This window comes from Altererythrobacter sp. BO-6 (genome assembly GCF_011047315.1).
Taxonomy (GTDB): domain Bacteria; phylum Pseudomonadota; class Alphaproteobacteria; order Sphingomonadales; family Sphingomonadaceae; genus Erythrobacter.
Genome location: NZ_CP049259.1, coordinates 2,031,928 through 2,147,270, shown reverse-complemented (window position 1 = coordinate 2,147,270; position 115,343 = coordinate 2,031,928). Strand labels below are relative to the sequence as shown.

The 115,343-nt window shown below is 61.0% G+C and carries 97 protein-coding genes, 1 tRNA gene and 2 pseudogenes (2 of these 100 only partly in view); 46 read left to right on the top strand and 54 right to left on the bottom strand.

Going from position 1 to position 115,343, the window contains the following annotated elements; translation table 11 throughout:
• A protein-coding gene (locus G6N82_RS10505) for an acetyl-CoA C-acetyltransferase (protein ID WP_165196263.1) crosses the window boundary here: on the bottom strand, positions 1-1,156 show its 5' portion. 113 nt of this gene lie to the left of the window's left edge; only the first 1,156 of its 1,269 coding nucleotides appear in the window; the start codon lies at positions 1,154-1,156; its stop codon lies off the left edge, out of view.
• Between the two features lie 115 nt (positions 1,157-1,271).
• Between G6N82_RS10505 and G6N82_RS10500 the strand changes: the two genes are divergently transcribed.
• Both G6N82_RS10500 and G6N82_RS10495 read left to right on the top strand, forming a co-directional pair.
• On the top strand, positions 1,272-2,039 hold the full coding sequence (locus tag G6N82_RS10500) for a crotonase/enoyl-CoA hydratase family protein (RefSeq protein WP_206520167.1): 768 nt from the start codon (positions 1,272-1,274) through the stop codon (positions 2,037-2,039).
• 3 nt (positions 2,040-2,042) lie between these two features.
• Positions 2,043-3,206, top strand: coding sequence for an acyl-CoA dehydrogenase family protein (locus tag G6N82_RS10495; RefSeq protein ID WP_165196261.1), 1,164 nt, complete (start codon positions 2,043-2,045; stop codon positions 3,204-3,206).
• An 82-nt stretch (positions 3,207-3,288) separates the two neighbouring features.
• Here G6N82_RS10495 and G6N82_RS10490 read toward each other — a convergent pair whose 3' ends face one another.
• Positions 3,289-5,937: a TonB-dependent receptor gene (locus G6N82_RS10490; RefSeq protein ID WP_165196259.1), complete on the bottom strand. Its 2,649-nt coding sequence runs from the start codon at positions 5,935-5,937 to the stop codon at positions 3,289-3,291.
• 167 nt (positions 5,938-6,104) lie between these two features.
• A complete protein-coding gene (locus G6N82_RS10485; protein ID WP_165196257.1) occupies positions 6,105-8,126 on the bottom strand; it encodes a TonB-dependent receptor in 2,022 nt (673 codons plus the stop codon).
• 109 nt (positions 8,127-8,235) lie between these two features.
• On the opposite strand from G6N82_RS10485, the gene G6N82_RS10480 reads away from it, so the two are divergent.
• A complete protein-coding gene (locus G6N82_RS10480) occupies positions 8,236-9,744 on the top strand; it encodes an NAD(P)/FAD-dependent oxidoreductase (protein ID WP_165196255.1) in 1,509 nt (502 codons plus the stop codon).
• 44 nt (positions 9,745-9,788) lie between these two features.
• Positions 9,789-10,553: a molybdopterin-binding protein gene (locus G6N82_RS10475; RefSeq protein WP_165196253.1), complete on the top strand. Its 765-nt coding sequence runs from the start codon at positions 9,789-9,791 to the stop codon at positions 10,551-10,553.
• Positions 10,554-10,557: 4 nt separating this feature from the next.
• On the opposite strand, the gene G6N82_RS10470 is transcribed toward G6N82_RS10475, so the two are convergent.
• Both G6N82_RS10470 and G6N82_RS10465 read right to left on the bottom strand, forming a co-directional pair.
• A complete protein-coding gene (locus G6N82_RS10470) occupies positions 10,558-11,307 on the bottom strand; it encodes a glutaredoxin (protein WP_165196251.1) in 750 nt (249 codons plus the stop codon).
• 12 nt (positions 11,308-11,319) lie between these two features.
• A complete protein-coding gene (locus tag G6N82_RS10465; protein ID WP_165196249.1) occupies positions 11,320-11,592 on the bottom strand; it encodes a metal-sensitive transcriptional regulator in 273 nt (90 codons plus the stop codon).
• Positions 11,593-11,667: 75 nt separating this feature from the next.
• On the opposite strand from G6N82_RS10465, the gene G6N82_RS10460 reads away from it, so the two are divergent.
• On the top strand, positions 11,668-13,380 hold the full coding sequence (locus G6N82_RS10460; protein ID WP_165196247.1) for a copper resistance system multicopper oxidase: 1,713 nt from the start codon (positions 11,668-11,670) through the stop codon (positions 13,378-13,380).
• Complete coding sequence (locus tag G6N82_RS10455; protein ID WP_165196245.1) at positions 13,380-14,420, top strand: copper resistance protein B; 1,041 nt, start codon at positions 13,380-13,382, stop codon at positions 14,418-14,420. The genes G6N82_RS10460 and G6N82_RS10455 overlap by 1 nt, the downstream gene beginning before the upstream one ends.
• 2 nt (positions 14,421-14,422) lie before the next feature.
• Here the strand turns inward: G6N82_RS10455 and G6N82_RS10450 are convergent, their stop codons facing one another.
• The 3 genes and pseudogenes from G6N82_RS10450 to rplK form a co-directional block, all read right to left on the bottom strand.
• Entirely contained in the window at positions 14,423-15,193 is a 771-nt protein-coding gene (locus G6N82_RS10450; RefSeq protein WP_165196243.1) for a hypothetical protein, read from the bottom strand.
• A gap of 224 nt (positions 15,194-15,417) precedes the next feature.
• Positions 15,418-16,111 (bottom strand): annotated as a pseudogene (rplA, locus tag G6N82_RS10445) (50S ribosomal protein L1).
• Between the two features lie 4 nt (positions 16,112-16,115).
• Positions 16,116-16,547, bottom strand: coding sequence for a 50S ribosomal protein L11 (rplK, locus tag G6N82_RS10440; protein ID WP_165196241.1), 432 nt, complete (start codon positions 16,545-16,547; stop codon positions 16,116-16,118).
• Positions 16,548-16,905: 358 nt separating this feature from the next.
• On the opposite strand from rplK, the gene G6N82_RS10435 reads away from it, so the two are divergent.
• From G6N82_RS10435 to G6N82_RS10410, 6 genes are all read left to right on the top strand, one after another.
• A complete protein-coding gene (locus G6N82_RS10435; protein WP_165196239.1) occupies positions 16,906-18,465 on the top strand; it encodes a proton-conducting transporter membrane subunit in 1,560 nt (519 codons plus the stop codon).
• Between the two features lie 25 nt (positions 18,466-18,490).
• Positions 18,491-20,893, top strand: coding sequence for a DUF2309 domain-containing protein (locus G6N82_RS10430; protein ID WP_165196237.1), 2,403 nt, complete (start codon positions 18,491-18,493; stop codon positions 20,891-20,893).
• A 101-nt stretch (positions 20,894-20,994) separates the two neighbouring features.
• Complete coding sequence (locus G6N82_RS10425) at positions 20,995-22,419, top strand: NAD-dependent succinate-semialdehyde dehydrogenase (RefSeq protein WP_241255069.1); 1,425 nt, start codon at positions 20,995-20,997, stop codon at positions 22,417-22,419.
• Between the two features lie 43 nt (positions 22,420-22,462).
• The gene (locus tag G6N82_RS10420) at positions 22,463-23,914 is read left to right on the top strand and encodes a carotenoid oxygenase family protein (protein ID WP_165196233.1); all 1,452 of its coding nucleotides are present in this window, start codon (positions 22,463-22,465) and stop codon (positions 23,912-23,914) included.
• Between the two features lie 76 nt (positions 23,915-23,990).
• Positions 23,991-25,709 carry an amidohydrolase family protein gene (locus tag G6N82_RS10415; protein WP_165196231.1) on the top strand — a complete coding sequence of 573 codons (1,719 nt, stop codon included), beginning with the start codon at positions 23,991-23,993 and terminating at the stop codon, positions 25,707-25,709.
• 558 nt (positions 25,710-26,267) lie between these two features.
• Positions 26,268-27,701, top strand: coding sequence for an RNA-directed DNA polymerase (locus G6N82_RS10410; RefSeq protein WP_165196229.1), 1,434 nt, complete (start codon positions 26,268-26,270; stop codon positions 27,699-27,701).
• A gap of 132 nt (positions 27,702-27,833) precedes the next feature.
• Here G6N82_RS10410 and G6N82_RS10405 read toward each other — a convergent pair whose 3' ends face one another.
• Positions 27,834-28,346 (bottom strand): hypothetical protein, encoded by a 513-nt coding sequence (locus tag G6N82_RS10405; protein ID WP_165196227.1) that lies wholly within the window; start codon positions 28,344-28,346, stop codon positions 27,834-27,836.
• Between the two features lie 98 nt (positions 28,347-28,444).
• Here G6N82_RS10405 and G6N82_RS10400 point away from each other — a divergent pair, with 98 nt between their 5' ends.
• The 5 genes from G6N82_RS10400 (at position 28,445) to G6N82_RS10380 (ending at position 33,246) form a co-directional block, all read left to right on the top strand.
• Positions 28,445-29,155: a hypothetical protein gene (locus G6N82_RS10400; RefSeq protein WP_165196225.1), complete on the top strand. Its 711-nt coding sequence runs from the start codon at positions 28,445-28,447 to the stop codon at positions 29,153-29,155.
• Positions 29,156-29,300: 145 nt separating this feature from the next.
• Positions 29,301-30,011, top strand: a complete 711-nt coding sequence (locus tag G6N82_RS10395) for a thermonuclease family protein (protein WP_206520165.1) — start codon at positions 29,301-29,303, stop codon at positions 30,009-30,011.
• Positions 30,012-30,277: 266 nt separating this feature from the next.
• A complete protein-coding gene (locus G6N82_RS10390; RefSeq protein ID WP_165196221.1) occupies positions 30,278-30,931 on the top strand; it encodes a hypothetical protein in 654 nt (217 codons plus the stop codon).
• 426 nt (positions 30,932-31,357) lie between these two features.
• Positions 31,358-31,843 (top strand): hypothetical protein, encoded by a 486-nt coding sequence (locus tag G6N82_RS10385; protein WP_165196219.1) that lies wholly within the window; start codon positions 31,358-31,360, stop codon positions 31,841-31,843.
• A gap of 311 nt (positions 31,844-32,154) precedes the next feature.
• Positions 32,155-33,246 (top strand): competence protein CoiA family protein, encoded by a 1,092-nt coding sequence (locus tag G6N82_RS10380; protein ID WP_165196217.1) that lies wholly within the window; start codon positions 32,155-32,157, stop codon positions 33,244-33,246.
• Positions 33,247-33,442: 196 nt separating this feature from the next.
• Here G6N82_RS10380 and G6N82_RS10375 read toward each other — a convergent pair whose 3' ends face one another.
• From G6N82_RS10375 to G6N82_RS10340, 8 genes are all read right to left on the bottom strand, one after another.
• The gene (locus tag G6N82_RS10375; protein ID WP_165196215.1) at positions 33,443-36,136 is read right to left on the bottom strand and encodes a DEAD/DEAH box helicase family protein; all 2,694 of its coding nucleotides are present in this window, start codon (positions 36,134-36,136) and stop codon (positions 33,443-33,445) included.
• Positions 36,129-37,937 carry a site-specific DNA-methyltransferase gene (locus G6N82_RS10370; RefSeq protein ID WP_165196213.1) on the bottom strand — a complete coding sequence of 603 codons (1,809 nt, stop codon included), beginning with the start codon at positions 37,935-37,937 and terminating at the stop codon, positions 36,129-36,131. Before G6N82_RS10370 ends, G6N82_RS10375 begins: the two co-directional genes overlap by 8 nt.
• A 101-nt stretch (positions 37,938-38,038) precedes the next feature.
• Positions 38,039-39,517 carry a GcrA family cell cycle regulator gene (locus G6N82_RS15315; protein WP_346773730.1) on the bottom strand — a complete coding sequence of 493 codons (1,479 nt, stop codon included), beginning with the start codon at positions 39,515-39,517 and terminating at the stop codon, positions 38,039-38,041.
• A 13-nt stretch (positions 39,518-39,530) separates the two neighbouring features.
• Entirely contained in the window at positions 39,531-42,368 is a 2,838-nt protein-coding gene (locus G6N82_RS10360) for an SNF2-related protein (RefSeq protein WP_241255068.1), read from the bottom strand.
• Positions 42,369-42,679: 311 nt separating this feature from the next.
• On the bottom strand, positions 42,680-43,597 hold the full coding sequence (locus G6N82_RS10355) for a DUF5655 domain-containing protein (RefSeq protein WP_165196210.1): 918 nt from the start codon (positions 43,595-43,597) through the stop codon (positions 42,680-42,682).
• Positions 43,594-44,574, bottom strand: a complete 981-nt coding sequence (locus tag G6N82_RS10350; protein ID WP_165196208.1) for a DUF4145 domain-containing protein — start codon at positions 44,572-44,574, stop codon at positions 43,594-43,596. The genes G6N82_RS10355 and G6N82_RS10350 overlap by 4 nt, the downstream gene beginning before the upstream one ends.
• 161 nt (positions 44,575-44,735) lie before the next feature.
• A complete protein-coding gene (locus tag G6N82_RS10345; protein ID WP_165196206.1) occupies positions 44,736-45,263 on the bottom strand; it encodes a hypothetical protein in 528 nt (175 codons plus the stop codon).
• A gap of 144 nt (positions 45,264-45,407) precedes the next feature.
• A complete protein-coding gene (locus G6N82_RS10340; RefSeq protein ID WP_165196204.1) occupies positions 45,408-46,139 on the bottom strand; it encodes an endonuclease/exonuclease/phosphatase family protein in 732 nt (243 codons plus the stop codon).
• A gap of 286 nt (positions 46,140-46,425) precedes the next feature.
• Between G6N82_RS10340 and G6N82_RS10335 the strand changes: the two genes are divergently transcribed.
• On the top strand, positions 46,426-47,553 hold the full coding sequence (locus G6N82_RS10335) for a hypothetical protein (RefSeq protein WP_206520164.1): 1,128 nt from the start codon (positions 46,426-46,428) through the stop codon (positions 47,551-47,553).
• Between the two features lie 130 nt (positions 47,554-47,683).
• Here the strand turns inward: G6N82_RS10335 and G6N82_RS10330 are convergent, their stop codons facing one another.
• The 3 genes from G6N82_RS10330 to G6N82_RS10320 form a co-directional block, all read right to left on the bottom strand.
• On the bottom strand, positions 47,684-48,202 hold the full coding sequence (locus tag G6N82_RS10330; RefSeq protein ID WP_165196200.1) for a hypothetical protein: 519 nt from the start codon (positions 48,200-48,202) through the stop codon (positions 47,684-47,686).
• Between the two features lie 227 nt (positions 48,203-48,429).
• Positions 48,430-48,849, bottom strand: a complete 420-nt coding sequence (locus G6N82_RS10325) for a hypothetical protein (RefSeq protein WP_165196198.1) — start codon at positions 48,847-48,849, stop codon at positions 48,430-48,432.
• 219 nt (positions 48,850-49,068) lie between these two features.
• Entirely contained in the window at positions 49,069-49,530 is a 462-nt protein-coding gene (locus tag G6N82_RS10320) for a hypothetical protein (protein WP_165196196.1), read from the bottom strand.
• 760 nt (positions 49,531-50,290) lie between these two features.
• Between G6N82_RS10320 and G6N82_RS10310 the strand changes: the two genes are divergently transcribed.
• Both G6N82_RS10310 and G6N82_RS10305 read left to right on the top strand, forming a co-directional pair.
• Entirely contained in the window at positions 50,291-50,461 is a 171-nt protein-coding gene (locus tag G6N82_RS10310) for a helix-turn-helix domain-containing protein (protein ID WP_165196192.1), read from the top strand.
• A gap of 13 nt (positions 50,462-50,474) precedes the next feature.
• Positions 50,475-51,674, top strand: coding sequence for an integrase arm-type DNA-binding domain-containing protein (locus tag G6N82_RS10305; RefSeq protein ID WP_165196190.1), 1,200 nt, complete (start codon positions 50,475-50,477; stop codon positions 51,672-51,674).
• Between the two features lie 155 nt (positions 51,675-51,829).
• On the opposite strand, the gene G6N82_RS10300 is transcribed toward G6N82_RS10305, so the two are convergent.
• Positions 51,830-51,916 (bottom strand) — tRNA-Leu (locus tag G6N82_RS10300).
• 171 nt (positions 51,917-52,087) lie between these two features.
• Here G6N82_RS10300 and G6N82_RS10295 point away from each other — a divergent pair.
• Positions 52,088-53,041 carry a complex I NDUFA9 subunit family protein gene (locus G6N82_RS10295; protein ID WP_165196188.1) on the top strand — a complete coding sequence of 318 codons (954 nt, stop codon included), beginning with the start codon at positions 52,088-52,090 and terminating at the stop codon, positions 53,039-53,041.
• Positions 53,042-53,043: 2 nt separating this feature from the next.
• On the opposite strand, the gene G6N82_RS10290 is transcribed toward G6N82_RS10295, so the two are convergent.
• Together G6N82_RS10290 and G6N82_RS10285 are read right to left on the bottom strand one after the other, a co-directional pair.
• Complete coding sequence (locus G6N82_RS10290) at positions 53,044-53,535, bottom strand: NfeD family protein (protein WP_165196186.1); 492 nt, start codon at positions 53,533-53,535, stop codon at positions 53,044-53,046.
• On the bottom strand, positions 53,535-54,536 hold the full coding sequence (locus G6N82_RS10285; RefSeq protein ID WP_165196184.1) for an SPFH domain-containing protein: 1,002 nt from the start codon (positions 54,534-54,536) through the stop codon (positions 53,535-53,537). Before G6N82_RS10285 ends, G6N82_RS10290 begins: the two co-directional genes overlap by 1 nt.
• A 147-nt stretch (positions 54,537-54,683) precedes the next feature.
• Between G6N82_RS10285 and G6N82_RS10280 the strand changes: the two genes are divergently transcribed.
• The 4 genes from G6N82_RS10280 (at position 54,684) to G6N82_RS10265 (ending at position 58,660) form a co-directional block, all read left to right on the top strand.
• Complete coding sequence (locus G6N82_RS10280; protein ID WP_165196182.1) at positions 54,684-56,792, top strand: PQQ-dependent dehydrogenase, methanol/ethanol family; 2,109 nt, start codon at positions 54,684-54,686, stop codon at positions 56,790-56,792.
• 8 nt (positions 56,793-56,800) lie between these two features.
• Positions 56,801-57,265 (top strand): protein tyrosine phosphatase family protein, encoded by a 465-nt coding sequence (locus tag G6N82_RS10275; protein WP_165196180.1) that lies wholly within the window; start codon positions 56,801-56,803, stop codon positions 57,263-57,265.
• A 109-nt stretch (positions 57,266-57,374) separates the two neighbouring features.
• Positions 57,375-58,061 (top strand): hypothetical protein, encoded by a 687-nt coding sequence (locus G6N82_RS10270; protein ID WP_165196178.1) that lies wholly within the window; start codon positions 57,375-57,377, stop codon positions 58,059-58,061.
• On the top strand, positions 58,058-58,660 hold the full coding sequence (locus G6N82_RS10265; RefSeq protein WP_165196176.1) for a hypothetical protein: 603 nt from the start codon (positions 58,058-58,060) through the stop codon (positions 58,658-58,660). The genes G6N82_RS10270 and G6N82_RS10265 overlap by 4 nt, the downstream gene beginning before the upstream one ends.
• 21 nt (positions 58,661-58,681) lie before the next feature.
• Here G6N82_RS10265 and purU read toward each other — a convergent pair whose 3' ends face one another.
• Positions 58,682-59,542: a formyltetrahydrofolate deformylase gene (gene purU / locus G6N82_RS10260; RefSeq protein WP_165198163.1), complete on the bottom strand. Its 861-nt coding sequence runs from the start codon at positions 59,540-59,542 to the stop codon at positions 58,682-58,684.
• A gap of 124 nt (positions 59,543-59,666) precedes the next feature.
• On the opposite strand from purU, the gene G6N82_RS10255 reads away from it, so the two are divergent.
• Complete coding sequence (locus tag G6N82_RS10255) at positions 59,667-60,326, top strand: hypothetical protein (RefSeq protein ID WP_165196174.1); 660 nt, start codon at positions 59,667-59,669, stop codon at positions 60,324-60,326.
• Positions 60,327-60,332: 6 nt separating this feature from the next.
• Here the strand turns inward: G6N82_RS10255 and G6N82_RS10250 are convergent, their stop codons facing one another.
• The 4 genes from G6N82_RS10250 to G6N82_RS10235 all read right to left on the bottom strand — a co-directional run bounded on the left by G6N82_RS10250 (position 60,333) and on the right by G6N82_RS10235 (position 64,447).
• A complete protein-coding gene (locus G6N82_RS10250; protein ID WP_165196172.1) occupies positions 60,333-61,352 on the bottom strand; it encodes a nitronate monooxygenase in 1,020 nt (339 codons plus the stop codon).
• Positions 61,353-61,370: 18 nt separating this feature from the next.
• Positions 61,371-62,552, bottom strand: a complete 1,182-nt coding sequence (gene purT, locus G6N82_RS10245) for a formate-dependent phosphoribosylglycinamide formyltransferase (protein WP_165196170.1) — start codon at positions 62,550-62,552, stop codon at positions 61,371-61,373.
• Positions 62,553-62,599: 47 nt separating this feature from the next.
• On the bottom strand, positions 62,600-63,472 hold the full coding sequence (locus G6N82_RS10240; RefSeq protein ID WP_165196168.1) for a sensor domain-containing diguanylate cyclase: 873 nt from the start codon (positions 63,470-63,472) through the stop codon (positions 62,600-62,602).
• 297 nt (positions 63,473-63,769) lie between these two features.
• Positions 63,770-64,447, bottom strand: coding sequence for a helix-turn-helix domain-containing protein (locus G6N82_RS10235; protein ID WP_241255067.1), 678 nt, complete (start codon positions 64,445-64,447; stop codon positions 63,770-63,772).
• A gap of 169 nt (positions 64,448-64,616) precedes the next feature.
• Here G6N82_RS10235 and G6N82_RS10230 point away from each other — a divergent pair, with 169 nt between their 5' ends.
• On the top strand, positions 64,617-65,204 hold the full coding sequence (locus G6N82_RS10230) for a redoxin domain-containing protein (protein WP_165196166.1): 588 nt from the start codon (positions 64,617-64,619) through the stop codon (positions 65,202-65,204).
• A 7-nt stretch (positions 65,205-65,211) separates the two neighbouring features.
• Here G6N82_RS10230 and G6N82_RS10225 read toward each other — a convergent pair whose 3' ends face one another.
• A complete protein-coding gene (locus tag G6N82_RS10225) occupies positions 65,212-66,492 on the bottom strand; it encodes an aspartate kinase (RefSeq protein WP_165196164.1) in 1,281 nt (426 codons plus the stop codon).
• A 53-nt stretch (positions 66,493-66,545) separates the two neighbouring features.
• Between G6N82_RS10225 and ubiG the strand changes: the two genes are divergently transcribed.
• Positions 66,546-67,292: a bifunctional 2-polyprenyl-6-hydroxyphenol methylase/3-demethylubiquinol 3-O-methyltransferase UbiG gene (ubiG, locus tag G6N82_RS10220; protein WP_165196162.1), complete on the top strand. Its 747-nt coding sequence runs from the start codon at positions 66,546-66,548 to the stop codon at positions 67,290-67,292.
• Here ubiG and G6N82_RS10215 read toward each other — a convergent pair.
• Positions 67,289-68,266: a glycerophosphodiester phosphodiesterase family protein gene (locus tag G6N82_RS10215; protein WP_165198159.1), complete on the bottom strand. Its 978-nt coding sequence runs from the start codon at positions 68,264-68,266 to the stop codon at positions 67,289-67,291. The two genes, ubiG and G6N82_RS10215, sit on opposite strands and share 4 nt — an antisense overlap.
• Before the next feature lie 82 nt (positions 68,267-68,348).
• On the opposite strand from G6N82_RS10215, the gene G6N82_RS10210 reads away from it, so the two are divergent.
• Complete coding sequence (locus G6N82_RS10210; protein ID WP_165196160.1) at positions 68,349-68,522, top strand: hypothetical protein; 174 nt, start codon at positions 68,349-68,351, stop codon at positions 68,520-68,522.
• On the opposite strand, the gene G6N82_RS10205 is transcribed toward G6N82_RS10210, so the two are convergent.
• From G6N82_RS10205 to G6N82_RS10195, 3 genes are all read right to left on the bottom strand, one after another.
• Positions 68,519-68,860, bottom strand: a complete 342-nt coding sequence (locus G6N82_RS10205) for an arsenate reductase (RefSeq protein ID WP_165196158.1) — start codon at positions 68,858-68,860, stop codon at positions 68,519-68,521. The two genes, G6N82_RS10210 and G6N82_RS10205, sit on opposite strands and share 4 nt — an antisense overlap.
• A gap of 103 nt (positions 68,861-68,963) precedes the next feature.
• Positions 68,964-69,437 (bottom strand): crossover junction endodeoxyribonuclease RuvC, encoded by a 474-nt coding sequence (gene ruvC / locus G6N82_RS10200; protein ID WP_165198157.1) that lies wholly within the window; start codon positions 69,435-69,437, stop codon positions 68,964-68,966.
• Positions 69,434-70,177, bottom strand: a complete 744-nt coding sequence (locus G6N82_RS10195; protein ID WP_165196156.1) for a YebC/PmpR family DNA-binding transcriptional regulator — start codon at positions 70,175-70,177, stop codon at positions 69,434-69,436. Before G6N82_RS10195 ends, ruvC begins: the two co-directional genes overlap by 4 nt.
• A gap of 53 nt (positions 70,178-70,230) precedes the next feature.
• Between G6N82_RS10195 and G6N82_RS10190 the strand changes: the two genes are divergently transcribed.
• The gene (locus tag G6N82_RS10190; protein WP_165196154.1) at positions 70,231-70,983 is read left to right on the top strand and encodes a CPBP family glutamic-type intramembrane protease; all 753 of its coding nucleotides are present in this window, start codon (positions 70,231-70,233) and stop codon (positions 70,981-70,983) included.
• Here G6N82_RS10190 and G6N82_RS10185 read toward each other — a convergent pair.
• The 5 genes from G6N82_RS10185 to G6N82_RS10165 form a co-directional block, all read right to left on the bottom strand.
• Positions 70,972-71,784: an alpha/beta hydrolase gene (locus tag G6N82_RS10185; RefSeq protein WP_241255066.1), complete on the bottom strand. Its 813-nt coding sequence runs from the start codon at positions 71,782-71,784 to the stop codon at positions 70,972-70,974. The genes G6N82_RS10190 and G6N82_RS10185 overlap by 12 nt on opposite strands.
• Positions 71,785-71,898: 114 nt before the next feature.
• Positions 71,899-72,354 carry an N-acetyltransferase gene (locus G6N82_RS10180; protein ID WP_277601940.1) on the bottom strand — a complete coding sequence of 152 codons (456 nt, stop codon included), beginning with the start codon at positions 72,352-72,354 and terminating at the stop codon, positions 71,899-71,901.
• 2 nt (positions 72,355-72,356) lie between these two features.
• Complete coding sequence (locus G6N82_RS10175; protein ID WP_206520163.1) at positions 72,357-72,704, bottom strand: heavy metal-binding domain-containing protein; 348 nt, start codon at positions 72,702-72,704, stop codon at positions 72,357-72,359.
• Positions 72,705-72,730: 26 nt separating this feature from the next.
• Entirely contained in the window at positions 72,731-72,967 is a 237-nt protein-coding gene (locus G6N82_RS10170) for a DUF2312 domain-containing protein (RefSeq protein ID WP_165196152.1), read from the bottom strand.
• An 88-nt stretch (positions 72,968-73,055) separates the two neighbouring features.
• Positions 73,056-73,364 (bottom strand): DUF1244 domain-containing protein, encoded by a 309-nt coding sequence (locus G6N82_RS10165; RefSeq protein ID WP_165196150.1) that lies wholly within the window; start codon positions 73,362-73,364, stop codon positions 73,056-73,058.
• A 49-nt stretch (positions 73,365-73,413) separates the two neighbouring features.
• Between G6N82_RS10165 and pyk the strand changes: the two genes are divergently transcribed.
• Entirely contained in the window at positions 73,414-74,898 is a 1,485-nt protein-coding gene (gene pyk / locus G6N82_RS10160; RefSeq protein WP_165196148.1) for a pyruvate kinase, read from the top strand.
• A 6-nt stretch (positions 74,899-74,904) separates the two neighbouring features.
• Here pyk and G6N82_RS10155 read toward each other — a convergent pair whose 3' ends face one another.
• From G6N82_RS10155 to rpoB, 5 genes are all read right to left on the bottom strand, one after another.
• A complete protein-coding gene (locus G6N82_RS10155) occupies positions 74,905-75,192 on the bottom strand; it encodes a PilZ domain-containing protein (protein WP_165196146.1) in 288 nt (95 codons plus the stop codon).
• Positions 75,193-75,329: 137 nt separating this feature from the next.
• On the bottom strand, positions 75,330-76,658 hold the full coding sequence (gene gltX, locus G6N82_RS10150; RefSeq protein ID WP_165196144.1) for a glutamate--tRNA ligase: 1,329 nt from the start codon (positions 76,656-76,658) through the stop codon (positions 75,330-75,332).
• A 48-nt stretch (positions 76,659-76,706) separates the two neighbouring features.
• A complete protein-coding gene (locus G6N82_RS10145) occupies positions 76,707-77,150 on the bottom strand; it encodes a DNA-directed RNA polymerase subunit beta' (protein WP_165196142.1) in 444 nt (147 codons plus the stop codon).
• A gap of 163 nt (positions 77,151-77,313) precedes the next feature.
• Positions 77,314-81,609, bottom strand: a complete 4,296-nt coding sequence (gene rpoC, locus G6N82_RS10140) for a DNA-directed RNA polymerase subunit beta' (RefSeq protein WP_165196140.1) — start codon at positions 81,607-81,609, stop codon at positions 77,314-77,316.
• A 66-nt stretch (positions 81,610-81,675) separates the two neighbouring features.
• Positions 81,676-85,839 (bottom strand): DNA-directed RNA polymerase subunit beta, encoded by a 4,164-nt coding sequence (rpoB, locus tag G6N82_RS10135; RefSeq protein ID WP_165196138.1) that lies wholly within the window; start codon positions 85,837-85,839, stop codon positions 81,676-81,678.
• Between the two features lie 405 nt (positions 85,840-86,244).
• Between rpoB and G6N82_RS10130 the strand changes: the two genes are divergently transcribed.
• The 8 genes from G6N82_RS10130 to groL all read left to right on the top strand — a co-directional run bounded on the left by G6N82_RS10130 (position 86,245) and on the right by groL (position 93,183).
• Positions 86,245-86,781, top strand: a complete 537-nt coding sequence (locus G6N82_RS10130; RefSeq protein WP_165196136.1) for a DUF2975 domain-containing protein — start codon at positions 86,245-86,247, stop codon at positions 86,779-86,781.
• Entirely contained in the window at positions 86,781-87,005 is a 225-nt protein-coding gene (locus G6N82_RS10125; protein WP_165196134.1) for a helix-turn-helix transcriptional regulator, read from the top strand. The genes G6N82_RS10130 and G6N82_RS10125 overlap by 1 nt, the downstream gene beginning before the upstream one ends.
• 100 nt (positions 87,006-87,105) lie before the next feature.
• Positions 87,106-88,173, top strand: a complete 1,068-nt coding sequence (locus G6N82_RS10120) for a type 1 glutamine amidotransferase domain-containing protein (protein ID WP_165196132.1) — start codon at positions 87,106-87,108, stop codon at positions 88,171-88,173.
• 311 nt (positions 88,174-88,484) lie between these two features.
• Complete coding sequence (gene rplJ / locus G6N82_RS10115; protein WP_165196130.1) at positions 88,485-89,000, top strand: 50S ribosomal protein L10; 516 nt, start codon at positions 88,485-88,487, stop codon at positions 88,998-89,000.
• 80 nt (positions 89,001-89,080) lie between these two features.
• Positions 89,081-89,461: a 50S ribosomal protein L7/L12 gene (rplL, locus tag G6N82_RS10110; RefSeq protein WP_165196128.1), complete on the top strand. Its 381-nt coding sequence runs from the start codon at positions 89,081-89,083 to the stop codon at positions 89,459-89,461.
• Positions 89,462-89,646: 185 nt separating this feature from the next.
• Complete coding sequence (locus G6N82_RS10105) at positions 89,647-91,053, top strand: MATE family efflux transporter (protein WP_165196126.1); 1,407 nt, start codon at positions 89,647-89,649, stop codon at positions 91,051-91,053.
• Between the two features lie 139 nt (positions 91,054-91,192).
• Positions 91,193-91,480: a co-chaperone GroES gene (gene groES, locus G6N82_RS10100; protein WP_165196124.1), complete on the top strand. Its 288-nt coding sequence runs from the start codon at positions 91,193-91,195 to the stop codon at positions 91,478-91,480.
• 53 nt (positions 91,481-91,533) lie between these two features.
• Positions 91,534-93,183 carry a chaperonin GroEL gene (groL, locus tag G6N82_RS10095; protein WP_165196122.1) on the top strand — a complete coding sequence of 550 codons (1,650 nt, stop codon included), beginning with the start codon at positions 91,534-91,536 and terminating at the stop codon, positions 93,181-93,183.
• A 121-nt stretch (positions 93,184-93,304) separates the two neighbouring features.
• On the opposite strand, the gene G6N82_RS10090 is transcribed toward groL, so the two are convergent.
• Complete coding sequence (locus G6N82_RS10090; RefSeq protein ID WP_165196120.1) at positions 93,305-95,578, bottom strand: DUF305 domain-containing protein; 2,274 nt, start codon at positions 95,576-95,578, stop codon at positions 93,305-93,307.
• Positions 95,579-95,708: 130 nt separating this feature from the next.
• Here G6N82_RS10090 and G6N82_RS10085 point away from each other — a divergent pair, with 130 nt between their 5' ends.
• Entirely contained in the window at positions 95,709-96,116 is a 408-nt protein-coding gene (locus G6N82_RS10085) for a host attachment protein (protein WP_165196118.1), read from the top strand.
• A gap of 129 nt (positions 96,117-96,245) precedes the next feature.
• Positions 96,246-97,268 carry a serine hydrolase gene (locus G6N82_RS10080; protein WP_165196116.1) on the top strand — a complete coding sequence of 341 codons (1,023 nt, stop codon included), beginning with the start codon at positions 96,246-96,248 and terminating at the stop codon, positions 97,266-97,268.
• Between the two features lie 81 nt (positions 97,269-97,349).
• Here the strand turns inward: G6N82_RS10080 and G6N82_RS10075 are convergent, their stop codons facing one another.
• Positions 97,350-97,601, bottom strand: a complete 252-nt coding sequence (locus G6N82_RS10075; protein WP_165196114.1) for a hypothetical protein — start codon at positions 97,599-97,601, stop codon at positions 97,350-97,352.
• Positions 97,602-97,859: 258 nt separating this feature from the next.
• On the opposite strand from G6N82_RS10075, the gene polA reads away from it, so the two are divergent.
• Positions 97,860-100,721 (top strand): DNA polymerase I, encoded by a 2,862-nt coding sequence (gene polA / locus G6N82_RS10070; protein ID WP_165196112.1) that lies wholly within the window; start codon positions 97,860-97,862, stop codon positions 100,719-100,721.
• 49 nt (positions 100,722-100,770) lie between these two features.
• Positions 100,771-101,865: a mechanosensitive ion channel domain-containing protein gene (locus G6N82_RS10065; protein WP_165196110.1), complete on the top strand. Its 1,095-nt coding sequence runs from the start codon at positions 100,771-100,773 to the stop codon at positions 101,863-101,865.
• 13 nt (positions 101,866-101,878) lie between these two features.
• Here G6N82_RS10065 and G6N82_RS10060 read toward each other — a convergent pair.
• Both G6N82_RS10060 and G6N82_RS10055 read right to left on the bottom strand, forming a co-directional pair.
• Positions 101,879-104,225, bottom strand: a pseudogene (locus G6N82_RS10060) (CDC48 family AAA ATPase).
• Positions 104,226-104,502: 277 nt separating this feature from the next.
• A complete protein-coding gene (locus G6N82_RS10055) occupies positions 104,503-105,249 on the bottom strand; it encodes a class I SAM-dependent methyltransferase (RefSeq protein WP_165196108.1) in 747 nt (248 codons plus the stop codon).
• A gap of 180 nt (positions 105,250-105,429) precedes the next feature.
• Between G6N82_RS10055 and G6N82_RS10050 the strand changes: the two genes are divergently transcribed.
• The 3 genes from G6N82_RS10050 to G6N82_RS10040 are packed head-to-tail and all read left to right on the top strand — an operon-like array spanning position 105,430 to position 107,942.
• On the top strand, positions 105,430-106,137 hold the full coding sequence (locus G6N82_RS10050) for a CoA transferase subunit A (RefSeq protein WP_165196106.1): 708 nt from the start codon (positions 105,430-105,432) through the stop codon (positions 106,135-106,137).
• Positions 106,137-106,778, top strand: a complete 642-nt coding sequence (locus tag G6N82_RS10045; protein ID WP_165196104.1) for a CoA transferase subunit B — start codon at positions 106,137-106,139, stop codon at positions 106,776-106,778. Before G6N82_RS10050 ends, G6N82_RS10045 begins: the two co-directional genes overlap by 1 nt.
• Positions 106,779-106,787: 9 nt before the next feature.
• On the top strand, positions 106,788-107,942 hold the full coding sequence (locus tag G6N82_RS10040) for a CaiB/BaiF CoA-transferase family protein (protein WP_165196102.1): 1,155 nt from the start codon (positions 106,788-106,790) through the stop codon (positions 107,940-107,942).
• Positions 107,943-107,954: 12 nt separating this feature from the next.
• Here G6N82_RS10040 and G6N82_RS10035 read toward each other — a convergent pair whose 3' ends face one another.
• From G6N82_RS10035 to hisS, 7 genes are all read right to left on the bottom strand, one after another.
• Positions 107,955-109,037 (bottom strand): hypothetical protein, encoded by a 1,083-nt coding sequence (locus G6N82_RS10035; RefSeq protein WP_165196100.1) that lies wholly within the window; start codon positions 109,035-109,037, stop codon positions 107,955-107,957.
• A 114-nt stretch (positions 109,038-109,151) separates the two neighbouring features.
• Complete coding sequence (metK, locus tag G6N82_RS10030) at positions 109,152-110,372, bottom strand: methionine adenosyltransferase (protein ID WP_165196098.1); 1,221 nt, start codon at positions 110,370-110,372, stop codon at positions 109,152-109,154.
• A gap of 42 nt (positions 110,373-110,414) precedes the next feature.
• On the bottom strand, positions 110,415-112,022 hold the full coding sequence (gene lnt / locus G6N82_RS10025; protein WP_165196096.1) for an apolipoprotein N-acyltransferase: 1,608 nt from the start codon (positions 112,020-112,022) through the stop codon (positions 110,415-110,417).
• A 29-nt stretch (positions 112,023-112,051) separates the two neighbouring features.
• Positions 112,052-112,720: a DUF4167 domain-containing protein gene (locus G6N82_RS10020; protein ID WP_165196094.1), complete on the bottom strand. Its 669-nt coding sequence runs from the start codon at positions 112,718-112,720 to the stop codon at positions 112,052-112,054.
• A gap of 232 nt (positions 112,721-112,952) precedes the next feature.
• Positions 112,953-113,774 carry a peptide chain release factor N(5)-glutamine methyltransferase gene (prmC, locus tag G6N82_RS10015; protein ID WP_165196092.1) on the bottom strand — a complete coding sequence of 274 codons (822 nt, stop codon included), beginning with the start codon at positions 113,772-113,774 and terminating at the stop codon, positions 112,953-112,955.
• Positions 113,771-114,838 carry a peptide chain release factor 1 gene (gene prfA, locus G6N82_RS10010; RefSeq protein WP_165196090.1) on the bottom strand — a complete coding sequence of 356 codons (1,068 nt, stop codon included), beginning with the start codon at positions 114,836-114,838 and terminating at the stop codon, positions 113,771-113,773. Before prfA ends, prmC begins: the two co-directional genes overlap by 4 nt.
• Positions 114,839-115,011: 173 nt before the next feature.
• Positions 115,012-115,343, bottom strand: the end of a protein-coding gene (gene hisS, locus G6N82_RS10005; RefSeq protein WP_165196088.1) for a histidine--tRNA ligase. It continues 937 nt past the right edge of the window; 332 of the gene's 1,269 nt are visible here — the last part of the coding sequence; its start codon lies off the right edge, out of view; it ends in the stop codon at positions 115,012-115,014.

Sequence of the window (115,343 nt, the reverse complement as noted above, 5' to 3'; positions counted from 1 at the left end):
TGGTGCCGATCAGGATCGATCCGGTCGCGCCGATCGGATGGCCCAGCGCGATCGAGCCGCCGTTGACATTGACCTTCTCCCAGCTGAGCCCGAGGTCGCGCACGAACTTGGCCGCCACCACCGCGAAGGCTTCGTTGATTTCGAACAGGTCGATATCGTCCGTGGTCATGCCGGCCTTAGCCAGCACTTTCTTTGCCGCCGGAACCGGCGCGTTGAGCATCAGCGTGGGGTCATCGCCCATGTTGGCGGTGGCGACGATCCGCGCGCGCGGCTTCAGCCCGTGCTTGCGGGCATAATCGGCGCTGGTCACCAGCACCGCGGCCGCGCCATCGACCACGCCCGAGCTGTTGCCCGCATGGTGGAAATGCTTGATCTCCAGGTCGGGGTATTTCTGGTTGATCAGCTTGCGGAAGGTCGTGCCCTTTTCGTCGAGCGGCACGTCGGCGATCTTGGTGAAGGCCGGCTCCAGCTGTGCCAGCCCTTCCAGCGTCGTTTGCGGGCGCGGGTATTCGTCATGGTCGAGGATAACATTGCCTTCATCGTCCACCACCGGCACGACCGACTTGGCAAAGCGCCCGGCGGCAATCGCTTCAGCGGCGCGTTGCTGGCTGCGATAGCCGACCTCGTCCAGCTCCTCGCGGGTGAAGCCTTCCCTGCTGGCGATCGCATCGCCGCAGATGCCCTGGTGGCTTTGCGGGTGAACCTTCTGCAGGCGCTGGTTGTAGCTGCCCATCATCGGCGGCTTGATCCCGGCGCGCATTTTCTCCTGGCTCATCGCGGCGGTGAGGCTCATCATCTCGGTCCCGCCGGCGACGATGCAGTCTTCCATCCCGCTCATCACCTGGGCTGCCGCGAGGTTGACCGAGGTGATCCCGCCGCCGCAGAACCGGTCAAGCGTGGTGCCCGACGAGACGATGTCATAGCCCGCGTCGAGCGCAGCCATCCGGCCCATATCGCCCGCCTGCATTCCGTCTTGCGTGCTGACCGACCAGATCACGTCGTCGACGGTGCTGGTGTCGAGATGGTTGCGCTCCTTGATCGCCTTCAGCACCGTTGCCGCCAGATGCTGCGGATGCTCGGCGGCCAGCGCGCCCTTGCCCTGCTTGCCGATCCCGCGCGGGGTGCGGACTGCGTCGATGATATAGGCTTCGCCCATGGCCAGTTCCTCTCGATTAGCGAAATTGCGGTTGACGTATCCGTAAACCCGCTGCACCAATCGCACAAGAATTCAGTTTCAATCTGAAACATGCATTTTAGCTAGGGAGAGCACTGTGTCCGACACCGAAGAAGTCCTCACGCAAGTCGAGGATGGCGTCCTGATCGTCACCATAAACCGCCCCGAAGCCAAGAACGCCATGACCAAGGCGGCGGCAGAGGGCATCGCCGAGGCGATGGACCGGCTCGACAGCGATGACGAACTGCGGGTGGGCATATTGACCGGCGCGGGCGGCACTTTCTGTTCGGGCATGGACCTCAAGGGCTTCCTGCGTGGCGAAAGTCCGACGGTGGAAGGCCGCGGCTTCGGCGGCGTGGTGCAGGCCCCGCCCAAAAAGCCGCTGATCGCTGCGGTCGAGGGCTATGCGCTGGCAGGCGGGCTCGAGCTGATGATTACCTGCGACCTGGTGGTGGCGCACAAGGACGCAAAGTTCGGCATCCCCGAGGCCAAGCGCGGCCTCGTCGCGGCGGCCGGCGGCGTGATGATGCTGCCTGACCAGATCCCTGAGCGGGTGGCGATGGAGCTGGCGCTGACCGGCGACTTTATCGGCGCCGAGCGCGCTTACCAGATCGGCCTGATCAACGAAGTGACTGAAGGGTCGGCGCTTGACGGGGCCAAGGCGCTGGCCGCGCGGATCGCCGCCAATGGCCCGCTGGCGGTGCGCGTGTCGAAGCAGGTCATGAAGGAATCGCGCGGCTGGGCGATGGAAGATCGCTACAAGAAACAGGCCCAGCTGATCGGCCCGGTGTTCGTTTCCGAAGACGCGCGCGAGGGTTCGCTCGCCTTTGCCGAGAAGCGCAAGCCTAACTGGAAGGGGAAGTAAGCGATGTCCGTGCTCAACGTCCCCCCGCCCGAGTTCATGCAGGACGAGGAGATCTCGATCTTCGCCGACGCCGTGGGCAAGTTTTACCAGCAGCATGCCCCGGAAAAGCGCGTCCAGAAATGGCGCGAAGACGGCCAGGTCGAGCGCGAATTCTGGCGCGAGGCTGGCGCGGCGGGCCTGCTCGGCGTCTCGGTGCCTGAGGAATACGGCGGCCACGGCGGCGACTTCCGGCACGATCTGGTGGTGATCGACCAGCAGGCGAAGCACGGCGTCGAAGGCTTTGCCGCTTCGCTCCACAACACCGTGATCCTGCCCTATCTCGTCCGCCACGGCACCGAGGAGCAGAAGAAGAAATACCTGCCCCGGCTGGTGTCGGGCGACCTGGTCAGCGCGATCGCCATGACCGAGCCGGGCGTAGGCTCCGACCTGCAGTCGATCACGACCACTGCAGTCAAGGACGGCAATGGCTACCGTATCAGCGGTGCCAAGACCTATATCTCCAGCGGCCAGATCGCGGATTTCATCATCGTCGTCGCCAAGACCGATCCCAACGAGCGCGCCAAGGGCATCTCGCTGATGCTGCTGGAGACCGAGGGCGCCGAAGGGTTCCAGCGCGGCAAGAAGCTCGACAAGATCGGGCTGGACGCGGCGGACACCAGCGAGCTGTTTTTCGACGATGTGTTCGTACCGGCCGAAAACGTGCTCGGCGGGGTAGAAGGCAAGGGCTTCTACCAGCTGATGGGTGAGCTGCCGCAAGAGCGGCTGATCATCGCGGTGGGCGCGATCAACGGGATCGAGAAAGCACTCGAGACCACGATGGAATACGTCAAGAGCCGCAAGGCCTTTGGCCAGACGATCTGGGACTTCCAGAACACGCAGTTCGTGATGGCTGACCTCAAGGCGCGCAGCACGGCAGCGCGGATCTTCGTCAACGACTGCATCGCGCGCCACCTGAAGGGCGAGCTCGACGTTGCGACCGCCTGCATGGCCAAGTACTGGGTCACCGAGCTGCAGGGCGAGGTTGTCGACAAGTGCCTGCAATTCCACGGCGGCGCCGGCTTCATCAACGATTATCCGATTGCGCGGATGTACCGCGACAGCCGCATCACCCGCATCTTCGGCGGCTCGAACGAAGTGATGAAGATGGTGATCGCGCGGGGTATGTGAGCCGGACCACCCTGTACCAAAGAAGAAGGGCGGCCCGCTGATGTAGCGAGCCGCCCCTTTCTTTGGACTTATCCGCTTCGGCTTAGAACTTGCCGCGCAGCGTAACGCCGTACATCCGCGGTTCCTGCGTGAAGGCAGAACGCGAACCCGAACGCAGCGTGGTCGAGAAGGTGATGCCGCGGGTGACCTCATTGGTGAGATTGGTCACCCAGGCTTCGATGCCCCACGCATCATCGGCATCGCCAATCCCGGCTCGCAGGTTGATCTTGACGTTGCCGTCCTGGACATCGAACGGCAGCAGCGCGGTGGTGCCCAAGGCCGCAGCGGTGGTGGGCACTACCCTCGGCTGGGTCGAGGTGCGACGATCGCTCTCTGCGCGGACCTGACCATTGAGGAAGAAGCTCAAATCGCTGCCGATGTCATCACGGAAGGTTGCCCCCATGATGGTGACGAGCTTTGGCGCATTGGTGTGCTGGGCCCCGCACAGGTTACGGACCGTGAGCAAAGCGGTATCCGGCGCACAATCATCCGGATAGTATGCATCGGCATAGGTCAGCCCCAGGTCAACCGTCACGCGGCGATCGGGCCGGATCTGGGATTCGAGTTCGAAGCCCTTCGAAATCGCCTTGGGCACGTTGAACGTCGTGAACTGCGATCCGGTGAATTCGAGCACCTGGAAGTTAGCGAATTCCTGATAGAACAGGGCAAGGTTGGCCGTGACCGCATCGTCGAGGAATCGGCCCTTGACGCCCACTTCATAGGCATCGACTTCTTCCGAAGCGAAGCGCGGATCTGCGCCACCCGCAGCCGCGGTAATATCGAGGTTGAAACCACCCGATTTGAAACCGTGGGTGAAGCTGGCGTACGCATTCACATCGCCGAAGTCATAACCGATTTTTCCGGTGTAGATCAGCTCCTTGTCGCTGAACGTATCATCGAATTCGCGCGGCAGAGGAAACGGGATTGCGTTGGTGCCGATCGCCGGTGCGACGAACGGGAAACAGCTCAGCACAAACGAGGTGCCCGCCAGCGCGCTCACAGTCGCGGGGATTGCCGCGGTCGGCACACCGGCAGCGGCCGCCACCGCACCCAGCCTGGTCAAACCGGCCGGATTCGGATTGGTCGATGAAGTTGGCGAAAGGAAGCCAAGGCAAGCCGGATTGTTCGAGGCCAGCTGGTCAAACCGGCCATCCTTGGATTCATCCGAGTAACGCAAGCCAACGGTGAACTCGAGCCCGTCGGTGATTTCGAACGTGTTGTTGGTGAAGACCGACCAGCTCTTGCTCTTCTGCTCGTAAAGCACGGTCGAGGTCGATACCGCAGCATTGGCGCCACCGCTCAGATAGCGCAGCGGATCGGCCGGATTGAGGCCGGTCAGGCCGTTTGCGGCGGCGGCATAGAAGAGGCCGGCGGGCCTTGTTGCCGATGCTGTGCCAGCCGCAAACAGTGCGGCTGCAAACGCAGGATAGTCCGCACCCAGGCCGAAGTTCACTTCCTGGGTGATGTCTTCGTCGGAATAGTAGCCGCCGATCATCCAGTTCAATCGCCCGTCCATGGCCTCGCCCTGGACGCGCAACTCGTGTGTCATGGTGTCAATTTCGGTGCCGCCGCCTGGCAGCACGTTGAACAGGTCAAGGCCCGAAAACGCCGAGTCATAAGACTCCTGGTTGTCGTACTGGCGATAGGAACCGATGTAGATCACGTCGGCATTGTCACCGAGCGGATATTCCATTTCGGCCACCACGCCCCACTGCTTCGAGCTCGAAGGGTGGAGCCGGCTCGCGGTAGCGGTACGGCGATCCACCGCAGCCTGCGCTGCGCGGTTGTCGAACGGGGTCGTTGCAGGCACTTCATGCGCCATGCCGCCGCGCGCTCCCAGCCCGACGAGCGAGAACAGCGGCGTCCCCTCGATCGGTGAGCGGTAGACTTCTACCGCTGCACAGCAGGAACCGTCTGCTTTCGAATAGTCGCCAACGATCCGGCCACGGAAACCGCTATCGGTTTCCCAGCCGATCTGGCCGCGGACCAGGAACTGGTCGACATTGTTGGAATCTTCCAGGAAATTCCCGTTCTTGTCGAGCACGGTGACGAAACCGTCACGCTTGCGATAGGCGCCCGACACGCGCGCTGCCACAGTGTCACCTGCCAGCGGGACATTGATCCCGGCCTGCACGCTCATATGGTCGTAATTGCCATAGGTCGCATTGGCGAAACCACCGAACACGCCCAGTTCGGGCCGCTTGTTGGTGATGTTGAGCGCGCCTGCCGAGGTGTTCCGGCCGAACAGGGTGCCCTGCGGGCCGCGCAGCACTTCGACGCGTTCGACATCGACGAATTCGGACAAGGCGACGCCTGGGCGCGACTGGTACGCGCCGTCAACGAAGATGCCGACCGCGCTTTCGAAGCCGATGTTGTTCGATGTCGTGCCGATGCCGCGAATACGCAGCACCACGGTGCCATTCGAGTTCTGCGCCTGCGAGGACGAGAAGCTTGACGCGACCGAACCGATGTCCTGGACGTTGACCACGCCCTGGGCTTCAAGCTGGGCCGGGCTGACGGCGGTCACCGCCAGCGGAATTTCCTGCACGTCCTGGGCACGTTTGGTGGCAGTAACGATGATGACGTTGTCGTTGATCTCGTCCGCTTCATCGGCGTCCTGAGCAAATGCAGGTGCGACCATGAAACTGCTGGCCAGAAGGCCAGCGGCGAAAGGGGTAAGCTTACCGCGCATAGATAGGTTCCTCTCCCAAAAAACCTTATTTTTGTGCGCCAATATTACCAATCTGACTGCGAAAATAACAAGGGGTCCGCGTCACAAATCTGCAATAGCCGAGCCTCACAGGTGCATAAATATCACATAGGGACTCTGCCCGGTTTCAGCGCCGCATTGCACAAACCCTAGATGCCGTAACGTAATCCTGCCCAAAGCGTGCGCGGCGTTCCCAGGTCGAGTGAGCCACCGGCATTGCGGGTAATGACCGTCTCGCCGGTCAGGTTCTCGCCACGGAACACCAGAGACAGGCGTTTGCGCAGCGGGATGCGCGCGAAAAGATCGATCGTCGTGGCTGGAGCCAGCCGGTCGGTTTCGAGGTCGTCCTCGTACTGGGCGCCGGTGTGCCGCAGTGTGAAAGCCAGATCCCAGCCTTTCGCCGGAGCCCAGCCCAGCGTTGCCGAACCCGCCCAGCGCGGGGTCTGCGGCGGGCGATTTCCGTCAAGTTCGGCAGATGCCCTGGCGCCATCAATTTCGGCATCGGTGTAAGCAACCGATCCGTCTAGGCGGAATTGCCCGAAGCGCGCCGCCAGCGAAGCTTCTAAACCCTGCGCCTTGATCGCCGGGAGGTTCTGGCGTTGGCGCAGGTTAGGGGCTATTGTAACATTCGCGATCGCATTTTTTACCCGGTTGTCGAAGGCGGTGACAGACAGGCGCAGGTTCTCGCTCGGCTCGAAGTCGGCCCCCAGCTCGAAGCCTTCCAGCCGCTCGTTGCGAAGATCCGAGTTAGCCTCAGTCACCACCGGGAAGACGACAAAGGGCCGGTAGAGCTCGTTCAATGTCGGCAGCCGCAGGCCGGTGTAGGCCGCCGCCCGCAACCGCATGCTTGCACTTGGCTCATAGGCACCCCCGGCGCGCCATGACAGCGTCCAGTCGCTGCGATCTGCCGCCACGATCTCGCTCACCACAGCGCCTGCCGGATTGAGTGCACGGTAGAATCCGTCCGCGATCCGCGTGCGATCCGCCCGCACGCCGCCAGTCAGCGTCAGCGCGCCGCTGCGCCAGTCGTCTTCCACGAAAATGCCGAAGTTGGCGTTTGTGCCGCCGGCCCGGCGCCGCTCAGTCAGGCGGGTGGTGAAGGCGCTATAGGCCTCTTCCTGCAGCTCGCCTTCGGCATGGCGATAGTCGGCGCCCAGCCGCAGCGTATGGCCCCCGCCGACCGGCGGGCGCAATTCGATCTTCCCGCCCAGACCGGTCGAGGGCGTGTTGCGCTGGTCAAGGACAGGCACAAACCGGGTCGAGCTGATCACCACATTCGAGAAATTGCGGGCTTGAACGTAAGCCAGCGCATCGACCTGCCAATCGCCACGGCTGACGATGCGCAAGCTGGCATCCTGCCCTTCGCTGGTCGAGTCCGCACCTTCGAAGCGCAGCGTCCGTTCGTCGCGGAAGGCGAGACCGCGGACCTGCAGTTCCACAAGGTCTGACAGCGGTGCGACCGCGCGCAGGCCAACGGACCAGGCATCGAAAGCCGCGCGCGCTGTCGCCGGAACGCGCTCGTCGCGCGGCGTCGTGAAAAAGCCCTGCCCCCGGTCCCAGCGTGCGCTCAGCACGCCGAACCCCGCGCCCATTTGGCGCGAGATAGTGGCGCTCGCTTCGCTCTCTCCCCGATCATTGCCAAGCAGGCTGGCGCTGAGCGGCCCCAGCGTGGCTGCATCGGCGCTTTCCAGTTCGATCGTGCCCGCCAGCGCGCCCGCGCCAAAGGGGCCGGAGCCGCCGCCGCGGATGACGCGGATATTGGCCAACCGCTCCGGCGCGATCGCACTCAGGGGGATATAGCCAAAGAACGGGTCCGCCATGGGCACACCGTCAAGCAGCACCAGCGCCCGGCTGGTGGCATTGCCGCCCAATGCGCGCAGCGTCACCCCTTGCGCGCTGGGATTGGACGAGCGGCTGTCCGAGCGGCGGAATTGCTGGAAGCCCGCGACGCCGGCAAGCACGTCCTCGATCCGCCCCGAAGGTGACGAGACGATTCGCTCGCGCTCAATTTCGCTGACGGCATAGGCGGCAGCCGACGGCGCTTGCTCCAGTCCTTCGCCGATCACCACGATCTGGCCGTGCTCGCCATCGTCGCTCGCATTTTGCGCGAACGCTTGCGGCGCACACAAGAGGGCTGGAATCGCTAGAGAAAGGCTGAGGAAAGGACGCATGGCGGGCGCGAGTTAGCCGATCCTGCCAATGCAGTCAGTTGCAAAATGCCATGCGATCTAGCATTTTCTCTTCACTATGCTTACACTGATGTAAGTAAGGAGAGGTTGGATGGCATCATTCCCCGTCGATTTCGATGTGCTGATCGTGGGCGCCGGAATATCCGGCATCGGCATGGCCGCACATCTGGAAATGATGTGCCCCAATCGCAGCTATGCCATTGTCGAGCGTCGCGAACAGATCGGCGGCACCTGGGATCTGTTCCGTTATCCCGGCATCCGCTCCGACAGCGATATGCACACGCTGGGCTTCGTGTTCGAGCCGTGGAAGCACGAGAAGTCGATCGCCGATGGCCCGGCGATCCTGGAATACCTCAACCGCATCGCCGATGAGCGGGGCATCCGACCGCACATCCGCTTTGGTCACAAGGTGGTGTCGGCTGACTTCCAGCCCGCGGAAGCGCGCTGGCACGTCACGCTTGAACTGGAAGATGGCGAGCGCAAGCGGGTGACCGCGCGCTTCCTGTACCTTGGCTCTGGTTATTACGATTACGACGATCCCTATGACGCCGGGTTCGATTTCAGCGAGTTCGAAGGCGACGTGATCCACCCGCAGTTCTGGCCGGAGAATTACGATTACACCGGCAAACGCGTAGTGGTTGTCGGATCGGGCGCAACCGCGGTCACCATCGTGCCATCCATGGCAGAGCACGCGGCGCATGTGACCATGCTTCAGCGTACGCCAACCTGGATGGCCTCGCGCCCGGCACGCGATGCCATCGCCAATTTCCTGCGCAAGATCCTGCCGGAAAAACTCGCCTATGCGATCACCCGGTTCAAGAACATCAAGATGCAGGACCTGACCTTCAAGACGGCGCGCAACAGGCCGGAGAAGGCGAAAAAGGTTCTGCACAAGCGGATCGAAGAGGCGCTGGGGCCGGACTATGACAAGGCAGCCTTCACCCCGCCCTATAACCCGTGGGAACAGCGCCTGTGCCTGGTGCCGGACAATGATCTGTTCGAAGCGATGAAGGCCGGCAAGGCCTCGGTCGTCACCGGCCATATCGACAAGTTCGAAAAAGGCGGCGTGCGGCTGAAGTCCGGCGAATTGCTGGAGGCCGACATCATCGTCACTGCTACCGGACTGAAACTGGCGGTGGCCGGCAAGATCGCCATCAGCCAGGCGGGCCAGCCGGTCGAATTCAGCCAGCGCTATTACTACAAGGGCGCGATGTTCTCGAACCTGCCCAATTTCGCGGTGGTGTTCGGCTATCTCAATGCCAGCTGGACCTTGCGCGCAGACATCAATTCCGAATTCGTGTGCCGCGTTCTGAACGTGATGGAGCAGAAAGGCGCTGACCTCGCGACGCCGGTCCTCACGCCCGAACAAGAGGCGAAGCTGGTGGAAGACGATCTGTTCGATTTCTCTTCCGGCTATATCCAGCGCGGCAAGCACATCATGCCCAAGAGCGCGACTACCTATCCCTGGCGGCTTAACCAGGAATATGTCTATGACCGCAAGATCATGCGCAAGGGCGAGATCGAAGACGGGTGGCTGGTTTTCTCGAAGGCCAGCGCCAATGCGCAGGCACCCGAGGAGCAATTGGAAGCCGCCGAGTAACAGCCCCCTTCCCACCTGCGCCGCACTCGCCTAACGCGCATCGCATGAGCGCATCGGAAAAAATCTGGACCGCAGGGCTCGTCGTGATCGGCGACGAGATCCTGTCAGGCCGCACGCATGACAAGAACATCGCCCAGGTCGCCAGCTGGCTGCAGGTGCAAGGCATCCGCCTGTCCGAAGTGCGGGTCGTGCCCGATGTCGAAAGCCGCATCGTCGAGGCGGTGAACGCGCTGCGTACCTCCTATGACTATCTCTTTACCACTGGCGGGATCGGCCCGACCCATGATGACATTACCGTGGATGCCGTGGCCGCAGCATTGGGCGTGCCCGTGGTGGTCCACCCAGAAGCGCGCGCGATCCTGGAACGCTATTACGCGGACAAGCCGGGCGGCCTGACCGAGGCCCGCCTGCGCATGGCGCGCGTGCCTGAAGGCGGAGAGCTGATCCCCAACCGCATGTCGGGCGCGCCGGGCATCAAGTTTGGCAATATCCACCTGATGGCGGGCGTGCCGCACATCACCGCGGGGATGCTCGATGCACTTACCGGCACGCTGGAAGGCGGGGCGCCGCTGCTGACCGAGACGGTTGGCTGCTGGACGCCCGAAAGCGAAGTGGCGGAGATCCTGCGCGAAGTCGAAAAGGCGCATGAGAACGTCCAGATCGGCAGCTATCCCTTCTTCCGCGAAGGGCGGGTAGGCGCGAATTTCGTGGTCCGCTCGACCAGCGGGGAAGACCTGAGCAGCGCAGTCGACACGCTGTGCGAAGCGCTGGGCGAGAACGGTTTCGACTTCACGCCGGGCGGGATCTGATCCGCTACATCCCGGCCGGCTTGGCCAGCATCCACAGGGCCATGCCGATCATGAACAGGTTCTCGGTCAGCGAGACGAAGCCCAGCGGCACGTTGGAATCGCCGCCGACGCAGGCGCATTTGAGCTCGCGCTTGTCGATATAGACCGCCTTGAACACGCTCAACGCGCCGATCGAACCGATGAACAAAGCGACCGGGATCGACAGCCAGTCAAGCAGATGCGCGGTCATCAGCACGCCGGCCAGCCCTTCGGCAAAGGGATAGACATAGGCATAGGGCACCCAGCGCCGTGCCAGCAGGTCATAATTGAGGAACATGGTCGAGAAGCTCTCGACATCGCGCAGCTTGAGATAGGCCAGGCCGCACATGGAGAAGCTGACGAACCATTCGGCTGCCATGATTGAGACGGCCTGCCCGGTCGCGACCCATGCCGCAGCCAGCGCCATCAAGGCCATCATGGAAAACAGCGCGATGACGGGGCGATAGGTGGTCTCGCCCTTTTGCAGCACATGCTTGCCGAAGTGGGCGCGCAAATCGGTGTAGCCGCCGATCCGCTGGCCATTGATCCAGGCCTGCGGCGTGGTGGCGACGCCGTGCTGCTCCTTGAAGGCATCGGTTTCGGCGCGCGTGGTCAGGGGGTGATCGTCAACCTGGAACCCTTCGCGTTCGAGCAGCCACTTGGCCTTGAGGCCGGACGGACACAGGTGATCGGGCATGACCATGCGATAGAGGGTAGCGGTGCGGGGCTGTTTCATTTTTGCGGATTCCTATCGGCGGGTGCGTTCGACCAGGTCGACGAGCTCTTCGAACTTTTCGCGCTGCTCGGTCGGGTCGCCGCTGGCGATCGCTTCCGCCACACAGCAGGCGGCGTGATCCTTCAGTACCTGGCTTTCGACCTTGGCGAGCGCCGAGCGGATCGCCTGGATCTGATGCAGGATATCGATGCAGTAACGATCCTGCTCGATCATTTGCGCCACGCCGCGCACCTGCCCGGCAATCCGGTTCAGGCGATTGATCTTGGCTTGCCGATCCTGGGCCATGAAGTTTCCTCTTTAAAATACCCTAGGGGGGTATATATAGGGAACCCGCCCCTGATTCACAAGTTGCGATTTTTCATGCCTGTCTCATTCTCCCGCCGCCGCCTGATTACCAGCACCGTTGGCCTTGCCAGTGCCGCTTCCCTGCCCCTGCCTGCCTGGGCCAAGGGCGCATCTTTGCCGCATGCGAAGAACGGCTTTGGCGAGGTTTCGGGTGAGGACATCCACCTCACCATCGCCGATCACCACTTCATGACCGGGGGCCGCATGGGCCATGCCTATGCCGTCAATGGCACAGTCCCCGGGCCACTGATCCGGCTGCGCGAAGGCCAGAACGTCCGCCTGCACGTCACCAACAATCTGGACGAAGATTCCTCGATCCACTGGCACGGGCTGCTGCTGCCATTCCAGTTCGATGGCGTTCCGGGCGTGAGCTTTCCCGGGATCAAGCCGGGCGAAACCTTCACCTATGAATTTCCGATCCGCCAGAACGGCACCTATTGGTGGCACAGCCATTCGGGCTTGCAGGAGCAGGCCGGGCATTATGGCCCGATCGTGATCGAACCCGCCGAACCGGACCCGCGCTATGACCGCGACTATGTCGTACTGCTAAGCGAGTTCACCCCGATCCACCCGCACGAAATCATGCGCAAGCTGAAGGTGGGCGAGCATTACTTCAACCGCTCGATGCAGACCGCCACCGATGGGGAGATGAGCGGGGCCGAGCGCCGGATGTGGGGCCAGATGCGAATGAACCCGCGCGACATTTCCGATGTTACCGGCGTCACCTACACCTACCTCATCAATGGGCATGGCCCGGCCGATAACCTCCAGCTCGAATTCAAGCCGGGCGAGCGGGTGCGGCTGCGCGTGATCAACGGCAGCGCGATGAGCTTCTTCAATGTCCGCATCCCAGGCGTGGAAATGACAGTGATCGCAGCCGACGGGATCGATGTCGCCCCGGTCAAGGTCGACGAATTCCAGATCGGCACCGCCGAAACCTATGACGTGATCGTCACCCCGCCGGATGGCAGCCATGCGCTGGTGGCCGAAGCGATGGACCGCAGCGGCATGGGCGTCGCCAGCCTGACCAGCCACAAGGGCCATATCGCCACCCCGCCGCCACTGCGCGAAGTGCCGACGCTGACCATGGTCGACATGGGCATGGGGAACATGGACCATTCGGCACATGGAGGATCACATGGCGGTGGTCATTCGATGGACCACAGCATGCGCGACACCTCGCTTCTGCCCGATGACGTCAAGGTCGGCCCCGGCATCGACATGGTTGCACCCATGCCGATCGACCGGATGGATTTCCCCGGCCTCGGCCTCGACAAGGTGCCGCACCGCGTGCTGCGCTACACCGATCTCAAGGCCGCGCATGCCAACCCGCACCGCGAGATAGAGCGCGAGCTGGAGATCCACCTCACCGGCAACATGGAGCGCTATATGTGGTCGTTCGACGGCAAGGCCTTCTCTGCCGTCACCGACGATCCGATCCGCTTCGGATTTGACGAGCGGGTGCGGGTCAAGCTGGTCAACCAGACCATGATGGCCCACCCGATCCATTTGCACGGCCACTTCTTCGAGCTGGTCAATGGCGCCGACCACATGCACCAGCCGTTGAAGCACACCGTGGTCGTCCAGCCGGGCGGAACCGCGACCTTCGACCTTACCGCGAACGAGCCGGGCGACTGGGCCTTCCACTGCCATTTGCTCTATCACATGCACGCTGGGATGATGCAGGTGGTTACGGTACGGCCCTTCCCGCATCAGGGGCATCACTGATGCGTGCGTTGCTATTCGCCAGCGCGGCGCTGATCGCTGCGCCCGCCGCCGCGCAGGATCATTCGGCGCATGACCATTCAGCGCATACGCAGCAAAAGGCGCAGCCTGGCCGGGAGCCGATGGACCATTGCGCCATGGGCCATCTGCCGCCTGAACAATGCCCGCCGAAGCACGAACATGCGCAACATGGTGCAATCGACCATTCGCAGCATGGGGCGATGGATCACAGCCAGATGGACCACTCGCAGCATGCCATGCCGTCGGTGGACAAATCCGCCCCCGGCGCTGCGCCTGAAAGTGCCGTCCCGCCAAGGGCGCTCGAAGGTCCGCTGCACGCCGCCGATGCGATCTGGGGCGCGGACGCAATGGCCGCGGCCCGCGCGGAAAACCACCGCATGCACGGCAGCATGGCGACCGGCATGGTCATGCTCGAGCGGCTCGAAGCGCGCTTTCCTGCAGAAGGTGGCGAGGACGGCTGGCTGTGGGACGCACAGGCCTTCTACGGCACCGACATCGACAAGTTCGTGCTCAAGTCCGAAGGTGAGGGCGAGCTTGGCGGAGCCATCGAAGATGCCGAGGTTCAGGCGCTATGGGGCCATGCCATTGGCCCCTTCTTCGACCTCCAGGCTGGCCTCCGGCTCGATGTCGAGCCCGAAACACGCAGCCATCTTGTGCTGGGTGTGCAGGGTCTTGCACCTTATATGTGGCACGTAGACATGGCTGCTTTCCTGAGCGACCGGGGCGACCTGACCGCGCGGCTCGAAGGCGAATATGACCAGAAGATCACGCAGCAACTGATCCTGCAACCGCGGGTCGAGCTGGAGCTGGCGGCGCAGGACATCCCCGAGCGCGGGATCGGCGCAGGGCTGACCAAGATCGAGCCGGGGCTGCGCCTGCGCTATGAATTCGTGCCCGAATTCGCGCCCTATGTCGGCGTCGAATATGAGGCGAAACTGGGCGAAACCGCCGACATCGCCCGCGCCGAAGGTGAAGATCCCAGCGGCTTCAAATTCCTGGTTGGCCTGCGCGCCTGGTTCTGAATTCAGACAAGCGACTGGACGAATGCCCGCCCGGCCTCGCTGCCGGCCAGCGCGAACGCTGCTGCATTGATTGCAATCATAGCGATCACCCCAACCCAACTGGCGACATGCACCCGCCGCAGTGCCACGAGATCATGGACTAGCAGCGATAGCAGCAGCGCAAGCAAGGTCAGCGGCACGAACCCACTGTCTTCGCCGCCAAAGATCGGCCAGCGGGAAATACGGGCCAGCGCCGGCGGCACCAGCACCAGCCCCGCCAGCAGCATCAGCCGCTTGTGAATGTCGCTCCTGGCGCGCCAATAGATCGCGCCACCGAAAAAGATCGCGAACTGCAGCAGCGCGGCGAAATTGCCGAACACCACCAGCGGCGAGAAATCGAGCATGGTTTGCCCCTCGATTCCAAGGTGCGGGACCATCGCCATATCGCTGTCCCAATCGAGGCCGAACCGGGCCAGACGCCCCGGATTGTTGAGCGTTACCATCGGCGAGGTCACCAAAACGGCGAGTGCGATCAGCACACCTGCCTTTCCCATACGCCGATGAGAAACAACCCGCCGCATCCTGACCAACGTGGTCTGCATCGCAAACCAGGCAAACCATGCCAGCAGCACGGCACCATGCACGACAAGGTAGGGCGGGAAAGGCTCGAACGACAAATACGATCCGGCCCCCAGCGACCAGCCGAAGGCAACGACAACAATCGCTAGGAACAGCCAACTCATCCAGAAGAAATAGCTGCCTTGATCGCGGCGTACGGCGCTTTGATTGGTCATCTTTACCCCCGGTTTGCGGTACGACCGCCAGGCAGGCTTATGCGATCAGGGGCAAACAAGCAAAAAGGGCCGGAGGATCGCTCCCCCGGCCCCTTCTGATTTCGTGTCAAACGGACCCGCAAGGGTCCGCAAGGCCGACTGGCCGCCCGCAGGTGCCGCGCAGTCCGCAGGACGGAGCGAGTAGCACCGAGGACGCTCCGGCGGAGGCCGGAGCGAACGGCCAGTTACGCGCCTTCGACCTCGCTGAGGTCGACCTTGAGGCCGGGGCCCATCGAGCTGGTCAGGGTGACCTTGCGCACATACTTGCCCTTGGCGCCCGACGGCTTCGACTTCACCACGGCTTCGGTCAGCGCCTTGAAGTTCGCCTTCAGCGCATCGTCAGCGAACGACAACTTGCCGATGCCGCTGTGGATGATGCCCTGCTTTTCGACGCGGGAATTCGACCTGGCCGCCCTTGGCGTCCTTCACGGCCTGCTCCACGTTCGGAGTCACGGTGCCCAGCTTCGGGTTCGGCATCAGGCCCTTGGGACCCAGCACCTTGCCCAGGCGACCGACAACACCCATCATGTCGGGGGTGGCGATCACGCGGTCATAGTTGAGGTTGCCGGCCATCATGTCTTCCATGAGGTCTTCGGCACCCACCTTGTCAGCCCCGGCGGCCAGCGCCTTGTCCGCATTGTCGCCCTTGGCGAACACGGCAACACGCACGTCCTTGCCGGTGCCCGACGGCAGCGACACCATGCCGCGCACCATCTGGTCCGCATGGCGCGGGTCAACACCCAGGTTCATGGCGACTTCGACGGTCTCGTCGAACTTGCCCTTGAACTGGCGCAGCACGCCCAGCGCTTCGTCAACGGTGTAAAGCTTCTCGCGGTCGAGTTCGGCCAGCGTCTTCTGCTTCTTGGTGATCTTCGCCATGATCTTAGCCCTCCACCACGTCGAGGCCCATCGAACGCGCGGAGCCTTCGATGATGCGGGTTGCCATTTCGATGTCGTTGGCGTTGAGGTCAGCCATCTTGATTTCGGCGATTTCGCTGAGCTGCGAACGCTTGATCGTTCCGGCAGAGACCTTGCCCGGCTCCTTCGAGCCCGACTTCAGCTTGGCGGCCTTCTTGATCAGGAAGGTTGCCGGCGGGGTCTTGGTGACGAAAGTGAACGAACGGTCGGCATAGACGGTGATGATCGTCGGGATCGGCATGCCCTTTTCAAGGCTGTCGGTCGCGGCGTTGAACGCCTTGCAGAATTCCATGATGTTCACGCCGCGCTGGCCCAGTGCGGGGCCGATCGGCGGTGAGGGGTTTGCAGTGCCGGCAGGCACCTGCAGCTTGATATAACCTTCGATTTTCTTGGCCATCGGGCCACTCCTTTTCACACTGTCGAACCGCAGCGCCTGTGGCGCTGCAAAACGGTTCTCATGTTAAGTGGTCAGGCAGCGAGTTGCCTCGCCTTCCACACGGTTCCCTTTCGGGAAGGCGCGCGGATAGCGTTTTCGCGGCGAAATGCAAGGAATTTGTCCGGCCTCGCATGTCGTGAGCAAATGCTTGGCTGATCTGCAACGCCATGCGCGAAACGCACTGGCAAACGCAAACCGACCAGATCACGGCATATGTTCTTTAAAACAGAACATACTGTAACGAACAATGTATTTTAATTAAATTCGGCCTCCGCCTAACCGGCTTCGCGTCAGCCAATCCTGCGCCCACGGAGCCCATATGTTCGACACTTTCCTCCCGCTCGCCGCGCCATTTCTGTTTGCCGTGGTCGCGATCCTTGCCCTGTTTGCGCCCGGACGGCGGCCCGGATGGCTGCTGCGCATGGCGGAGGGTGCGGCCCTTGCGGCCATCGCAGTGGCTTTCGCCAGCATCGCCCAATTGGTGATTGGCGGCCCCGCTACGTCGCCCGTGCTCGGTATCGGCGGGGTCGGGCTGTCGATCCGGCTCGATGCGGTCAGCGCGACCATGCTGGCGATGATCGCCATGATCGGCTGGGTGGTGCTGCGCTATTCCGCCAACTACCTCGACGGTGAAGAGCGCCAGGGTACCTTTGTGGGCTGGATGGCGGCGACGCTCGCCGCCGTGCTGCTGTTCGTGCTTGGCGGAAACCTGCTGCACCTGGTTACGGCATGGATCGCCACCAGCCTCTGCCTGCACCGCCTGCTGCTATTCTACCCAGACCGGATCCAGGCGATCCGCGGTGCACGCAAGAAATTCATCGTCGCACGGGTGAGCGACATCGCGCTGGCCGGTGCGGCAGCGCTACTCTGGTGGGCCTATGGCACAGCTGATTTGGCGACGATCTTCGCCGCGGCACACAGCGGTATCGCCCCGACCGGCGCAATCGTAGGAGCCGGGCTGCTCGCCTTCGCCGCCGTGCTCAAATCGGTCCAGTTCCCGACCCATGGCTGGCTGACCGAAGTGGTCGATACGCCAACCCCGGTCTCGGCCTTGCTCCATGCCGGCGTCGTCAATGGCGGCGGCTTCCTGCTGGTACGCTTTGCTGACGTCATGCTGCTTTCACCCGGCGTCCTTGCGGCCCTGGTGATGATCGGCGGTTTCAGCGCGCTGCTGGGCGGGCTTGCCATGCTGGGCCAGCCGGCAGTGAAAAATTCGCTTGCCTGGTCAACCATTGCCCAGATGGGCTTCATGATCATGCAGTGCGGCCTTGCCCTCTTCCCGCTCGCGCTGCTGCACATCGTTGCCCACTCCTTCTACAAGGCGCATGCCTTCCTTTCATCCGGCACTGCGGTGGAGGTGGTTTCCGCGGTCCGCCGGCCCGGCCCCATCGCCGTACCGAGCGGCCGCAATGTCGCTGCCGCCTTTGCCCTGGCGCTGGGCATATATGCCGCCATCGGCGCGCTGTTCGGGCTGGCCGATAAATCACCGCAAGCGATCGCACTGGGCGCGATCCTGGTATTCGGCGTGGCCTATCTTCTTGCGCAGGGCCTGGCAGACAAGGCCCCGCGCCAATTGACCCGCCAGACCGCGCTTTATTCGGTCCTCACCTCGCTCGGCTATTTCGGCCTGCAGCGCGGCTCCGAATGGCTCACGGAGGGCACCCTGCCCGCCACTCCTGCGCCGGGTCCGCTCGAATGGACGCTGATTGCGCTGGCGGTATTCAGCTTCGGGCTGACCGCAGTCGCACAGGCGCTGTTCCCGCGCTGGGCCACCCATCCCGCCGCCTCCGGCTTGCGGGTACACCTTTCCAACGGTCTTTATGCCAATGCGGTGTTCGACCGGCTGGTCGGCAATTGGTCGACCCGCAATGTCCGCTGACCACCCCATGCAAGGAAACGACACGATGACCGCGCAATTTCCCGCAGCCCAGTTTGATGCTCCCGCAATCGCTGTCGCTATCGAGGATGCGATTGAATACGCCATCCGCCAGGTGCCGCCGGCATGGCCGCTCGCTTCATCGGTGGCGGTGAACCCCTTCCTTGGGCAGGCGGGCGATAGCCTGGCCGGAGCCGCAGCCACGCTGCGCAAGGTCGGCGGCGTGCCGGTGACCATGCCGCGCCGCTGGTACCGCGAACGCATTGGCGCGGGCGAGATTTGTGATGCGAACCTTGCCGCGGCGCTTGCCGTATCGCCGCATGACGACAAGCCCGCAAACCTCGAAGCCCTGCAACTCGCGATTGCCAGCGACCGGCCCTCGCCCGCCGCACTCGCCAGCATCGCCGCTCTGTCAGCGGCGGCCAGCGGGATCGATTGGCCCGGCATCCTGGCTGACCGGATCGGCGCGTGGCTGGGCAGCTATTTCGACGAGGGGCAAGCGCTGTGGCCGGCCATTCCCGGACGTTCGGCCTGGGAAGCCTGGCAGGCCTATGCCACCCATGACCTGACGCCCGAGATCATGGGCCTTGAGGGTTTTGCCCGGATCGTGGCCGAGTCGCCGCAGAACCCGCGCATGCTGGTGGCGCGCGTTGTTGCCACGCTGGGGCTGGACGAAGCCGCGCTGCCAGGGTTCTTCCACCAGATGCTGTTCTCGCTCGGCGGCTGGGCGCAATACGCGCGCTACAAGCTGTGGCAGGCCGAACTGGCCGGCGGGACAGACGATACCTTGTCCGACTTGCTGGCGATCCGCCTGCTGTGGGAAGAGGCGCTGTATCTGCAGGATCGCGGTGCCATCGCTGGGGATTGGGCCGAGGTTCGCGCGGAACATGCACGGCTGACCGTCGCCACCACCAGCGACGTGGTGGACGAAATCCTGCAGGAAGCCGCCGAACGCGCGGCGCAGCGCCAGTTGGCGGCAACGCTGGCCTTGCCGGTTGCAGCGCCTCAGGCCGATCGCCCGGCCCTGCAAGCCGCATTCTGCATCGACGTTCGTTCCGAAGTGTTCCGCCGCGCGCTGGAAAGCGCCGATCCCTCGATCCAGACGATCGGCTTTGCCGGCTTCTTCGGGCTTGCCGCCGACCATCGCGGCTTTGCCTCCGACGTTGCCGAAAAGCGCCTGCCAGTAGTGCTCAACCCGTCTGTAACTTCGGTCTCGGGCGACGAGAGCGACGCTGCGCGCGACCGGGCGGCCCGCTTCACCCTGCGCGCCAAGCGGGCCTGGGGGCGATTCAAATTTGCTGCGGTGTCTTCCTTCGCTTTCGTCGAAGCAACCGGCCCGCTCTATGTCGTGAAGCTTTTGAAGGATGCGCTGGGGCTTGGCGCCGATAACACACCGGGCGGCCCCGCCCCGCGCCTGTCACCCGAGCTAGCGCCCGACGCACGGATCGATGCCGCGCATACGATCCTCAAGGCCATGTCACTCACCGGCAATTTCGCACCGATCGTGCTGATTGCGGGCCATGGCGCCAATGTCACCAACAACCCGCATGCAAGCGGGCTGCATTGCGGCGCATGCGGGGGCTATTCGGGGGAGGTCAACGCACGGCTGCTCGCCGGGTTGCTCAACGACCCGGAAGTGCGCGCCGGCCTGGTTCCCCGGGGGATCGAGGTGCCCGCGGACACGGTGTTCATCGCTGCACTACATGACACGACCACTGACCGCGTAACGCTCTATGATGGCGATCTAGGCATCACATCACCCGCCGATCTCCTCAAGGTTCGTAGCTGGCTGGAACAGGCAGGCGCGCTGGCCCGGGCCGAACGCGCGCTCCGCCTGCCGCATGCTTCAGGCGACACCGATATCGTCCGCCGCGCACGCGACTGGGCCGAGGTGCGGCCCGAATGGGCGCTGGCCGGCTGCAAGGCCTTCATCGCAGCTCCACGCCATCGCACCAGCGGCCGCGCACTCGAAGGGCGCGCCTTCCTGCATGACTATGACTGGCGGCAAGACGAGACAAACGGGTTTGCCGTGCTCGAGCTGATCATGACCGCGCCGGTGGTCGTCGCCAGCTGGATCAGCCTGCAATATTACGGCTCGACCGTGGCTCCGGCGGCCTTCGGTGCAGGCAACAAGCTGCTGCACAATGTCGTGGGCGGGATCGGCGTGTTCGAAGGCAATGGCGGCAACATGCGCCCCGGGCTTTCGTGGCAGTCGGTCCATGATGGCGAGAAGCTGGTGCATGAACCGCTGCGGCTTTCGGTTTGCATCGAAGCGCCGGTCGAAGCGATGACAGCGATCCTCAAGAAACACCCACAAGTGCGCGCGCTGTTCGACAATCGCTGGCTGCACCTGTTCGCTATCGATGAGAACGGCAGGCTCGCCCAGCGTTATGCCGGCAACTTGTCCTGGAAAGAGGATACGCGCAGTTAGTCTTCACAGGCCCGCGCACCCCTTGCAAGCACTGGCAACAATGAGAGGCGCGTCGGCACCCGATCTCGCCGATTATTCGGGCGGCAAAGCAAGGGATGCATGTGACAGAACCCTCATTTCTGGGAGAATTCAGCCAAGGCAACGGTCAGCTGGCGGTCGAAAATCCCGCTACCGGCGAAGTCATCGCGCGGATCAAGAGCTATGATCTCGACGAAATCCGCGCATTGATCGAGACTGCGGATCGCGCCCGCCACGCCTGGGCCGCGCGCACTGCCAAGGACCGCGCCAATATCCTGCGGGGATGGTTCAACCTGGTGATGCAGAACCAGTCCGCGCTGGCTGAACTGGTCACTGCGGAATGCGGCAAGCCGCTCGCTGAATCGATGGGCGAGGTTGCCTATGGCGCGGCCTTCATCGAATGGTTCGCGGAAGAGGCCAAGCGGACCTATGGCGAGACCGTTCCCTCGTTCGCGCCGGACAAGCGCATCCTGACGATCAAGCAACCGGTGGGCACCTGTGCGGCGATCACGCCGTGGAATTTCCCGATCGCAATGGTGACCCGCAAGGTCGCGCCGGCCTTGGCGGCGGGCTGTTCGATCATCCTCAAGCCCGCCGAACTGACGCCGCTGTCGGCGCTGGCGCTGGAGCAGCTGGCGCTCGAGGCGGGGGTGCCGCCCGAGATCTTCAAGGTCGTGCCGGTCACCGATCCGAAGCCGGTTGGCGAATTGTTCTGCAGCGACCCCCTGATCCGCAAGCTCAGCTTCACCGGATCGACCGCAGTCGGCAAGATCCTGATGCGGCAGTCGGCCCAGAACGTCACCAAGTTGAGCCTTGAACTGGGCGGGAACGCACCTTTCATCGTGTTTGACGATGCCGATATCGACAGCGCGATCGAAGGCGCGATCGCATCGAAGTTCCGCAATGCCGGCCAGACCTGCGTTTGCGCCAACCGCTTCCTGGTCCAGCAAGGCGTGGCAGCCGAATTCACTGCCAAGCTGGCTGACCGGGTCGGCGCGCTCAAGGTCGCCGCAGGAACCGAAGCGGGATCGCAGATCGGCCCGCTGATCAACCGGCCCGGGCATGACAAGGTTGCCCGCCTCGTGAGCGATGCATTGGAACGGGGGGCGAAGGCCGCGGTCGGCGGCGCCGCGTCTGACAAGGGCACGCTGTTCTACCAGCCAACCGTATTGACCGGCGTGCAATCGGACATGGAGATCGTCTCGACCGAGGTGTTCGGCCCTGTCGCGCCGATCATGACCTTCGCCGATGAAAGCGAAGCGATCGCGTTGGCCAACGACACGCCATATGGACTCGCAGCCTATTTCTACACGCGCGACATCGGGCGCGCCTGGCGCGTTATGGAAGCGCTCGAATACGGCATGGTCGCAGTCAATGACGGAATATTGTCGAGCGAGGTCGCGCCCTTTGGCGGGATCAAGCAGTCCGGCCTGGGCCGCGAAGGATCGAAGCACGGTATCGATGAATATCTCGAGCTGAAATACTGCCTGATGAGCGGCCTGGCATGATTGCGGCCTGCATCACCCCACAACCGAGGAAGGAACGCTGACGATGGCGCAACCGTTCAAGGATCACCCCTATCTCACCGGCCACCACCAACCGATGCGGTTCGAGGCCGATGCACCTGACCTGATCGTGCATGGCGAGCTGCCCGATGACCTGCACGGGGTGTTCTACCGCGTCGGCGGCGAACCGCTCTATGATCCGCCCGAAGGCTATCACTGGTTCGATGGCGACGGGATGGTCTATGGCTTCTTCTTCGAGGACGGCCGGGTTTCGATGCGCAACAAATGGGTGCGCACGGAAAAGTTCGAAGCGGAATTGAAGGCCGGCCGGCGCCTGTTCGGCGTGTTCGGCAACCCGATGGAGAGCGACCCTAGCGTACAGGGCATGCGCTACAACACCGGCAACACCAATATCGTGCTGCACGGCGGCAAGCTGCTGGCGCTGATGGAAGGCGCCCCGCCGATCGAAATGGATCCCCGCAGCCTTAGCACCCGCGAATATCTCGACTATGGCGGCACGGTCACCGGACCGTTCTCCGCCCACCCAAAGGTCGATCAGTTCAATGGTGAAATGCTGAGCTTCGGCTGGATGATCAACGGCCCGATGGGCAAGCCCGAAATCCGTTATGACATCATCGACAAGCACGGACAGATCGTAAGGAATGTGCAGTTCGATGCGCCTTACATGAGCATGGTCCACACCTTCATGGTTACGGAAAACTGGGTGATCTTCCCGTTCAATCCGCTTGAAACCAACATCCAGCGGTTCATGCAGGGCGGGCCGATGAACGCCTGGGTGCGCGGTCGCTCGTCAAAGCTGGCGATGCTCCCGCGCAATGGCGATACCGACAAGATCCGCTGGCTGGAAATGCCGGGGCGGCACATGTTCCACGAACTCAACGCATGGGAGGAAGACGGCAAGCTGATCGCCGATGTCGCCGCGGCCAACGGCACTGCGCTGTTCCCCAACGAAGATGGGTCGATGAACACGCACAAGGATACCGCGCTGGAGCTGCGGCGCTGGACGATCGACCTGACCGGCGCCACCGACGAGGTAAAAGAGGAAACGCTGAACGATCGCGATATCCAGTTCCCGCGCCCCGATGACCGGTTCATGACCCGCAAGACGCGCCACGGCTATGCCAATTGCAACCTCCATTCCACCGACGGACGGGTCGACGGCATGGATGCGGCGATCCATTTCGATACCACGACCGGCAAGGAAGACCTTTATCACTTCGGAGACGGGGCGGCCTGCGGCGAACTGATCTTCGCCCCGCGGGTGGGTGCCACTGACGAAGCGGACGGCTATGCGCTGACGCTGGTCCACCCGGCCAATTCGCATCACACCGAATTGGCGATTTTCCAGGCGCGGGACATTGCCGCCGGGCCGATCGCGCGGGTCTTCATCCCCTATCGCATCCCCAGCGGCTTCCACTGCAACTATTACACGGCCGATGGTCCGCTCGGCGCGCCGGTGTTCGAACAAGCTGCCTAGCACACAAGTATGAGGTGATCAGGCCTTGCGCGCTTTGTAGGTTGCGTTTGGCACATCGGCAGCAAGAAGGTCGGGCATGGCTCAATACGATCTCGTCATTCGCGGTGGAACCATCGTTGATGGAACCGGCGCTGCGCCTTTCTCCGGCGACATTGCTGTATCGGGCGGCAGGATTGCCGCGATCAGCGACTTTGCGAGTGAGGGTGCTGAAGAAATTGATGCCACGGGCCGGATCGTCACGCCCGGCTTCGTCGATGTGCACACCCATTATGATGGCCAGGCGATTTGGGGGCAGGAACTAAGCCCGTCATCTTCGCATGGGGTAACGACGGTCGTCATGGGCAATTGCGGGGTCGGCTTCGCCCCTTGCCGCCGCGAAGACCAGGATCTGCTCATAAATGTGATGGAAGGGGTGGAGGACATCCCTGGCGTCGTCATGTCCGAGGGGCTGCCATGGGATTGGGAAACCTTCCCAGAATATCTCGACAGGCTTGATGCCGGTCGGCGCGATATCGATGTCGCGGCTTATCTTCCCCACAGCCCCCTGCGAGTCTACGTAATGGGAGAGCGAGGAGCGAACAGAGAGGCGGCCACAGACGAAGATCTGGCCAAGATGCGGATGCTCGCAGCCGAAGCGGTCAAGGCAGGCGCATTGGGCTTTGCCACGTCTCGCCTTTCCATCCACAAGACCGCGGATGGCGGGAGCATCCCGAGCTTCGAAACTGACATCAGGGAACTGTCCGAGATTTGCCGTGGCATGACAGATGCAGGCGGCGGCACGTTCCAGATTGTGCTCGATGCATTTAAAGGGTGGGACAAGGAATATCGCGTGATCGAAGAGGTCGTTGCAGCCAGCGGGAGACCGGCGACTTTCACGCTTGCCTCAGGCAATGATGCCCCGCCTCGCTGGCGTAAAGTTCTCGGCATGATCGAGGAAACAACTCGCAATGGCGGCCAAGTCACGGCGCAAGTGATGCCGCGACCGATTGGCTTGATTGCGGGCCTTAAGTTGACCGTGCACCCCTTCGTACTGTGTCCAAGCTGGGCGAAAATCGCAGACCTGCCGGTTGAAGAACAAGTCGCAGCAATGCGCGAGCCGGACATGCGCGCAGCGCTTCTGTCTGAAGAATTTGGCGCCGGCCATCCCTTCAATGAATTGGCGCGCAATTGGGAATGGCTCTTCCCGCTCGACGATCCGCCTGACTACGCCCCGCCCAAGTCGCTGAGCATGGCCGACCATGCACGTGCCAGGGGCTGCACGCCGCAGGAAGTCGCCTATGATCGCTTGCTTGAAACGAACGGGCGAGGGTTTTTCCTGGCAGCACTGGGCAATTACGAGAACGCGAGCCTTGAAAGCGCACATACCATGCTCAGCCATGACCACTGCATTCCCGCTCTGGGCGATGGCGGAGCACATTATGGAGCGATCTGTGATGCCAGCTACTCGACATATTTATTGTCGGAGTTTGTCGGCGGCAGAAACCGGGAGGGGTTGAGTTTCGACCTTGCTGCAGCCGTCAACATGCTGTCCGCCAAGGCAGCCCGGGCCGTGGGCCTCAATGACCGCGGAGTGCTGGCCGTAGGCGCCAAGGCCGATATCAATGTCATCGATATGGATCGTTTGCGGCTGCACTTGCCTGAGATCGTCCGCGACCTGCCAGCGGGCGGGCGTCGCCTGACTCAGCGTGCATCGGGCTATGACGCCACGATTGTCTCCGGCAAGATCATTCGGAGAAACGACGCACCAACCGGGGTGTTGCCGGGCAAGCTGGTACGCGGCGCTCAAGCAGCCTAAGCCGGGACACAGGGTCGGCACTCCCCCGCCCACAGTTAAAGACTGATCCTGCTTGCGCTTGCGGAAAAAGTGGTGCCAGAAGAGGGATCTCTCTCTTCTTGCAACTAGCTGAAATTTATAAATTTCCAAATTGAAAATTCGAGTTTGACCCCCACAATGACCCCCATATAGTGAAACCTCGCGCAACTGCTTCGTAAAGATCGAACAACATCAATTACGATGTCTTCGATCACCTCACCATGATCGAGAGAAGGACGGGGATTTCATTGGTGAGATGGAGGGGGGTCCGCTGGCAGCATAGTATGCCACACTTGATTGCGGAGACCGGTTCTTGCACTATTTCCAAATCGATTTAGTGCGTTAAGACAAGGAATGTCGAAACGCATTAGATTGACTCGATTGCTTGACCGGGGATTCTATCCCACCGAGCTCCCTCCAAATTTTGCCACGAGAAACTTTTCTAGAGCGATCGGAAAGGTCACCGCGGGTAACAATTACGTGGGGAGCACAATTTCGTTCGATGGTGCGACGTTCCGCGGCCCACTTAGGACTTTTGGAGTGATTAATCCTGTAAGTTATTATCTTCTTAGCAGTTTCATAGCCGAGAATTGGTCCAATATAACGAAAGCGTATAATTTAAGTTCTTGTTCGGGCGTTCGACCGGCTTTCCCTGCTCTCGCCGCTCCCGGGAGAGCTATTGGAACGGCAACGCTTGCAGCCAAGCGGAAGCGACAACAGCATCTTGCTAGCGTTTACCCGGTTATCCTGAGCCTCGACCTGAACAGGTTTTACGGCTCAATCTACACTCACTCTATCCCGTGGGCCGTGTTGGGGAAGGAGAAGGCAAAGGCGCTATATCGAGCACGCACGCTTCGCGGCGATTGGAGCAACACGCTAGATGTGCTCGTGCGGGGTTGTAATCAGGCACAAACAATCGGCATAGCGATTGGTCCAGACACGTCGAGAATTGTCTCTGAAATCATTCTCTCTCGAATTGATGCTGAGCTTACAGCACCAGGTTCCGGTCTGGCCTCGACGCAAATTTTTCATGCAATCGACGATTACCAGTTTGGCGTCTTATCAACTTACGAAGCCGAAGGCGCGGAAAGCCAGTTCGTTCGTGTAATTGGCCGCTATGGTCTCCGCCTCAACGACTTCAAGACCTCCGTTCAACATGGCTTGGACTTTGCTCCGTCAAATTTTCAGCGGAGCTTTGACAGCCTTGATGGGCGCCATGAACACTTCGTCGAGCAGTTCTTCGAAGTCCTCTATCATCTTGCCAAAAAGCATCAGAATTCAAATGTTATCGGTTACGCACTGAAGAAATTTGCAAGAGTGCTATCTTCCCACTCACAACAGGAAACAGTGCAGGAATATCTCCAACGCCTTCTTTATGCAGCGCCTCACCAGGCTCGATTTATTCTGCCGCTCCTCCTTGGTATTTACAAGAGGGATGGTGTTTCGGCTGATACCAATCGATTAATCAAATGGGGTGTCGATGTTTGCTCGCGTAGGAACGATGTCGGAAATCTTCTATGGTTCCTCTACTCTGCAATTTTTCTCCGAACGAAGGTGGGCGCGGCCCAGTGCGCGCAGTGCATAGGTGTAGCTAACGAATTGGTTGATCTTGTCCTCTATCACGGTCGATCAGAGGGACTTTTTAGTGTGTCCCTTGCGGCTATGAGGTCGCGTTACAAACAGTCTGGCCTCGACACTTCTGCGTGGCTGCCACTTTATGAAATCGAGCGGCATGGCTGGGACACATCGCCGGCCTTCACAAAGATTGGCACAGTCGATGACGAAGATAATCACTACGAACTGCTGCGAAATGAGGGGGTTGAGTTTTACCTAACGGGTATACAGCACTTCTCTGTCAGCGCTTTCGATGGTTGGAACTTGACTGATGACGATTTTCAGGTTCGTGATTGGGACCGCGCTGGTCTTCAAGAACTGCTATGGACTGATGGCCGCGATTGGGAAAACTACGACTAATCCCCAAATCCCATTGATGCCGCGCCTACGTGGACGCGTCTACCGGCCTTTCCAGTTGCGATCATAATGTGCGTGTTGAGGGTTCGGCTCCCTCCTCCGCTACCAGAATTTCACGATGCAGGTGTGTGCGTCCTAATCGATTGCCTTCTCAAAGAGAGGAGCATGAGCGGCTACGTCTTCATAAGTGATGGCACGATCGAATTGCCCCGCTGATGCCGCGTTTTCTTCGATGAACGTCTGTGGAGCGAGAAGTATCGTTTCGAAGTCGCTGTAATTCAACCATCGGTCGTCATTTGACATAAAGGCTGCCCGGCGCCGGTAGTCAGCTGCCTGCGCGAATGTAAGCTTGCCGTGTCTAGGCTTGTTCTCAATGTGTAGCGCGAAGCGAAATGCTTGCGATTGAAACACGAAGAACAGGTCGGTCTCACTTTCGCTGCCATCTGGTAGACGGCACCACCACCATCGCCACCAAGCGTTCACCCGACTGTTTCTAGCAGCCGCTTGCTCGTTGATGAGAAGAGCAGATTCATTCGCAAGGTGCGCAAACCGGCCGCCTTGCAGAACCCAAGCGCGAAACGCGAAACTGTCTTCGAATGCCTCGGCGAATGCTTGGTCGAGTTGCGCTTCACTGACTTTGTTTGCCACTGCCAAATCTCCTCCAAGCGGCAAAAATGATTCAGCCCTATTGCAGGTAGGTCATCTCTTCGTCTTGATAAAGAACAAGGACCTTTGGGAGGATTGCGATGCAGGAGCGCTATCTTGGCGATTCACATGATTTCATCAAATACGCTTTGCTGAGGCAACTGAATGACGATCTCAGCCTTCGTCTCGGAGTGAACTGGTATTTGGCAAGACCGGAGAATGTCGATCGGCCAGGTAACAACGATGGTGAGAAGCGCCATCACCTCAAAGGGGGAGTCTGGCGGACATTGGACCCTGATCTATTTGACCTGATTTCTCAGTTTGAGGACCCAGCAGCGCGGCGTATCGATCATATCGCTGAGTGGGGCTTGCTTCCGAGATCAACCGCCTATCACTCAGAGAGTATCTGTTCGAGCGATCGTCAGGTCTGGCATGCCAATGGTCTACAGGCACTAAAAGACTGCGGCCTGGTGTTTCTTGATCCTGACAATGGGTTCGAGGTCCCGTCTATGACCAGCCGAACCGCCCCAAAGTATGCACTTTATTCTGAAGCAGCAGACTATGTGCGCATGGGCAAAGTGGTAGTGGGCATTCAATTTGCCAGGCAGTGTGACCCCATTGCTCGTGCCCATGAAGTCCGAGATCGACTTCTGGATGTATGTGGGACTGGCGCTATTCTTCCGGTTGTTAGGGGAAGGGTGGCGCCTAACATTCTATTTGTTACGGTTGCTCCTCCGGATTTGGATGGAGCTGTCAGGACGTCGATCAAGCGATTCTGTGATAAGAGCGAAAAGGTCGAGCTGGTTGCGTGACGGTCTAGCGTCCACCAATGGTTCTGTTTGGTCCGCATCCCAGGACTTCGAGCCCTAATCATCGGCGTCGCTGCTGGTATTCCACCTAGCCTTAACTTCTCTTCGCGAATAATCTGCGGCAGCCACAATGTTGGGAAAGGACAAAGTGCACTTCACGAGATCTTTCATCATAGCGGCAGCAATCTTGGGCGCATCAATTCCAACAGGCAGCCAAGCGCAATCACTTCAGGGAACTGCACAGGTTGCCGATGGCGATTCTCTGTCGATCGCCGGACTGCAAGTTCGCCTGTTTGGTATCGATGCACCGGAGCTTGATCAGCAGTGTTTCGACAATGGTGCAGCAGTTGCTTGCGGTGAAATGGCGAAAGCTAAACTTGCCTCGCTGATTGGTGATGCGTCCCTCTCGTGTCTCCGCAAATCAACCGATGCACATGGTCGCATGGTGGCAGTCTGCCGTATCAGCGGCGTCGATATAGGTCAGGCGATGGTGGAGGCCGGTTGGGCTACTGCCTATCGGCAATACAGCGAAGACTATGTCGCAGCAGAACAGCGAGCACGTGCGAGCAAGTCGGGATTATGGCAGTGGGAATTCCAGAAACCAGAACAATATCGCATTGCACAGCAGTCGAAGGAAGAGCCTCAACGCGAAGCCAGGCCGCCTGCCTCGACAAGTTCATCGCTGCGTCGTTGGCAAGATCAGGGCCAGTGCCTGATTAAGGGCAATCATTCTCGCCGCGGGGAGTGGATCTATCACCTTCCGGGAATGCCTTATTACAACGCGACGCGTCCTGAAGCCTGGTTCTGCACTGAAGAAGAAGCACAAGCCGCAGGGTATCGACGGGCAATCGTGCGTTGAGTTGATTGGAATGGCTTCGCTTTCGCGCCACGAACGCAAGCTGCCTCGCCGATTGTAGCGTTACGCATTGACGCGCTGAATGTCCGTGAATTCAGGGGCTGAGAGAATTTTACCGCCCATTCGGAGGCTTAGATCAGAACCTCTGACTGCCAGAAATCTAAGCTAGCCCTGAAGCTCAAGTGTGCAGTTCGAAACGCGCTAACGTATTTACAAAACGCCCACCTTACTCTCTCTTAAGCGGGGATATTATCAGTGGAGTCCGACAGATGAGGAAATTTGCCGCTCTGTGTTCCATCGTCGCAGGCTTTGCCGCTATTGCGGCGGCCCAAGATTACACTCCACAGGTGGAGCATACGCCAAACATCGGTGCCGCCAGTCATGCGGAAATCGGTGACGTTGTTTACTCGGAACGCAAAGGATCGATTAAAGAATGCGTTACTCCAAAATTCAATGAGAATAAGAACACATTTCTTGGAGCCTATACATTCTCTGTCCTTGAAGGAGAGCCACTTTGCAAGGATGATTCCGACGGTAAATATATAACTCAATACGATAATTACCGTAACAACACCGTTGGAGATAGTTACAGATATAAAGTAAATGTCGATTTTTCACGGAATGAGGTCAAGTTCTGTTCTCAAGGGGCATGCATTAAACGACCGAGTTCCGACGTTGAACACGGAAAAGTATTTGTGATGCGGCCGAACACCTCCAAACTCGCGATTGAGCTGTCTGGACTAAGCGGAGACGCAGCCACGTTTCTTTTTTCTGAAGTCGACGATCGTGGCAACGAGAGAACGCGAGAGTTTACGGTCAATTTGTCCGACACAAAGAAGGTTCGTTATCGAGGTGCTGAGATCGAAGTCACAGGGCACCAAGATGGCTCAATTAATTATGTCGTCTTGAACGGATTCAGCTGAAGCTGACTTCGGGGCCGACCAACGCCTACAATTGGGCCGTTAGCAGACATTTGGGAAGAGTATTGTCATTCACAATCCCACAGCTCTGGATGGCAGGATCACGCCGACACCGCCTGATCGGCTCCGTCCGGGTTGTGTGGAACGATCAAAGTTAGGACCTCCATCTTTCAATTATAGCCCATTGAACAGCTCTTGCAGGAAGAGCAGTTGGATTGCGGTTCCGCCACTTTTTGACCTGCTCCCAAGTTTGAGGATCGGACAGCCGACTCTCAGAGCGGCATTCTCTCTAACTTATCATCCGACAACCTCTGAACGATGAAACTTGAGGTCGAGATAGCGTTGTCCAAGTTCGGATTGCACGGAAATAAGCTTCTGGCTTGATTGTCTTTTTCAGATTAGGCATCAGGCATTAGGGTCGGGAGCAAGATGAACGACGTGCCAGACGAAAAGTATGATAGCGGCTGGAAGAAGGTCGCAACAGTCGGCGGCAAAATGGCCGCAGTGGGAGTGCTACTGATTGCGGTTGCTGCAGCCTTTAACGCAGTGAAATCAGATGATCGGGACAAATTTGGCGAGGGCAACGTGCTGGCTGAGATCAGCGCTGGTCCGGGCAATTGCACGCCAAACTTTCCCTTGGAAATCACTCTAACCAATGTGGCTTCTCAAGATGTTCTCAATGTCGGCTTCATCATTGAGGTATCAGATGAAGGGCATTCGACGGTCTATTACAGTCAAGTAATCGGATCGGATCGGATCATCCCTTTCGATCATGTCTATCAGGACTGTTTTGCGATGCCGCAGTTCTACATTGGCGAAACCAATCCCATCCCAGCAGATGCCGTTCCATATAACCTTGCGTCGCCGCGCTACGACATAATTGTGAGCGGGACTCGTCTCAGAGGAGAAGAGTAAGTCCGATAGCAATGCCTTGGGAACATCACCGTCAGTTTATTATCGAGAGCTATTCGGCCTGGAAACGTCGAGTGCAAGTTCGAAGTTCGCCTCCGTCCAGTCGAGGGTCAGATGTCCCCTCAACACATCAATGCCCAGTGTTCGCGCAAGCTTCGCGTTGCACATCCGGTCGGCTCACGCTTCCGAATCTGAGTGAAGGGATCCGACATCATCCGCGGCACCCCATTTCTATAGTCGGCATGGCAATGGCCCTATGAGGTGATAGAGTGAATTAGTTTGGCCTGGCACTATGGACCGAGGATCAGATCAAAATGCCTCTTAGTTGTCTGGACGAGAAAAATAATCGGATTCACGCATTCGATCTGACAGCCGAGCAGTGGGACAAGCTCAAGATCGGCAACCGCAAGCTCAAGAATCTGCGCATGCCTTGCTGTGAATCACTTGTCGTCCTCAAAAAGTCGCGACGGGGCACGCGGTTCTTCGCTCACTCGAAAGTCGGACGGTGCCTCACGGCTGACGAGGGCGAAGAGCATCGCGTTCTAAAATCCCTGGCGGTCGACGTGGCACGGGAATGCGGGTGGTCAGCTGAGACGGAGGTGTCAGGCTCGACACCAGACGGTGAACATTGGCGAGCGGATGTTTTAGCTACCAAGGGCAGCGCTATGGTTGCCATTGAAGTCCAATGGTCGGGACAGGTGAATGACGAAACCCTTCGCCGACAGGATCGTTACCAGCAATCCGGCATCAGGGGACTTTGGCTTTTGCGACAGCCGGGGTTCCCCGTTAGCCAAGACCTTCCTGCAGCTTGTATTGGCGGCAGTCTGGACGAGGGCTTTCATGCCCTCATACCATACCGTTGGTCGCGCATGAGCCGGAGCGACCGGCAAGCAAAGGCTGGATGGAAAGTCGTCACTCCGATGGCGGATTTCATCCGAGCAGCGCTTTCGAAGCGATTACGCTGGGGGCGCATCACGGATATTGGGGCATCGGCAGAGGCGCAGGTATTGATCGCTGAGGCGGATTGCGAAGCATGCGGCGTTATCACTGACATTATCGTTGGCATCGAACTCGATGTCGCGGGAGAGAAAGTCGATGTGTCCCTGCTCGATCTAACGCCTCACGATGCATTGATAGAAGAATTGCGCCTGCACCTTCCGCAAAGCTTTGATCAGAGCCATCTTAAGGTCCGCTTCAGTCGCACACGCAAGGAGCGATACCTCAGTAATGGCTGCTTGGGGTGCGACCGATTGTATGGCGATTTCTACCTCTCCCAATATCGAGAGGTGGCCAAAGTTGCGTGCCGATTTCCGGTCAAACTTGCTGGAGATTGGTTGAGACTTTTCCAAGAGAGTGACGACTGGGCAGACGGTCAACCCGAATGGTGGCTCATTCCTGACCTGTAGATCGCTTCGGCAAACGATTCCGTCACCGTTGGCGCAATGATGCGCCTTCTTTGTTGAGGCTGGTTTCCTTTAGGCGCTACCTGCCCCCTGCTGACTTTTAAAGAGGTCCGCGACAAATCGCCTCAGCGCCAATACTGAGCACAAAACTCACGGCACTCCGCCTGCTCCGTTTGGATACGCCCCGGATTGTCGAGAATTAAGCCGCATATCGGCCCAAGAGACCTGCGAGCGTCGCACTTTCCGTCAATGCACTGTCTGGGATGAGCGCGTATCTCCAGGCCTTGCCGTCCCCCTCGGTCGCAAATTCATTGGCGTGCTTTACCCACTCCGCAGCGGCGCGCGCTTTCTCCTTTACGATGGCATCGTCCATCTGGTTGCTGGCCTTGATTTCTACGATGAGCTTCTCGGACTTAGTCTCGACGACGAAGTCCGGCTCGTAGGGTTTGCCCGGCTGATACTCGATACGGAACTGGCTCCGCGCAGGCTTGAGCCAGCGCAAAACATCACTTTCGAAATCGCTATCGATCATAACGGCGAAGCGCCGTTCGGGGTCCGAGTGGAATTTGTGGAACTGATATGGGCTCTTTTTCCCACCGCGGAAGGTATAGCTGGGAGTGGCCGAGAGCGGCGTCGCAGCCTCCGTCAGTGGCAGTGAACGCGCCGGTGAATAGGCAATGTTCTGCGGTTCCAGCGTGCGGAACGAACGGATCTTGTTGGCACGGTATTCCGCCGGGGTTTGGCGATAATGCGCCTTCATCTGGGCGAATATTCGCTCAGCCAGCAGCTTGCCATGGGCCAGCGCCACGTTCTCGACGTCTTCAGCGCTGGCGAGGTAGCTTTGGAGATGCGCTACCATCTGCCCCGCCAGCTTGTAGAGCAGGTCTGCCTGACTGTCGTAATCGACCTGCGGGTAATCCATCAGGAATTTGACGACGTAATTCTCGACCCGCTCCTCGCGCGGCCCCTCGATCGAACGGGCAAGTTCGCGCTGTGACTGATCGCGCAAGTTGCGGATCAACAGACGATCGGAAATCGGCTGGAACCGGATGTCGTCGATGCCTGACAGGTCGAAATCCTCGAACCAGAAGTTCACCTCGCGGCTGGGCAGGACAACAATCTCCGGGATCTCGATGCTGTTCTCGGCCACGCTCGCCGTTACCACCGCTACCAGCCGTTCGACGTCAGGTTCCTTCTTGATCCCCTCAAGCGAGCCCTGGCGTTGTTCTGTCAGGCGTCGCACATCGTCGACAATGCGCTTCTGGACCTCCGGGGTATTCAGCTCCTTGTGACCGCCCTTGAGCTCACGGCTGTATTTGTTACGCAGCAGTTCGATCGTGACCTTGGCAATGTCCTGCTCTTCGGGCGTTTCGAAGATGAAGGGTTGCTGCTTCTCGCTGCTCTCCAGCTTCGACTCAGGCATTGTCGCCCCGGTCAGTGCCGCCTCGAAGCCGGTGGGCACGGTATAGACAACTTGAGGGTCGGTTGTGACGTCTCCGCCCTGGCCGATCTTCAGCTGCTTCATCTGAACGATGGAGCCGTCCTCGCGAGCCTTGCTGATTACTTCGTCGAAACGGTCGTGCGCGATCACGGTCAGCGTATCGACCGCCTCGTTTCCGGTGCGCTCGCCGTAGGGAAGCCGCAGGCCGCGCCCCAGCGTCTGTTCGGTCAGGATGTCCGAGGCTGACGCTCGCAGCGGCACGATGGTATAGAGGTTGGTGACGTCCCAACCTTCCTTCAGCTTGTTCACGTGGATGACGATGTCGGTGTCGCCGGCCTCTTCAAGCCGCACCAGCCGCTCCATCGTCTCGTCGCTTTCCTCGCCGCGCACTTTCGAGTGCACCTCGATCACGCGGCCCTTGTAAGCGCCGTTGAAGAAGCCATCGTCCTCGATCCGCGCGCGCAACCGGCTGGCGTGTGCGGTGTCCTGTGCCACCACCAGCATGAACGGATAGACCCGCTTGCGCCCCGTCTCGCGGGCATAGAGCTCCAGCTCGGTCTTCACATGCTCGTGGTAATGGATGCCGTCTTCCAGCATGATCCCTTCGAGCGCATCCTCGTCATACGCCTTGGGATCGAAATCGGCGCGGGTTGCAACGGCCGGTTCCTTCACAAAGCCGTCGGCCATGGCGTTGCCGAGGCCGTATTCGTAGATCACGTTGCGGAAGTCGCGCGAATTGGAACCTACCGACTTTGGCGTGGCCGTCAGCTCAAGACCCAGCTTCGGGTCGAGCTCGAAAATTGCCTTGGCTCCGGCCGCAGCGCGATAGCGGTGCGCCTCGTCCATCAGCATCACCAGGTCGGGCAGCTTCGACAGGTAATCGAAGTAGCTGTCCCCCAGCGTCTCGCGGAAGCTGCGGATCTTGCCCTTGTCCTTGTTGATCTTGTCGACGTTGAAGATGTTGATGATCGCTTCGCTACCGAACAGGTCGCTACCTCGGATGCCGCGGCCTTCCTGCCAGGTGTCGCCGGTGACGATGATCGGGGGCGTCTGCGCGAATTGCGAGATGCCGCGGAACACATATTTGGGCGATGTCTGCTTGGAGAAGTCGTCCACGAGCTTGTCGTAGATCGTGGTGTTGGGCGCGAGGACGAAGAAGTTCTTCGATTTGCCGGTGAGGTAAAGATAGGCGATGAACGCGCCCATCAGCCGGGTCTTGCCGACACCCGTGGCAAGCGCAAAGCAGAGTGACGGGAAGCTGCGTTCGAAATCCTCGACGCTGGGGTAGAGCGCCTGAATTTCCTTCAGCAGCGCGTCGAGGTCGATCGTCTGGGCAAAGTCGATCTTCTCCAGCACCTCGCCGAGGATATTGAGCGACAGTTCCTGCGGTGCGCGCAGCGACAGGCGCTGGGCTATCTGGCGGCGGGTGCGCTGGGGGTTGAGCTCAGTCATCGCCTGCCTCCCCCGCGAACAGCGGTAAATCTTCGCCTACAGGCTCGACCTCTTCCTCATCCCCTGCCTGGGGCAGCTTCTGGATATTCAGCGAGTAATCGTCGCGGCCCCATTCGCACTTCTGCAGGATGGCCGTGGGGATCTTCACCAGCGTCAGGTTCTCGAAGGCATCGGCGGCGGCATCATAGGCCTTGCAGCAGATGAGCAGCGAGCGGTCCGGGCCCACATCATGGGCGATCTTGGCGCAAGCCTCGTGGGTGAGCGCCTGCGTGGTGACATAGATGAAATCGGTCTCGGTCGAATGGCCGTGGCGCCAATATTCCGCCGGGTCCTGCGATGGCGCATAGGTGAAGCCCATGTGCTTGCACATCGCCTCGGCCAGCATCACTGGATTGTAATCCTGCGCGATCACCCAGTTGCCGTATTTGTCCTGTTCCAGCAGCGACGGGGCGAGCGTGAAGTAGCGGAAGCCGCCACCACCCTTCCAGTCCACCGCCTTGCTGATCCCGCCTTGATCGGAGCCGTCGATTACGCTCTGCAAGCGCGGGACGATATGCGTATCGGCGTGTTCGCCAATTTCGACCATAATCCAGCGACGCCCCATTTTGTGGGCGACGGCGCCTGTAGTGCCCGAGCCTGCGAAGGAGTCCAGCACGAGATCAAGTGGCTTTGTGGCGAGCTCAATGCAGTGCTGGATCAACTGCTCAGGCTTCTGCCCGTTTGGAAATCGGACGCCACCCTCTCGGGTGACGTTGTTCCAATTGAATTTATCCCAAAGCGTCCCAACCCGTTCTTTTTTGAACACAACTGAACCCCGCTTTTCAGCAACGTTCGAGAAAAAGCTGACCAGCCGTTTTTGTGCTCCTTGAAAAAATACCTCGGTGGTCTTTCCTTTATCCCGTCCTGATTTTGGTGTGTATTCGATGCGGAACAAGCCATCCTCTGCGCCTATAAAGTCTTGAACCCTTGTTCTGATCGAGGTTTGAGCATTTTCAGTCGTGAAAATTCTTTCGAATTGTTTTTCAATGAGCGAGCTCAGGCTGATGTTTTGCTGCTTGGCGAGCTTCGTTGCAGAATTGATCTCATAACCCACATGGCGAAAAACCTTAATCTCCTCGCCAGCCCCATCTAGCGTTGATCCAATATACTCGGATGATCCGCGATGGGTCATAACTGATGTATACTTAAAGCTCTTGCCTTCTGCCGCCATGTCATCGAGCAACTCATCCAATCGTTGCTCTGAATAAACCGGATTGAAAGCTGTGAATTGTTCACGCCCATAACAAAGCAGAAACTCGGTGTGCTTCTTCAGGCGACGATCTTCACCGCCGCCGCTCGCTCCAGAGCTATTCTTGGTCTTAATCGATATGACGTTTACAAAATTAGATATTCCGAAAATCTCGTCGCAAATGATTTTGAGATGGAACAGGTAGTTGTCGTCAATCTGAATGAAAATCACACCATCGTCGGCGAGTAGATTGCGCAATATAGAGAGTCGGTCGCGCATGAGTGAAAGCCACAGCGAGACCTCTAGACCGTCGTCATAATACTCAAACGCTTGCCCGGTATTATAGGGCGGGTCGATGTAAACGCACTTCACCTTGCCCTGATAATCCTGCTCCAGCGCCTTGAGCGCGAGCAAATTGTCACCCTTGATCAGCATATTGTCGAACACATCGCCATCCCGCCGCACGCTGGCGTGATAGCTCTTCGCGGGATCCTCGATCAGAATGCGCGGTTCGAGCTTCGGCCGTTCGTCCTTGCCGGGCCAGGTCAGTTCAAGCTTGGTCTTCTTGGTCATACGGTCTTTTCTATCGTTATGTTTCCTGACGCGATAGCCTTGAGAAAGAGTAATATTTTCCACATGCCGATATTCATTTTCAGTGTCCGAATTCCCAAGATTCAAGAAGCGCCATCACCTGATCTTTCCAGCCGTCGCAGAAGCTCCCGCTCCAGATCCAGCTTGGTTCGGTCTGTCGGGTTCGAGGAATCCGTCGGGTTTTCTTTCCCGTAAATGAAGGGCAGCCCAAGGCGCTTTGCTTTGCCGATCACAGCGTTGCGTTTCGTGCCGCCAAGCGTCGCAGCAATCTCGTTCGCAGAATGACCTTCCAACCACATTTTCTTCAGCAAACTGACCCGCTCTGGCGTCCATGGCCCCTGGTCTCTCTTCGGTCCGGCTTCCTGTTTGGGCTTCTTGGCTGCAGCAGAAATCCGGAGGTCTAATGCAGCGATCTGCCGTTCCACATCTGCGCGCTCCATCTGATTGCGACGTGTCTTGGGTGAACCAGGAAGGAACTTGCGGCCCTTGATTTCGAGCGCTTTCAGCTTTTCGGCCAAGGCCGAACGCTTGGCTTGGAGGTCCTCATCGATTTCCGAGAGCGTCTGTTGGCCAGCCGGACGGGGAATACCGTCGGGAGTTACCTGTTTAGGCCGCAAAGTCCTCGGAGGAGCGCGCAGCCCTTTGACGGGAATGGCCTCACCGATGATCTTCTTCCTGATGGGGGCGGCCTTGGGCAGGTCTTCCGGCCGGGGCCTTGCAACGGGATCGGGTCCCGCCATTTCCTCCTTTTTTTCATCGGCGCTTCGTCGCAAGGAATCTTTGATTTCAGCCAGCACGACCCCTGGAAACCTGAGCTTTGGCGCATTGAAAACTCTTGGAGTCGAATAGAAGTGACCTTCTCTCCAGCTGTGACTGGTGCCCCGCTCGGCTGATAGATTTCCTGCACGCCAGTGGACGACGAAAAGGGGCTCGACTTCAAACAAGATGTCCTCGCGCTGCCACAGGGCCTCTTCCGCCGCTTCAGCGCGTTTCAGAATCCGGCGGCGGCGCAAAATCAAATTCGCTGCCTCCTCGTCCAGTTCTGATTCTAGATCACGGATGATCGCAGAAAGGGCGTTGCGCGCTTCGGGGCTTGTGTCCGGCAACCTACGGCGCCTTCGAAGTTCCGCCATCTGGCGCTCGAGCTGACGAGAATTGATGCGGTTGCGTGCTTCGAGAATTTCAAGCTGTCGCTCGGTCCGTTCGTGCAACTCGGCAAGCTCGCGATTGGTCTCGCGCTGCCAGCGCAGGTAGAACGCACCTTCCTCCTCGCACAAAAGGTCGTCGAGCAATTCGGGCGGCTCTTCACAGCACTCTTCAAGGTCATGCCAGTGGCATTGGGTCAGATGAACTGCACGCCAGGACGGGATCGGTTCACCATGATCGAAACAGGCAACGATCAGCTTGTCGCTAAGCAGGTGTCGCTCACTCTGGATCGTCGCTCTTGCCATCATCAGCCAACCGGAACGTCTGCGAAAGGCAGCGATGTGGGTTGGCGATTCCTCGTAAGTATTGAGATCGAGCTTCAGGCTCATCGGAGCCTGGCCGAACTCGGCCATCATTCGTGTTGCCTCCCTATTCCACAGCCCAGCGAAGCGTGAAGAGCGGCTTGATTTCGGGCTTCAGGTTCAACTGCGCCGCGAAGTCATCGAGCATGTCCTCGACCTTCTGTCGCGCTTCCTTGCGCTTCTGGAACTTGGTCAGCTTCAGCTCATCGATGTCATCCTCGAGCCGCTTGATCTTGCGCTTGAAAGCCAGCTTTTCCTCCATGCTGATGCCAGCCGCGCGTGATTGCTTGCGCAGTTCCTTCACCTCGTTCGCAAGCTCGTCGATCTGCGCGTCGAACTCGATTTCGAGGTCTTCGGCGTAGCGATCCAACCGTTCACTCTCTGCATCGATCCACTGTTCGTTCTCGCTCAGGACGCGGTCGGAGAATTCGCCGAATTGTTCTTCCTCGATCGTTTTGAGTGTTTCCTCCGGGGGCGCAGCAGCTGGTGCTCCTGCATCCTCTGCCGGGACAATGAATAGCTGGTCTGCCACGCGTTGTGGAAGGGTGCGACCATCGTCTGTGACACAGGCGATCAGCAGCTCTTCCCGCAAAGCATCGGGGGTGGGCATGGTAGCCTTGAAGACGCGCAGCCAGCCGCTTTCGCCCACCAGGTCACGGATGGCGCCGACCTGCCCTTCATAGGGATACTGAGCAGGACGGAAGACAAGCGAGCCCAGCGTCTGTGTGTGGTCACGTGCCTTTGCCGCCTCGATCATCTCGGCACACAGCCCATCATTGACGCGGAAGAACTGCCAGTCTTCTTCGTCCGCCTGCGGCCATTTGGTTGTGTAAGTCCGGCCTTCATAGCGAAACGTATCGTCGCCAGGATGGTCGAACTGCGCCCCGTCCAGCTCGGCGTGTGCGGCAATCAACGTTCGCTGGACAAACTCCGGGAGGATTCGTGCCAGTTCCTTGCCGCGATCCTGCAGCTTGGAAATGACGGTCGCGTCCATCTCTCCCAGAAGGCGGTTACGGGCATCTTCAAACGCCGCGTCGATCTTGTCCTGAATCGTTGCTTTCAGTTCATCGAACTCGAACTCGATTTGCTCTGGAGTGCGGCCCTTCTGCACGATTTCGAGGACCTGCTTTTCGAAATCGACACCGCTAGAAAGCGTCCCAAGAACCTCGTCGCTGGCTCCGAAGACCCCTTCGAACAGGTGAAACTTTTCGCTCAGCAGTTCATGGATACGAACCTCGGTCTGATTGCGCAGGTTGAGCATGTTGACGACCGTGACGTCGATCTTCTGACCATAGCGGTGACAACGGCCAATACGTTGCTCCACCCGTTGCGGATTCCAGGGAAGGTCGAAATTGACGAGCAGCGAGCAGAACTGAAGGTTGATGCCTTCTGCGCCGCTCTCGGTCGCGATCAGGATAGTCTTGTCGTCGCCCTTGAAGGCCTCGACGATTGCCGCCTTCATATCGGCTGTCTTGGAGCCGGAAACTTTGTCTGTGCCCCGATGCCGCTCAAGCCACTCTGAATATGTGCGCCGGCTTTGCTCGTCATTGTTGGAGCCGTTCATCAGCACCACGCGACCGGCATACCCATGCTGCTCAAGCAGATCGCGAAGGTAGTGCTGGGTGCGGACACTCTCCGTGAAGATCACGGCCTTCCGCGCGCCGCCCTTTCCTTCGATTTCGTTGAGGACCTTGGGGAGCTGCTTCAGTAGCTCTTCACCCTTGGCGTTCTTCTCGATCGAGTTTGCGAGAGTGAGATAACCCGCAAGCTCCTCGATCTCCGCCTCGATCATTTCTGCAGTGATCTGGATCTCGGCATCGTCGTCGAGTTCTTCGTCCTCTTCCTCCGCGAGCTCGCTCATCGCATCGATGTCGTCGGTCATCGAAAGCGTCGCAGCTTTCCTCGACTTCAGCCTGGCAATCAGCGTTTCGAGGTATCGCGCAACCGCGAACGTCGATGAGCCGAGAATCTTGCGAACCTGCAGGATGACAAGGGCGTTGGCACGGTCACCATAGGACACCGTGTCGTTGCGCTGGAGAAACTTGGAGAGTTGCTCATAGAGCGCCTGCTCGGCATCGCCTGGCTCGAAATGGAAGGTCTGGGCATTTCGCCGAACAAAGCTGATGTGCCCCGCCTCTTGGACCTGCTTTCGCAAGGTTCGCTGGCAAATCGGCTTCAGCCGTTCCCTGAGACCATCCAGCGCGACTGCTGACTTGGCCCCTGATGCATACTGGGTCCTGAAGGCATTGGCTCCGCCGAAGTGGTTTTCGTCGATCATCGAAACGATGCCGAACAGCTCCATCAGCGAGTTCTGCAGCGGCGTGGCCGTCAACAAGATCTTGAAACTGTCCTGGAGCGCCTTCTTGAGCTCCTTCGCTCGTGCAGACCCGTCCTTCTTGAAGACGTTCCGCAACCTGTGGGCCTCGTCGAAGATAACCAGGTCCCAATCAATAGCGCGGAGTTCGTCTGCTTTCCGCGCGGCAAATTCATAAGAGCATATGATGATGCCTTGAGCAGCCGAGAAGGGATGGATGTGCCCCTGCTTCTGGAGGGCCTTATAGGTCGACGCCTCCATTATCTCGGACCGGAGCGAAAATTTCTCGTAGAGCTCCTGCTGCCATTGTTTTCTCAGTGATGCCGGGACAATCAGGATAATGCGTCGCTTGTGCTCCGCCCACCGCTGCGAAAGCACCAACCCTGCCTCGATGGTCTTGCCCAAGCCGACTTCGTCAGCAAGCAGAACACCTTTCGACAGCGGGGACTTCAAGGCAAACAGCGCCGCCTCGACCTGGTGCGGGTTCATCTGAACACGGGCCGAGGTCAGTGACCGAGCAAAGGCATCGTCATCAAGCCCTGCGAGCGTCAACTTGTGGGCCTGATAGTGACCGTGGAATTTCGTAAACAACTTGCTATTCACAATGCCTGACTGATCTTGTGAGGTTTGTTCGAGCAGTGGGACGACTTGGTCAAGTGTCAGCACTCAGTGGTGTGGGAAATATCTGTAAGTAAGGCAGAAAAGACCGACCCAAATTTATTAGAGTAGCCCTAAATGCGGAGGCTGGCGGTGGATGGGAAAAAGCCAATCCGCACCCGCTGATCGGCACCATCCCCCTGAAGCTTTGTAATGCCATCTAAGACCTCCAGAACTTGTCCCGCGGGCGATCACATCCATGACTGTTTGGTCACAGCAGCATTCCCTACCATACGAGTTGTTACTCAACTTTCCTCATAGGATCGCAGGATCAGTGGCTTCGCTTTCTCGAAGTCCTCGCTCGAACCAATCGTCAGTTCGAGATCACCCGTGCCAAAGTGGCCGATTTTGCGGACATCACGGGAGAATCCATCCTCCAGGACTACCGTGTCCGGATTGATTTTGAGGAACATCTTGAGCTGGTTTAGTGTGGGACGAACCTCAACGCATGCGAAGTTTTTTATTCTACGGTAAGCGACGTAAAAGCGCGTCACCTTCTTGGTGACATCGTCTCCCTGACCGAGCAGGAAGCTCTCAACGTCAGCAAACAACTCGACGAGCTTTGGCCCCATATCGTCAATGTATTCGGATACCGTCTTGTAGGACGTGCTCGATATAGAGCTGGATTTGGAAGGCGTGACAGTGCCCTTCATCGACGCTGAGGCGGACACTGCTGTAAGTAGCTCCAGCAGCAAGAGGTCATCACCAAACTTGCGATAGCGGATCAGCTCGATGTTACGGCCCATCTGCTTGACTGCATGCTCATCATACTTGGTGAAGTCTGCAGCTATACAGATCAGGCGTGGGGCACTCCATTCGATCTGCTCGGCGGCTTCCTTGCCATAATGATCTCGCACAAGGATCTCGAAATCACCGCGGTGGTCCATCAGCCAGTCGAGGTAGAACAACCCCTGGTTTATGACGTTCTCGGAACGATCACGCTTGTATTCTATGATTACGGGATAGCCGTTCTCATCAACACCGAGCGTGTCCATACGCCCGCCATGGGAGGTCACATATTCGCTGGCGAGGAAGCGCACGCCTAGCAGCGTATCGAGGTTCTTCTCGAACAGAGTCTGAAGGCCCTTTCCCAGTGGTGCCGAGGAGCTTTCTAGCTCGCACAGCGCGCTTTCCTTAGACTGGAAGAGTTTAAGATCACTCACGTTTCCGGTGCCTCCTCGATGAAGTGCTTCAGGTCTTGGAAGATCTTCAGCATGGCTTGGTCACTGATCGCCAAACTACTTTCAGTGGTGACGTAGCCATGCAGGATTGCGTTCGCATTCTCGCGGAACGAATGCATACCCTGGCCATCAATGAATGAGTATCGTGCGACCGCAATGTTGATCAGCTTCTTCAAGCTAACGAAATCGGTCTGTTCGTCAGCGAGATAGTGCTTCTTGAGCACAAGTTCCAAAATTGCCCTACACATGGCAGCGGCTGCGGCTGGTGCTCCAGCGACGTATGAGCGGACAGCCTCATTGAACAGCGCATACAGTCCAGCCTTAGAAGTTAGGCCGTGCTTGTCGGATACATGCCTGGGCACGAACACGACAGGTAGGTTGTTCCAGCGATCAAATGCTCCGTCAAAGTCTATGCCGATCACTTGCTCAAAATACTCAAGGGCCTGAACACCGATCCTGTAGGTGTTGGGTATGAACATGAAATCCGGATCGAACCAATCGACTGCCTGCTGCTCCAGGAGTGACTTCAGCTCCTCTATTGCCTTGGCCCCATCATGGAATTCCGCGATGAATTCATTCTCGAACTCCGCGTTGGCAGATTCACGGCTAGAGGCCTTCTCGTGCTTGGCGGCAAAAATCTCGAATGGCGGAAAGGACATTTCGGGATCGCCGAATTGATCATCCAAATTTGCGGCGATGACATAACTTACTTGGGCCCGCCAATGCTGATTGTAAGCCCTCCAATCTACCATGAATTCCGGCGTCACCTGCGCATGAATCTTACGAAAGGCGCTGGCTCTATCGATCAGGTTCGCGGCGCTATCGGCACGCCATGCCAATTCCACCAGTGAGGCTTTTTCACGAAAGAAAGTGATCAGTGCGCTTGGGCTGTCATTGCACGCACCTCGCAACTGCGCAAAGCGAAGTCGAAATTGCTCCGTCGGGTTCAATTCGCTCATTCTATGACTCTTTTGTTTTTGGTGGTTTCGGAGTCTTCACGCGACCATATGTGCCGAGGAGCCCGGCAACTGGCAACCAATTCAGGGCGATACTCACCGATATGAATCGAAAAACCTTGCCCCAAATCGACTTACCAATTCAGGGCAAGGTTTTTGGCAGGCTAGTCGAGCGACCAGCCGCTCTTATCATCCCATGACACCATACCGACTGGCCCGAATTCGAGCAGCGCTGGCAATCCACGCAGCGCTTCGTTCCGGAGCCCCACGAGACCATCATGGATACGGAACATGCTGATGGCATTGTCCGGACCCACTGCGCATACACCGTGGATCCTGGCAGCAACGTCGGCACTTGGTGCGATGATGAAGCGATCCTCTCCGCCGATCTCCTCGATCCTGAACAGGTGTAACTTGTGAACGGGTTCTGCATGGGTGATCCACCCCAATGGCTCACACCAGCTCGCAATGCCCGCCGGAGCGCTCTCCAGCAGGACATCGAGGCCCTTGCGTTGATCATTCGGTAGTGTCTCGTCGACACGTTCAAGCGTGAAGCCTTGGTTTTGCTGGTTCACGCCGATCTCGTGCTCGACGACGATCTCGGAGGCTCGCTGTTCGTCGGAAGCAACGACATAGCCTGTGACCGGCCTGTCGGCGCGCGTGATTTCAACCTTATACAATTCAAAACGCATGCATCATGTCCTTTCGTGTTGTGATGCATGCAGGTTAGGTGAGCACCGCGATGGAAGCGGGTGGCTTCGATGGTGGGCGTGATGGGAATTTGCGGGGGCCATGGGTCATGCCGTGCGCTACCCATAGGCCGCCGTGGCGGCTGACTATGACGCAACCGATATCGTCGCAGATACCCCAAAATGATCGCTCAGCTCTCGGCCTTGATCGTCGGTGTTGGACAATGACCTTACAGCCTCGGCGCGAAGATCGCTTGAGATGGCGATATGATCAATCGCTTGAGCTCTTACTGGCTCCAGTCGCCCCCTGCTTACAACCTCGAACTGACTGCCAAGGGTCGTGACAAGCCGTTCATAGACGTGCTCCGGTGACCATCGTCGGGGCATCCGCTGGTTGAAGTCGCCAAGGAGCACGGTTCTGGTGGTGCGATCTTCCAGAAGGGGACCCAGGCCATCAAGATAAGTCAGATGATCTTGCCATGGCTCCCGGTCGCGACGCCCGGTTCTAACATGGGCGTCGCGCCATGGAATGCAGACCCCGATCATTCTTAACGGACCTATGTCTGTGTCGGTTACGCCCGACACGAAACGGCCGCTTGGCAAATCTGCGTGGCCAAGCTGGTCGACCTCGCGCCATGGTGATTTACTCCAGAGCATCACCTTGCGGCGATCAGCCGGGGATGAGTAACCCCAATCAGCTTCGCCTGTAATTACGTAGCCGTAGTCAGGAACGCCGCCAGTGTAGCCTTCGGTCAGACAAATGATCTGTGGCTCATGGGACGCGAGCCTAGCCAGCATTGTATCGAGGGCGTCTGAGCCGGGCGTCGCCCAGGCCAAGTTCCACGTCGAAATGGTCACAGAGCGATCTTTGATTGCCACATGGAGACCTTAGCCAAACGGCTCGTTACCTGAAAGCCCGCACTCATGCGCATTGCCAGTTCTGGACAAGCTCATTCCGATGGTGTCACACTGAAAACCAGTCACGCTGATATTGCCATTCGAGCACGCCTATCGGTCGACGAATGAGCAATCTATCAGCGGCGGCGATCGTTCAACACGAGACCCTTATCTCGCAAAAGGGGCATACAGGTCGATGTCGAGGCAACACACTTCGCCAATCCTCGTTTCTACCGATGGAACGACTGGGGCGCTCAGGCAGCTCAATTTGTCCACTTCAGGCGACGGAAGCTTCAGTGAGGCTCAAATCCAGGCGTTTGTTCACGCCCATCCAGAATGTCTTCCAGTTAGCGAAATCGACCCTGTCTTTGTTTCGCCGGTGGCAGTTTGCCGCGAGCTCAACACCTTGGCAGGGCCAATTGATAATCTCCTGATCACCCCTTCAGGTCTCCCAATCATTGTGGAATGCAAGCTCTGGAGAAATCCGGAAGGGCGCCGCGAGGTGGTCGGGCAGATTCTTGACTATGCGAAGGAACTCAGCCGGTGGTCCTCGTCGGATCTCCAGCGCGAGGTGGCCAAGCGGACAGACCTGCCCGGCAATCCGTTGCTTAAACTGCTCGCGGACGCTGGCCACCAAGTTGACGAGATCCAATTCAATGACGCGCTGACTTCGAATCTGCGCCGTGGCCGGTTCCTGCTTCTCATTGTGGGTGACGGCATCCGTGAGGGTGTTGAAGCGATCGCTACCTATCTTCAGGGCCATCTTGGCCTACATTTTTCGCTCGGCTTGGTTGAGATGCCGATCTTTAGTTTGCCCGATGGCTCTCACCTCGTGACGCCGCGGGTTCTTGCTCGCACGACCTTGATCACCAGAAGCGTGATCGCCGTGCCAGATGGACATGCGATTGAAGAGGAAGGCGACGCCGAAGTCGATCCTGATCGGGAGTCACTCACGACGGAACAGCAGAAGTTCTGGGAGGAATTTCTTGCCGGTCTGTCGCTCGATGATCCTGAGCAGCCGGTGCCGACGCCCGCGAAATTAGGATACTTGTTCTTCATGTTGCCAGCGCCGCAGGGTAGCTGTTGGATCAATGTCTGGCGCGACATTAGCCGGGGACGGGTCGGCCTTACGCTCTCTTTCACACAAGGCTCCGTCGGTGAGGCGGCGGTTAATGCATTGATGACGGACATCGAGGCTGTCCTTGAAGAGCTTGGCGGGGATGCCACCATCTCCGAGATCCGGGGCGTCGAAAAAATCCACGAAGAGAAGGTCGCGGGAGATCTGCGCGATCCACAAATCCGAGCGGCCGCATTCGAATGGCTACGAGGAAGGCTCGATAGTTGGGTGAATGTGCTCAGGCCGCGCATTAGGGCGACTGTAATGGATATGGATTGAACTGGCCGAGGACTCACGATCGCCATCAGAGGGTTATGGCAGGTCAAGCTTGTGCAAAACGGCCTTGCCCCAAACCAGCTTACCAATTTTGGGCAAGCCAATTCAGGGCAAGGATTTCACGACGCCACTACTAGGCCAACCAGCCGCACTCCTCGTCGAAATCGACCATCCCCACCGGACCGAACTCCAGCAACGTCGGCAGGTTACGCAGTCGATCGGCTGGTAGACCCGCGAGACCATCACAGACGCTGACCTGACGCTCCTCGCCTTCATCGAGGCGGAACTCGGCGCAGTAGATGACCAACGCAGTGGTCCGGTCGGGGGCGATCAAGAACGTTTCGGCGCCGAGGCTGTCCTCGATGCGGAACAGCTTCAGCATCTGCACCGATGCCACATGAGAGATCCAACCAAGCGGCTCGCGATAGCTTGCAAAGCCTACAGGGGCGTTTTCAAGCAGGCTATCAAGATCCATGCGCCAATCCTCCGCAAGCGTCTCGTCGACCCGTTCAAGCGAGAACGCCGGGGAAGCCAGGCTGAGGTCGAGCTCGTGATCGATGACCAGCTCCGCAGCGCGTTCTTCGGTGGGCGCTACTATGTAGCCTCGTGCGGCGCCGTGAGGTCGTTCGATCTCCACTTCATAGAGATTCATTCGCATGCATCATGTCCTTGTGATGTTGATGATGCATGAAGCGTAGATGCGCACCGTGGTGGATGCGGCTGGCTTCGGGATGGGTAATTCAGGGAGGCGCGGTTGAGGCTATCAACCGATCCCAACTCCAACGCTCACCTTCAAACATGCAGAGTAAGGCGGAGAACCCACGCCGATGTGTATGGACAAAAGCAATTAGAGGTGAAGATTCAGTCAGAGCCTTCGTATCAACTCTTCGAGCGTGCCTTCTTACCGCGAGTAATCTTCACGCCGAAGGCATCTGCCGTCCTTGCGATCCGTTCATCAGCCAGCGTCAGGTCACCCAAGCGATCGGCAGCCATGATTGAGGTCATCATCCTCTCAATGGCTTCGTCTACGAGCGCCTGTCGTTCGCGCCTGCGCTCGACTTCGGATAAGCCCCGCATGTATTCGCGGCGTTCCCTACGCTCGAAGAATGCCTCCAAATCCGCGACCGTCTGGTGAACGCGTGAACCCTTCTTGGCCCCCATCTTGCGGAATTCGCGTGCGACTACCTGTTGGGAAACGCCAAGACGATCAGCGATCTCACATGCATGCATGAGTCCAAGTTCGTAGCGGTCAGCATAGTGGTTCCATACGTCATCTGGGATCGCATGTTTTGCTGGCATCAACTTTTCTTCCTATGTCGCATGAGAGTGAATTTGCACGAGGACATGAATACCGCTGGTTCTTCTTGTCCTGGGTTTCATGAGAGTCCCTGGTAGTTCCCTTCAGGTAATACTTCAGGAATGCCGCCGTGGGTGCGGCAGCTACCTTTCGGTCTCTATGTTGGCCCGCCGATGGTTCAGGCACACTTCCCGCGAACAAGGCGGGTATGTTTGGTGGCCTCAGTCAGGCCAGAAGTCCGCAGAAAGCAGATAGTCTCCGTTGAACCTCTTGGTTGAGTATGCCCCCCATCCCGCTGACGTAAGAGGCTCGATGTGGGACGATCCAGCAGTGTCGGTGAACTTGTTCCAAAGACCATCAATCAAGCCCTCGACAGCCTTCACGGTGCCAAGGCGGCTAATGGCGGCCGCAAGATCCATGTGACAATGCAGGTGCGCATTGCTGGAAAGGTTTTCCGGAAATCCGATTGCGAGCAATCGACCATTTGCTCGAAGCTTCTGAGTAGCGCTCCGGCCGAGCAATGCCCGGTCAAAAAGCAGACAGAAGCTGCTGAACATCCGGCTCAGCTTCGGTAGGGTAAGCTCGCGGTTCGTATTGAGAGTGACAGCGTGATTGTATCGAGACTGATTCATCCAGTCGCAAATGGCATCGCGGATGGCGCTGCGGTGATAGGTGAGTGTCATACACACAGTATATTATAAACAACACACGATCGCCACAAAAAAGTGTGTGTCATTCAACACAGATTGAACTTGTCAGGGCTAGCCTGCTGAGAGAGCCCTTAGCGCAGCAAGGTCACTCGCCGGGATCCCCTCCCGTTCCATGCTGGGATACATCGCTCGTAGTTCTTGCACTGTAGGGACTTCGTGCACGGTCAGCCAACGCCTACGCGGAGACGGATCGGAAGCCACCTCCCGCATCACGGCGCGCTGTTCTTTGTTCAAGTCCTTCAACTGCGCACCTAAGATCGCTTCTAGTTCTTGTGGGAGGTTGTCCGATCCAGAATGTTGGCTCCCGCCAGACAAGAGGTGCCATGAAACTGACGGGTGCCTCTGTTGCACAACTGCTTGAAGAAAGGACTTTTTGTCCAGTTTCAGAGCATCGGCGAGCTGCTCTGCTCGATCGATAGGAATCGGCGCCCGTCCGTTGGCCATGTGGCTCAACACGACGGCCTGACTATATCCGAGCTGCTTGCCTAGCTGACGAACGCTGAGGCCCCGCTCCTCATTTGCGCGAACGAGCCCCTGGGAGAGCATTCGAGCTGCCGCCGAATCGGCGAATTGATAATCATTTTCCATAAAGCGCGCTATGTCATTCAACACACATGCATGTCAAACGCATTGACAAACGCCAATCGTGTGGTATCTCCCACACATACTAAAGAACATCGGTGTGCGCACTTGGTCGTGCAGGCACCGAACCACATCTGCAAGGAAGACAATTTTGAACCGCAAGACCTATAAGATCGACGAGGTCGCACAGGCGTTGGGCCTGGGCAAGACCACCATCCACAAGCTCATCCGCGAGGGCGAGCTCCAGAAGATTAAGCTTGGACGCTCGACGCTGATTCTTGCTGAATCAGTCGACTCGCTGCTTCAGCGTCACGCCGTGTAGGAGGGAGCCCGCGATGCCTCTTACTGTGAAGGAAATTGAGTCTGCGCAACCGCAGTCGAAGCCATGGAAGCTCGCCGACGAAAGGGGATTGTATCTCCTTATCTCGCCAAACGGGTCCAAGCGCTGGCATCTTCGCTACTCATTTCAAGGTGAAAAGAAGAAGATCAGCTTCGGCCCTTTCCCAGATGTCAGCCTCAAGTCAGCTCGCGCAAAGCGGGATGAAGCGCGGGCTTTGATCGCTGACGGCGTTGATCCGCTTCGGGAGCGCCGCGAGCAAAAGCTCGAAGCGAAACTCGCTTCAGAACACACCTTCGCCGCTGTGGCGCGCGAATACATCGCAAAGCGCGCCAATGATGGTGACAAGGCGATTAGCGATGCAACCCGACACAAGACCGAGTGGCTGCTGTCATTGATTGAAGCACGGCTTGGTCGCGTGCCGGTGAGGGAGATCACCGCGCCATTGCTCCTTGTTGCTTTGAACGAGGTGCAAGGCTCTGGTCGGCGCGAGACTGCACGTCGGCTGCGTTCGTTCGTCGGGCGCGTGCTCAACTATGCCATTGCGACTGGCCGTGCAGAGAACAATCCTGCTCCGGCCTTACGAGGAGCACTCGCGACGCCCTCAGTTCGCCATCACCCCGCGGTGATCGACCCAGAAGCGCTAGGAGAGCTGCTCCGAGCAATCGATGGTTATCGTGGCTTCGCCTCTACCAACGCGGCGCTGAAGCTCTCGGCGCATCTGTTCCAGCGTCCCGGTGAAATCCGCACGATGAAATGGGCAGACCTCGACTTCGTCAATTCGATCTGGACGATCCCTGCCATTGGGACAAAGATGCGTCGCGAACACCGAGTGCCCCTCTCACGACAGGCAAGCACGATCATCCGCTCAATGGAAGACGTCACTGCTTATAGTGAATATGTGTTCCCAAGCTTCAACCCGAAGAGGCCGTTGTCCGAGAACGCTGTAACTGGAGCGCTCAAGCGCCTGGGATACGCCGGAGTGATGACGGCGCATGGTTTTCGCACGACCGCCTGCTCGCTGCTAAACGAGAGCGGGGAGTTTCACCCTGACGCAATCGAACGCGCACTGGCGCACCAGGACAGTAATGCTGTGCGCGCAGCCTATAATCGGACCCAATACTGGGACGAGCGTGTGCGGATGATGCAGTGGTGGTCAGACAAGATCGACTCTCTGAAACAGCTTAACACCGCCTAAGGCTTGGGGGTCACACACAAAAAGACCCCCAAACTGAACCCCCGCAGCATGCGGATATACGCAAGCTTCGGCGATCAAGCACGAAGCTTGCATCAGAATCTTTCAATGATTTTCAGTGATTTCCGCTTATTCGCGATATTCCACGAAGAAGCTACTGGTGCCCAGAAGAGGACTCGAACCTCCACGGGGTTGCCCCCGCCGCCACCTGAAGACGGTGCGTCTACCAATTCCGCCATCTGGGCACTCGCAAGCGGCACGGTCATCCAAGGCCGTTGCCGCCGGGTAGGCGCGGGCCAATAGCGACTGGTTGCACCCTCTGTCAACGCTTGTGATTGCCTTCCCGTGCTTGCAGAAGATCGCGCGTTGCGGCAAGGCGCGCACGCATATCGCGAAGGATCCAACAGGCGAAAGCAATGGCTACATCCAAACCCCTTGAGAACAAGCTCGTCACAGTCTTTGGCGGCAGCGGATTTGTCGGCAATTATGTCGCGCAGGCCCTGCTCGAACGGGGCGCACGGGTGCGGATCGCCAGCCGCAATCCGGAAAAGTCCTTTTCGCTGAAACCCCTGGCCAACCTTGGCCAGCTGCAGTTCCAGCGCTGCGACATTACCAATCCGCGCAGCCTGCAAGCGGCCGTGGCCGGCTCCGACGCCGTGATCAACCTCGTCGGTGCTTTCAGCGGTGATCTAGCCCGGTTGATGGGCGACGCGCCGGGCGAAATGGCGCGACTGGCCAAGGCAGCTGGCGCGGGGGCCTTCGTCCATGTCAGCGCGATCGGCGGCGATGCCCGTTCGAACGTCGGCTATGCGCGGGCCAAAGCACTGGGCGAAGCGGCAGTGCAGAAGAATTTCCCCAATGCCACGATCGTCCGCCCTTCGGTGATTTTCGGCAAGGACGACAATTTCATCAACATGTTCGCCGGTCTGATCCAGCTGGCCCCGGTGCTGCCGGTGTTCGGGCCCGAAGCCGAAATGCAGATCACCTTTGTCGATGATGTGGCCGAAGCCATCGCCGCCGCAGTGACGGACCCCGGCAAGCACGGTGGCAAGACATACGAGCTCGGCGGACCGGAAAAGCTGACCATGCTCGAGCTCAACCGCCGGATCGCGGCGGCACAAGGCCGCAAACGCACCTTCATCCCGATGCCGGACGGCGTTTCAGCAACCTTTGCCACGCTGCCGCTGACCCCGATGAGCCGCGACCAATGGGCACTGCTCAAGCCGGGCAATACGGTGTCGGGCGATTACCCCGGCTACAAGGAATTGGGCATCGAGCCGCGCCCGCTGGGACTGTTCCTTGACCGCTGGATGGATCGCTACCGCAAACACGGCCGCTTCGGGAAAGATACACTCAGCGCTGCGAACTGAGGCTAGTCTCCTCCGGCGGGAGGGGCATCCGGCTTCGCCGTTCCCAGCAGATTTGCCGGTTCGACCAGCAGGATGGCGCCGTCACTGCCGATAATCCGCACGCGCGTGCCGATCGCAAGGTCAGGTCCGCGCGCGATCCATTCGCTGTCGCCATATTTGATTCGCCCGGTCCCGCCATCAAGCGCTTGGGTGACGATCGCGGTTTCGCCCACCAGGCGCGATCCGCGCTGGTTGAGCAAAGGATCGGTGCTCTCGATCGGCGAATCGCGCAGGAAGCGCCGCGCGCTATAAGCCGCAATCAGCGAGGTAGAGACAAACACGATGATCTGCGCGGGCAGGGCCAGATCAAGGCCCAGCGTAAGCAATCCGGTGACAATCGCGGCGACGGCCAGCCAGATCAGATAGACCCCCGGCACCAGCAGTTCGAGCGCGGCCAGGATCAGCCCGATCGCGATCCACACCCAATGGGCGTCAAAACCCTCCAGCCCGTTCATCAGCTTTCACCGGCGCGCGGCACGCTGGTCCGCGCCCGCTCTTGCGGCAGCTGGGTTCCGCTGCGCCCACCGACAGCTGTGCCAGCATCCGCTTGCTTCGGCGCCATCGCATCACGCACCAGCTCGCCGATCCCGCCCAGCGAGCCGATCAGCTGGGTCGATTCAACCGGGAACAGGATCGTCTTGGCATTGGGACTATCCGCAAACTTCCCGACTGCCTTGGTGTATTCCTGGGCGATGAAGTAATTGATCGCCTGGTTGCCCGAAGCAGCAATGGCGTCAGACACCATCTGCGTAGCCTTGGCTTCAGCTTCCGCGGCGCGTTCGCGCGCTTCGGCATCGCGGAAAGCCGCTTCGCGCTTGCCCTCGGCTTCGAGGATGGCCGATTGCTTGCGCCCTTCGGCACGCAGGATCGAGCTGGTCTTGTCCCCTTCCGCTTCAAGGATTTCCGCGCGCTTCAGGCGCTCTGCCTTCATCTGCCGCGCCATGGCTTCGGAGATATCGTGCGGCGGGCGGATATCCTTGATCTCGACACGGGTGATCTTCACGCCCCAGGGCGACGTCGCATGGTCAACCACGGCGAGCAGGCGGGCGTTGATCTCGTCGCGCTTCGACAGCGTCTCGTCGAGGTCCATGCTGCCCATCACCGTGCGCAGATTGGTGGTCGTGAGCGCCATGATCGCCTGGTAAAGGCTCGACACTTCATAAGCCGCCTTGCCGGCATCGAGCACCTGGAAGAACACCACGGCATCCACGCCGACCATGGCGTTGTCGGCGGTGATGATTTCCTGGCCGGGAATGTCGAGAACCTGCTCCATCATGTTCACCTTGTGCCCGATGCGCTCGATAAAGGGCACGATGATGTGGAGGCCGGGGTCGGCCGGCTTGGTGAATTTGCCGAAGCGTTCGATCGTATAGACGAAGCCCTGCTTCACCACCCTGACGGCCATGAACAGGAAAGTGACGAGCAACAACAACAGCGCAGCGAGAACGAATTCCATTACGACCAACTCCCCTTAGACCAGGTGGGAGCAAGCGTAACCTCCAGAGGGCGCTTGGCCAAGCGAAAGCGGCACTCTGTCAGAATTGAGATGATGGACATGCAGCCCCCGGCGCGGCAACATGGCGGCCGAGGGAGAGGAAGCGATATGATCAGGCAAGGTTTGGCGCTGCTGGCGGCGCTCGCGCTCACGGCGTGCAACATGGCGGGCGAGGATCGCTCGGCACCGCCGGCCGAAGGCGTGACCGATGCGATGATCGCGGCCGGCGTGGGCGACGAATGGCTCTCTTACGGTGGCGGTTACGAGGAACAGCGTTTCTCGCCGCTCGACCGGATCACCGACGCCAATGTAAGTCAGCTTGGCCTGGCCTGGTACGCCGATCTCGACACCGCACGCGGGCAGGAAGCGACCCCGCTGATGCATGACGGCACGATTTATGTCTCCACAGCCTGGAGCATGGTGAAGGCCTATGATGCGAAGACCGGCGCTCTCAAGTGGAGTTACGACCCGCAGGTGCCGCGTGAAACGCTGGCAAGGGTGTGCTGCGACGCGGTCAACCGCGGCGTCGCGCTCTATGGCGACAAGGTGTTCGTTGCCGCGCTCGACGGACGGCTGGTGGCGCTTGACCAGCAGACCGGCAAGGAAGCCTGGTCAACCGTGGTCGTGCCCGATCAGGAAAGCTATGCGATCACCGGCGCGCCGCGCGTAGCCAAGGGGCTGGTCTTCATCGGCAGCGCGGGGGCCGAATTCCGCGCCCGCGGCTTTATCGCTGCCTATGACTGGCAGACCGGCAAGGAAGTGTGGCGATTCCATACTGTGCCGGGAAATCCGGCGGACGGGTTCGAGAATGACGCCATGGCCCGCGCATCTGAAACCTGGGCAGGCAAATGGTGGGAGTTTGGCGGCGGCGGCACTGTGTGGGATTCGATCGTCTATGATCCGGTGACCAATCTGGTGCTGTTCGGCACCGGCAATGCCGAACCGTGGAACCCCAACACCAATGACCGCGGCCTGGGCGATGCGCTCTACACTTCGTCGATCGTCGCGGTGGATGCCGATACCGGCGAATATGCCTGGCACTTCCAGGAAACCCCGGAAGACCGGTGGGATTTCGATTCCAATGCGCAAATCACGCTAGCGGAGCTGGAAATCGGCGGCAAGAAACGCCGCGTGGCGATGCACGCGCCCAAGAACGGCTTCTATTACGTGCTCGACGCGAAAACCGGCGAATTCCTGTCTGGCGAGGCGTTCGCCCCGGTCAACTGGGCCGACGGGCTCGACCCCAAGACCGGCCGCCCCAGGATCCGCCTCGAAGCCCGCTATGAGCAGACCGGGCAGGTGTTTATCGGATCACCGGGGCTGTACGGTGCCCACACCTGGCATCCGATGAGCTTCAGCCCGAAGACTGGCCTGATGTATATCCCCGCCAACAACACCTTCATGCCCTATCTCGCGGACGACGAGTTCAAAGGCAGCGATTTTGGCATGCAATTGGGCATCGATACCGGCACAGTCGCCATGCCTGCCGACAAATCGTTACGGCAACAAGCGCTTGACGCGACGACCGGCATGTTGCTGGCCTGGGATCCAGTGGCGCAGAAAGAGCGCTGGCGGGTGGAGCATCCGGGTCCCTCCAACGGCGGGACGCTATCCACTGCGGGCAACCTGGTCTTCCAGGGCACGGCCGGCGGCGAATTCCGCGCCTATGCCGCTGACAGCGGCAATCAGCTTTGGTCATTCGCCGCGCAAACGGGAATCATTGCCGCGTCGATGACCTATGCGATTGATGGCGAACAGTATGTCGCCATCCTGGTTGGCTGGGGCGGATTGTGGGACCTCAACACCGGGTTGCTCTCCGGCAAGTCCGGACCGACCCCCAACATCAGCCGCCTGCTGGTGTTCAAGCTCGGCGGCAAGGAAGCATTGCCGCCACCGCCACCCCTGCGCGAACTGGTGCTTGACCCACCGGCCTTTACCGGCACGGAAGTACAGGTGTCCCGTGGCAAGGCGCTCTACGGCCAATATTGTGCGGCATGTCACGGCGACGCGGCTATTGCCGGGCAACTTAACCCCGATTTGCGCCATTCGCCGACCATCGCCCGCGCCGAAGCGATCCGGGCAATCGTGATCGACGGAGCGCTGGCGCATAACGGGATGGTCTCTTTCAGCAAGGCCGTGGATGGCAATGATGCAGAGGCGATCCGCCAATATCTGATCAAGCGCGCCAACGAGGACAAGGCGCTGGAAGGGACCTGAAACCAGGCATGGCCGGCGACCCGACCGACATCCGCAACTGGCGCCGCCGGCCTGACGGGATCACCACCTCAGGCCGGCTGGAGCCGCACGATCCAGCGCGACTGGCGGCGATCGGCGTGAAGCATGTCGTCAACCTTGCACTTGATGACCATCCCGAAGCGCTGGCGGATGAGCAAGCGCTGCTCGCGGCGCAAGGAATCGGCTATACCCATATCCCTGTGCCATTCGATGCGCCGACAAGGGAGCATGTCGCATCGCTTAAGGCCGCGCTCGACGCAGCCGATGGCCCGGTCCACGTCCACTGCATCATGAACTGGCGGGTGACCTCCTTCCTGTACCTGCTCGACCGCGAGGCCGGTGTGCCCGAGGCGGAAGCCCGAAGGCGCGTGCTCGATGTATGGGATCCGTTCTCCAGCGACGATCCGCGCGCACAGGTGTGGCAAGAGTTGTTGAAGGACGAGAGATCGGCCTGAGGCCCGTAAGCCCTGCCAGCATTCAAATGTAGCAGTGCATCGCCTGGCGTTGTGAGCACGCGCGCGTGCGCCATAAACTGCGCCATCGAATTCATTTGGAGAACGTGTCATGAGGCCGTTGGTCGCATCTGCGAAGGCCCTCGCCGCAGCCGGGCTGTTGCTCGGTCCCGCGACTGCAATAGCGCAGGACGAACCTGCCGACCTCGCGCAGGCGCAGCAATTGATCGCGCATGGACCGCACACGCTCACTGGCAGGCCGGGCGCCACGCGCTATTCGCTGCCGCAAACCGATGCCAAGGGGAAGAAAAAGAAGCCCAAGTCGAAGACTGAACGGGTCTATGCAGGCAACGAAGTTGTCTACTTGCTGCCATGGTCGGACAAGGTCGCCGCGGCCATCGCCAAGGGTAACGGCAGCATACCACTCACCCGCGCTTATCTGATGACCGAAGGCGGCGCCGCGCAGCGTTACAACGCGCGCACCCTCACCCGCGAAGATGGCAGCTTCCGCATCCGCGGGCTCAAGCCGGGTCGCTACGTATTGATTACGGAGGTGCCATACCAGGCGGCGGTCACCATTCGCCAGGATACCGGCAAGACCCGCACAGAGACGACCACACAGGGTTACGGAACCTTCCTGAACGGCGTGCAGATCGGCTTCGTGCCGACTTCTTCAACCTCCGTGACTTCGCCGATCTATCGCTATGATAACGCGATCAGCGACTTGAAGCACTACATCGTCAAGGTGGTGGAGGTACGCAGCGACGCGCCGGTGACCAATCTGGGAGAGATCGAATGACCCGTACCCTCCCAATCATGCTGGCGGCACTGGGCGCGCTGACGCCGCTGCCGCTGGCGGCACAAGCCGTGTCGGACGCGGAGCGCGAAGCGATCCGACAGGAAATCTTCCTTGAGGGGATCCGTGACTGCAAGCCGGCCTCGATGACACGCTGCTGGTATCTGTTCTACGGGGTCGGCGATGCTCCGGGGCGCAAGCTGTGGCTGCTCGATCTCAAGGATCAAAGCGACGGCAAGAATAAGAATATCGTCTACACCGATGTGCTGGTGATCGACGAAAGTACCAGCACACCGGCCATGGGCGCGCAGGGCACGAATGACTTCATCCTTTATGCCTATGAGGTCGACTGCAAGAAGCGCAAGATGCGAATGCGCCCCGAAAGCTTCGGCCTCGATTTCAAGGGCGAGGCGGGATACGCTGAAAAGCATGGCGAATGGTCAGACTGGAAAGGCGTGCCCTTCATGCAAACGGTGATCAAGGCAAGCTGCGACAAGGACATTCGCCTGCGACCGCTGGCGCAGGACATGGCCTGGGTCGGCGACTATGTCCGCCCAATCGATGCAGTCGATTTCGTGCGCCGCTTCCTGTGGCAGCAATAGCCGCAGGCTAAACCAGCCGCGTCAGCCCCGGAACACCACCGTGCGGGTGCCGTTCATCAGCACGCGTTCTTCCAGGTGCAGCCGCACCGCTTCGGCCAACACCCGGCGCTCGATATCGCGGCCCTTGCGTACCAGTTCCTCCGGCGTGTCGGCATGGGTGATCGGCTCGACATCCTGGTGGATGATCGGCCCTTCATCCAGGTCCTGCGTGACATAATGCGCCGTCGCACCGATCATCTTCACCCCACGCGCGTGTGCCTGGTGATAGGGCTTGGCCCCCTTGAAGCCGGGCAGGAAGCTGTGATGGATATTGATGCAGCGCCCGGCGAAATGCGCCGCCTGCTCGTTTGACAGGATCTGCATATAGCGCGCCAGCACCACCAGTTCGGCCCCGGTTTCCTCGGCTATGGCGCGCACCTGCGCCTCTTGCTGGGCCTTGGTCTCGCGCGTCACCGGCAAGTGGTGGAACGGCACACCGTCGACGTCGGTGTGCTGGATGCTTTCGCGCGGATGGTTCGAGATGATCGCCACCGGCTCCATCGGTAGCTCGCCGATGCGCCAGCGATAAAGCAGGTCGGCCAGGCAATGGTCGAACTTGCTGACCATGATCAGCACACGGCGCGGACGATCCCTTAGGGTGAGCTTCCACTCCATCGCGTGCTCGGCAGCCAGCGGGGTAAAGGCATCGCGAAAATCGTCGCGCGAGCCCGCGCCGGGATCGAACTCGACCCGCATGAAGAAGCGGTCACTCTCGCGGTCGTTGAACTGCTGCGCCTCAAGCACATTGCCGCCGCGCTCGAACAGCAGCGAGGTGACCCGCGCGGTAATACCAGGGCGGTCGGCGCAACTGAGCGTCAGGACGAGCGGTTCGGAAGAAATCATGCCAGACATTGCTGCCCTATGCGGCGCGGCAGCGCAGGTGGCAAGCGGTGTGCAGCACTGCCATCCAAATGCACTGCTACATCGCCGTAATTGCGGAGAGTGGTAGTGCGTCTAATCTTCTCCTATGAACAAGATCAGGAAGCTGCTGGCAACTTTATTCGTTCCAATTTTCGCCGGAGCCACAGGTTCTGCAGCGGTAGCCGAGACCACCCCTAACCAGCAGTCGGAACTTGCCGAACTCGCGGGCCAGTTGCGCCTCGTCGTGCGGTCGCATGAGGCGATTAGCGAACGCGATGCCATGATGACAAAACTCAATGGCCCGGACCACAGCCTGATCAGGTTCAGCCTCACTCCTTCGATCGATGCGCTTCTGATCGCCGACAAGGGCATGTCCAACATGATGATCAGCAAAGGCCATTTGGCTGATGCCCGAATTGACGAGGCTACCGCATTGACGACTGGGCGGCGGCAGGTTCTGTCGCTCCTTCCGTCTTTGCCCTCGGCACAGGATGTTACAGCAACAGGCGTCATCGTCAGCCCCACGGCAGACTATATCGGCAGCCTCATTCTGGCGGATGGATGGGATCAGCTCGCCGCAGCAGTCGAAGGCCTGCTGGTGGTTGCAGTGCCTTCTGACGACCGGATCATTGTTGCTCAGGTGGTCGAAGGTCGGCCGATAGAAACGCTCCAAGCCTTTGTGGACAAGGAATTCGAAGAAGCGAGCCGCTCGGTCTCGCGGGCGCTGCTGGTTCGCAAGAATGGCCGCTGGATCGAGCTGGACTAATGCCGGTCAGCGGCGCGTCAGCGCTTCTTCGCTTTCAGCCATAAGCTGGGCGATGATATCGGCCACCGGCTCTTCCGCCTTGACCATGCCGACAGACTGGCCGGCCATCAGGCTGCCGCCTTCGACATCGCCATCGATCACTGCGCGGCGCAGCGCACCGGCCCAGAAATGTTCGATCTGCAGCTGGGCCTCTTCCATGCCCACTTCGCCGCGGTCGAGCATGCCCGCCACTTCGATCTGCTTGGCGGTGAACTCCTCGGTGCCTTTGTTCTTGAGCGCACGCACCGGGATCACCGGCAGGCGCGGATCGACCTGGACGCTGGCAATCGCATCGCGAGCCGACGCACGGAAGAACGCTTTCTTGAAATCGGGATGCGCTATGCTTTCGCTGGCGCATGCGAAACGCGTACCCAGCTGCACGCCCGCCGCGCCCATTTCCAGATAGCCGGCTATCGCCTGTCCCTTGCCAATCCCGCCAGCGACAAAGATCAGATGCTCGTCTGCCAGTTCAGGCAGGATCTCTTGTGCCAGGACGCTTGTCGAAACGGGGCCGATGTGCCCGCCCGCCTCCATGCCTTCGATGACCAGCGCGTCCGCGCCCGAGCGCAGCAGCTTCTTCGCCAGCGCCAGCGTCGGCGCGAAGCAGATGACTTTGGCGTCATGCCCGCTTGCGCCCTTGATCGCTTCGACGCTGCCTTTGGGCGGGATGCCGCCTGCCAGTACGACATGGCTGACGCCGTGCTTACGGCAGACCTCGATCAGCTCGAACAGCTGCGGGTGCATGGTGATCAGGTTCACCCCGAACGGCCGGGAAGTCAGCGCCTTGGTCGCCGCGATCTCGGTATCGAGCAGTTCGGGCGTCATCGCCCCGCAGGCGATCACGCCAAAGCCGCCCGCATTGGAAATGGCCGAAACGAGAGTGCGTTCGGATACCCAGCTCATCGCGCCGCACAGGATCGCCGTCTCGCAGCCGAGGAAATCGGTGCCGCGCTGCATCAGCCTGCTGGTCTTGGGATAATTGCTCATGCCGCGCGCTTACGGCGCTCAATCGCGATAGGCAATGCGCAGCTTGCCTGCCGCTTCCGCCGCCATGCGCCGTGCGTGATCGGTATCGCCAGCCGCCGCCAGCGCAACACCCATCCGGCGATAGGGCCGCGTGGTCGGCTTGCCGAACAGCCGCACATCGACCGCGCCGCCTGGCACCGCCAGCGCATCGGCAAGCCCATGGAACTCGAAACCGCCACTGTCTCGGTCGGCAAGGATCACCGCCGAGGCCGACGGGTGCGCCGCAATTTCAGCGGGCACCGGCAGGCCCAGGATCGCGCGGGCGTGCAGGTCGAACTCGCTCAGCTGCTGCGAGACCAGCGTCACCATTCCTGTATCATGCGGGCGCGGGCTGAGTTCCGAGAAGATTACCTCCTCGCCCTTCACAAAGAATTCGACCCCGAACAGGCCCCAGCCGCGCCCTGCCCCAGCGAGGTTTTCGACCACTTTGCGTGCCATGTCCTGCGCCCTGGCGATCGCCGCATCGCTCATCGGCGTGGGCTGCCAGCTTTCCTGATAATCGCCGCGTTCCTGGCGGTGGCCAATCGGCGGGCAGAAGGTGATCCCGCCCGCGTGGCGCACCGTTAGCAGCGTGATCTCGTAATCGAAGTCGATGAACTGCTCGACAATCACCCGCTGCCGGTCGCCGCGCATATTAGCCACGGCATATTCCCATGCCGCTTCCAGCCCTGCCGCGTCATCGACCTTGCTCTGACCCTTGCCCGATGACGACATCACTGGCTTGATCACACAGGGGAAACCGGTGAATTCGGCGGCCGCGCGCACCTCTCCGAGGTTTTCCGCATAGCGATAGCGCGAGGTAACGAGGCCCAGCTCTTCGGCCGCGACGTCGCGAATCCGGTCGCGATTCATGGTCAGCTGTGTGGCGCGCGCCGAGGGGACGACATTGAACCCCTGTTCTTCCAGCTCGCCCAGCACCTCGGTGCGGATCGCTTCGATTTCAGGCACGATCAGGTCGGGCCGGTGCCTTTCCACCACGGCCCGTAACGCGTCCCCGTCAAGCATGGAGAAAACCTCGCTCGCATCGGCCACCTGCATCGCTGGGGCGTGGGCGTAGGAATCACAGGCAATCACACAGGCGCCCAGCCGCTTGGCCGAGATGGTGAATTCGCGGCCAAGCTCGCCCGAGCCCAGTAACAAGATTTTTGCGGTAAATGGCATGCCCCTGCTTTAGCGTGCGATTGCCGCGCCGCCAATTGCCGTGCAGATCAAGTGCCGGTCAGCTTGGCCGGGGGCGACGGCGTGGCGTCGCGGAATTCGGCGCGTTGTCCGCCCAGCGCACGTGCCACCACCAGCGCCCGTTCGGCGTGTGCCAGCACGCTATCTGGCGATCCTGACAGGGCTGCCATGCCCGCCGAAGCCGTAAGCCGGGCCCCCTTGCGCCGGAAACTCTGCGACAGGCCGGCAAAGGTCCCGATCACGTCCTGCACCAGCGCCAGCGCTTCAACCCTCTGGCAATCGGGAATGATGGCTGCAAAACGATCACCATCCAGCCGCGCGAGGATATGGCCCGCTGGCAGAATGTTCTCAAGGAAGCGGCCAAATGCCCACAGAACCTCACCCGCCATGGCCTGCCCGAATTTGAGCTTGAAAGCGGAAAACCGGTCGATTTCGAACAAGGCAATTGCGCCGTCCACTCCGCGCAACATCCGTTGCGCCAACATAGCCTCGAAGGCCTGGGCATTGGCTAGGCCAGTCACAGCATCAGTCATCGCTGCCGCAGCAACTTCGCTTTCGAGCGATCGCCGGCCATCGATCGAACGCAACAGACCCAACGTTCCGGTGATCTGGCCATCATCGTCCGGCGCCGGGCGCAGGCTCAGCGCATACCAGGAAGGTTCAGTGGATTGGCCTGCGATGGGGAACTCGAACCGATCGGCCGTTGCGAGGCCGCAAATGGCCTGGCGATGGAAATCACGCAGCGCGTTGGCATGCTCGGCAACCGAAAGGTCCGCAAGGTGCGGTTTGAACAACATTTCGGACAATCGCAGGCCAAGCACTTCGATGCCGCGCGACGCCTCTTCGATGAACCCCTCCGCATCCGTCCGGATGATGATACTGCCGGCAGATTCGACCAGCATATCTTGCAAGATCTCTCCGCATCTTGCGGAAAACACTTTGAACATTGCCGTTTGCCCCCGGCCTTGACGAACACCCCCGTCAATCCGCAATTAGCCGAGCAGCTAAATTTTAACTAACAAATGACCCGATTTTCTCTTGATTATGAGATTTACTTTTATTATCCGCGCCAAATTGTAAGTTTTTTAGACTAACTTGACTAAAAAACGAATCGACTAATGGCTTTGTTTACCATATTATTTGCTTTTAGCAGGCCTTCAATTAGGGGGAATCCCTAGTCGGCGAAGTCTGGCCGATGGTCAAATCTCGATCAGTATGCGAACGGATTCGGGTGCGATGCCAAGCGCCCTGGCAATTTCCGCGCGACTGGACTTGAGCAATTCGCTGACCGCTGCAGGTTGATCGCGCTCGTGCAAATCGGAGACCGATAGACCCAGAACCTCGGCGATAGCGGGATATCGATCATCGAGTGGACGCGCCTTGCCCTTTTCCCACGCCCAAACCGTCGGCTTGCTGACGCCCAGTCGCGATGCAACCTGCTCAAGCGTGAGGCCACGCGCCTTGCGCTGCTGTTCCAGCATTTTGCCGAAGGCCAGGCCTTGCCCGCGCGCTGGAATGGACTGACGCAATTCGGACGGCAGCGGCCCTTCCGCCTTGAGTTGGACCGCGCTGAGCGCCGCACTGCCGATCGGGCGATTGAACCGGCATCCGAAATATCGACCGCTGGACCATACGATTTCCGCAGGCACCGATGGCTCATGGGGCAAATCGACCTGAATCTCGAGCCCGGGCCTCAGATCGAGATCGGTTTCGATCAGCATCCCGCCTGCGGAAATGTTGTGGATCGCGACGTTAGCCTCTTCTCCCCCGGGCAGGCCGCCGCTGGTTTCCAGGTACAGCTGGCGCCGCTCGGCAGAACGCATGTCTGCTGAAGTCGACGTTGGATCAAGATGCGCCTTGATGGAAATCTTCCGCACTCCGTATTGCTTGGGCAAGAGTGCGAGGCGAGGGTTAAGTTTTAGTTAGGATCGGGGGTGAAGTGGGGCGAAGATGCGACCACCGGCACAACCGACGCTGTCCGTTAGTCAGAGCCTGTAACTTTGAGGCTTAAAGGAACGAACGCAGGTTAAAGGGATTGGATCGATCATGTCGCTAAAACGGAAATTGCTCGTCGGGTTCGCAGCTGTGCTGACACTCGCCCTTGGCACTCTCGCATGGCACCTTTGGCCAGCTTTCCAGGCGCCCGAGCATATCGAGGTAGGGGCCAAGATTGGCGAAAAGGTTCCGATCGATCTGCCGCTGCGCGATTCGAACGGTGCAGACGTTACATTGGCAAAGATCGCCGGGGCCAATGGCACGGTGCTGGTGCTGGTCCGCTCAGCCGACTGGTGCCCGTTCTGCAAGGTCGAGCTCAACAATCACGCCAAGATCACCGGCAACTTGCGTCAGCGCGGTTACACCCTTGCCAGCCTGTCGTATGACCAGCCATCCGTGCTGGCTGAGTTCGCCGCAGGACTGGAGCAGTCCTTCACCATGTTGAGCGATCCCGACAGCAAGTTCATCGACGCGGTTGGCCTGCGCGATCCGCAATATGGGCCAGGCCATTTCGCGCATGGCGTACCGCGTGCCAGCGTGCTGATACTGGCGCCTGACGGCACGATAACCGCCAAGTTTGTCTCAGCCGACTATCGCCAGCGCCCCAGCAACGATTTCGTGCTGTCGATGATCGAATAGCGCCGCGTCAGGCGGCTTCGCCCTTCGCATCGAGACCATAGGCGGTGTGCAATACGCGCACCGCCAGCTCGGTCTCGTCCTCGTCGATCATCACCGAAACCTTGATCTCGGAAGTCGAGATCGCCTGGATGTTGATCCCGCGATCGGACAGCGCGCGGAACATGGTGCTGGCAACGCCGGCATGGCTCTTCATGCCCACGCCCACCACGCTGATCTTGGCAATCTTGCTGTCAGTGATGATACGGTTGTAGCCGATCACCTCGCGCTTGTCCTCAAGCAGCGCCTGCGCGCGCGCGAGGTCGGCCTGCGGCACGGTGAACGTCACGTCCGTCTCGCCCTTGTCGCGGCCAACGTTCTGGATGATCATGTCGACGTTGATCGCGGCCTGCGCCAGCGGCTCGAAGATATTGGCCACCGCGCCCGGCTTGTCGGGAACGCGGGTCAGGATCACCTTCGCTTCGTTCTTGTCATGCGCGATACCGGTTACGAGCTGGCGTTCCATGTCGCCGTTCTCCACTAGTTGATCCATTTCCTCATCCGACACGATCATCGTGCCGGGCAGTTCATCGGCGGGGATAGCGTCATCGCCCAGGAAGCTCGAGAGCACCTGTACCCGCACCCCTTCCTTCATCGCGAGCCCGACCGAACGAGTCTGCAGCACTTTCGCCCCAACCGAAGCGAGCTCAAGCATTTCCTCATAGGTCACCGCCTTGAGCTTGCGCGCCTTGGCAACGATGCGCGGGTCAGTGGTGTAGACCCCGTCGACATCGGTGTAGATGTCGCAGCGGTCGGCATCGATCGCCGCAGCCACCGCGACTGCCGAAGTATCCGATCCACCGCGCCCCAGCGTGGTCACCCTTCCATCCGCCGCCAGGCCCTGGAAGCCGGGGATCACAGCGATCTCGCCCGCCTTCATTGACGCTACAAGCGCATCCGAATCGATTGAGTCAATCCGTGCCTTGGCATGGGCTTCAACGGTGCGCACAGGCAGCTGCCAGCCAAGCCAGCTGCGCGCCTTGCAACCCATCGATTGCAGCGTCAGCGCCAAAAGGCCGCTCGTCACCTGCTCGCCGCTGGATACGACCACATCATATTCGGCGGGATCATAGAGCGCGTTGGCTTCGCGGCAGAAATTGACCAGGCGGTCGGTCTCGCCCGCCATGGCCGAAACGACCACTGCAACTTCGTGCCCGGCGGCCTGCTGCTTGCGCACGATATTCGCCACGCGACGAATGCGCTCGGACCCCGCCATCGAGGTGCCGCCGAATTTCATCACGATACGTGCCAAGGTACTTTTGCTCCTAGCTGGTCCGAATCCCCGCGCGCTGTTAGGGGTGGCGAATGGCAAAGGCAAATGTCACAAATGTAACCATCCGCCCAGAGGAAGCGGCACATTTTTCCTCGCTCGCGCGCGAGTGGTGGAATGCGAAGGGGCCGATGGCCTCGCTGCACCAGGTCAATCCGGTGCGCCTCGCCTTCCTGCGCGAAGCGGTCGACCTGCACTGGGGCGGCGATATCCGCGCCGCGCGGCCGCTGGCGGGCAAGAGCGCGCTCGACGTTGGCTGCGGCGCGGGGCTGGTGTGCGAACCGATGGCGCGACTGGGCGCGAATGTAACAGGAGTTGACGCGTCGGTAGAGAATGTGGGCGTTGCTGTAGCGCATGCGCAGGCAGCGGGGCTCGATATCCGCTATTTGGCGGGCGAGTTGGCGCACCTGGATCTCGGCACCTTCGACCTGGTCACTTCGTTTGAAGTGGTGGAGCATGTCGCCGACAAGCGCGCGTTCCTTGGACAGATTGCGGCAAGCCTCGCGCCCGGCGGCCTGCTGGTGATGTCGACCCCCAACCGCACCGCCGCAAGCCGCCTGTTGCTGGTCGAGGCAGCCGAGCGCGTCGGCTACGTCCCGCGCGGCACGCACCATTGGGAAGATTTCGTCACGCCCGAGGAAGTGGGTGACCTGCTGGCCGAAGCGGGCATGACCATGGGTACCCCGCGTGGCATCGCCTGGCGCCCGGGCAAGGGGCTGCACTTATCGGACACTGACCTTTCGCTGAACTACATCTTCACCGCGACCCGCGCGCAAGCCTAACGCGCGCCTTTCGGATCGTCTGTGAAGACTCCGCTCACACCGGCGCGGCGGAGCATTTCCTTGAGCGCCGCCATATTGCCGCGCGCTGCATCGCCGCCCGCTGATCGCAAGGGCGCAGGCAGGAACACGTTTTCCGGTCGCAACGTCCAGGCGTGTACATCCAGCCCGTTCGCCCTGGCATCGGCGACCAGCGAAGTGGGCGAGCCATCCGGATTCAGGATCAATTCGATATGCGCGCCAATCGCGTCGGCATATTTCGCGACTTCCTCGAGGCCAGTTGGGGTGACCATGTCGGCATAGCGCATTGACGGCTCGTCAGCCGGGCCGTCCTCGGGCTTGACCAATTGCACCAGCTTGAAATCACTGCGCTGGTTGAGGCGCTGGAGCACCCCGACCTCGAAACTCTGGATGTAGACCGGATCGGCATCGGTAATGCCCAGGTCGCGCAATTCCTTCAGCAGCAGATCGACCATGTCGATCCCGGCTTCCTGCAGCAGGAAATCGGGATGCTTGAGCTCGGGGTAGAGGCCGATCCGGCGCCCCGTCTCCGCTTCCTTGGCCCGGACCAGCTTCACGATCTCCGCCAGGGTTGGCACGTGGTAAAGCCCGTCATAGCGCGCATTGGCCGGGCGGATCGCCGCAATCCGCTCTTTCGCGCGCAGTGTGCGCAATTCGGCCAGCGTAAAGTCTTCCGCGAACCAGCCGGCCACGCGCTGGCCGTCGATCGTCTTGTCGCGCCGCCGGTCTTCGAATTCCTCGCGCGATGCGACATCGGTCGTCTCCGACAGCTCGTTTTCGTGGCGCGAGACCAGCGCCAGATCCTTGGTCACGACCAGGTCCGGCTCGATGTAATCGGCCCCGCGTTCGATCGCGAGTTCGTAGGCCGCCAGCGTGTGCTCGGGCCGTTCGGCACTGGCCCCGCGATGCGCAATAACCAGCATGTCCGCTGGCTCTGCCGCAGCCGGAAGCGCCATCCCGAAGGAAATCAGGGTTACCAGCGCAATCAGCCCACACTTTAACCAGCCGTTAGCCCTGTTCCCGATATCGTCACGCGTCATGTTCAAGAAGCTGCTCCTTTTGACCTTGATCTTTATCGTCGGCATGTGGAGTGCCGGTTACGATATCGTGGAAATCAAGGATAATTTGATGCGCGCGACGGACAGCCAGGCCGGCGCGATGACGGGCAATAGCGCTCCGGACAATGGCGGCTGGGGCCCCGACGCCATTTAAAGGACTGCTTCCCACTCGGCTTGCTTGAACCCCACCAGAATCCCCCCGTCATGTTCGGCCACCGGGCGCTTGATCAGCGAAGGCTGCTGAACCATCACGGACACAGCGCCGCCGGAACCGATGGCCGCCTTGTCCGCATCGCTCAGCTTGCGGAAGGTGGTGCCGCGCCGGTTCAGGACCAGGTCTAGGCCCTTGGCTTCCACCCAGTTGGCCACTCGCGCAGGATCGGCACCTTCCTTTTTGTAGTCATGAAAGATGTATTCGAGGCCCCTCGCCTCCAGCCAGCTGCGCGCCTTCTTGACCGTGTCGCAGTTGGGAATGCCGTAAAGGTGGATCACGAACCAATCTCCGTTTGCCCTGAGCTTGTCGAAGGGCCGCTTTTCTTCTCAACCCACGCGCTAAATGAAAGTACCGGGCTTCGACAAGCTCAGCCCGAACGGATCAAGGGTTACTACCCAAATGCGCATCGGCGATAGCCACGGCCAGTGCGTCAGCGGCGTCTGCCCCCGCGATCACGGCACCCGGCAGCAGCACCTTGAGCATCGCCTGCACTTGCGCCTTGTCCGCCCCGCCAGTGCCGACGACCGACTTCTTGACCAGCCGCGCAGCGTGTTCGTTGACTTGCAACCCGCCCGCCGCACAGGCCGCCAGCACTGCGCCGCGTGCCTGCGCCAGCTTGAGCGTCGATTGCGGGTTCTTGTTGACGAAGATTTCCTCCGCCGCCGCGCGATCGGGCGCATGGGCGCCGATTACGGCGCGGATCGCATCGTGCAAATGATGCAGGCGCTCGGCGATTGGCGCCTTCGCATCGGTCTTCACTTCGCCATTGGCAATATGCGCGATCCGCGAACCCTCTGCCCGGATCAGGCCCCAGCCGGTGCAGCTGAGCGAAGGATCGAGGCCGAGGATGATCAGCCTATCTTCTCCATGATCTCGTCGCTGATCTCGTAATTGCCCCACACGGTCTGGACGTCGTCATCGTCGTCCAGCGTATCGACCAGTTTGAGCAGCGTGCTCGCGCCCGCTTCATCCATCTCGACGGTGATGTTCGGCTTCCACGCCAGTTTGACGCTTTCTGCCTCGCCCAGCGTGCCTTCAAGCGCGCTGGCGACGGCATGCAGATCGTCTGCTGCGGTCCAGATCGTGTGCCCGTCCTCGCTGCTTTCGACATCGTCTGCGCCGGCTTCGATCGCGGCTTCGAGCACCGTATCCTCGTCGCCCGCGCTCGCCGGATATTCGATCAGGCCCTTGCGTTCGAACCCGTGGCTGACGGAGCCTTCGCTGCCAAGGTTGCCGCCGTTCTTGCTGAAAGCGGTGCGGACGTTGGTGGCGGTACGGTTGCGGTTGTCGGTCAGCGCTTCAACGATCAGCGCGACGCCGCCCGGGCCGTAGCCTTCGTAGCGGACCTCTTCATAATCCTCGCCGCCGGCCATGCTCGCCTTGTCGATTGCGCGCTGGATATTGTCCTTCGGCATCGACTGCGCCTTGGCCGCGTTGACCGCCAGGCGCAGGCGCGGGTTCATGTCGGGATCGGGCATGCCCATCTTGGCCGCAACGGTGATCTCGCGCGAGAGCTTGGAGAACATCGCCGAGCGCTTCTTGTCCTGCGCGCCCTTGCGATGCATGATGTTCTTGAATTTGGAATGGCCTGCCATGGTTTGTCGCTTCGCAAATCGAAATGGTGGGAATCGGGGGTCGCATTAGCCGCATGACGCGTGAAACCACAAGCCTTCCTGCGCTCGCCAATGCGCGCGCCGAATGGGGCAACTTCCTCGGTTTTGTCAAACGCCCGCTGCTTCCTGAGCGCGCCATGCAGCCGGGGCCAGCCGGACTACGTGCGATTTTGCGAATGCTGGCACTGGACCTGACGCTGATGCTGGTGCTGTTGTCGGTTGCAGTCCTCGCCCTTGCTGTAGGGGTGGACATTCCCAAGACTGCGCTGGCAGGTGTCGAGATCGATCTTCAGCTCGCGCTGGCGGTAGTGGTGTTGGCGCCGATCGGCGAGGAGATCTTGTTCCGCTGGTGGCTGTCCGGCAGGCCCGGCGCGGTCTTGAGCACGGCGTTCCTGATTGCCAGCCTGCTGGGCATGCAATGGGTCGTCACCAATGCCAAGACGTTCGAACAGCTCGACCCAATCTTCTGGATCGGGGTTGCAGGCATTGTTGCAGCGATCGCTGTCATTTTCCTGTTCCGCCGCCACCCGCCCTATCGCTGGTTCCGGGCGATCTTTCCGCTGCTGTTCTGGCTCAGCACGCTGGCCTTCGCATCAATCCACTTGCTCAACTTCGACGAAGGCAATCTGGCGGTCCTGCTGCCGCTGGTGCTGCCGCAATTCGTGCTCGGGGCGATCCTCGGTTACCTGCGCGTGCACTATGGCTTATGGTCGAGCATTACGCTGCATGCGCTGCACAACGGCTTGATCCTGGGGCTGGTGGCGCTGGCTACCGTGTCAGCCACCTAGCGGCATGTGCCGGGCGAGGAAGCCGATCACCGCTGCGTTGAAAGCATCGTTCTTATCGCCCGCCACCATATGACCCGCGCCGCTGACATCGACTGTTTCCGCATGCGGCACCTTTGCCTGGAACGACGCGATGCTGGCATCCGACACGATATCGCTGAGTTTGCCGCGCACCACCAGCACCGGTACCTCAGGCCGTTCGCCCAGCGTCAGCGTCGAGCGTTGCAGGGGTTCGTGGAATGCGCTGGGGTCTTCAACCCCGAACATCACCGGGTCCCAGTGCCAGTAAAGCCGTCCGTCGTCGCGCCGCCGCAGGTTCTTCATCAGCCCACCGGGGTCCTTCGGGCGCGGGCGTTCGGGGTAATAGGCCGCGACCGCATCGGCCGCTTCTTCAAGGCTCGCAAAACCGCCATGATGCGCGATCATGAAGCCGACGATCCGCTCCACCCCCTTGGGCTCCATGTCTGGGACGATATCGACCAAAATTATCGCCGAAGGGGAAAGACCCTCGCCCACTGCGTGAATCGAGGATAGCCCGCCCATCGAGGCGCCGACCAGCGCATAGGGTGTGCCGCAGCCGTCCACCACCGCATGAATATCCTTGATCCGGTCATGGATCGTATAGGCGCGGGTCGGCGACCACTCGCTTTCCCCATGCCCGCGCGCATCAAGATTGACGACGCGGTAGCCCGCGCCGACCAGCGATCGCATCGCCCCTGCCCAGCTGTGGCGCGTCTGTCCTCCGCCGTGCATCAGCAGGACAAGCGGAGCGTCTTCCGGCCCGCCGACATCGCCGACCAGCACCAGCCCGTCGGATGCTACAAAGCGCCTCGCGCTGACTTCGGGGGGTTAGTTTGAGTCATGGCGGGCGCGTAGGAGGCCATGACAACCCGGGCAATCACTCAATTGGACAGCCGATCAGGGCCGGATGTCGAAATGATGCGCCATGATCTCTTCGAAGGCGTATTTGCGATAGAGCGCACGCGCGGGCTCGTCCTCCTCGAACACATCCGCTTGCACGATCACTGTCCAGGCGCCCACCTCGCGCGCAATGCGCCGCATCTCCTCGATCAGTGCAGTGGCAATACCCCGGCGCCGGTCGCTCTCACGCACCGCCAGATCGTAGATATAGAGCTCGCTGCGCGCCTGCTCAAATTTAGGCCATTTATATCCGGCGAGCGCACCGATGGTCTCGCCACGGCTTTCGGCCACGATCGCAATGTTGCGAGGATCGGCGAGCCAGCGCGCAACATAGGTATCGTCAGGCGGGGCACCGAGATACTCCCGTTCCATCGCGAATACCTCGGCAAACAGCGCGTTCATCGCCCGGAATGCGGCGATATCGCCAGTAGCCAGCCGTTTGACGGCCAGCACAATCAGATCCTGACCGCAGTCCCGCTGGCCGAAACCATCAGCATCGACCCGGTGTCCCCGATCACCTCGTAATCGAGATCGACGCCGACCACAGCATTACCGCCGCGCGAACCGCATTCGGCCTGCAGCTCTTCGATCGCCTGCTGGCGCGCTTCGGCCAGGATCCGCTCATAGCTGCCCGAACGCCCGCCCACGATGTCGCGGATATTGGCGAACAGGTCGCGAAAGATGTTCGCGCCCACGATCACTTCACCGGTCACGATGCCAAGGTATTCCTGGATCGGCCGCCCTTCGATGGTGGGGGTGGTGGTAACGATGATCCCGCGCGCGTCTTTCCAGGGTCCGGCCATTCAGGTTCTCCTTGTTGATCAGGTGCTCATGCCAGGCCGAGCGCTGCCTTGTAGGTGTCCAGCACCATTTCCATTTCCGCGCGGTCGTCAGGCTTCATCTTCCTGAGGCGGACGATCTGGCGCATGATCTTGGTGTCATAGCCGACCGCCTTGGCTTCGGCATAGACGTCGCGGATGTCGTCGGCGATGCCCTTCTTTTCTTCTTCGAGGCGTTCGATGCGCTCGATCAGCAGGCGCAGGCGGTCGTCGGTGGCTTCAGCCATAATCGTATCAGCTCCAATGCAATGAGAATCGGTTGGGCGTTCGATAGCCAGCCGCCAGCGCGGCGTGAACCCGCCGCGGCGATTATCCTCATGCGTTTTTCGCGATGCTCGCTGCCATCGCCGCCAGCTGCTCATCGGTAGCGGGTTTCTGGCGCGTTGCCTTCCACTCTGCCGTCGGCATGCCATGGATCAGTTCACGCGCAGCCTCCTTGTCACCGGCGTATCCGGCATCGCGGATCCAGTCCGCCAGGCAGTTGCGGCAAAACCCCGCCAGCCCCATCAGCTCGATGTTCTGCGCATCGTGACGGTGGCGCAAATGCCGCACCAGCCGGCGGAAGGCGGCTGCTGCCACAGCGTCGTCTAGCTGATCCAGCGCATCACCTGAATTCGTATCCATCTGAACCTATTCCTTGAGTTGCAACACATCTGTGTCATAGCACGTCGCCATGTCCAAGCCCGCAAACAACCGGCTCAATCCGCCCAAATTCATGCCACGGGACCGGAAGGTCAAGATCCTCGCCACTATCGGCCCCGCCAGCCGTTCGCCCGACATGCTGCGCCGCCTGCTCAAGGCCGGGGCTGACGCTTTCCGCGTCAACATGAGCCATGGCGAGCATGCGGTTCACGGCGAAACCATCGCCGCGATCCGCGCGCTGGAAAAGGAATTCAACCGCCCGATCGCGATCCTCGCAGACCTGCAGGGCCCGAAATTGCGGGTCGGCACCTTCAGGGACGGGCAGGCGGTCATCCGCCATTCGGGGCATTTCACGCTTGATCGCAACTCGGAGCCGGGCGACGAGAACCGCGTGTGCCTGCCGCATCCGGAGCTGTTCGGCATCCTTGAGAAAGGCCAGCGGCTGCTGATCAACGACGGCAAGATTCGCCTGAAGGTGATCAAGGCCCGTGATGACGAGATCCTGTGCTCGGCTGAAGTCGGCGGAGTCATTTCCGACCGCAAGGGCGTGAACGTGCCCGATGCCGAAGTGCCGATCCCGGCGCTGACCGAAAAGGACCGCAGGGACCTGGCCTTCGCGGTCGAACAGGGCGTCGACTGGATCGGCCTCAGCTTCGTGCAGCGCCCGGAAGACCTGGCCGAAGCGCGCAAGCTGATGACGCCGGGGATCGGCCTGTGCGCCAAAATCGAGAAGCCGATGGCGGTGCGCCGCTTGGCTGAAATCATCGAGATGTCCGACGGGATCATGGTTGCGCGCGGCGATCTGGGCGTGGAGCTGGAGCCGCAGGAAGTTCCGCCGCTGCAGAAAAAGATCGTCAATGCCGCGCGCACCGCAGGCAAGCCGGTGATCGTGGCGACGCAAATGCTGGAATCGATGATCGAAAGCCCGACCCCGACCCGCGCCGAAGTGTCCGACGTGGCCAATGCGGTTTATGACGGGGCGGACGCGGTCATGCTCTCAGCCGAAACCGCGGCAGGCGAATGGCCCGAAGAAGCTGTCACCATGATGGACAAGATCGCCGTCCAGGTGGAACGCAGTGACGATTACCGCGGCCGCGTGCGCTTCCTTGAAACGCCGCCTGACGCCACCACCGCCGATGCGCTGGCGCATGCCTGCATGACGATCTCCGACACGGTTGCGATCAGCGCGATCACCGTGTTTACCTCATCCGGCTCGACCGCGCGGCGCGTGGCGCGCGAGCGACCTGATACCCCGATGCTGGTCCTCACGCCCTCGATCAAGACTTCACGGCGCGTGGCGCTGCTATGGGGCGCGCATGCGGTCCACACCAAGGACATCGGCAGTTTTGAAGAGATGATCGCCAAGGGCAAGCGGATGGCGCTGCGCCATGGTTTCGGCAAGGCAGGCAGCAAGCTGATCGCGCTTGCGGGCGTACCCTTTGGCACGCCGGGGGCAACGAACCTGCTGCATGTGGTGACGCTGACCGGTGACGAGCTCGACCGGCACGGCGGTTAAATTGGCTTAAGCCGCGAGAGCGGCCAGATGCTCCAGCGTGGGCTCGTACAGCGGTTCCTCGAACACGATCCCGGCGCGCTGGTCCTCGATCCAGACCAACTCGGCCGGCTGGAAACCCAGGCCAGGCAGCTTCACTGAAAGCAGTTCACCCGGGCGGATCGACCACGCCCCGGCATCGACCATGCAGCCGCCCAAACTGATGTCGAGCACCGGCAACACAAGCTTGCGGCCAGAGCGATAACGCACCTCTGCCGTATAGTTTGCCTTGAACCGATCACTTTGCCTGCGCTCCATCGCCGAGCTCCTGCTTGCCCCGTTTGTGCTTGCCCCTGAGTAACGCAGCAGGCTTGCCAGTCCTGTACCGAGCATGGCGGATTTTTGGTTGAGGAATATGGTTTACGCCGGGTTACTGGCCCGGCTGGCCCTCGAAATCAGCCGTGTGCCGCCCGCTCCAGCCGCGCGCGCGCCTCGGCCTCGCCGATCAGCGGCAGCAATTCCGCCATGTCCGGACCATGGTCCATGCCCGTCAGCGCCTGGCGCAACGGCAGGAACAGCGGCTTGCCCTTGCGGCCGGTGCTTTCCTTCAAGGTCGAAGTAAGGGCGTGCCAGGGGTCTTCGCTCCACTGCAGTGCCTGCGCCGCCTCAGCCAAATAGGCGCGATCCTCACCCGAGAATTCGACCCGGTCGATCGGGCCGGTGACCAGCCGCCACCACTCATTGGCGTCGTGCACCGTCGCCAGGTTCGGCCGGATCGCATGCCAGCCGGCCTCGTCGATACCCTGCGGCAAGCGGTGCTGCACGCTGGCGAAATCCATCTGGTGGACGATGGCGGTGTTGATCCGTTCAAGCTCGGCATCTTCGAACTTCGCCGGAGCGCGGCCGAAGGTCGCAAGATCGAAGCTATCGATCAGTGTGCCGCGATCCGCAATCGGTTCCACCGGCAGCGACGTGCCAAGCCGCGCGAGCAAGGCGACGAGCGCTTCCGGCTCGATGCCCTTGTCGCGGAAGGCGTCGCAGCCGAGCGAGCCGAGCCGTTTCGACAGTTTGCCTTCCTTGCCAACCAGCAGCGCCTCGTGGGCGAAGACAGGCGGCTTGGCACCCATGGCCGTGAACATCTGGATCTGCACGGCGGTGTTCGAGACATGGTCTTCGCCGCGCAGAACATTTGTCACGCCCATTTCGACATCGTCGACCGCGCTGGGAAGCATATAGAGCCAGCTACCGTCCGCGCGGCGGATCACCGGATCGGAAAGCTGCGCGGGATCGAATTTCTGTGGCCCACGAATCCCGTCTTCCCACGCGATCGGTTCGTCATGGTCGAGCTTGAAACGCCAGTGCGGTGCGATGCCTTCGGCTTCCTTGGCTGCGCGCTCGGCTTCGGTCAGTTGCAGTGCCCCGCGATCGTAGATCGGCGGCAGTCCGCGGCCGAGCAGCACCTTGCGCTTCAGATCGAGCTCCTGCGCGGTCTCAAAACAGGGATAGACGCGCCCGGCCGCCTTGAGCGCGGCGAAGGCTGCCTCGTAATGCTCCAGCCGCGCAGACTGGCGTTCCTCGCCGTCCGGTGTGATGCCCAGCCAGGCGAGATCGGCGCGGATAGCCTCGACATATTCCTCGCGGCTGCGTTCGGCATCGGTGTCATCGATGCGCAGCATGAAGCGCCCGCCAAGTTTCTTGGCGAGCATCCAGTTGTGGAGCGCGGTGCGGATGTTGCCGACGTGCAGGCGGCCGGTGGGGGACGGCGCGAAACGGGTGATGGTCATGGGCTGCGCGGTAGCTTGCCGGGGCATTTGCGACAAGCTGGGAAAACTTCAGGCGCGCGCCGCCTCGCTCGCGACCAGCTCGATCGCGTCAGACCAGAGGCGGTCGATCCGGTCGGGCCGCATCAGGCCAGCCAGCTGGTCCGTGAATTCGCCGGGGCGATTGCGCCAGGCTGCATCGACCATCGCCGAGATTGTGGCTTCGTCATGGCTGAGCGCGTGGCAGCAGAAGCGGTTGAGGTTGATCGGTTCAGGCCAGGCCCTGCACAGCCCTTCGATCAGTTGCAGCGACTTGACCGCCACTGCAACGCTGCCAAGCCGCGTCGCCAGTTCCGCGGTGGGGTCCCTGCCGGCCCGGCGATGAATAGCAACCAGGCGAAGCGAGTAGATGAAACGCGCGGACACCGGGTGCTGGCCGGAGATGTAAGGTGACTGCCTGAGCCGCCTGATCCATTCCTGCGGCTGGACCGATCCTTCTGGTTTCTTCGCTGCCATTGTACATCTATCCTTACCAGACTGATGGCAGGATAGATTTATTGCAACTAATTCGCAATAGCGAATAATCCATATTCGCGCGGCCGCCGGCAAGGAAAACCCCGCCGGAGCGATACGCTCCAGCGGGGCTTTTGGCTGCCAGCAGTGGCTGATGCGGTGCGGATTACTCCTCGCCGCTCTCCGCCGGAGCTGCGGCTGCCGCAGCCATCGCGGCCTTCATCGCTTCTTCCGAAGGGATGGCGTCGGCTGCGGGTTCTGGCTCTGACTGGCCGGAAGCGGTGAGTGCTTCCTGCTGCTTCTTCCACGCTGCGCGCAGCGCCGCATCGCGGCTCGACGCGGTCACCCGCATGCGGTTCATGCCCGCACCGGTGCCAGCCGGAATCAGGCGGCCCACGATCACGTTCTCCTTGAGACCGATCAGCGTGTCCTTTTTCCCTTCGACCGCCGCCTGCGTCAGCACGCGAGTGGTTTCCTGGAACGATGCGGCCGAGATGAAGCTGCGGGTCTGCAGCGAGGCCTTGGTGATGCCCAGCAGGATCGGCGTGCCTTGCGCCGGCTGCTTGCCCTTGGCGAGCTTGGCATTCACTTCGTTCATCTCTTCAAGGTCAACCTGTTCGCCCGGCAGCAGCACGGTGTCGCCGCCGTCGGTGATCTCAACCTTCTGCAGCATCTGGCGAACGATCACCTCGATGTGCTTGTCGTTGATCTTCACGCCCTGCAAGCGATAGACTTCCTGGATCTCGTCGACGAGATATTCGGCCAGCGCTTCCACGCCCAGCACTTCCAGGATGTCATGCGGGTTGGGCGAACCGGAGATGAGCGTATCGCCCTTCTTCACGAAGTCGCCTTCCTGCACGTCGATCACCTTGGTCTTGGGGATCAGGTACTCGACGCGATCTCCCTCCTCCGGAACGATCGCGATCTTGCGCTTCGCCTTGTATTCGCGAACGAATTCGATCTTGCCGGAGATCTTGGCGATCACCGAGACGTCCTTCGGCATGCGCGCCTCGAACAGCTCGGCAACACGCGGCAGACCGCCGGTGATGTCACGCGTCTTGGCGGCTTCACGCGAAGCACGGGCAAGGATGTCACCCGCTTCGACCGTTTGGCCGTCGGTAACCGAGAGCGTGGTGCCCGGAGCCAGCATGTAGCGCTGCGCTTCGGTTTCCTCGCCCTTCTTGCCACCTTCCTCGCCCAGCAGGGTGAGGCGCGGACGCAGATCTTCCTTCTTCTTGCGGCCGGTGGCGCGGTTTTCGGTGACGACGCGCTGGGCGATGCCGGTCGCTTCGTCGACCCGCTCTTCCAGCGTCGTGCCTTCGACCAGGTCCTGGTACTTCACCACGCCCGACTGTTCGGTGATGATCGGCAGGGTGAACGGATCCCACTCCGCCAGCCGGTCACCTTCCTTCACCTTGCCGCCATCCTTGTGCATCAGCACGGTGCCGTATGGCACCTTGTGGATCGCGCGCTCGCGCCCTTCGGCGTCGACCACGGCGATCTCGCCGTTGCGGGCAAGCGACAGGATCCGGCCCTTCTTGTCGGTAATGGTCGGCATGTCGCGATAGACCACGGTGCCGTCCGAAATCGCCTCGAGGTGGCTGGTTTCGTTGAGCTGCGCCGCACCGCCGATGTGGAAGGTACGCATGGTCAGCTGGGTACCCGGCTCACCGATCGACTGCGCCGCGATCACGCCAACCGCTTCACCGATATTCACCGGCGTACCGCGGGCAAGGTCACGGCCATAGCAGGTCGCGCAGACGCCCTGGGCCGCTTCGCAGACCAGCGGGCTGCGGATCTTGGCTGACTGAACTTCGGCTTCCTCGATCGCCTTGACCATCGGCTCGTCGAGCAGCGTGCCCGCCGCAACGATGACTTCGCCGGTCTTCGCATTGACGAGGTCTTCAGCCACGGTTCGGCCAAGGATACGCTCACCCAGCGAGGCGATCACCGAACCGCCCTGAACGATCGCACGCATTTCCAGCGCGTTTTCGGTCTTGCAATCCTCTTCCACGATCACGCAGTCCTGCGACACGTCAACCAGGCGGCGGGTCAGGTAACCCGAGTTCGCCGTCTTGAGCGCGGTGTCGGCCAGGCCCTTGCGGGCGCCGTGGGTCGAGTTGAAGTATTCAAGGACGGTCAGGCCTTCCTTGAAGTTCGAGATGATCGGGGTTTCGATGATCTCGCCCGACGGCTTGGCCATCAGGCCGCGCATGCCGGCGAGCTGCTTCATCTGCGCCGGGCTACCACGGGCGCCCGAGTGGCTCATCATGTAGATCGAGTTGATCTGGGCTTCCTTGCCGTCGTCGCCGATCGGCTGCGCCTTGATCTTCTCCATCATCGCGTCCGCCACCTGGTCACCGCAACGGCTCCAGGCATCGATCACCTTGTTGTACTTTTCCTGCTGGGTGATCAGGCCGTCCTGGTACTGCTGCTCATAGTCAGCAACCAGCGCCTTGGTCTGTTCGACTAGCCCGTCCTTCTCGGCCGGGATGATCATGTCATCCTTGCCGAAGGAAATGCCCGCCTTGAACGCGTGGCGGAAGCCCAGCACCATGATCGCGTCAGCGAACAGCACCGTATCCTTCTGGCCGGTGTGGCGATAGACCTCGTCGATCACGTCGCCGATGTCCTTCTTGGTCAGCAGGCGGTTGACGATGTCGAAGGGAACCTTGTGGTTCTTCGGCAGGCATTCGCCGATCAGCATGCGGCCCGGCGTCGTGACGAAGCGCTTCATCTCCACCTTGCCGCTTTCATCGGCCTGCGGAACGCGGGCGATGATGCGGGTGTGGAGCGTAACCGCCTTGGTTTCCAGCGCCTGGTGCACTTCGGCCATATCGGCAAAGCGCGGCAGCTTCTCGATCTTGGTGCCGTCCTTTTCCTCGATGAACTCAGGCGTCTTTTCCTGGCGTTCCATCGAGAGGTAATAGAGGCCCAGCACCATGTCCTGCGAAGGCACGATGATCGGCTTGCCGTTGGCCGGCGAGAGGATGTTGTTGGTGCTCATCATCAGCACGCGCGCTTCCAGCTGCGCCTCAAGGCTCAGCGGGACGTGCACGGCCATCTGGTCACCGTCAAAGTCGGCGTTGAAGGCGGCGCAGACCAGCGGGTGCAGCTGGATTGCCTTGCCTTCGATCAGCACCGGCTCGAACGCCTGGATGCCCAGGCGGTGGAGCGTCGGTGCGCGGTTCAACAGGACCGGATGCTCGCGGATCACTTCATCCAGGATGTCCCAGACTTCCTTGCGCTCCTTCTCGACCCACTTTTTGGCCTGCTTCAGGGTCATCGACAGACCCTTGGCATCGAGGCGAGCGTAGATGAACGGCTTGAACAGTTCGAGCGCCATCTTCTTGGGCAGGCCGCACTGGTGCAACTTGAGCTCAGGACCGGTCACGATCACCGAACGGCCCGAATAGTCGACGCGCTTGCCGAGCAGGTTCTGGCGGAAGCGGCCCTGCTTGCCCTTGAGCATGTCGGACAGCGACTTGAGCGGGCGCTTGTTGGCGCCGGTGATCACACGGCCGCGGCGGCCGTTGTCGAACAGCGCGTCAACCGCTTCCTGCAGCATGCGCTTTTCGTTGCGGACGATGATGTCCGGCGCGCGCAGCTCGATCAAGCGCTTCAGACGGTTGTTACGGTTGATGACGCGGCGATAGAGATCGTTGAGGTCCGAAGTCGCGAAGCGGCCACCGTCGAGCGGCACCAGCGGGCGCAGTTCGGGCGGAATGACCGGGATCACTTCGAGGATCATCCATTCCGGGCGGTTGCCGGATTCGATGAAGCTCTCGACGACCTTCAGGCGCTTGATGATCTTCTTGGGCTTGAGCGCGGACTTGGTGGTCGCGAGTTCTTCCAGCAGCTGTTCGCGCTCGCTCTCAAGGTCGAGATCCATCAGCATATGCTTGACCGCTTCGGCGCCGATGCCGGCGCTGAAGGCGTCTTCGCCATATTCGTCCTGGTATTCGAGCAGCTCGTCCTCGGTCAGCAGCTGGAACTTCTCCAGCGGCGTCAGGCCCGGCTCGATCACGACGTAGTTCTCGAAATAGAGCACGCGCTCGAGCTGCTTGAGCTGCATGTCGAGCAGCAGGCCGATGCGCGAGGGCAGCGACTTGAGGAACCAGATGTGCGCAACCGGCGCGGCCAGTTCGATGTGGCCCATGCGCTCGCGGCGGACCTTGGTCACGGTCACTTCGACGCCGCACTTTTCGCAGACGACGCCCTTGTACTTCATGCGCTTGTACTTGCCGCAGAGGCACTCGTAGTCCTTCACCGGGCCGAAGATGCGCGCGCAGAACAGCCCGTCACGCTCAGGCTTGAACGTGCGGTAATTGATCGTTTCCGGCTTCTTGATCTCGCCGAACGACCACGAACGGATGCGCTCGGGCGAGGCAATGCCGATCTGGATCTGGTCGAAGGTTTCCGGCTTGGCCAGGTGATTGGTGAATTTGGTCAGTTCGTTCATTTTTCGTGTTCCCTTACGGGTGAAATCCTGGGGCGGAAAAGGAGGGGCCGGTAAGGCCCGCTCCTGTTATTCCGCTGCCTCCGGCCATTCGTCCTCGTCGCTCTCGTCGGTCAAAGACTTGAGTTCGACATTGAGGCCGAGCGAGCGCATTTCCTTCACAAGCACGTTGAAGCTCTCCGGAATGCCCGCTTCGAAGGTGTCGTCGCCCTTGACGATAGCTTCGTAGACCTTGGTACGGCCGACCACGTCGTCCGACTTGACGGTGAGCATTTCCTGCAGGGTGTAGGCTGCGCCATATGCCTGCAGTGCCCAGACCTCCATTTCGCCGAAGCGCTGGCCGCCGAACTGCGCCTTGCCGCCCAGCGGCTGCTGGGTAACGAGCGAGTAGGGGCCGATCGAGCGAGCGTGGATCTTGTCGTCGACCAGGTGGTGCAGCTTGAGCATATAGATATAGCCCACGGTGACCTTGCGGTCGAACGCCTCGCCGGTGCGCCCGTCATAGAGCGTGACCTGGCCCGAACTGTCGAGCCCGGCCTTTTCCAGCATCGCCGTCACGTCGCTTTCGCGCGCCCCGTCGAACACCGGGGTGCCCATCGGCACGCCATTGGTGAGGTTGCCGGCCAGCTCGACGATTTCGGCGGGCGAACGCGCCTCGATCTCGGCGTGGTATTGCTCGCCGTAGACGTCCTTGAGCTTTTCGACGACGGCCTGGGGCGGCTGTGCCGCTTCCGGATCGGGATTGGCGGCGCGCCATTCCTCCAGCGCAGCAGTGACCTGCTGGCCGAGGCCGCGGGCTGCCATGCCCAGGTGCGTTTCGAAGATCTGCCCGACGTTCATGCGCGAAGGCACGCCCAGCGGGTTGAGCACGATGTCGACCGGGGTCCCGTCTTCGAGGAACGGCATGTCTTCCTGCGGCAGGATGCGGCTGATGACGCCCTTGTTCCCGTGGCGGCCGGCCATCTTGTCACCCGGCTGCAGCTTGCGCTTCACCGCGACGAAGACCTTGACCATCTTGAGCACGCCCGGGGCCAGTTCGTCACCGCGCTCGAGCTTCTCCTTGCGGTCCTCGAACTTGTCATCGATGCCCTTGACGGCTTCGTCATACTGGCTCTTGACCGCTTCGATCTGCGCCTGGCGATTGTCATCGGCCACCGCGAACTTGAACCATTCGTGGCGCTCGATCTCATCCAGCAGCGCTTCGTCGATGGTCACGCCCTTCTTAACGCCCTTGGGCGCTGCGCTGGCAACCTGGCCCAGCAGCATGTCCTTCAGACGGTTGTAGGTCGCACGGTTGAGGATCGCGCGCTCGTCCTGCGCGTCCTTGCGCAGGCGCTCGATTTCCTCGTGCTGGATCGCGCGGGTACGGTCATCGATCTCGATCCCGTGGCGGTTGAACACGCGCACTTCCACCACCGTACCGGCCACGCCCGGCGGCAGGCGGAGCGAGGTGTCGCGCACATCGCTGGCCTTTTCGCCGAAGATCGCGCGGAGCAGCTTTTCTTCCGGCGTCATCGGGCTTTCGCCCTTGGGCGTGATCTTGCCGACCAGGATATCGCCCGGATGCACTTCGGCGCCGATGTAAACGATGCCCGCTTCGTCGAGGTTGCGCAGCGCTTCCTCGCCAACGTTGGGAATGTCGCGGGTGATGTCTTCCGGGCCCAGCTTGGTGTCGCGGGCCATGACCTCGAATTCCTCGATGTGGATCGAGGTGAACACGTCGTCTTTCACGATGCGTTCGGAGATCAGGATCGAGTCCTCGTAGTTGTAGCCGTTCCACGGCATGAAGGCGACGAGGCTGTTGCGGCCCAATGCCAGTTCCCCGAGATCGGTCGACGGACCGTCGGCGATGATGTCGCCTTCCTCGACCACGTCACCCACCTTCACCAGCGGACGCTGGTTGATGCAGGTGTTCTGGTTCGAGCGCTGGAACTTCTGCAGCGTGTAGATGTCAACGCCCGACTGGCCGGGTTCGACATCACCAATTGCACGGATCACGATACGGGTGGCGTCAACCTGGTCGACGATCCCGCCGCGCGAGGCAGCGATCGCGGCACCCGAATCACGGGCCACGGTCTCTTCCATCCCGGTGCCGACGAACGGCGCCTCGGCGCGCACCAGCGGCACGGCCTGGCGCTGCATGTTCGAACCCATCAGCGCGCGGTTGGCGTCATCGTTTTCCAGGAACGGGATCAGCGAAGCGGCGACCGAGACCAGCTGCTTCGGCGAAACGTCCATCAGCGTGATCTGCTCGCGCGGAGCCATGAAGTAGTCGCCATTCTGGCGGGCCGAAACGAATTCCTCGGCAAAGCTGCCGTCATCGTTCAGTTCGGCCGAGGCCTGCGCCACGGTGTGCTTCTGCTCTTCCATCGCCGACAGGTAGACCACTTCGGCGGTTACCTTGCCGTCCACCACCTTGCGGTAGGGTGTTTCGATGAAGCCGTACTTGTTCACCCGGCTGAAGCTGGCGAGCGAGTTGATCAGGCCGATGTTCGGGCCTTCCGGCGTTTCGATCGGGCAGATGCGGCCATAGTGGGTCGGGTGCACGTCGCGCACCTCGAAGCCGGCGCGCTCGCGGGTAAGGCCGCCCGGGCCAAGCGCCGAAACGCGGCGCTTGTGGGTGACTTCCGACAGCGGGTTGGTCTGGTCCATGAACTGCGAGAGCTGGCTGGAACCGAAGAACTCGCGCACTGCGGCCACAGCCGGCTTGGCGTTGATCAGGTCATTCGGCATGACAGTCGAAACATCGACGCTGCTCATGCGCTCCTTCACGGCGCGCTCCATGCGCAGCAGGCCGACTCGGTACTGGTTTTCCAGCAGTTCGCCGACCGAACGCACGCGGCGGTTGCCGAGGTTGTCGATATCGTCGACTTCGCCCTTGCCGTCCTTCAGGCCGACCAGTTCCTTGACCACGGCTAGGATGTCTTCCTTGCGCAGCGTGGTGACGGTGTCTTCGGCATCGAGGCCAAGGCGCATGTTGAGCTTGACGCGGCCCACGGCCGACAGGTCATAGCGTTCGTTATCGAAGAACAGGCCTTCGAACAGCGCCTCAGCGGTTTCAAGCGTCGGCGGCTCGCCCGGGCGCATTACCTTGTAGATCGCTTCGAGGCCTTCATCGCGGTTCTCGGCCTTGTCGACCTTCAGCGTGTTGCGGATCCACGGCCCGGTGTTGACCTCGTCGATGTCGAGCAGTTCGATCTGGTCGATCCCGGCGGCATCGAAGGTTTCGACATGCTCGAGCGTAATCTCGTCGCCCGCTTCGATGTAGATGCGGCCGGTCTTTTCATCGATCAGGTCATTGGCGGCATAACGGCTGACGATTTCTTCGGTCGGCAGCAGAAGGGTCTTCAGCCCGTCCTTCTCGGCCTTGTTGGCCGCGCGCGGGCTGATCTTCTGCCCGGCGGGGAAGACTTCCTCGCCCGTCTTGGCATCGACCAGCGCGAAGGCCGGCTTCTGGCCGCGCCATTGCTCGGCCACGAAAGGAATTTCCCAACCATCCTTGGCGCGCTTCCAGACGATGGTGTCATAGAAATAGTGCAGGATCTGCTCGGCATCGAGGCCGAGGCCATAAAGCAGCGAAGTGACCGGCAGCTTGCGCTTGCGGTCGATCCGGACATTGACGATGTCCTTGGCGTCGAATTCGAAGTCCAGCCAGCTGCCGCGATAAGGGATCACGCGGGCAGCGAACAGCAGCTTTCCGGAACTGTGGGTCTTGCCCCGGTCATGGTCGAACAGCACACCAGGCGAACGGTGCATCTGCGACACGATAACGCGCTCGGTGCCGTTGATGATGAAGGTGCCATTCTCGGTCATGAGCGGCATGTCGCCCATGTACACGTCCTGCTCCTTGATATCGAGCACGGAGCGGGTCTCGGTCTCCTGGTCCACCTCGAACACGATCAGGCGCAGCGTCACCTTCATCGGGGCGGCATAAGTGATGCCGCGCTGGCGACACTCGGTGGTGTCGTACTTTGGGTCTTCCAGCTCGTAATGCACGAAGTCGAGCTCGGCAGTGCCGGCGAAGTCGCGGATCGGGAACACGCTGCGCAGCGTCTTTTCAAGGCCGGAAACATAGCCGGTGCTCTTGTCCGAACGCAGGAACTGCTCGTAGCTTTCGCGCTGAACCTCGATCAGGTTCGGCATCTGCACCACTTCGTGGATATCGCCGAAGATCTTGCGGATGCGCTTCTTGGCCGTGCCTTGCGGCTTGGGGGACTTCGCTTTGCTCGCCATGGAGAGGAATGCCTCTTTGTCTGTTGGGCCGGCACCACCCGGGTAGCCGGCATTCGTGAACTCAAACGGTCACGCGATGATCGGTTCCGACATCAGGGACGCGAAAAGGCCGCAGCGATGGGCGCACCTTTCCCGGCGCGCTGCTGCAGCACAAATTGCGTCGCGATTATGGAACCCGCTGCTTCCATCCTTAAGACCGAATCCCGCGCATGAATCGGACTTGCTCGAAGCGAGCGGTTGAGGGGCATATAGGAATGCCATGCCGGACTGTCAAACCGCGCGTGGCGGGGTTCCTCGTTTGCCGCCTATCAATCAGTGGCATATCGTTTTTCAATATTATTGATTGACAATAAGGGAGCCATTGATTTATTGATTATCAATATCGACTATCAAGGAGTTCGATAAATGACCCGCTTGCTCCGGAATGATGGACTGCTGAAGGCAGGCAACTTCCTCACCGTTTTCGTCATCGTCATACTGGCATTGGTGGCGGCAGTCCTCCTCGCAGTGATTCCCTATCTGCTCATTGATCCCGCCGCCGTCGCGGATGAAATGGTTGATGCTGCTACCGCCAGCGTAGCGCAAGCAACCATGGCTGCCATCACCGCTCTGACGTTGAGTGCCGGCCTACTTGGACTGGGCTGCTATTTCCTTTTCCTGCTACGGCGCATCATCCTGTCGGTCGGCGAAGGAGACCCCTTCATTGATGCCAATGCCAGCCGGCTGACACGGATGGGCTGGATTGCACTGGCGATCGAAGTCGGCAAACTTCCGCTGATCGCGATCGTTGCGTGGATGATGACCCAGTTCCAGCCAACTGCAGTGGAAGCGGATCTGGAGTTTTCGCTGACAGGATTATTGCTCGCGCTCGTCCTGTTCATCCTCGCCCGCGTATTCCGCCACGGCGCGGCGATGCGCGCAGACCTGGAAGGGACCGTGTGATGCCCGCAGAAGAAGGAACCGGCATCGTGGTCAAGCTCGACGACCTGCTCCATGCCCGGCGCATGACGCTGACCGAACTCGCGGATCGCGTGGGCCTGACCCTCGCCAACCTGTCGATCCTCAAGACCGGCAAGGCCAAGGCGATCCGCTTCTCTACGCTTGAGGCGATCTGCCGCGAGCTGGAGTGCCAGCCGGGCGACCTGCTCGGCTACCGGCCGGACTGACCCGGCCAACCAACCTCGACTTCACAACCGGCAATCTTCCTCCGGCGCCTGCCACGGCGCCGGGCGGAGTTTCGCACCCATCAAAAAAGGAAAACCCGAAATGTCGTTTCGACTGTCTGCTGCTCTGCCCCTTGCGTTGATTGCACTCGTTCCAGTCACTCCCGTACTGGCTGCGCCTCCGGCGCCAACGGCCGCGCCGACCGAATTGCCGCAGCGCGTGCTGCTGGTCGTCAGCAGTCACGGGCGCGGGGCGGGCGATATCCAGCCCGGTTTCGAGATGGACGAACTCACGCAGGCGTGGCTGGTATTCCGGCAGAACGGCATGGCGGTCGATATTGCCAGCCCTACAGGCGGGGCGGTGGTGGCCGACGAGTATGATCCCAAGAAAGCCTACAATGCTGACTTCAATGCCGACCCCACCGCGCGAGAGAAACTCGCCAACACGCTGCGGCTCGAACCGGAAATGGCCGGCCAATACAGCGCCATCATGGTGATTGGCGGCAAGGGCGCTATGATGGACCTGCCGTTCAGCCAGGTCCTGCAGTCCCTGTTGGCCGAAACCGAGCGACGCGGCGGCGTGATCTCCGCCGTTTGCCATGGCCCGGCCGTGTTGGCCCGGATGCGTACTGCCAGTGGCACCGCCTGGGCGGAGGGCCGCAAGCTGACTGGCTTTGCGGATGAAGAAGAAACGCTCTTCGGCAAGAAATGGGTCCCGCATTTCCCGTTCCTGCTTGAAAGCGAACTGCGCAAACTGGGTGCGGAATTCAGCGAGGCGCCGATGATGCTACCCCATGTCGTGACCGATGGTCGCGTGGTAACCGGGCAGAACCCGTTTTCGATCGGACTGGCTGCCGATGCGGTCATGCGCGCACTCGGCCACAGTCCTGCACCTCGCGAGCCATGGGCTGACGAGCGCAGCCTGGCGCTGGTCGCCGAGGCGATTTCGGGCAACACCGCTCCGCTGGAAACCGCGCTGGCGCGCAAGGACGGCAAGATTGACGTGCCCTTGGTGGCGATCTGGGGCTATTACCGCTCGATCGAAGCGGGCGAGGATCGCGCCATGCTGGCGTCGGCAGTGCGGATCATGGAGCTTGCCCAGCCGCACTTCCCCGAGCCGCAGCTTGATGACGCCATCAAGGCTGCCCGCGCCCGCCTGGCCGATGGATAGGCCCCGGCCACACCGCGATGCGAGCTTGACTCATCGCCGAATTCCGCTAGAGGCCCACCCCGACCGGTGGGCCTCTTTGGCTTTGCCGTTCATCCGTCCGAGACAGTTGGTGACCGGAATATGCCGGTCTTAATTTCCAGCCTAGACGGGGAAAAGAGATTTACAGGCCTCCTTTATGGCGGCCACCCGATGCGCTTTGCCGCATCCTCCTTCCCCATCAACGGACTCGCCCGTGTTGCTTCGCGCAGCATGGACAAACGTAGCCGGCCATCCGGGAGCCATTCCGGGCGGTCAAATTGAAGGAGTATGGCATGGATCGTTCGCAAAAAGCCGACGCAGTCGCCCAGCTCAACGACGTCTTCAAAGAGGTCGGCGTGGTGGTTGTCACCCGCAACCTCGGCATGTCGGTGGCCCAGTCCACCGAACTGCGCTCGAAGATGCGGGAAGCAGGTGCGTCTTACAAGGTTGCGAAGAACCGTCTCGCCAAGCTCGCCCTGAAGGATACCGATTACGTCGGCCTCGAAGAGTTTCTCTCGGGCCCGACCGCGCTGGCCTGGTCGACTGACCCGGTCGCAGCCGCCAAGGCTGCTGTCGATTTCGCCAAGTCGAACGACAAGCTGGAAATCGTCGGTGGTTCGATGGGTACGCAGGTGCTCGACGAAGCCGGAGTCAAGGCGCTTGCCTCGATGCCGAGCCTCGACGAACTGCGCGGCAAGATCGTGGGTCTCATCAACGCCCCGGCAACCAAGGTTGCCCAGGTCGTCAATGCCCCGGCTGCCAAGCTGGCCCGCGTGTTTGGTGCCTATGGCGCCAAGGAAGCCGCATAAAAGACGCGCATTCGCGAGACGAAACATTCGGGGCCGAAGGAAAAGGCTGACGCCCCGCCACATAAATGGAGTGAAACATCATGGCCGATATCGCCAAGCTTGTTGAAGAACTGTCGAAGCTGACTGTCCTGGAAGCCGCTGAGCTTGCCAAGGCACTGGAAGAAGAGTGGGGCGTGAGCGCCGCCGCTGCTGTTGCCGTTGCTGCCCCCGCCGCTGGCGGTGGTGACGCCGGTGGCGCCGCTGAAGAGAAGACCGAATTCGACGTCATCCTGACCGGTGACGGTGGCAAGAAGATCCAGGTGATCAAGGAAGTCCGCGCCATCACCGGCCTGGGCCTGACCGAAGCCAAGGCGCTGGTCGAAAGCGCCCCGAAGGCTCTCAAGGAAGGCGTCAACAAGGCAGAAGCCGAAGAGATCAAGGGCAAGATCGAAGCAGCCGGCGGCACCGTCGAGCTCAAGTAAGCTTCGTTCAGCTCTGGCTGATCCAACGAAGGGCGGTGCCGCACGGCGCCGCCCTTTTCGTTTGTGTGGCGCGGATGCCGCACATTTTCGGTCTTCATCGGCGCCACGGCAGATCGCCCTTCCACCACCACCAACGTCCGCCTATCCGGTCCGGCTGTCCGCTTCAGATGGGCAGCGCGTGAATCATGAACGACGCACATGCCCTGAAGCCCCTGCCTCTGAGCAGCGAAGGCTGGCGCGCAGAAATCGGCGCCACGTTCCGGCTGGCCTGGCCGCTGGCGCTCGCCAACCTGCTGCAAATGCTCACCTATGCAATCGACGTGATCTTCATCGCGCGGCTGGGCGACGAGCAACTGGCCGCATCGGCGCTGGCGGTGTCGCTGTTCGGCCTGGTGCTATGGGCGATGACCGCCCTTACAGGCGCGGTCGCCCCGCTGATTGCCGAGGCTATCGGCGCGCGGTCACCTTCGTTCCGGCCGGTACGGCGTGCCACGCGCATGGCCCTGTGGCTCGCAGTCATTACCGGCATAATCGGCATGGGAATTTGCCTGCTGCTCGATCCGATCATGCGCGCGACCGGCCAGCAGGCCGCCATCATCGGCCTTGCCAATGAATACAATTCGGTGATCGTCTTCTCGATGGTGCCGATGCTGCTGGCGGCGGTGTTGCGCAATTATGTTTCCGCGCTGGGCCAACCGATTTTCGCAACAGCGATTACGGGCCTCGGCATCGGGGTCAATGCGCTTGCCAACTATGCCTTTATCTTCGGCAAGTTCGGCGCTCCGGAAATGGGGCTAACGGGTGCAGCCGTTGCGACCATTATCACCGCCTGGATCACGGTGGGCGCCTATGTTGCCGCGATCCTGCAGGACAAGGCGCTGGCGCGATATCGCATCTTCTACCGCTTCTGGCGCCCTGACTGGCAGCGCTTCTGGCTGATCATCCGGATCGGTACGCCGATCGCGCTGACGGTTACTGCCGAAGCCGGGATTTTCGGCGCGGCGGCCTTCATGATGGGTCGCTTCGGTGCTGCCGAGCTGGCCGGACACACCGTGGCGCTGCAGATTGCCGCGCTCGCCTTCCAGGTGCCGTTTGGCGTGGGCCAGGCAGCGACCATCAGGGTCGGCTATTTCTATGGTGCGCGCGATTCGGAAGGGATCAGGCGCGCGGGCTGGGTCGCCTTGGGCATGGGCACCGGTTTCATGGCACTGACCGCATTGGCGATGATCCTGACCCCCAAGCTCCTGCTTTCGATCTATGTCGATGTCGAGGCTGCGCACAACGCCGCACTGGTCGGCTTCGCGCTGCAATACCTTGTGCTGGCCGCGATTTTCCAACTGGCAGACGGGGTGCAGGCGGTTGCTGCCGGCGCGTTGCGCGGTTTGCAGGATACTCGCATGCCGATGTGGATCGCGATCTTCAGTTACTGGATCCCGGGCATGGGCGCAGCGCTGGCGCTCGGCTTCCTGACCCCGCTGCAAGGCGTGGGCGTGTGGGTCGGGCTTGCGACCGGCCTGTTCTTTGCCGCGATCCTGCTGACCTGGCGCTGGCTGCTGCGCGAGCGCCTGGGCCTGACCCTGCGCGCCGGGTAAAAAGCGGCCGACCCGAGCGAAATTTTTTGCTGCGCGGCCTGTTGACTTGGCGTCCTTGCGCACCCACATGCGCCACGCTGGCACTCTCGAGGGGAGAGTGCCAAGAGTCATTACCAACCTAATGGAAAGGTCATACACTATGGCATTTCGTCCGCTGCACGACCGCGTACTGGTCCGTCGCATCGAAGCTGAAGAGAAGACGGCCGGCGGCATCATCATCCCTGACAGCGCCAAGGAAAAGCCGAGCGAAGGCGAAATCGTCGCCGTCGGTTCGGGTTCCAAGGCCGAAGACGGCACTGTCACCCCGCTCGACGTCAAGGCCGGCGACCGCGTGCTGTTCGGCAAGTGGTCGGGCACCGAGGTCAAGCTGGATGGCGAAGACCTGCTGATCATGAAGGAAAGCGACATCATGGGGATCATCGGCTGAACAGCTGATCCCGTCGCTGACACTGCAAACACACAATTCCAGGAGAAACTGACATGGCTGCCAAGGACGTAAAGTTCTCGCGTGACGCACGCGAACGCATCCTGAAGGGCGTTGATACGCTCGCCAACGCGGTAAAGGTTACGCTGGGCCCCAAGGGCCGCAACGTCGTGATCGACAAGAGCTTCGGCGCACCGCGCATCACCAAGGACGGCGTCACCGTCGCCAAGGAAATCGAGCTCAAGGACAAGTTCGAAAACATGGGCGCACAGATGCTGCGCGAAGTGGCTTCGAAGACCAACGACCTCGCCGGTGACGGCACCACCACCGCCACTGTGCTGGGCCAGGCGATCGTGCGCGAAGGCATGAAGTCGGTCGCCGCCGGCATGAATCCGATGGACCTGAAGCGCGGCATCGACCTGGCGGTCGAAAAGGTTGTCGCGAACCTCAAGAGCCGTTCGAAGGAAGTTTCGGGCTCCAACGAAATCGCCCAGGTCGGCATCATTTCGGCCAATGGCGACCGCGAAGTCGGCGAAAAGATCGCTGAAGCGATGGAAAAGGTCGGCAAGGAAGGCGTGATCACTGTCGAGGAAGCCAAGGGCCTCGAGTTTGAACTTGATGTCGTCGAAGGCATGCAGTTCGACCGCGGCTACCTCAGCCCCTACTTCATCACCAACCCCGAGAAGATGACGGTCGAGCTCGACAACCCCTACATCCTGATCCACGAAAAGAAGCTGTCGAACCTGCAGCCGATGCTGCCGGTGCTCGAAGCTGTGGTCCAGGCCGGGCGTCCGCTGCTGATCATCGCCGAAGACATCGAAGGCGAAGCGCTGGCAACCCTGGTGGTCAACAAGCTGCGCGGCGGCCTCAAGGTTGCTGCGGTCAAGGCACCGGGCTTCGGCGATCGCCGCAAGGCCATGCTGCAGGATATCTCGATCCTGACCAAGGGCGAGATGATCAGCGAAGACCTCGGCATCAAGCTCGAGAACGTGACGCTGGGCATGCTTGGCCAGGCCAAGAAGGTCACCATCGACAAGGACAACACCACCATCGTCGATGGCGCCGGTGCTGCGGAAGACATCAAGGCCCGGGTCGAGCAGATCCGCGCGCAGATCGAAACCACCACCAGCGACTATGACCGCGAGAAGCTGCAGGAGCGGCTGGCCAAGCTCGCCGGCGGCGTGGCCGTGATCAAGGTTGGCGGTGCTTCGGAAGTCGAAGTGAAGGAGCGCAAGGACCGCGTCGATGACGCTCTCCACGCCACCCGCGCGGCTGTCGAAGAAGGCATCGTTCCGGGCGGCGGTACCGCGCTGCTCTATGCAACGAAGGTGCTGGAGGGCCTCAAGGGCGCCAATGATGACCAGACCCGCGGTGTCGACATCGTGCGCCGTGCAATCATGGCACCGGTGCGCCAGATTGCGGAAAACGCCGGCCATGACGGCGCGGTCGTTTCCGGCAATCTGCTGCGCGAAGGTGACGAAACGCAGGGCTTCAACGCTGCGACCGACACCTACGAGAACCTCGTGGAAGCCGGCGTGATCGACCCGACCAAGGTCGTGCGCACTGCGCTGCAGGATGCTGCTTCGGTAGCCGGCCTGCTGATCACCACCGAAGCGGCGATCACCGAGGCTCCGGAAGACAAGTCGGCTGCCCCTGCAATGCCCGATATGGGCGGCATGGGCGGTATGGGCGGCATGGGCTTCTAAGCCTTACCGACCAGCCGACAGGCTAAGAGAGAGGCCCGGCGGGAGCGATCCTGCCGGGCCTTTCCTATGGTCTGTTGCAGGCTGCCAGCCGGGCGCGATCACCCGGCCAGCCAATGTTGCATTACCCGCCCTTGCGGCTCGCTTCCACGGCAGCGAGCACATCGGCTGGCCAGGTGACCTGCGTCTGCGTCTGCGGGTTGAACACGTCACCCGGATAAATCGCCGCTTCTGCCGCCGCGATTTCCTCGGCGGACAGGAATTCGCTGGGCTCAAGCGCGAAGACATCGATACCGCGCGTAATCTCCGTGCCGTAAATTCGGCCCTTGTACCAATAGGCCGACCAGTATCCGCCCACGACCATCTGGTCCTTGTCGACCGGCCCGCGGTCAAAATAGGCGATCTCGTGGATATTGTCCGGATCGGTGAAGTCGATCACGCTGATGCCGCCCTGGTACCACGCCTGGACGAAGATATCGCGGCCCGGCACCGGAATGATCGAGCCGTTGTGCGCGACGCAGTTTTCCTTGTCGCTCTGCGGCGCTGGCAGCTTGTAGGTCCCAGCATATTCCAGCTTGCCTTTCTCGATCGCATAGAAGGCATTGCCCCCCCAGTTCATCGGGTCCCCGGCCTGGCAACGCGGACGCCCGCCCCCGCCCCATTCGTCGGTGAACAGCACCTTGGTGCCGTCATTGTTGAAGGTGGCGGAGTGCCAATAGGCAAAGCCCTTGTCCGTCACGTCGTCGATCCGAACCGGCTTGAGCGGGTTGGAAATGTCGAGGATGATACCATTGCCCGAGCATGCGCCGGCGGCGAGCTTCTTGGCCAGGAAAACGGTGATGTCATGGCACTGGTTTGTGACATAGGTATCCTGCGTGCCGTCACCATGATCGCCGCCGCGCCACAGGCCGGCGATCTTGCCGTCCTTCGCGAACACGCGCGGGCTGTCGACGATCCGCGCAGCAGCTGGATTGGCAACCGGGATCTCGATCACGTCAATGCTGAACAGCGCGGTCTCATCGCCGGCCGTGTTGTAACAGCCCTTTAGTTCTTCGGGATCGCGCACGTAGGAGGTGCCCGAATTATAGACCACTAGCCGTTTGCTGTCCGCGCTCACCACCGAATGGGTGTGGCTGCCGCGGCAGGTCTGCACCTGGCCCACCTGGCGGGGGCGAGTGATATCCGAAATATCGAAGATGCGCAGGCCGCGGAAGCGTTCGGCATCGACCTTGCCTTGAGTGCCTTGCAGTCCGCAATCCACGCGCCCGCGCTGCTCCTCGACGCTCATGATCAGGATATTGCCCACGATCGAAACGTCGCCCTGTCCGCCGGGGCAGACGATCGAGCTGACCAGCTGCGGCACCCCGTCAGCGCCTAGCCGATAGGCGTTGAAGCCATGGTAATTGCCGGCCACCAGCAAATCGCCGGCAAAGGCGATGTCGGTGTTCGCAAAATCGAGCAGCGAACCACGCTCGCCGAACTGAGGCTTGTCTTCTTCCTTGTCGTCGCGCGGATCAGCCGGAGCGGCGCCCTTGGCTTCGTCGGGCTTGGCGGCCATGGTATGGCCCGCATGCGGATCGGCTTCTTCGGTCTTGGCTTCCTCCTTCTTAGGCTTGAGCGGTTGCAAGCCTGCAGGGTTGGCTGGATCGAAGAAACCGGCTGGCTTCGGCAGGGCGGCGATCAGGCGCAAATTGCTGATCGCTTCGCCTGCATCGCGGAAACCGGCGGCCAGCGTGGCGCGCGGATCGGTCGAAAGCCCGGCGAGCAGCTTGTTCATGCGCTCGATCTCAGCGGTCTGGTCGTTCACGACGTCATTGGTGAACTGGAACATGACCGGGTCGTAAGCGGTGCCCGGCGCGCCAAGCAGATCGTCGACCATGTCCAGCGCGCCGCGATGGTGGGCAATCATCAGCTGCAGGAACAGGCGGTCGAAAGCCGTGCTGCTGGCAGCGGCGAGTTCGACCATTTGCGCCGGGCTCGCCATGCCCCGCATATTGTGGTGGGCATGGCCCATCCCGGCCATTTCGAGCGGCTCGTTTCGCGCCTCCAGCCACTCGCGCATGAACTTCATCTCATCCGCCTGGCTGGCATTGATGCGCCCGGCCAGCGCCACGATATCGGCATTGTTGGTCCGGCCCTCCACCAATGACGCCATGTCGACCGCTTGCTGGTGGTGCACGATCATGCCCTGCATGAAGGCAACATCACCCGGCGCATAAGTGGTCGCGGCCAGCTTCGTCGCATCGTCCGCGCTCAGCACCTTCACCGGTTTGCCCGGTGCGCCCGGCTGCACGATCGGCACTTGCTGGGCAACAGCAATGGCCGAACTTCCGGCCAGCAGGCCAGCGGTAACAAATGCGATCCCGCGGATCGCCGCAAAAGCACGAATCGATGACATGAACAGCCCCATCAAGTCAGTAGGAAAGATGAGCGTCCTGCCACGGCCCGGGGCGAGGTCAAGCGGCATTGGCCGAAATGCTGCAAAAGCGCTATCCTGATCGACCAACGACTCGTGGAGGAGCGAACCGATGAAACTTCCTCACCAAGCGCATGTCGCGATTGCCGACGGAACAAGCTTTGTCCTTTTCCGCAATCAGGGCGCAATGTTTGAGCCGCGCCTGATCGAAGAGGACAAGCCGGAACTTGAAGTCACCAATTTCAGCGCGGGTTCGCGCGACGGCGACCAGATCGGGCGAATGCTGGGCCGCACCGATCTGAAGGAACTGGGGCATGGCGCGGCAGTGGCGGAATGGCTCAATGCCAAGGCCATCGCGGGGGAGATCGAACAGCTGCTGATCATTGCCGATCCCAAGACGCTGGGCGAAATGCGCCTGCATTACCATTCGGAACTGCGCAAGAAGCTGGTCGGTGAACTGGACAAGACCTTGAGCGGTCAGCCGACCGAGAAGATCGAGAAGGCGATCGAACAGGCCTGAATCAGATACTTAGGGCTGGTTCCGACGCAGCGCAGGCACCTTTCGCCGTGCAGACGCGCGAATTCGCTTGAACCGGCGATTCGCCCCGCGTTAATTCCGTGACAACCACGTTTCAGTTATGAGGGCGGCATGAGCAGAATTTCCGCGAAGTTAATCGGGTGCGGGCTTGCCTTGCTGGCGGCACTTCCCGCTTCGGCGCTGGCCCAGTCAAACGAGCTTGAAGCGCAGTTCGACCGCGCCTTCGGCACAGGGCTGCGCGCGCCGCAGACCTTCGAAGCGGTTTATGAAACCTCGCTGGAACGGCGCATCGCGCAATTGGCCGATGGCAGCAATGGCCGGATCGGCGTTGCCGCGATCGACCTTGCCACCGGCGAGGAAATCGGTGTGCTGGCAGACCAGTATTTCCCGATGGCATCGACCAGCAAGGTAGCCGTGGCCGCGACCTTCCTCGAAATGGTCGAGCAGGGCAAATATTCGCTGACCAGCGAGTTCCCCTTGCTGATCCCGGTGCCTTCGGCCCGCTTTTCTTCGGCTGCCGCTCCGGTCCGCCAAGGCGAGTATATGCCCGCCCATCAGCTGATCGAGATCATGATCGCACGCTCCAGCAATCCGGCGACCGATGCTTTGCTGGCCGCGGTTGGTGGGCCGAAAAAGGTCAATGACTGGATGCGGCGCCATGGCTTCAAGGAATTCAGCATCAACCGCGATATCGCCACGCTGGTGCGCGACGACGGGGAGTTCAATCCCGCCCAGCATATCGACAAGCGCGATGCAGCCACACCTCGGGAAATGCTGAGATTCCTCGCCGGCCTGTACCAGGGCAAGTTCCTGTCAGGGTCAAGCCGGCGGGTGCTGCTGGATGCGATGAGCAAGACCCGCACGGGCAAGCGCCGCATTCCGGCGCTAATGCCGGCCGAGGTAGAGGTGAGTCACAAGACGGGATCGCTCAACAACACGTCGAGCGATATCGGGATCATCGAAGGGCCGGATGGCCGCGCCATCGCTGTGGCGATTTACGTTACCGGCCAGGGCTCGCGCGCAGCCCGGGAAGACCGGATCGCTGCCATTGCGCGGGCGCTATATGATGGTTTCAGCGAACGCGCGCGAGTTGCACAACCGAACTGGACTAACGCCGAACGACCCGGCGGCTAAGCGAACGTAGCGCTCAAACGAAAAGGGCGGCACCTTTCGGTACCGCCCTTCGAAAATCGAAAAATCGATTTTGCCGTCCGATTACTCGGCAGCAGCTTCCGCGTCAGCAGCAGCTTCTTCAGCAGCGCCTTCAACGGCTTCAGCAGCTTCGCCAGCAGCTTCAGCGGTCGCGTCAGCAGCTTCGGTAGCAGCTTCAGCAGCGGCGTCAGCGTTTGCTTCGGCGTCAGCAGCCATTGCGTCGGCGGTTTCATCAGCCTGCTCAGCGGTTTCGCCGCAAGCAGCGAGGCCCAGAGCCGAAGTAGCGATAGCGGCAGCAAGAACGATCTTACGCATAGTTTCAAATCCTTGATCAGCGAGTGATTCTGCGGGACCGGCGAATGCCGGGCCGCGCACAAAGCGTGCTTTGATGCCCGCTTCGGGGGCGTAAATAATGGCGACTTTGTGGCAACGCAAGCGAATTTACGTGAAGCTTGCCATTTTCTCGCCTCATTTCGCCGTGGCCGCTGACCGCCCTGCCCCGCCCGCCACGCGGGCGGCAAAGGCGTGCAAAAGCCGCTTACCAGCGCCCGCTTGCGCTGCTAGCAAGCCACGATGGCCGAACACCAGCATCTCTACCTCGTCGACGGATCATCCTATATCTTCCGCGCTTATCACCGCCTGCCGCCATTGACCGATCCCGAAGGGACGCCGGTTGGCGCCGTATACGGCTACACGACGATGCTGTGGAAGCTGGCCGACGATCTCGACAAGGCCGAAGGACCGACTCACCTGGCAGTGATCCTCGACAAGGATTCGAAGAGCTTTCGCAACGATATCTACCCGGACTACAAGGCCAATCGCCCGCCGCCGCCGGAAGATCTGGTGCCGCAGTTTCCGCTGATTCGCGATGCCACCCGCGCCTTCAGCCTGCCCTGCATCGAAGAGCAGGGCCTGGAAGCCGACGATCTGATCGCCTCCTATGCCAGGGCGGCCCAGGCGCGCGGGTGGGACGTCACCATCGTATCCTCGGACAAGGACCTGATGCAGCTCGTCGGCGAGAAAGACGGCGCGCGCATCGACATGCTGGATACGATGAAGAGCCAGCGCATCTATATCGAAGAGGTCGAGGAAAAGTTCGGCGTAAAGCCTGAACTGGTGGGCGATGTACTGGCGCTGATGGGCGACAGCGTCGACAATATTCCCGGCATTTTCGGGATCGGGCCGAAAACCGCCAGCAAGCTGATCGCCGACCACGGATCGCTCGCCGCCGCACTTGACGCTGCCGAAGGGATGAAACCCTCCAAGCTCAAGGAACGGCTGATCGAGCACCGCAAGGATGCCGAGCTCAGCCGGGTGCTGGTCGAGCTGAAGGAGGATTGCGACCTTCCCGAACCGCTCGAGGATTTCAAGCTCGACGGGGTACCGCCCGAACCGCTGGCCGCTTTCCTGGCAAAGCACGGCTTTACTTCGCTGTTGCGGCGGCTGGATGCCGGGGCCGGTAGCCCGTCGCGCGCAACCGATCTCAATCCACCCAAGCAGGAAACCAATGGCGATGCCGGCACGGCAGACGGCAATCGCCAACCGCTGCCCGACCTGCCCGAAATCGATCGCAGCGCCTATGAAACCGTCCAGACGATGGAACGGCTCGAAGCCTGGATCGAGCGTGCCTTTGCCGCGCGGCTGGTCGCGGTCGACACCGAAACATCCTCGCTCGATGCAATGCAGGCGGATCTGGTCGGGGTCAGCCTGGCGCTGGGGCCCAATGACGCCTGCTATATCCCGCTGGCACATCTCAACGAGGGCGGGGGCGGGAGCGACATGTTCGCGGAGAAGCCGCAGCAGGTGGACCTCAACCAGGCCGTGGCCGCGCTCAAGCCGCTGCTGGAAAGCGATGCCGTGCTGAAGATCGGGCAGAACATCAAATACGATATCAATGTGCTGGCCCGTTACGGGATCGCGGTTGGCCCGGTCGACGACACCATGATCCTCAGCTTCACGCTCGACGCCGGGCGGCAGCTCGATGGCATGGGCGGCGGCCACGGCATGGACGAATTGTCGGAACGCCATCTGGGGCACACGCCGATTGCCTTCAAGGACGTGTGCGGCACCGGCAAGAAGCAGATCCCCTTCGGCGAGGTCCCGCTCGACAAGGCGACTGCCTATGCTGCCGAGGACGCCGACGTAACCTGGCGGCTGCACCAGCTGCTCAAGCCGCGGCTGGCAGTCGAAGGTGGCACCCGCATTTACGAGCGGGTCGATCGCCCGCTGATTCCGGTGGTGGCGCAAATGGAGCGTCACGGCATTAAGGTAGACCGATCGCGCCTCGCCAAATTGTCCGAGGAATTCGCCAGCGAAACCAGGCGGCTTGAACTTGAGATACACGAGCTGGCCGGTGAAGAATTCACAGTCGGCAGCCCCAAGCAACTGGGAGACATCCTGTTCGACAAGCTTGGCTACAAAGGCGGCAAGAAGGGCAAGAGCGGCCAATATTCGACCGATGTCTCGGTGCTGGAAAAGCTCGCGGCTGAGGGCGCGCCGATCGCCCGCAAGGTGCTGGAGTGGCGTCATCTCGCCAAGCTGAAGTCCACCTATACCGATGCGCTGCAGGAAGCGATCAATCCCGCCACGGGCCGCGTCCATACCAGCTATTCGCTGGTCGGCGCGCAGACTGGGCGGCTTTCTTCGACCGATCCGAACCTGCAAAACATCCCGGTACGCACGCCGATCGGGCGCCAGATCCGCGAGGCTTTCGTGCCCGAGGACGGCCCAAATGGCAAAAACGTCCTGCTGGCGGCCGACTATTCGCAGATCGAGCTGCGGCTGGCGGCACATATGGCCGATGTGCCGACGCTGAAGGAAGCCTTCGCCAATGGCGAGGATATCCACGCCCGCACCGCGATCGAGATGTTCGGCGAAGTGACGCGGGACACGCGCGCCCGCGCCAAGACGATCAATTTCGCCATCCTTTACGGCATTTCGCGCTGGGGCCTCGCCTCGCGGCTGGAAGTGGAGCCGGATGAGGCGCAGGCGATGATCGACACCTATTTCCAGCGTTTCCCGGGCATACAACGCTACATCATGGAAACGCTCGAGACCGTGCGCGAGCGCGGCTATTCTGAGACGCTGTTCGGCCGCAAGACCTGGTTCCCGAGGATCAATTCCAAGAACCAGGCCGAACGGCAAGGCAGCGAACGCGCCGCGATCAATGCCCCGATCCAGGGCACCAGTGCCGATATCATCAAGCGCGCGATGGCGCGGATGATGCCCGCGCTTGAGGAGGCCGGTCTGGGGCACGTAAAGATGCTGCTGCAGGTGCATGACGAACTGGTGTTCGAACTGCCCGAAGCCGATGTGGCTGCCGCTTCGCCGGTCATCGAACGAGTGATGGCCGAAGCTGCAGGACCTTCTGTCAAGCTGGACGTGCCGCTGGGCATCGATATCGGAACCGGAACCAGCTGGGATGCGGCGCATTGAGACCCCATATGGCTTGTAACCACGGCAATCGGTCCATAGGTCCCGCGTAATGCTGGACAGATACCATCCATCCAATTGGCAAATCGACTGGATCGCGATCGGTGAGGCAGCGCTCCTGGTCGCTATCGCCGTTTCGATTGCTTATGCGCTCTATCGGGCCGTATTTGCGATTGTCCGGCGGCTGACCGCGCTTTCAGAAACCCATGTCGACGAGATGGTGGTGGAGCGCGTCCGCCGCCCGGTCAAATGGTCATTCATCGCCATCGGTGTCACCATTGTCGCGCAAACGGACCCGCATCTTCAGGGTGTGTGGGAACCGATCGCCCGTTTCGTGCGCCCGGCCCTGCTCGGCTGGATCGTCTACACGCTGGTCAAGGCCTTCACGGCAGCGCTGGAATACCGGCTCGAAATATCCGACGATCCGGTGGCGATGCGCAGCCGGCGAACACGCATCGCCATCCTGTCACGCACGGCGACCTTCGCGATAATCCTCATTACCGTCGGCCTGATGCTGATGGGCATTCCCGGCGTCCGCGACATCGGCACCACCATGCTCGCATCGGCCGGCCTTGCCGCGCTGGCCGTGGGTGCCGCAGCACAGCCCGCACTGAAATCGCTTATCGCAGGCCTGCAGATGGCGGTGACCGAGCCGCTGCGGATCGGCGACCTGGTCAAGGTCGACGGCGAGACCGGGCGGGTCGAGGAAATCAAGATGAGCTTCGTCACCGTGCGCACCTGGGACGAGCGGGTCCTGATCGTGCCGACCAGCCGTTTCCTCGACCAGAGTTTCGAGAACTGGTCGCGCAAGAATGAGGCGCTGACCGGTGCGGTTATGCTGCACCTCGATCCGGTTGCCGATATCGACCCGATCCGCACGGAGTTCGAACGCTTTGTTACGACGCACACATTGTTCGACGGGCGCAACATGGCGCTGCTCATGACCGCAGCCTATCCCGAAAGCGTGGAACTGCGACTTTCGGTCAGTGCGAAGACCATCGGGGAGCTGTTTGAGCTGCGCTGCGACCTGCGCGAACACATGCTCAAATGGCTGCGGGAGAACCAGCCTGACGCGCTGATCCGGCACCGGCTGGAACTGCCCGGCGGCCACGCCAAGGCCGAAGAGCCTGCCGCACCAGGCGCCTGAGCCCTTTACGCGCTTACTCGATCCCGCTTTCCTCCGGCCCGCCGTGCTTGCGGTCACGAATGGGCTCAACCATGCCTTCGTGAATGAAGCCGATCGGGCGAACTTCGGCCGCGCGCTTCTTCAGCTCGCCGCGCATTTTCTTGTATTCCGCTTCCATCGCTTCGGTCACGGTCGCACGCGAATCCTCCAGCGCAGCCGTGAAGTCCTGCGCGGCAACCTCGCTCACTTCGCCGCCCACCCGGCGCAGCGCATTGAGGCCGGCGCGGCGGACCACGTCCTCGAGGTCGGCCCCGGTGAACCGCTCGGTCTTGCCGGCGATCGCAGCAAGATCGACGTCCTGCGCCAGCGGCATATCCTTGGTGTGGATCTGCAAGATATGCTCGCGCCCGGCCTTGTCCGGCGTGCCGACATAAACCAGCTCGTCGAACCGGCCCGGCCGCAGCAGCGCCGGATCGACCAGCGCCGGGCGGTTGGTCGCCCCGATCACCACCACCGATTGCAGCTCTTCCAGCCCGTCCATTTCCGCCAGGATGGTGTTGACCACGCGGCCGGTGACCTGCGGCTCGCCCTGCCCGCTGCCACGCGCGGGCACCAGGCTGTCGATCTCGTCGATGAAGATCACGCATGGCGCGACTGACCGCGCCCGCTGGAACATGCGGGCGATCTGTTGCTCGCTTTCGCCATACCATTTGCTGAGTAAGTCGCTGCTCTTCATCGAGATGAAATTGGCCTCGGCCTCTTTCGCGACGGCCTTGGCCAGTAGCGTCTTGCCGGTGCCCGGCGGGCCGTAGAGCAGGAAGCCCTTGGCCGGGCGGATGCCCAGCCGGTCGAACGCCGCGCGGTTCTTCAGCGGCAGTTCGATCCCTTCCTTGAGCTTGTCGACCGCCTCGCTCACCCCTCCGATATCGCTCCAGCTTACGCGCGGGATCTGCACCATAACCTCGCGCATGGCAGAGGGCTGGACGCGCTTGAGTGCGGCAAGGAAATCATCCCGTTCGACACACAATTCCTCCAGCACTTCGGGCGGGATGGTGCGCTCATCTAGGTCGAGCTTGGGCATGATCCGCCGCACCGCCTCGATCGCGGCTTCGCGCGCCAGCGCGGCGATATCCGCGCCGACAAAGCCATGCGTGGTGCGGGCCAGCTCTTGCAGATCGACCTTCTCGCCCAGCGGCATGCCGCGGGTGTGAATGCTGAGGATTTCGCGCCGCCCGCTTTCGTCAGGCACGCCGATCACGATCTCGCGGTCGAACCGGCCCGGCCGCCGCAGCGCTTCGTCGATCGCATCCGGCCGATTGGTGGCGGCAATCACCACCAGGTTGGCGCGCGCTTCCAGCCCGTCCATCAAGGTCAGCAGTTGCGCCACCAGCCGCTTTTCCGCTTCGCCCGGCACCTGCGTGCGCTTGGGCGCAATCGAGATCGATCTCGTCGATGAAGATGATCGACGGCGCGGCGCGCGCAGCCGCCTCGAACACTTCGCGCAGGCGCCCCTCGCTTTCGCCATAGCCCGAACCCATGATCTCAGGCCCGTTAATGGTGAAGAAGGTCGCGTCGCTTTCGTTCGCCACGGCCTGCGCCAGCCGCGTCTTGCCGGTGCCCGGCGGGCCATGCAGCAGCACGCCCTTGGGCGGATCAACACCAAGACGGGTGAAGAGCTCGGGATAGCGCAGCGGCAATTCTACCATCTCGCGCAATTGCTTGATGGTGTCGGACATGCCGCCGACATCGTCATAATTGACCACCGCGCGCGCATCGCGCGGCTCCTCGAATTCGGCGCGCAGCTCCACCTCGGTATTCTCATCAATATGGACGATGCCCTTGGGCGCGGTCGAGACCACGGAAAGACGGATCTGGGTCAGCGCATAGGCCGGCGCGCGCAACAATTGCCGTACGTCGGGCGGCATATTCTGCACCGGCTGCTGGCCGGTGGTGGCGACGATGTCACCCGCCATTAGCGGGCGGCGGAAGAAGTTACGCTTCAGCGCTTGCCCCGGTCCCTGCAGCCGCATCTCGCGCTGTGCAGGGGCGAATACCACGCGCGTTGCCGGGCGCGACTGCGCCACGGCAATGGTCACGTGTTCGCCCGAGCCGACTTCGGCATTGCCGCGCTGCAGCCCGTCCAGCCGGACCACGTCGAGCGCTTCGTCCTCGCTATAGGCGGCCATGGCGATCGCAGGGGTGCTGCGCTTGCCGGTGATTTCGACCACATCACCTTCGGTGATGCCAAGTTCCTGGAATGCCGAACGCGGCATCCGGGCGATGCCCTGACCCGATTCCTCCTGACGCGCGGCCGCCACTTGCAGGCGCACGGTCTTGGCGTCAGTCTTGGATTTCCTGGTGGGCGCGTCAGCATCGGCCATGGGCAAGCTCTCCGTGGGAAGCGGAATTCAAGAGGATGAATGTAAGCTAGGAAGCCTGAACGCGATCTGCAAATTTATGTGGGTCGCAAATGGGCGCATGGGCGGCCGTGCAGGATTGCCTGACAGGCAAAAGAAAAGGCCCGACCAAATGGCCGGGCCTGAAAGTCTTTGGGAGAGGATGCCTATAAAGGCAGGCTCTGTATGTTGCAGAGCGGCATTTTGTGCAAGTGCGAAATAAACATGCTTAGTTGCATGCGATGCAACTAAGTCCCGTCATCTAGCTGTCACGTTTGATAAATTTCATCACGAAGCGGTCGGTCTTCCCTCGAACCGCTTCGTCGAAGACGTTCTTCGACAGGTCGTCATCGCTGCGCCGCAGCACATCGGACTGTCCCGCCAGTTCGAATCCTGCACTACCCATCGCTGCGATGACCGTTTGCGGGGCAATCCGGTGCAATTTGTCGGTCACTTCGCGCGGATCACCCGTGGGGCCGACATGGTCGACGATAATGACCTCACCGCCCGGTTTCACCGCTGCAAACCAGTTCGCCAGCATCGCGTCCACATCGAGCCGGGGAAAGGCATATTGTTCGGATTCCCAATAAAGGTCGTGGAAAGTCAGGTGCGCAAAGATCATGTCGACGCTGCCCGGAGCGAGCACCATCGCGCGCGGATCGACCGCCATCGGCCGGATGTTGCTGTGCGCGGCGAGGCGCCCCTCCCATTCATTCGCAGGATGGAAGCGCACCGGGTTGATAGCATAGACCATGCCCTTCTTGCCGGTCAGGTCGGCCAGGAGCGCGGAATAATATCCGCCGCCTGCCATGAAATCGACGATCGTGTCGCCTGGCTCTACCGCGCTGAACCGCAGAACCTCTGCGGGCATCCGCCCCGCATCAAGCGCCCGGTCCGCCTCTGTGCGGCTGGCCGAGGCAATCGCATCGTCCACCTCGTCAGCCCATGCCGGCGCCGTTGGCAAGATCGCCAGCGCCAGTGCCGTCACAGAAAAAAGTTTGCGCATCATGATGTCCCCTCATTCGCTGCATCCAAGGCAATCACGAAGCTGCTAGATCCCGCCACAAGGCAAGCGGCAACCGACCAACTCCCGTTCCCTTTCGACCGGCGAAACACAGCGGATGACACCGTCAGGGGATTGGCTATGCGCCGCAGGAGCCTCTCCCCCGGATTGTAACAAGAGGAAATCATGCAGAAGCTTTATCCCGATGCCGCCGCCGCGCTTGACGGCCTGCTGCGCGACGACATGCTGATTGCCAGCGGCGGCTTTGGCCTGTGCGGCATCCCTGAGCGGCTGCTGGTGGCGATCCGCGACAGCGGGGTGAAGGGCCTGACTTTCGCCAGCAACAATGCCGGGATCGACAACGAAGGCATCGGCATGCTGCTGCGCACGCGGCAGGTCAAAAAGATGATCTCGTCCTATGTCGGCGAGAACAAGGAATTCGAACGGCAATTCCTGTCGGGCGAGCTGGAGGTCGAATTCTGCCCGCAAGGCACGCTGGCCGAACGCATGCGTGCGGGCGGCGCGGGTATTCCCGGCTTTTACACCAAGACCGGGGTCGGCACTCAGGTCGCCGAAGGCAAGGAAGTGAAGCAGTTCAACGGCGAGGATTATATCCTCGAACACGGCATCTTCGCCGATCTGTCGATCGTGAAGGCGTGGAAGGCGGACGAAACCGGCAATGTCGTGTTCCGCAAGACGGCGCGTAATTTCAACGTGCCGGCTGCCACTTGCGGCAAGGTTTGCGTGGTCGAAGTGGAGAAAGTGGTGCCTGCCGGTTCGCTCGATCCCGACTGCATTCACCTGCCCGGCGTCTATGTGAACCGGATGATCGTGGGTGCACCCTACGACAAGAAGATCGAGTTCAGAACGGTCCGTGAAAGGGAGATCGCCTAATGCCCTGGGATCGCAACCAGATGGCCGCGCGCGCAGCGCAGGAACTGCAAGACGGCTATTACGTCAACCTTGGCATCGGCATCCCCACGCTGGTCGCCAACCATATCCCGGCCGGCATGCAGGTAACGCTGCAAAGCGAAAACGGCATGCTGGGAATTGGCCCCTTCCCTTATGACGACGAGGTCGATCCCGACCTGATCAATGCCGGCAAACAAACCATCAGCGAGCTGCCGCACAGCGCCTATTTTGACAGTGCGCAAAGCTTTGCGATGATCCGCGGCGGGCATATCGACCTGACCGTGCTGGGCGCGATGGAAGTGGCTGAGAATGGAGACATCGCCAACTGGATGATCCCCGGCAAGATGATCAAGGGCATGGGCGGCGCAATGGACCTCGTTGCCGGGGTCAAGAAGATCATCGTCGTAATGGACCATAACGCCAAGGATGGCAGCCCGAAGTTCATCCCCGCCTGCACCCTGCCGCTGACCGGCAAGAACGTGGTCGACATGATCGTGACTGACCTCGGCGTGTTCCACCGCCCCGACCATTCCAGCCCGTTCCGCCTGATCGAACTGGCGCCCGGCGTGACGGCAGACGAAATCGCCGCGAAGACGACGGCGCATTACGAGGTGGCGCTTTAAGGCACGGCCATGTGGCTCGACGAACCCCGCAATTCGGCTTCTCCGCTCGCCGGGCTCAAGGTGGTCGAGCTGGCGCGCGTGCTTGCCGGGCCATGGGCCGGGCAGATCCTGGCCGACCTTGGCGCGGACGTGATCAAGGTAGAAGGCCCCGACGGCGACGGCACCCGCAAATGGGGGCCGCCCTGGGTCGAGCGCACAGGGCCTGATGGCGAGCCGCGCCGCGAGGCGGCCTATTACCACGCCACCAATCGCGGCAAGCGTTCGATCGTTGCGGATTTCGGCAACGCGGATGATCTTGCCCGGGTCAAGGCCCTGATCGCCGGCGCCGATGTGGTGGTCGAGAACTTCAAGACCGGCAGCCTTGCGAAGTTCGGGCTGGACTACCCCGCGCTCGCCGCGGCAAATCCGCGGCTCGTCTATTGCTCGATCACCGGCTTCGGCCAGACCGGCCCCCGCGCGCACGAAGCGGGCTACGATTTCGTGATCCAGGGGATGAGCGGTTTCATGGCGCTGACCGGCGAGCCCAATGGCCAGCCGATGAAGATGGGCATCTCGATCTCGGACCTGACCTGCGGGCTCTATTCGGTCATCGGCATCCAGGCCGCGTTGGCGATGCGCACCCGCACCGGCAGGGGCCAGCATGTCGATATGAGCCTGCTCGACTGCTCTGTCGGGCTGCTCGCCAGCCAGGCCATGCATTACTTGACCACCGGGGAAAATCCGCCGCGCATGGGCAATGAGCATGCGCAGGTGAGCGCCTATGGCGTATTCCCAACCGCTGACGATCCGCTGATCCTCGCCCCCGCCAACGACGGATTGTTCCGCAAGCTGCTCAAGGTTCTCGGTCGCGACGATTTGCTGGAAGAACCGCGCTTTGCCACCAATGAAGCGCGGATCGCCAACCGCGCCGAACTTGACGCCATGATCGCCGCCGAGACCGCCAAGCACCCGCGAGCTGAGCTGCTCCAGCAATGCCATGAACATGGCATCCCCGCCGGGCCGATCCATGCGATCGATCAGGTCTTTGCCGACCCGCAGGTGGTTGCACGCGGTATGCGGGTCGATCTCGACGGGCTGCCCGGCGTGCGCAGCCCCTTCACCTTCTCCGATGCAGAACTGGCGCTCGACCGCCCTTCGCCGATGCTGGGCGAGGACGACGACTGACAGCTGGGCAAGCTATTCCAGCAAGTCCTTGCCAATCTGGAGCGTGCCGGAATCGCCCCAGGTCGAGACCGATGTGGTGAAGCTTTCCCGATTGAGGATTTCAAAGGCGCGCCGCGGTGACGGGAAGCCATCCTGTGCCGGCAAGGTCGAATTCTTTGCGGCCTGAATCAGTGTAACCGAATAGCGTTCGCCCATGTCGCGCTTGTTTTCGGCGGCCAGCACTGCCGCCGCAGCGTCAGGCCCGACAGACAGGGCATTGCCGTTGTCACCAACCGCCAGCAGATAGTAGTCATCATTATCGGGATGCCGATATGCCGCCAGTCCCGGCCTGACCCGGCTGTCGCGACACCATTGAAGCGCCGGGGCATCCTCGCCAGCGCCCTTTCCTGCCGCCGAAGCCTTCTCGCTGGTCATCTTGGCCATGAGGCCGCCCAACAGGTTTGCCGCAGGATCTTTCGGGGCGTTCTGTGTGCTGTCGCTATAGGCCAGCTGGGTCTTGCAGTCTTCAATCGGCATCGCGGAGGGTCCGGCGGCTGCGCCCTTTGGCACCGCCAGTTCGGAGACCGCCCTATCGAGCAGGGCCGACAGCTGTTCGACCGACAGGGTATCTGACGATGCCCGCAGTTTGACGTACCATTCGCCCGTCGCGAACAAGACAAGGCCAGTGCTGGCGTAAGATGAATCTGCTCCGGGCTGATAGATCGCCTTCAGCCCCGAGGCCGTGCGAGAACCCGCCGGTTTGATCGCTTCGACCGGGCCCGCCAATTGCGGCCGGGCATATTGGTCGCGCGCTTCGATCATGTCCTGGGCCTGGGCAAACCAGATCGGCACCGCACCATTGGTATTGCGGTAAACGTAGAGGGTGATCTCGTCCGAGCCCTTCAAGAACGTAAAGCCGATATCGAGATAGTCGTCGGTATAGGAAATGCCGGAAACACGCGGCAATTCCGCCAATGTCGCGGGTATGCTCAGCGCGGCATGCGGATGTTTCCATGCCTTGCCCGGAACATGTTCGATCGCTTCCCTGGCATGAAGCGGTTGCATTACGCCGATCATCGCAGCGCATGCGATGGCAAGGTTTCGCAGTGATCTCATATCGTTACCTCCCGTGGCCTGCGCATGTGTTCGCAGAGCGCGGGGAGGTTCGCAACGAACTAGTGCAAAAGACCGATCCGCAGCACGCCAGCAACAGGCCAGCGCTAAGCTGGCTCAGCCCACCGCCGCTTTCAGCTGGTCGACCAGGTCGGTCCGCTCCCACGGGAACAGCTCGCCTTCGGGGGTGCGGCCAAAATGGCCATAGGCGGCGCTCTTGCGATAGATCGGCTTGTTGAGGCCCAGATGCGTGCGGATGCCGCGCGGGGTCAGCCGCACCAGCTGCGGCAGGATTTGCTCCAGCTGCGCCTCGGTCACGCCCTTGCCTGTGCCGTGCAGGTCGACATAGATCGACAGTGGTTCGGCCACGCCGATCGCGTAGGACAATTGGATCGTGCAGCGCCGCGCCAGGCCGGCCGACACGATATTCTTGGCAAGATAGCGGGTGATGTAGGCAGCTGAACGGTCAACCTTGGTCGGATCCTTGCCGCTGAAGGCGCCGCCGCCATGCGGGGCCGCGCCGCCATAGGTATCGACGATGATCTTGCGCCCGGTCAGGCCCGCATCGCCATCTGGCCCGCCGATCTCGAACCGGCCGGTGGGATTGATGTGATAGACGGTGTTCTCCGTCAGCAGCTCGGCCGGCATGACATCGGCGATCACGCCTTTCACATAGTCGCGCAGCTGGGAATATTTCGCTTCGTCGCCTTCGCCATTGTGGAAGAAGTAGCCGGGCGCGTGCTGGGTTGACACGACGATCGCGGTCGCTTCCGCCGGGCGCTCGTCACGATAGCGCAGCGTCACCTGGCTCTTGGCGTCAGGCTCCAGGAAAGGCGCCGCACCGCTCTTGCGATCGGCCGCCATCCGCTCCAGGATCTTGTGACTGTAATCGAGCGTCGCGGGCATCAGATCGGGCGTTTCGTCGCTGGCATAGCCGAACATGATGCCCTGATCGCCCGCGCCTTCGTCCTTGTTGCCGCTGGCGTCGACGCCCTGCGCGATATGCGCCGACTGGCCGTGCAGATGGTTTTCGAAGGTCAGCGTTTCCCAATGGAAACCGTCCTGTTCATAGCCGATTTCCCTGACGGTGCGGCGCACGGTCGCTTCGATTTCCTCCAGCGCGCCGGGGGCCCATTCGCCGTTCTCATACACGCCCTTGCAGCGGATTTCCCCCGCCAGCACGACCAGCTGGGTGGTGGTGAGCGTTTCGCAGGCGACGCGCGCTTCCGGGTCTTTCGACAGGAACAGGTCGACGATGGCGTCGGAAATCTGGTCGGAAACCTTGTCAGGGTGGCCTTCGGAAACGCTTTCCGACGTGAACAGGAATTCGCTGCGCATGATGCCTCGATATAAAGAGTTCTTTATGTGTGAAAATGGCTCCTAGACGCAGCGGCGGCGCATGGCAACCACAGATGCGGCGATCAGCAGCAATGCCCAGCCCAGCGGCAGCCAATTGCCCAGGCGTGCGAACAGCGTTGGCGCACGGGCCGGGGGAATCATGCCATCGATCCGGTCGGCAAGGTTGCGATCGATATGCGCGCGCACCACGCCATTGGCATCCACCACCGCACTGATTCCGGTAGTGGTGGAGCGCAGTACCGGCAGGCCCTCTTCGATGGCACGCAAACGCGCCTGCGCCAGATGCTGCGGCGGGCCCCAGCTGCCGAACCAGCCGTCGTTCGATGGGTTGAAGATGTAGTCTGGCCGGTTGGCGCGATCGACCACCTGGCCCGAAAAGACGATTTCATAGCAGATCTGGATTCCCGCCTTGCCGAAGCGCGCAAGGTCGATTGTCTGTGGCCCAGGCCCCGGATCATAATCGATCGAGCCCGCCACGAGACGCGACAGGCCTAGCGGCTCAAGGATCGGACGCATCGGCAGATATTCGCCATAGGGCACCAGATGCGCCTTGGCATAATTGGCAAAGATAGTTCCCTCGCCATCGATCGCGCTCACCGCATTGCGCGCGCTCACCGCCGCAAGGCGCCCGTTGCGCTGGCCCATGTCGAGGTGGACCAGCCCCGCGAGCAGCACGGACTCCGCCCCGATCACCGCGCCAATCCGCTGGCGCGCGAAGGCCGGGTCGGCAGCAGCAGTGCGCGCCAGGTAATAGCGGCGCGGATAGCCATCTTCGAGGTAATCGGGGATCGCCGCTTCAGGCCACAGTACCAGCCGCGCTTCCTCATTGCCGGGCATGGTGAGCTGCGCAGTACGGATGAACTGCTCTTCGAACTTGCTCGGATCCTCGCGCTCTTCCTGCGGGATCAGCGGCTGGATCAGGGCGAAGGGCACATAGCCTTCAGCCTTGTCCAAGCTGCCCAGCGGCAGGTTCATTAACCCGACCAGCACGATTGCCAGCACCGCCTGCCCGATCCGCGTCTTGCGCTCGACCAGCCATATGGCGAGGCCCACGATCAGGATGACCAGCCCGGACAGCGCATAGGTGCCCAGCCACGGCAGCAGCAGCGCAATCCCGGGGCTGTCGAAATCGCCCAGCAGCATCAGGCCAAGCGGCGGCCAGGGATAGCCGGTGAAGACCCAGCTGCGCAGCCATTCGCTGACGATCCATGTTCCGGCGAACATCCCCGCATACGCGAGGGTGCGGCTGTTTCTCGCCGCGAGATGCGCCGCCAGCGCCGCAACTGCGGGATAGACCGCCAGGTAAATGCACAGCAGCGGGACGGCGAACCAGCCGAGCACAGGCGGCATTTCCGCCTGATAGGTGAAAGCGGTGGCGATCCAGTTGTTGGCGATGGTCAGATGCGCCCAGCCGAACAGCCAGCCCAGCAATGCCGCCTGTTTCCAGCTTTCCGCCCGGCGCAGCAGCTGCAGGAACAGCGCCAGCGCCAGCAAGCCAATCGGCCATAGTCCCAGCGGGGGATAGGCGAGCGCGCCGACGGCGCCCAGCGCAAGCACCGACCAGCGCGCATGCGCGGCGATCCATTGCCAGAGGCGAGCCACTGCTTCAGTCAGGTTCCGGACCGGCATGGGAGCAATGGCTGCCTAAGCTCACTGGATCAGTTGACCACCTCTACGCCATCTTCACTGTCGTCGCGCACCCGGCGGCGGCGGCGAGGTTTCGGATTTTCTTCGTCGTCGTCATCGTTCTCGCCGCGAGCGGAAAGCGATGGCGGCAGAACGGCAGCGTCGATCTCGCCCGAAGCGCCACGGCCGCGGCCATTGCCATTGCCATTGCCATTGCCATTCTCGCGCGGTTTGCGGCGCGAACGGCGCGGCTCACGCTCTTCATCGTCGGAATCATCACCCGCTGCCGAAGCCTGATCGTCGCCGTCTTCGCTCGCGCGATCGCCTTCGGAAGGACCATCGTCGCGGTCAGGCCGGCGGCCGCGCGGCTTGCGGTTGCCGCGGCGATCATCGAAGTCGTCCTCTACCTCGTCCTCGTCGCCCTGGCCGCGGTCGTCCTGGCGCTTGCCACGCACTTCGTCCTGCCTGGCCTTGTTGTCAGCGATGACGCGGAAATAGTGGTCCGCGAACTGCAGATAATATTCCATCTGCACGCGGTCGCCATTGTGCTGCGCGTCCTGTGCAAGCTTCTTGTACTTGTCGAGCAGCTGCGGCGCGTTGCCACGCGCACGGCTGTCGATCCGGTTGAGCTGCTGGCCGCCCCCACCCTGGTTGCGGTTGCCGCGTCCGCGGCGACGATTGCTGCGATTGTTGTTGTTCAAGGAAAAACCATCCTCACTGGATGCCCCACACTGCCAAACTTGGCGGGGGGTCAACTCACCCCTGTTGTTGCACTCCGCTCTTCAGGACGGAGTAGTCCTGTCCGCATGCCCTGGCAGGCGATTTCGCGCTGCCCAAAAACCTGAAAATGCGGAGCTTGGCGCAATGGTTCGCAACTACGGCAAACCAGGGGCCGATTCGGAGTTAGTGCCTCGAATCGCGTTTGCCAAGCCTTTATCGCAGAATCAGCGCACGATCGCGGCCGCCCAAGTCTTGCCGGACACTTGCGGAAAAGCCCGCCTTTTCGGCAAGTTGAGTGACTTGCACGGCCTGTGTGGCACCGATTTCGAGCACTGCGACACCCGTTTCTGTCAACAATTGGCGCAATTGCGGCACGATAATGCGGTAATCGTCGAGCCCATCTTCGCCCGCAAAGAGCGCGCGAGCAGGCTCGAAATCGCGGACATCGGGATCAAGTTCAGCGCTGGTCTCGACATAGGGCGGGTTGGCGATGACAAGGTCGAAGCGGCCCAGACCGTTTACCCAACCCACTTCGCGCCAGTCGGCATGCACTATATGCGCTCGGTCGGAGAGCCCCAGCCTGGCTGCGTTGGCCGCAGCCCCCGCCAAAGCGCCAAGCGAAGCATCGATGCCGACCCCCTCCAGCTTCGGCCGCTCCGCCAGAAGTGTCAGCAAGAGCGCACCCGAACCGGTGCCAAGGTCGAGCAAGCGGCCCTCTTCCGGCACTACTTCGAGCGCCGCCGCGACCACACTTTCACTATCGCCGCGCGGGATCAGCACATCTGGCGTGACGAGGAAGCTGCGCCCGAAGAATTCGGCTTCACCCAGGATGTGGGCAATGGGTTCACGCATCAGGCGGCGCTCGACCAGCTGCTCGAAATTGGCAGGCACCGGATCGGCCATGTGGCGGAGCAGCATGTCCGAACGCGGCACGCCCAACGCGTGCGCCATCAGCAATTCGGCGTCGAGCCGGGCGGTGTCGCTCGATTCCGATAGCCTTTGCGTCGCGGCACGTAGGGCGTCAGCGACGTTCACTCACCCATCGCCGCGAGGCGCTTCGCCTCGTCCTCGGCGATCAGCGCATCGACCAGTTCGCCGAGGCCCGGCCCGGCAAGGATCTCTTCCAGTTTGTGCAGCGTCAGGCCGATACGGTGATCGGTCACCCGGCCTTGCGGGAAATTGTAGGTGCGGATGCGTTCGGAACGGTCGCCACTGCCCACCATCGCCTTGCGCGCCTCGGCCTCGGCGCCTTGTGTCGCCTCGCGCTGCGCCTCGTAAAGCCGCGCGCGCAGCACCTGCATCGCCTTTTCGCGGTTCTTGTGCTGGCTGCGCCCATCCTGGCAGGTCACCACCGTGCCAGTCGGCAAATGGGTGATGCGCACAGCGCTATCAGTAGTGTTGACGTGCTGCCCGCCCGCGCCGCTCGCGCGATAGACGTCGATCTTGAGGTCCTTGTCCTCGATTTGCACATCGACCTCGTCGGGCTCGGGCAATACCGCAACGGTCGCGGCGGAAGTGTGGATGCGCCCGCCGCTTTCTGTCACCGGCACGCGCTGGACGCGGTGGACGCCGCTTTCGAACTTGAGCTTGGCGAAGACCCCGGTGCCGGTGACGTTGGCGACCACTTCCTTGAACCCGCCAATGTCGCTGGCATTCATGCTGATCGGCTCGACCTTCCAGCCCTGCTCCGCAGCATAGCGTTCGTACATCCGGAAGAGGTCGGCCGCGAACAGCGCGGCCTCATCGCCACCGGTACCGGCGCGGATTTCCAGCATGGCGGGCTTCGCATCGGCGCTGTCCTTGGGCAGCATGGCAATGGCGAGTTGATGTTCGAGTTCGGGCAGCTTCTCGCGGATCGCGCCGAGCTCTTCTTCGGCCATCGCCTTCATTTCCGGATCAGCGAGCATCTCCTCCAGCCCTGCGATTTCCTCGCGCGCGGCCTTCACCTGCGCCGCGACCTTCGCAACCGGTTCCAGCTCGGCATAGTCGCGGCTGGCCTGGATGAACGCCGCTCCCTCGAGCGTGCCCGAGGCCATGCGCGCTTCGAGCTCGGATAAGCGATGGGCGATCTGGTCAAGACGTTCGGCGGGTATTTGCATGATGGACTTCTCTTATCGTCATTCCCGCGTCGGCGGGAATCCAATATTTTTGATCACGCTAAGGCGCTAAGCCGCGAAGAAGATTGGATTCCAATGCACACTTTGCGTCTTTGCGTCTTTGCGTGAAAAGATACCGGGCCTCCGGCCAAGGCCAGAATGACAATTGGGGTGGATCAAGAGAGCTTCCAGCGATCTTCCAGTAGCTGCAGAGCCTCCTCTTCCCGAACAATTGTCGGGTCAGTCGAAAGCCAAGACTGCGTTTCTTGACCATCCCTAACGTCGAACGAAATCAAAATCGCCGGTTCGGATTTTCTCGCTTTATCATATCGCTTCCGGGGACTTCCGGTAATGAAAGCTTCAGCGACAAAACCAGCTTGGCGAAAGCGTGAAACCATTTCCGCCGCATCTGTCTCGCGTTCGACATTCTCAGCAGCGATTGCGATCTCCAGTCGCTCAGGGGGCACCGAGTCCACCACCAGCATCGCCAGCCGCTCAATCCCGGCGG

Coding starts and splice junctions, on each gene's coding strand:
- G6N82_RS10495 (WP_165196261.1), top strand. CDS start 2,043: ATGTCCGTGCTCAACGTCCCCCCGCCCGAGTTCATGCAGGACGAGGAG.
- G6N82_RS10490 (WP_165196259.1), bottom strand. CDS start 5,937: ATGCGCGGTAAGCTTACCCCTTTCGCCGCTGGCCTTCTGGCCAGCAGT.
- G6N82_RS10485 (WP_165196257.1), bottom strand. CDS start 8,126: ATGCGTCCTTTCCTCAGCCTTTCTCTAGCGATTCCAGCCCTCTTGTGT.
- G6N82_RS10480 (WP_165196255.1), top strand. CDS start 8,236: ATGGCATCATTCCCCGTCGATTTCGATGTGCTGATCGTGGGCGCCGGA.
- G6N82_RS10475 (WP_165196253.1), top strand. CDS start 9,789: ATGAGCGCATCGGAAAAAATCTGGACCGCAGGGCTCGTCGTGATCGGC.
- G6N82_RS10470 (WP_165196251.1), bottom strand. CDS start 11,307: ATGAAACAGCCCCGCACCGCTACCCTCTATCGCATGGTCATGCCCGAT.
- G6N82_RS10465 (WP_165196249.1), bottom strand. CDS start 11,592: ATGGCCCAGGATCGGCAAGCCAAGATCAATCGCCTGAACCGGATTGCC.
- G6N82_RS10460 (WP_165196247.1), top strand. CDS start 11,668: ATGCCTGTCTCATTCTCCCGCCGCCGCCTGATTACCAGCACCGTTGGC.
- G6N82_RS10455 (WP_165196245.1), top strand. CDS start 13,380: ATGCGTGCGTTGCTATTCGCCAGCGCGGCGCTGATCGCTGCGCCCGCC.
- G6N82_RS10450 (WP_165196243.1), bottom strand. CDS start 15,193: ATGACCAATCAAAGCGCCGTACGCCGCGATCAAGGCAGCTATTTCTTC.
- rplK (WP_165196241.1), bottom strand. CDS start 16,547: ATGGCCAAGAAAATCGAAGGTTATATCAAGCTGCAGGTGCCTGCCGGC.
- G6N82_RS10435 (WP_165196239.1), top strand. CDS start 16,906: ATGTTCGACACTTTCCTCCCGCTCGCCGCGCCATTTCTGTTTGCCGTG.
- G6N82_RS10430 (WP_165196237.1), top strand. CDS start 18,491: ATGACCGCGCAATTTCCCGCAGCCCAGTTTGATGCTCCCGCAATCGCT.
- G6N82_RS10420 (WP_165196233.1), top strand. CDS start 22,463: ATGGCGCAACCGTTCAAGGATCACCCCTATCTCACCGGCCACCACCAA.
- G6N82_RS10415 (WP_165196231.1), top strand. CDS start 23,991: ATGGCTCAATACGATCTCGTCATTCGCGGTGGAACCATCGTTGATGGA.
- G6N82_RS10400 (WP_165196225.1), top strand. CDS start 28,445: ATGCAGGAGCGCTATCTTGGCGATTCACATGATTTCATCAAATACGCT.
- G6N82_RS10390 (WP_165196221.1), top strand. CDS start 30,278: ATGAGGAAATTTGCCGCTCTGTGTTCCATCGTCGCAGGCTTTGCCGCT.
- G6N82_RS10385 (WP_165196219.1), top strand. CDS start 31,358: ATGAACGACGTGCCAGACGAAAAGTATGATAGCGGCTGGAAGAAGGTC.
- G6N82_RS10380 (WP_165196217.1), top strand. CDS start 32,155: ATGCCTCTTAGTTGTCTGGACGAGAAAAATAATCGGATTCACGCATTC.
- G6N82_RS10375 (WP_165196215.1), bottom strand. CDS start 36,136: ATGACTGAGCTCAACCCCCAGCGCACCCGCCGCCAGATAGCCCAGCGC.
- G6N82_RS10370 (WP_165196213.1), bottom strand. CDS start 37,937: ATGACCAAGAAGACCAAGCTTGAACTGACCTGGCCCGGCAAGGACGAA.
- G6N82_RS15315 (WP_346773730.1), bottom strand. CDS start 39,517: ATGATGGCCGAGTTCGGCCAGGCTCCGATGAGCCTGAAGCTCGATCTC.
- G6N82_RS10350 (WP_165196208.1), bottom strand. CDS start 44,574: ATGAGCGAATTGAACCCGACGGAGCAATTTCGACTTCGCTTTGCGCAG.
- G6N82_RS10345 (WP_165196206.1), bottom strand. CDS start 45,263: ATGCGTTTTGAATTGTATAAGGTTGAAATCACGCGCGCCGACAGGCCG.
- G6N82_RS10330 (WP_165196200.1), bottom strand. CDS start 48,202: ATGAATCTCTATGAAGTGGAGATCGAACGACCTCACGGCGCCGCACGA.
- G6N82_RS10325 (WP_165196198.1), bottom strand. CDS start 48,849: ATGCCAGCAAAACATGCGATCCCAGATGACGTATGGAACCACTATGCT.
- G6N82_RS10320 (WP_165196196.1), bottom strand. CDS start 49,530: ATGACACTCACCTATCACCGCAGCGCCATCCGCGATGCCATTTGCGAC.
- G6N82_RS10305 (WP_165196190.1), top strand. CDS start 50,475: ATGCCTCTTACTGTGAAGGAAATTGAGTCTGCGCAACCGCAGTCGAAG.
- G6N82_RS10295 (WP_165196188.1), top strand. CDS start 52,088: ATGGCTACATCCAAACCCCTTGAGAACAAGCTCGTCACAGTCTTTGGC.
- G6N82_RS10290 (WP_165196186.1), bottom strand. CDS start 53,535: ATGAACGGGCTGGAGGGTTTTGACGCCCATTGGGTGTGGATCGCGATC.
- G6N82_RS10285 (WP_165196184.1), bottom strand. CDS start 54,536: ATGGAATTCGTTCTCGCTGCGCTGTTGTTGTTGCTCGTCACTTTCCTG.
- G6N82_RS10280 (WP_165196182.1), top strand. CDS start 54,684: ATGATCAGGCAAGGTTTGGCGCTGCTGGCGGCGCTCGCGCTCACGGCG.
- G6N82_RS10275 (WP_165196180.1), top strand. CDS start 56,801: ATGGCCGGCGACCCGACCGACATCCGCAACTGGCGCCGCCGGCCTGAC.
- G6N82_RS10270 (WP_165196178.1), top strand. CDS start 57,375: ATGAGGCCGTTGGTCGCATCTGCGAAGGCCCTCGCCGCAGCCGGGCTG.
- G6N82_RS10265 (WP_165196176.1), top strand. CDS start 58,058: ATGACCCGTACCCTCCCAATCATGCTGGCGGCACTGGGCGCGCTGACG.
- purU (WP_165198163.1), bottom strand. CDS start 59,542: ATGATTTCTTCCGAACCGCTCGTCCTGACGCTCAGTTGCGCCGACCGC.
- G6N82_RS10255 (WP_165196174.1), top strand. CDS start 59,667: ATGAACAAGATCAGGAAGCTGCTGGCAACTTTATTCGTTCCAATTTTC.
- G6N82_RS10250 (WP_165196172.1), bottom strand. CDS start 61,352: ATGAGCAATTATCCCAAGACCAGCAGGCTGATGCAGCGCGGCACCGAT.
- purT (WP_165196170.1), bottom strand. CDS start 62,552: ATGCCATTTACCGCAAAAATCTTGTTACTGGGCTCGGGCGAGCTTGGC.
- G6N82_RS10240 (WP_165196168.1), bottom strand. CDS start 63,472: ATGCTGGTCGAATCTGCCGGCAGTATCATCATCCGGACGGATGCGGAG.
- G6N82_RS10230 (WP_165196166.1), top strand. CDS start 64,617: ATGTCGCTAAAACGGAAATTGCTCGTCGGGTTCGCAGCTGTGCTGACA.
- ubiG (WP_165196162.1), top strand. CDS start 66,546: ATGGCAAAGGCAAATGTCACAAATGTAACCATCCGCCCAGAGGAAGCG.
- G6N82_RS10215 (WP_165198159.1), bottom strand. CDS start 68,266: ATGGCGCTTCCGGCTGCGGCAGAGCCAGCGGACATGCTGGTTATTGCG.
- G6N82_RS10210 (WP_165196160.1), top strand. CDS start 68,349: ATGTTCAAGAAGCTGCTCCTTTTGACCTTGATCTTTATCGTCGGCATG.
- G6N82_RS10195 (WP_165196156.1), bottom strand. CDS start 70,177: ATGGCAGGCCATTCCAAATTCAAGAACATCATGCATCGCAAGGGCGCG.
- G6N82_RS10190 (WP_165196154.1), top strand. CDS start 70,231: ATGACGCGTGAAACCACAAGCCTTCCTGCGCTCGCCAATGCGCGCGCC.
- G6N82_RS10175 (WP_206520163.1), bottom strand. CDS start 72,704: ATGGCCGGACCCTGGAAAGACGCGCGCGGGATCATCGTTACCACCACC.
- G6N82_RS10170 (WP_165196152.1), bottom strand. CDS start 72,967: ATGGCTGAAGCCACCGACGACCGCCTGCGCCTGCTGATCGAGCGCATC.
- G6N82_RS10165 (WP_165196150.1), bottom strand. CDS start 73,364: ATGGATACGAATTCAGGTGATGCGCTGGATCAGCTAGACGACGCTGTG.
- pyk (WP_165196148.1), top strand. CDS start 73,414: ATGTCCAAGCCCGCAAACAACCGGCTCAATCCGCCCAAATTCATGCCA.
- G6N82_RS10155 (WP_165196146.1), bottom strand. CDS start 75,192: ATGGAGCGCAGGCAAAGTGATCGGTTCAAGGCAAACTATACGGCAGAG.
- gltX (WP_165196144.1), bottom strand. CDS start 76,658: ATGACCATCACCCGTTTCGCGCCGTCCCCCACCGGCCGCCTGCACGTC.
- G6N82_RS10145 (WP_165196142.1), bottom strand. CDS start 77,150: ATGGCAGCGAAGAAACCAGAAGGATCGGTCCAGCCGCAGGAATGGATC.
- rpoC (WP_165196140.1), bottom strand. CDS start 81,609: ATGAACGAACTGACCAAATTCACCAATCACCTGGCCAAGCCGGAAACC.
- rpoB (WP_165196138.1), bottom strand. CDS start 85,839: ATGGCGAGCAAAGCGAAGTCCCCCAAGCCGCAAGGCACGGCCAAGAAG.
- G6N82_RS10130 (WP_165196136.1), top strand. CDS start 86,245: ATGACCCGCTTGCTCCGGAATGATGGACTGCTGAAGGCAGGCAACTTC.
- G6N82_RS10125 (WP_165196134.1), top strand. CDS start 86,781: ATGCCCGCAGAAGAAGGAACCGGCATCGTGGTCAAGCTCGACGACCTG.
- G6N82_RS10120 (WP_165196132.1), top strand. CDS start 87,106: ATGTCGTTTCGACTGTCTGCTGCTCTGCCCCTTGCGTTGATTGCACTC.
- rplJ (WP_165196130.1), top strand. CDS start 88,485: ATGGATCGTTCGCAAAAAGCCGACGCAGTCGCCCAGCTCAACGACGTC.
- rplL (WP_165196128.1), top strand. CDS start 89,081: ATGGCCGATATCGCCAAGCTTGTTGAAGAACTGTCGAAGCTGACTGTC.
- G6N82_RS10105 (WP_165196126.1), top strand. CDS start 89,647: ATGAACGACGCACATGCCCTGAAGCCCCTGCCTCTGAGCAGCGAAGGC.
- groES (WP_165196124.1), top strand. CDS start 91,193: ATGGCATTTCGTCCGCTGCACGACCGCGTACTGGTCCGTCGCATCGAA.
- groL (WP_165196122.1), top strand. CDS start 91,534: ATGGCTGCCAAGGACGTAAAGTTCTCGCGTGACGCACGCGAACGCATC.
- G6N82_RS10090 (WP_165196120.1), bottom strand. CDS start 95,578: ATGTCATCGATTCGTGCTTTTGCGGCGATCCGCGGGATCGCATTTGTT.
- G6N82_RS10085 (WP_165196118.1), top strand. CDS start 95,709: ATGAAACTTCCTCACCAAGCGCATGTCGCGATTGCCGACGGAACAAGC.
- G6N82_RS10080 (WP_165196116.1), top strand. CDS start 96,246: ATGAGCAGAATTTCCGCGAAGTTAATCGGGTGCGGGCTTGCCTTGCTG.
- G6N82_RS10075 (WP_165196114.1), bottom strand. CDS start 97,601: ATGCGTAAGATCGTTCTTGCTGCCGCTATCGCTACTTCGGCTCTGGGC.
- polA (WP_165196112.1), top strand. CDS start 97,860: ATGGCCGAACACCAGCATCTCTACCTCGTCGACGGATCATCCTATATC.
- G6N82_RS10065 (WP_165196110.1), top strand. CDS start 100,771: ATGCTGGACAGATACCATCCATCCAATTGGCAAATCGACTGGATCGCG.
- G6N82_RS10055 (WP_165196108.1), bottom strand. CDS start 105,249: ATGATGCGCAAACTTTTTTCTGTGACGGCACTGGCGCTGGCGATCTTG.
- G6N82_RS10050 (WP_165196106.1), top strand. CDS start 105,430: ATGCAGAAGCTTTATCCCGATGCCGCCGCCGCGCTTGACGGCCTGCTG.
- G6N82_RS10045 (WP_165196104.1), top strand. CDS start 106,137: ATGCCCTGGGATCGCAACCAGATGGCCGCGCGCGCAGCGCAGGAACTG.
- G6N82_RS10040 (WP_165196102.1), top strand. CDS start 106,788: ATGTGGCTCGACGAACCCCGCAATTCGGCTTCTCCGCTCGCCGGGCTC.
- G6N82_RS10035 (WP_165196100.1), bottom strand. CDS start 109,037: ATGAGATCACTGCGAAACCTTGCCATCGCATGCGCTGCGATGATCGGC.
- metK (WP_165196098.1), bottom strand. CDS start 110,372: ATGCGCAGCGAATTCCTGTTCACGTCGGAAAGCGTTTCCGAAGGCCAC.
- lnt (WP_165196096.1), bottom strand. CDS start 112,022: ATGCCGGTCCGGAACCTGACTGAAGCAGTGGCTCGCCTCTGGCAATGG.
- prfA (WP_165196090.1), bottom strand. CDS start 114,838: ATGCAAATACCCGCCGAACGTCTTGACCAGATCGCCCATCGCTTATCC.